Source organism: Terrabacter sp. GCM10028922 (genome assembly GCF_042666095.1).
GTDB lineage: Bacteria > Actinomycetota > Actinomycetes > Actinomycetales > Dermatophilaceae > Terrabacter.
In genome coordinates, this window is sequence record NZ_JBHTFG010000023.1 from 243,143 (window position 1) to 356,559 (window position 113,417).

At 72.5% G+C, this 113,417-nt stretch carries 105 protein-coding genes, 1 pseudogene and 1 riboswitch (2 of these 107 running past the window's edge); of the genes and pseudogenes, 62 read left to right on the forward strand and 44 right to left on the reverse strand.

The features are described from left to right. Positions 1-90, forward strand: partial view of a glycine C-acetyltransferase gene (locus tag ACFQU3_RS17950; protein ID WP_385912246.1) — the final stretch only. The gene continues 1,104 nt to the left of window position 1, outside the view; the window shows 90 of its 1,194 coding nt (coding positions 1,105-1,194); the start codon falls outside the window, past its left edge; the stop codon is at positions 88-90. 22 nt (positions 91-112) lie between these two features. Here the strand turns inward: ACFQU3_RS17950 and ACFQU3_RS17955 are convergent, their stop codons facing one another. The 3 genes from ACFQU3_RS17955 to ACFQU3_RS17965 form a co-directional block, all read right to left on the reverse strand. Continuing rightward, a complete protein-coding gene (locus tag ACFQU3_RS17955) occupies positions 113-1,549 on the reverse strand; it encodes a PepSY-associated TM helix domain-containing protein (RefSeq protein WP_385912248.1) in 1,437 nt (478 codons plus the stop codon). Positions 1,550-1,614: 65 nt separating this feature from the next. Continuing rightward, positions 1,615-2,334 carry a hypothetical protein gene (locus ACFQU3_RS17960; RefSeq protein WP_385912250.1) on the reverse strand — a complete coding sequence of 240 codons (720 nt, stop codon included), beginning with the start codon at positions 2,332-2,334 and terminating at the stop codon, positions 1,615-1,617. A gap of 21 nt (positions 2,335-2,355) precedes the next feature. Continuing rightward, positions 2,356-2,790, reverse strand: a complete 435-nt coding sequence (locus tag ACFQU3_RS17965; RefSeq protein WP_385912252.1) for a pyridoxamine 5'-phosphate oxidase family protein — start codon at positions 2,788-2,790, stop codon at positions 2,356-2,358. A 125-nt stretch (positions 2,791-2,915) separates the two neighbouring features. Between ACFQU3_RS17965 and ACFQU3_RS17970 the strand changes: the two genes are divergently transcribed. Both ACFQU3_RS17970 and ACFQU3_RS17975 read left to right on the forward strand, forming a co-directional pair. Then, positions 2,916-4,958 carry an NAD(+) synthase gene (locus ACFQU3_RS17970; protein ID WP_385912253.1) on the forward strand — a complete coding sequence of 681 codons (2,043 nt, stop codon included), beginning with the start codon at positions 2,916-2,918 and terminating at the stop codon, positions 4,956-4,958. A gap of 11 nt (positions 4,959-4,969) precedes the next feature. After that, positions 4,970-5,470 carry a GNAT family N-acetyltransferase gene (locus tag ACFQU3_RS17975; protein WP_385912255.1) on the forward strand — a complete coding sequence of 167 codons (501 nt, stop codon included), beginning with the start codon at positions 4,970-4,972 and terminating at the stop codon, positions 5,468-5,470. A gap of 12 nt (positions 5,471-5,482) precedes the next feature. Here the strand turns inward: ACFQU3_RS17975 and ACFQU3_RS17980 are convergent, their stop codons facing one another. Beyond that, positions 5,483-7,648 carry a DEAD/DEAH box helicase gene (locus ACFQU3_RS17980; RefSeq protein ID WP_385912257.1) on the reverse strand — a complete coding sequence of 722 codons (2,166 nt, stop codon included), beginning with the start codon at positions 7,646-7,648 and terminating at the stop codon, positions 5,483-5,485. Between the two features lie 270 nt (positions 7,649-7,918). Beyond that, positions 7,919-8,713, reverse strand: a complete 795-nt coding sequence (locus ACFQU3_RS17985; protein WP_385912259.1) for a VIT family protein — start codon at positions 8,711-8,713, stop codon at positions 7,919-7,921. 154 nt (positions 8,714-8,867) lie between these two features. Here ACFQU3_RS17985 and ACFQU3_RS17990 point away from each other — a divergent pair, with 154 nt between their 5' ends. After that, positions 8,868-12,101, forward strand: a complete 3,234-nt coding sequence (locus ACFQU3_RS17990) for a response regulator (RefSeq protein WP_385912261.1) — start codon at positions 8,868-8,870, stop codon at positions 12,099-12,101. 34 nt (positions 12,102-12,135) lie between these two features. Here the strand turns inward: ACFQU3_RS17990 and ACFQU3_RS17995 are convergent, their stop codons facing one another. Next, positions 12,136-12,759 carry a hypothetical protein gene (locus ACFQU3_RS17995; protein ID WP_385912263.1) on the reverse strand — a complete coding sequence of 208 codons (624 nt, stop codon included), beginning with the start codon at positions 12,757-12,759 and terminating at the stop codon, positions 12,136-12,138. A 139-nt stretch (positions 12,760-12,898) separates the two neighbouring features. Here ACFQU3_RS17995 and ACFQU3_RS18000 point away from each other — a divergent pair, with 139 nt between their 5' ends. The 5 genes from ACFQU3_RS18000 to ACFQU3_RS18020 all read left to right on the forward strand — a co-directional run bounded on the left by ACFQU3_RS18000 (position 12,899) and on the right by ACFQU3_RS18020 (position 19,470). Further along, on the forward strand, positions 12,899-13,636 hold the full coding sequence (locus ACFQU3_RS18000) for a response regulator transcription factor (protein WP_385912265.1): 738 nt from the start codon (positions 12,899-12,901) through the stop codon (positions 13,634-13,636). Beyond that, positions 13,614-15,287, forward strand: coding sequence for a sensor histidine kinase (locus ACFQU3_RS18005; RefSeq protein WP_385912267.1), 1,674 nt, complete (start codon positions 13,614-13,616; stop codon positions 15,285-15,287). Before ACFQU3_RS18000 ends, ACFQU3_RS18005 begins: the two co-directional genes overlap by 23 nt. A gap of 77 nt (positions 15,288-15,364) precedes the next feature. Further along, entirely contained in the window at positions 15,365-17,410 is a 2,046-nt protein-coding gene (locus ACFQU3_RS18010) for an ArnT family glycosyltransferase (RefSeq protein ID WP_385912269.1), read from the forward strand. 5 nt (positions 17,411-17,415) lie between these two features. Then, entirely contained in the window at positions 17,416-17,883 is a 468-nt protein-coding gene (locus tag ACFQU3_RS18015) for a GtrA family protein (RefSeq protein ID WP_385912271.1), read from the forward strand. Between the two features lie 45 nt (positions 17,884-17,928). Continuing rightward, on the forward strand, positions 17,929-19,470 hold the full coding sequence (locus ACFQU3_RS18020) for a M1 family metallopeptidase (RefSeq protein ID WP_385912273.1): 1,542 nt from the start codon (positions 17,929-17,931) through the stop codon (positions 19,468-19,470). Between the two features lie 85 nt (positions 19,471-19,555). Here the strand turns inward: ACFQU3_RS18020 and ACFQU3_RS18025 are convergent, their stop codons facing one another. Together ACFQU3_RS18025 and ACFQU3_RS18030 are read right to left on the reverse strand one after the other, a co-directional pair. Continuing rightward, positions 19,556-20,653 carry an MBL fold metallo-hydrolase gene (locus ACFQU3_RS18025; RefSeq protein ID WP_385912275.1) on the reverse strand — a complete coding sequence of 366 codons (1,098 nt, stop codon included), beginning with the start codon at positions 20,651-20,653 and terminating at the stop codon, positions 19,556-19,558. 122 nt (positions 20,654-20,775) lie between these two features. Next, positions 20,776-22,092: an MBL fold metallo-hydrolase gene (locus tag ACFQU3_RS18030; RefSeq protein WP_385912277.1), complete on the reverse strand. Its 1,317-nt coding sequence runs from the start codon at positions 22,090-22,092 to the stop codon at positions 20,776-20,778. A 106-nt stretch (positions 22,093-22,198) separates the two neighbouring features. Here ACFQU3_RS18030 and ACFQU3_RS18035 point away from each other — a divergent pair, with 106 nt between their 5' ends. The 5 genes from ACFQU3_RS18035 to ACFQU3_RS18055 all read left to right on the forward strand — a co-directional run bounded on the left by ACFQU3_RS18035 (position 22,199) and on the right by ACFQU3_RS18055 (position 25,060). Beyond that, positions 22,199-22,750: a toxin-antitoxin system HicB family antitoxin gene (locus ACFQU3_RS18035; RefSeq protein WP_385912279.1), complete on the forward strand. Its 552-nt coding sequence runs from the start codon at positions 22,199-22,201 to the stop codon at positions 22,748-22,750. Positions 22,751-22,803: 53 nt separating this feature from the next. Next, complete coding sequence (locus ACFQU3_RS18040) at positions 22,804-23,667, forward strand: DUF4097 domain-containing protein (protein ID WP_385912280.1); 864 nt, start codon at positions 22,804-22,806, stop codon at positions 23,665-23,667. Beyond that, complete coding sequence (locus ACFQU3_RS18045) at positions 23,664-23,936, forward strand: hypothetical protein (RefSeq protein WP_385912282.1); 273 nt, start codon at positions 23,664-23,666, stop codon at positions 23,934-23,936. The genes ACFQU3_RS18040 and ACFQU3_RS18045 overlap by 4 nt, the downstream gene beginning before the upstream one ends. A gap of 98 nt (positions 23,937-24,034) precedes the next feature. Further along, a complete protein-coding gene (locus tag ACFQU3_RS18050; RefSeq protein ID WP_385912284.1) occupies positions 24,035-24,658 on the forward strand; it encodes an FMN-binding negative transcriptional regulator in 624 nt (207 codons plus the stop codon). Positions 24,659-24,769: 111 nt separating this feature from the next. Further along, positions 24,770-25,060 (forward strand): hypothetical protein, encoded by a 291-nt coding sequence (locus ACFQU3_RS18055; protein ID WP_385912287.1) that lies wholly within the window; start codon positions 24,770-24,772, stop codon positions 25,058-25,060. Position 25,061: 1 nt separating this feature from the next. Here ACFQU3_RS18055 and ACFQU3_RS18060 read toward each other — a convergent pair whose 3' ends face one another. After that, complete coding sequence (locus ACFQU3_RS18060; RefSeq protein WP_385912733.1) at positions 25,062-26,744, reverse strand: FAD-dependent oxidoreductase; 1,683 nt, start codon at positions 26,742-26,744, stop codon at positions 25,062-25,064. A 179-nt stretch (positions 26,745-26,923) separates the two neighbouring features. On the opposite strand from ACFQU3_RS18060, the gene ACFQU3_RS18065 reads away from it, so the two are divergent. Further along, a complete protein-coding gene (locus tag ACFQU3_RS18065) occupies positions 26,924-28,480 on the forward strand; it encodes an HNH endonuclease (protein WP_385912289.1) in 1,557 nt (518 codons plus the stop codon). 46 nt (positions 28,481-28,526) lie between these two features. Here the strand turns inward: ACFQU3_RS18065 and ACFQU3_RS18070 are convergent, their stop codons facing one another. Further along, on the reverse strand, positions 28,527-29,021 hold the full coding sequence (locus tag ACFQU3_RS18070) for an iron chaperone (RefSeq protein WP_385912290.1): 495 nt from the start codon (positions 29,019-29,021) through the stop codon (positions 28,527-28,529). Positions 29,022-29,134: 113 nt separating this feature from the next. Beyond that, positions 29,135-29,629, reverse strand: coding sequence for a CAP domain-containing protein (locus tag ACFQU3_RS18075; protein ID WP_385912292.1), 495 nt, complete (start codon positions 29,627-29,629; stop codon positions 29,135-29,137). Between the two features lie 152 nt (positions 29,630-29,781). On the opposite strand from ACFQU3_RS18075, the gene ACFQU3_RS18080 reads away from it, so the two are divergent. Further along, positions 29,782-30,360 carry a GNAT family N-acetyltransferase gene (locus tag ACFQU3_RS18080; RefSeq protein ID WP_385912294.1) on the forward strand — a complete coding sequence of 193 codons (579 nt, stop codon included), beginning with the start codon at positions 29,782-29,784 and terminating at the stop codon, positions 30,358-30,360. A 9-nt stretch (positions 30,361-30,369) separates the two neighbouring features. Beyond that, positions 30,370-30,957: a DNA-3-methyladenine glycosylase I gene (locus tag ACFQU3_RS18085; protein ID WP_385912296.1), complete on the forward strand. Its 588-nt coding sequence runs from the start codon at positions 30,370-30,372 to the stop codon at positions 30,955-30,957. A 2-nt stretch (positions 30,958-30,959) separates the two neighbouring features. On the opposite strand, the gene ACFQU3_RS18090 is transcribed toward ACFQU3_RS18085, so the two are convergent. Next, positions 30,960-32,516: a phytoene desaturase family protein gene (locus ACFQU3_RS18090; protein WP_385912298.1), complete on the reverse strand. Its 1,557-nt coding sequence runs from the start codon at positions 32,514-32,516 to the stop codon at positions 30,960-30,962. Positions 32,517-32,552: 36 nt separating this feature from the next. After that, a complete protein-coding gene (locus ACFQU3_RS18095) occupies positions 32,553-33,626 on the reverse strand; it encodes an SGNH/GDSL hydrolase family protein (protein WP_385912300.1) in 1,074 nt (357 codons plus the stop codon). A gap of 246 nt (positions 33,627-33,872) precedes the next feature. Here ACFQU3_RS18095 and ACFQU3_RS18100 point away from each other — a divergent pair, with 246 nt between their 5' ends. Further along, positions 33,873-34,544: a PH domain-containing protein gene (locus ACFQU3_RS18100; protein ID WP_385912301.1), complete on the forward strand. Its 672-nt coding sequence runs from the start codon at positions 33,873-33,875 to the stop codon at positions 34,542-34,544. 25 nt (positions 34,545-34,569) lie between these two features. Next, positions 34,570-36,336, forward strand: a complete 1,767-nt coding sequence (locus tag ACFQU3_RS18105) for an AMP-binding protein (protein ID WP_385912303.1) — start codon at positions 34,570-34,572, stop codon at positions 36,334-36,336. On the opposite strand, the gene ACFQU3_RS18110 is transcribed toward ACFQU3_RS18105, so the two are convergent. Continuing rightward, the gene (locus ACFQU3_RS18110) at positions 36,326-37,984 is read right to left on the reverse strand and encodes a metallophosphoesterase (RefSeq protein WP_385912305.1); all 1,659 of its coding nucleotides are present in this window, start codon (positions 37,982-37,984) and stop codon (positions 36,326-36,328) included. The genes ACFQU3_RS18105 and ACFQU3_RS18110 overlap by 11 nt on opposite strands. A gap of 104 nt (positions 37,985-38,088) precedes the next feature. Between ACFQU3_RS18110 and ACFQU3_RS18115 the strand changes: the two genes are divergently transcribed. After that, positions 38,089-38,316 carry a hypothetical protein gene (locus ACFQU3_RS18115; protein WP_385912307.1) on the forward strand — a complete coding sequence of 76 codons (228 nt, stop codon included), beginning with the start codon at positions 38,089-38,091 and terminating at the stop codon, positions 38,314-38,316. Between the two features lie 12 nt (positions 38,317-38,328). Here ACFQU3_RS18115 and ACFQU3_RS18120 read toward each other — a convergent pair whose 3' ends face one another. From ACFQU3_RS18120 to ACFQU3_RS18145, 6 genes are all read right to left on the reverse strand, one after another. After that, positions 38,329-39,351: an alcohol dehydrogenase catalytic domain-containing protein gene (locus ACFQU3_RS18120; protein ID WP_385912309.1), complete on the reverse strand. Its 1,023-nt coding sequence runs from the start codon at positions 39,349-39,351 to the stop codon at positions 38,329-38,331. Positions 39,352-39,376: 25 nt separating this feature from the next. After that, positions 39,377-39,991, reverse strand: a complete 615-nt coding sequence (locus ACFQU3_RS18125; protein WP_385912311.1) for a bacterial proteasome activator family protein — start codon at positions 39,989-39,991, stop codon at positions 39,377-39,379. Between the two features lie 122 nt (positions 39,992-40,113). Next, positions 40,114-40,728: a hypothetical protein gene (locus tag ACFQU3_RS18130; RefSeq protein ID WP_385912313.1), complete on the reverse strand. Its 615-nt coding sequence runs from the start codon at positions 40,726-40,728 to the stop codon at positions 40,114-40,116. A gap of 135 nt (positions 40,729-40,863) precedes the next feature. Beyond that, the gene (locus ACFQU3_RS18135; protein ID WP_385912315.1) at positions 40,864-41,841 is read right to left on the reverse strand and encodes an NAD(P)H-quinone oxidoreductase; all 978 of its coding nucleotides are present in this window, start codon (positions 41,839-41,841) and stop codon (positions 40,864-40,866) included. Between the two features lie 9 nt (positions 41,842-41,850). Continuing rightward, on the reverse strand, positions 41,851-42,567 hold the full coding sequence (locus tag ACFQU3_RS18140) for a peptidase S51 (RefSeq protein WP_385912316.1): 717 nt from the start codon (positions 42,565-42,567) through the stop codon (positions 41,851-41,853). 26 nt (positions 42,568-42,593) lie between these two features. After that, complete coding sequence (locus ACFQU3_RS18145; protein ID WP_385912318.1) at positions 42,594-43,370, reverse strand: IclR family transcriptional regulator; 777 nt, start codon at positions 43,368-43,370, stop codon at positions 42,594-42,596. Positions 43,371-43,472: 102 nt separating this feature from the next. Here ACFQU3_RS18145 and hutH point away from each other — a divergent pair, with 102 nt between their 5' ends. Together hutH and hutU are read left to right on the forward strand one after the other, a co-directional pair. Beyond that, the gene (gene hutH / locus ACFQU3_RS18150; RefSeq protein ID WP_385912320.1) at positions 43,473-45,038 is read left to right on the forward strand and encodes a histidine ammonia-lyase; all 1,566 of its coding nucleotides are present in this window, start codon (positions 43,473-43,475) and stop codon (positions 45,036-45,038) included. Between the two features lie 29 nt (positions 45,039-45,067). Further along, a complete protein-coding gene (hutU, locus tag ACFQU3_RS18155) occupies positions 45,068-46,723 on the forward strand; it encodes a urocanate hydratase (RefSeq protein ID WP_385912322.1) in 1,656 nt (551 codons plus the stop codon). 78 nt (positions 46,724-46,801) lie between these two features. Here hutU and ACFQU3_RS18160 read toward each other — a convergent pair whose 3' ends face one another. Beyond that, positions 46,802-47,356 (reverse strand): aminoacyl-tRNA deacylase, encoded by a 555-nt coding sequence (locus tag ACFQU3_RS18160; RefSeq protein ID WP_385912323.1) that lies wholly within the window; start codon positions 47,354-47,356, stop codon positions 46,802-46,804. 65 nt (positions 47,357-47,421) lie between these two features. Between ACFQU3_RS18160 and ACFQU3_RS18165 the strand changes: the two genes are divergently transcribed. From ACFQU3_RS18165 to hutI, 3 genes are read left to right on the forward strand one after another with little or no spacing between them, the layout of a single operon-like run. After that, positions 47,422-48,669 (forward strand): allantoate amidohydrolase, encoded by a 1,248-nt coding sequence (locus tag ACFQU3_RS18165; RefSeq protein WP_385912325.1) that lies wholly within the window; start codon positions 47,422-47,424, stop codon positions 48,667-48,669. Positions 48,670-48,691: 22 nt separating this feature from the next. After that, a complete protein-coding gene (locus ACFQU3_RS18170; RefSeq protein WP_385912327.1) occupies positions 48,692-50,026 on the forward strand; it encodes a formimidoylglutamate deiminase in 1,335 nt (444 codons plus the stop codon). Beyond that, positions 50,023-51,219, forward strand: coding sequence for an imidazolonepropionase (gene hutI / locus ACFQU3_RS18175; RefSeq protein ID WP_385912329.1), 1,197 nt, complete (start codon positions 50,023-50,025; stop codon positions 51,217-51,219). The genes ACFQU3_RS18170 and hutI overlap by 4 nt, the downstream gene beginning before the upstream one ends. Here the strand turns inward: hutI and ACFQU3_RS18180 are convergent. Continuing rightward, positions 51,216-51,422 (reverse strand): DUF1918 domain-containing protein, encoded by a 207-nt coding sequence (locus ACFQU3_RS18180; protein ID WP_385912331.1) that lies wholly within the window; start codon positions 51,420-51,422, stop codon positions 51,216-51,218. The genes hutI and ACFQU3_RS18180 overlap by 4 nt on opposite strands. A gap of 133 nt (positions 51,423-51,555) precedes the next feature. Here ACFQU3_RS18180 and ACFQU3_RS18185 point away from each other — a divergent pair, with 133 nt between their 5' ends. Together ACFQU3_RS18185 and ACFQU3_RS18190 are read left to right on the forward strand one after the other, a co-directional pair. Then, on the forward strand, positions 51,556-52,740 hold the full coding sequence (locus tag ACFQU3_RS18185) for a sensor histidine kinase (RefSeq protein WP_385912333.1): 1,185 nt from the start codon (positions 51,556-51,558) through the stop codon (positions 52,738-52,740). Between the two features lie 32 nt (positions 52,741-52,772). Next, positions 52,773-53,426 (forward strand): response regulator, encoded by a 654-nt coding sequence (locus ACFQU3_RS18190; protein WP_385912735.1) that lies wholly within the window; start codon positions 52,773-52,775, stop codon positions 53,424-53,426. A 30-nt stretch (positions 53,427-53,456) separates the two neighbouring features. Here ACFQU3_RS18190 and ACFQU3_RS18195 read toward each other — a convergent pair whose 3' ends face one another. Beyond that, positions 53,457-53,975, reverse strand: a complete 519-nt coding sequence (locus tag ACFQU3_RS18195) for a DUF1918 domain-containing protein (protein WP_385912335.1) — start codon at positions 53,973-53,975, stop codon at positions 53,457-53,459. A 198-nt stretch (positions 53,976-54,173) separates the two neighbouring features. Between ACFQU3_RS18195 and ACFQU3_RS18200 the strand changes: the two genes are divergently transcribed. Beyond that, a complete protein-coding gene (locus tag ACFQU3_RS18200; protein WP_385912737.1) occupies positions 54,174-55,184 on the forward strand; it encodes a zinc-dependent alcohol dehydrogenase family protein in 1,011 nt (336 codons plus the stop codon). Between the two features lie 36 nt (positions 55,185-55,220). Here the strand turns inward: ACFQU3_RS18200 and ACFQU3_RS18205 are convergent, their stop codons facing one another. Then, positions 55,221-55,673, reverse strand: coding sequence for a DUF4235 domain-containing protein (locus ACFQU3_RS18205; RefSeq protein WP_385912337.1), 453 nt, complete (start codon positions 55,671-55,673; stop codon positions 55,221-55,223). Positions 55,674-55,736: 63 nt separating this feature from the next. Beyond that, positions 55,737-55,854: riboswitch (TPP riboswitch) on the forward strand. A gap of 88 nt (positions 55,855-55,942) precedes the next feature. On the opposite strand from ACFQU3_RS18205, the gene ACFQU3_RS18210 reads away from it, so the two are divergent. The 7 genes from ACFQU3_RS18210 to ACFQU3_RS18240 all read left to right on the forward strand — a co-directional run bounded on the left by ACFQU3_RS18210 (position 55,943) and on the right by ACFQU3_RS18240 (position 63,589). Then, a complete protein-coding gene (locus ACFQU3_RS18210; RefSeq protein ID WP_385912339.1) occupies positions 55,943-56,557 on the forward strand; it encodes an ECF transporter S component in 615 nt (204 codons plus the stop codon). 64 nt (positions 56,558-56,621) lie between these two features. Continuing rightward, positions 56,622-58,910: an ATP-binding cassette domain-containing protein gene (locus ACFQU3_RS18215; RefSeq protein ID WP_385912341.1), complete on the forward strand. Its 2,289-nt coding sequence runs from the start codon at positions 56,622-56,624 to the stop codon at positions 58,908-58,910. 57 nt (positions 58,911-58,967) lie between these two features. Next, the gene (locus ACFQU3_RS18220) at positions 58,968-59,501 is read left to right on the forward strand and encodes a hypothetical protein (RefSeq protein WP_385912343.1); all 534 of its coding nucleotides are present in this window, start codon (positions 58,968-58,970) and stop codon (positions 59,499-59,501) included. A 2-nt stretch (positions 59,502-59,503) separates the two neighbouring features. After that, on the forward strand, positions 59,504-60,100 hold the full coding sequence (locus ACFQU3_RS18225) for a histidine phosphatase family protein (RefSeq protein WP_385912345.1): 597 nt from the start codon (positions 59,504-59,506) through the stop codon (positions 60,098-60,100). Further along, positions 60,093-61,655: a polyprenol phosphomannose-dependent alpha 1,6 mannosyltransferase MptB gene (mptB, locus tag ACFQU3_RS18230; protein ID WP_385912347.1), complete on the forward strand. Its 1,563-nt coding sequence runs from the start codon at positions 60,093-60,095 to the stop codon at positions 61,653-61,655. Before ACFQU3_RS18225 ends, mptB begins: the two co-directional genes overlap by 8 nt. 65 nt (positions 61,656-61,720) lie before the next feature. After that, positions 61,721-62,269, forward strand: a complete 549-nt coding sequence (locus tag ACFQU3_RS18235) for a hypothetical protein (protein ID WP_385912348.1) — start codon at positions 61,721-61,723, stop codon at positions 62,267-62,269. Positions 62,270-62,374: 105 nt separating this feature from the next. After that, positions 62,375-63,589 carry a pyridoxal phosphate-dependent aminotransferase gene (locus tag ACFQU3_RS18240; protein ID WP_385912350.1) on the forward strand — a complete coding sequence of 405 codons (1,215 nt, stop codon included), beginning with the start codon at positions 62,375-62,377 and terminating at the stop codon, positions 63,587-63,589. A 97-nt stretch (positions 63,590-63,686) separates the two neighbouring features. Here the strand turns inward: ACFQU3_RS18240 and ACFQU3_RS18245 are convergent, their stop codons facing one another. Then, positions 63,687-63,968: a hypothetical protein gene (locus ACFQU3_RS18245; RefSeq protein ID WP_385912351.1), complete on the reverse strand. Its 282-nt coding sequence runs from the start codon at positions 63,966-63,968 to the stop codon at positions 63,687-63,689. A 24-nt stretch (positions 63,969-63,992) separates the two neighbouring features. Between ACFQU3_RS18245 and ACFQU3_RS18250 the strand changes: the two genes are divergently transcribed. The 3 genes from ACFQU3_RS18250 to ACFQU3_RS18260 all read left to right on the forward strand — a co-directional run bounded on the left by ACFQU3_RS18250 (position 63,993) and on the right by ACFQU3_RS18260 (position 66,025). Beyond that, positions 63,993-64,436, forward strand: a complete 444-nt coding sequence (locus tag ACFQU3_RS18250) for a hypothetical protein (RefSeq protein WP_385912353.1) — start codon at positions 63,993-63,995, stop codon at positions 64,434-64,436. A gap of 90 nt (positions 64,437-64,526) precedes the next feature. After that, the gene (locus ACFQU3_RS18255; protein WP_385912355.1) at positions 64,527-65,540 is read left to right on the forward strand and encodes an LLM class flavin-dependent oxidoreductase; all 1,014 of its coding nucleotides are present in this window, start codon (positions 64,527-64,529) and stop codon (positions 65,538-65,540) included. A gap of 50 nt (positions 65,541-65,590) precedes the next feature. Continuing rightward, complete coding sequence (locus tag ACFQU3_RS18260) at positions 65,591-66,025, forward strand: OsmC family protein (RefSeq protein WP_385912357.1); 435 nt, start codon at positions 65,591-65,593, stop codon at positions 66,023-66,025. 6 nt (positions 66,026-66,031) lie between these two features. Here ACFQU3_RS18260 and ACFQU3_RS18265 read toward each other — a convergent pair whose 3' ends face one another. The 3 genes from ACFQU3_RS18265 to ACFQU3_RS18275 form a co-directional block, all read right to left on the reverse strand. Continuing rightward, positions 66,032-67,582 carry a peptidoglycan-binding protein gene (locus tag ACFQU3_RS18265; RefSeq protein ID WP_385912359.1) on the reverse strand — a complete coding sequence of 517 codons (1,551 nt, stop codon included), beginning with the start codon at positions 67,580-67,582 and terminating at the stop codon, positions 66,032-66,034. Between the two features lie 127 nt (positions 67,583-67,709). Continuing rightward, on the reverse strand, positions 67,710-68,414 hold the full coding sequence (locus ACFQU3_RS18270) for a TetR/AcrR family transcriptional regulator (RefSeq protein WP_385912361.1): 705 nt from the start codon (positions 68,412-68,414) through the stop codon (positions 67,710-67,712). An 80-nt stretch (positions 68,415-68,494) separates the two neighbouring features. Then, positions 68,495-69,505, reverse strand: a complete 1,011-nt coding sequence (locus tag ACFQU3_RS18275) for an L-lactate dehydrogenase (RefSeq protein ID WP_385912363.1) — start codon at positions 69,503-69,505, stop codon at positions 68,495-68,497. 96 nt (positions 69,506-69,601) lie between these two features. Here ACFQU3_RS18275 and ACFQU3_RS18280 point away from each other — a divergent pair, with 96 nt between their 5' ends. After that, positions 69,602-70,375, forward strand: coding sequence for an NAD-dependent deacetylase (locus ACFQU3_RS18280; RefSeq protein ID WP_385912365.1), 774 nt, complete (start codon positions 69,602-69,604; stop codon positions 70,373-70,375). Here the strand turns inward: ACFQU3_RS18280 and ACFQU3_RS18285 are convergent. The 4 genes and pseudogenes from ACFQU3_RS18285 to ACFQU3_RS18300 form a co-directional block, all read right to left on the reverse strand. Next, a complete protein-coding gene (locus tag ACFQU3_RS18285) occupies positions 70,372-70,830 on the reverse strand; it encodes a MarR family winged helix-turn-helix transcriptional regulator (RefSeq protein WP_385912367.1) in 459 nt (152 codons plus the stop codon). The genes ACFQU3_RS18280 and ACFQU3_RS18285 overlap by 4 nt on opposite strands. Next, positions 70,827-71,252: an EVE domain-containing protein gene (locus ACFQU3_RS18290; protein WP_385912369.1), complete on the reverse strand. Its 426-nt coding sequence runs from the start codon at positions 71,250-71,252 to the stop codon at positions 70,827-70,829. The genes ACFQU3_RS18285 and ACFQU3_RS18290 overlap by 4 nt, the downstream gene beginning before the upstream one ends. Further along, positions 71,249-71,710 carry an SRPBCC family protein gene (locus tag ACFQU3_RS18295; RefSeq protein ID WP_385912371.1) on the reverse strand — a complete coding sequence of 154 codons (462 nt, stop codon included), beginning with the start codon at positions 71,708-71,710 and terminating at the stop codon, positions 71,249-71,251. Before ACFQU3_RS18295 ends, ACFQU3_RS18290 begins: the two co-directional genes overlap by 4 nt. Before the next feature lie 65 nt (positions 71,711-71,775). After that, a pseudogene (locus ACFQU3_RS18300) lies at positions 71,776-73,282 on the reverse strand (transaminase). Positions 73,283-73,291: 9 nt separating this feature from the next. Here ACFQU3_RS18300 and ACFQU3_RS18305 point away from each other — a divergent pair. After that, positions 73,292-74,674 (forward strand): NAD(P)/FAD-dependent oxidoreductase, encoded by a 1,383-nt coding sequence (locus tag ACFQU3_RS18305; RefSeq protein WP_385912373.1) that lies wholly within the window; start codon positions 73,292-73,294, stop codon positions 74,672-74,674. A gap of 17 nt (positions 74,675-74,691) precedes the next feature. Here the strand turns inward: ACFQU3_RS18305 and ACFQU3_RS18310 are convergent, their stop codons facing one another. From ACFQU3_RS18310 to ACFQU3_RS18330, 5 genes are all read right to left on the reverse strand, one after another. After that, complete coding sequence (locus ACFQU3_RS18310) at positions 74,692-75,504, reverse strand: 2-phosphosulfolactate phosphatase (RefSeq protein WP_385912375.1); 813 nt, start codon at positions 75,502-75,504, stop codon at positions 74,692-74,694. Positions 75,505-75,525: 21 nt separating this feature from the next. After that, a complete protein-coding gene (locus tag ACFQU3_RS18315) occupies positions 75,526-76,296 on the reverse strand; it encodes a CAP domain-containing protein (RefSeq protein WP_385912377.1) in 771 nt (256 codons plus the stop codon). A gap of 75 nt (positions 76,297-76,371) precedes the next feature. Next, positions 76,372-76,779 (reverse strand): MmcQ/YjbR family DNA-binding protein, encoded by a 408-nt coding sequence (locus tag ACFQU3_RS18320; RefSeq protein ID WP_385912379.1) that lies wholly within the window; start codon positions 76,777-76,779, stop codon positions 76,372-76,374. A 21-nt stretch (positions 76,780-76,800) separates the two neighbouring features. Further along, positions 76,801-77,520: a DsbA family oxidoreductase gene (locus tag ACFQU3_RS18325; RefSeq protein WP_385912381.1), complete on the reverse strand. Its 720-nt coding sequence runs from the start codon at positions 77,518-77,520 to the stop codon at positions 76,801-76,803. A gap of 85 nt (positions 77,521-77,605) precedes the next feature. Continuing rightward, positions 77,606-78,445: an alpha/beta hydrolase gene (locus ACFQU3_RS18330; protein WP_385912383.1), complete on the reverse strand. Its 840-nt coding sequence runs from the start codon at positions 78,443-78,445 to the stop codon at positions 77,606-77,608. Positions 78,446-78,572: 127 nt separating this feature from the next. On the opposite strand from ACFQU3_RS18330, the gene ACFQU3_RS18335 reads away from it, so the two are divergent. After that, positions 78,573-80,273, forward strand: coding sequence for an alpha/beta hydrolase (locus ACFQU3_RS18335; RefSeq protein ID WP_385912385.1), 1,701 nt, complete (start codon positions 78,573-78,575; stop codon positions 80,271-80,273). 45 nt (positions 80,274-80,318) lie between these two features. Here ACFQU3_RS18335 and ACFQU3_RS18340 read toward each other — a convergent pair whose 3' ends face one another. Further along, the gene (locus ACFQU3_RS18340; RefSeq protein WP_385912387.1) at positions 80,319-81,182 is read right to left on the reverse strand and encodes a DUF3626 domain-containing protein; all 864 of its coding nucleotides are present in this window, start codon (positions 81,180-81,182) and stop codon (positions 80,319-80,321) included. Between the two features lie 81 nt (positions 81,183-81,263). Here ACFQU3_RS18340 and ACFQU3_RS18345 point away from each other — a divergent pair, with 81 nt between their 5' ends. Together ACFQU3_RS18345 and ACFQU3_RS18350 are read left to right on the forward strand one after the other, a co-directional pair. Next, entirely contained in the window at positions 81,264-82,343 is a 1,080-nt protein-coding gene (locus tag ACFQU3_RS18345; RefSeq protein ID WP_385912389.1) for a tetratricopeptide repeat protein, read from the forward strand. 18 nt (positions 82,344-82,361) lie between these two features. Next, positions 82,362-83,633 carry an AAA family ATPase gene (locus ACFQU3_RS18350; protein ID WP_385912391.1) on the forward strand — a complete coding sequence of 424 codons (1,272 nt, stop codon included), beginning with the start codon at positions 82,362-82,364 and terminating at the stop codon, positions 83,631-83,633. A 60-nt stretch (positions 83,634-83,693) separates the two neighbouring features. Here the strand turns inward: ACFQU3_RS18350 and ACFQU3_RS18355 are convergent, their stop codons facing one another. Continuing rightward, complete coding sequence (locus ACFQU3_RS18355; protein ID WP_385912393.1) at positions 83,694-84,002, reverse strand: zf-TFIIB domain-containing protein; 309 nt, start codon at positions 84,000-84,002, stop codon at positions 83,694-83,696. 10 nt (positions 84,003-84,012) lie between these two features. Continuing rightward, positions 84,013-84,912, reverse strand: a complete 900-nt coding sequence (locus ACFQU3_RS18360) for a phosphotransferase family protein (protein WP_385912395.1) — start codon at positions 84,910-84,912, stop codon at positions 84,013-84,015. Between the two features lie 63 nt (positions 84,913-84,975). On the opposite strand from ACFQU3_RS18360, the gene ACFQU3_RS18365 reads away from it, so the two are divergent. The 15 genes from ACFQU3_RS18365 to clpB all read left to right on the forward strand — a co-directional run bounded on the left by ACFQU3_RS18365 (position 84,976) and on the right by clpB (position 106,839). Then, positions 84,976-85,716, forward strand: coding sequence for a dienelactone hydrolase family protein (locus ACFQU3_RS18365; protein ID WP_385912397.1), 741 nt, complete (start codon positions 84,976-84,978; stop codon positions 85,714-85,716). Positions 85,717-85,781: 65 nt separating this feature from the next. Then, positions 85,782-87,470, forward strand: coding sequence for an alkaline phosphatase D family protein (locus tag ACFQU3_RS18370; protein ID WP_385912399.1), 1,689 nt, complete (start codon positions 85,782-85,784; stop codon positions 87,468-87,470). Next, the gene (locus tag ACFQU3_RS18375; RefSeq protein ID WP_385912401.1) at positions 87,467-88,303 is read left to right on the forward strand and encodes a hypothetical protein; all 837 of its coding nucleotides are present in this window, start codon (positions 87,467-87,469) and stop codon (positions 88,301-88,303) included. The genes ACFQU3_RS18370 and ACFQU3_RS18375 overlap by 4 nt, the downstream gene beginning before the upstream one ends. A gap of 19 nt (positions 88,304-88,322) precedes the next feature. Beyond that, positions 88,323-88,736, forward strand: coding sequence for a PPOX class F420-dependent oxidoreductase (locus ACFQU3_RS18380; protein WP_385912403.1), 414 nt, complete (start codon positions 88,323-88,325; stop codon positions 88,734-88,736). A 236-nt stretch (positions 88,737-88,972) separates the two neighbouring features. Then, entirely contained in the window at positions 88,973-90,142 is a 1,170-nt protein-coding gene (locus ACFQU3_RS18385) for a trypsin-like serine peptidase (RefSeq protein ID WP_385912405.1), read from the forward strand. Between the two features lie 6 nt (positions 90,143-90,148). Continuing rightward, on the forward strand, positions 90,149-92,029 hold the full coding sequence (locus ACFQU3_RS18390) for a trypsin-like peptidase domain-containing protein (RefSeq protein WP_385912407.1): 1,881 nt from the start codon (positions 90,149-90,151) through the stop codon (positions 92,027-92,029). After that, the gene (locus tag ACFQU3_RS18395; RefSeq protein ID WP_385912409.1) at positions 92,022-95,303 is read left to right on the forward strand and encodes a hypothetical protein; all 3,282 of its coding nucleotides are present in this window, start codon (positions 92,022-92,024) and stop codon (positions 95,301-95,303) included. Before ACFQU3_RS18390 ends, ACFQU3_RS18395 begins: the two co-directional genes overlap by 8 nt. A gap of 183 nt (positions 95,304-95,486) precedes the next feature. Then, positions 95,487-97,415 (forward strand): molecular chaperone DnaK, encoded by a 1,929-nt coding sequence (gene dnaK / locus ACFQU3_RS18400; protein WP_385912411.1) that lies wholly within the window; start codon positions 95,487-95,489, stop codon positions 97,413-97,415. Beyond that, positions 97,412-98,104 (forward strand): nucleotide exchange factor GrpE, encoded by a 693-nt coding sequence (locus ACFQU3_RS18405; RefSeq protein ID WP_385912413.1) that lies wholly within the window; start codon positions 97,412-97,414, stop codon positions 98,102-98,104. Before dnaK ends, ACFQU3_RS18405 begins: the two co-directional genes overlap by 4 nt. A 77-nt stretch (positions 98,105-98,181) precedes the next feature. Beyond that, a complete protein-coding gene (locus ACFQU3_RS18410; RefSeq protein ID WP_385912415.1) occupies positions 98,182-99,204 on the forward strand; it encodes a DnaJ C-terminal domain-containing protein in 1,023 nt (340 codons plus the stop codon). Between the two features lie 19 nt (positions 99,205-99,223). Continuing rightward, positions 99,224-99,676: a heat shock protein transcriptional repressor HspR gene (locus ACFQU3_RS18415; protein WP_385912417.1), complete on the forward strand. Its 453-nt coding sequence runs from the start codon at positions 99,224-99,226 to the stop codon at positions 99,674-99,676. Positions 99,677-99,793: 117 nt separating this feature from the next. Then, complete coding sequence (locus tag ACFQU3_RS18420; protein ID WP_385912419.1) at positions 99,794-102,919, forward strand: ATP-binding protein; 3,126 nt, start codon at positions 99,794-99,796, stop codon at positions 102,917-102,919. Between the two features lie 177 nt (positions 102,920-103,096). Then, the gene (locus ACFQU3_RS18425) at positions 103,097-103,795 is read left to right on the forward strand and encodes an ANTAR domain-containing protein (RefSeq protein ID WP_385912421.1); all 699 of its coding nucleotides are present in this window, start codon (positions 103,097-103,099) and stop codon (positions 103,793-103,795) included. 69 nt (positions 103,796-103,864) lie between these two features. Then, a complete protein-coding gene (locus tag ACFQU3_RS18430) occupies positions 103,865-104,122 on the forward strand; it encodes a ribonuclease E inhibitor RraB (RefSeq protein WP_385912423.1) in 258 nt (85 codons plus the stop codon). 137 nt (positions 104,123-104,259) lie between these two features. Then, on the forward strand, positions 104,260-106,839 hold the full coding sequence (gene clpB, locus ACFQU3_RS18435) for an ATP-dependent chaperone ClpB (RefSeq protein WP_385912425.1): 2,580 nt from the start codon (positions 104,260-104,262) through the stop codon (positions 106,837-106,839). Here the strand turns inward: clpB and ACFQU3_RS18440 are convergent. Together ACFQU3_RS18440 and ACFQU3_RS18445 are read right to left on the reverse strand one after the other, a co-directional pair. Continuing rightward, a complete protein-coding gene (locus tag ACFQU3_RS18440) occupies positions 106,829-107,425 on the reverse strand; it encodes an HAD family hydrolase (protein ID WP_385912427.1) in 597 nt (198 codons plus the stop codon). The genes clpB and ACFQU3_RS18440 overlap by 11 nt on opposite strands. Continuing rightward, positions 107,422-108,027, reverse strand: a complete 606-nt coding sequence (locus ACFQU3_RS18445; RefSeq protein WP_385912429.1) for a hypothetical protein — start codon at positions 108,025-108,027, stop codon at positions 107,422-107,424. Before ACFQU3_RS18445 ends, ACFQU3_RS18440 begins: the two co-directional genes overlap by 4 nt. Positions 108,028-108,157: 130 nt before the next feature. Between ACFQU3_RS18445 and ACFQU3_RS18450 the strand changes: the two genes are divergently transcribed. Together ACFQU3_RS18450 and ACFQU3_RS18455 are read left to right on the forward strand one after the other, a co-directional pair. Next, entirely contained in the window at positions 108,158-108,868 is a 711-nt protein-coding gene (locus tag ACFQU3_RS18450; protein ID WP_385912431.1) for an LppX_LprAFG lipoprotein, read from the forward strand. Positions 108,869-108,875: 7 nt separating this feature from the next. Then, entirely contained in the window at positions 108,876-110,618 is a 1,743-nt protein-coding gene (locus tag ACFQU3_RS18455; protein ID WP_385912433.1) for an MFS transporter, read from the forward strand. Positions 110,619-110,642: 24 nt separating this feature from the next. On the opposite strand, the gene ACFQU3_RS18460 is transcribed toward ACFQU3_RS18455, so the two are convergent. After that, the gene (locus ACFQU3_RS18460) at positions 110,643-111,434 is read right to left on the reverse strand and encodes an exodeoxyribonuclease III (protein WP_385912435.1); all 792 of its coding nucleotides are present in this window, start codon (positions 111,432-111,434) and stop codon (positions 110,643-110,645) included. Positions 111,435-111,486: 52 nt separating this feature from the next. Here ACFQU3_RS18460 and ACFQU3_RS18465 point away from each other — a divergent pair, with 52 nt between their 5' ends. Further along, the gene (locus ACFQU3_RS18465; protein WP_385912437.1) at positions 111,487-112,263 is read left to right on the forward strand and encodes an SDR family NAD(P)-dependent oxidoreductase; all 777 of its coding nucleotides are present in this window, start codon (positions 111,487-111,489) and stop codon (positions 112,261-112,263) included. A 41-nt stretch (positions 112,264-112,304) separates the two neighbouring features. Beyond that, positions 112,305-112,865 carry an orotate phosphoribosyltransferase gene (locus ACFQU3_RS18470; RefSeq protein ID WP_385912439.1) on the forward strand — a complete coding sequence of 187 codons (561 nt, stop codon included), beginning with the start codon at positions 112,305-112,307 and terminating at the stop codon, positions 112,863-112,865. On the opposite strand, the gene ACFQU3_RS18475 is transcribed toward ACFQU3_RS18470, so the two are convergent. Then, positions 112,835-113,417, reverse strand: the 3' portion of a protein-coding gene (locus tag ACFQU3_RS18475; protein WP_385912441.1) for a hypothetical protein. Its footprint extends 83 nt past the window's final position; only the last 583 of its 666 coding nucleotides appear in the window; its start codon lies off the right edge, out of view; its stop codon occupies positions 112,835-112,837. The genes ACFQU3_RS18470 and ACFQU3_RS18475 overlap by 31 nt on opposite strands.

Sequence of the window (113,417 nt, forward strand, 5' to 3'; positions counted from 1 at the left end):
ATCCGCGTCCAGCTCTCGGCCGCGCACTCGGAGGCCGACGTGCGCGCGTGCGTCGACGCCTTCGTCGCCGCGAGGGACGCCGTCGGCTGAGCCCGGCGGGCGAGGCGAACGCCTAGAGGTCGACCGTGTTGCAGGCCTGCCGCAGTCGAGGCAGGCGTCGGATGACGAAGCGGTCGAGCAGCAGTACGACGACCAGCGATGCGCCGAACACCGGGAGGAAGACCGCCAGCCCGACGACGAGGGCGGCGAGCAGCGGTGAGGTGGCGAGCGGCACACGTCCTCGGGGAGCGCCGACGGCGCCCGCACCCCGCGGACGCCGACGCCACCACATCGTCGGCCCCGTCACGCACGACACGATGACCGCCAGGCAGAAGAACGTCGTCAGCCACAGGTTGAGCGCGCCGAAGCGGCGGCCCTCGTGGACGGCGATGCCCTGCGCGACGACCTTGGCGAGTGCGGGGTAGTCGTCGTAGCCGTACGCGCTCACGACGTGTCCGCTGAAGCGGTCGACGTGCACGGTGCGCTCGAGCGCGGGGTCTGTGAAGGCGTAGCCGATGACGGAGTAGACGCCGCGGTCGTCTGAGGGCAGTGCCACGGTCAGCGGGTGCGCCAGGCCTGCGCGGTCGCCGACCTCGACGGCGGTGTCGAGGTCGGCGACACTGACCTCGCCACCCTCTCGGCGCGGGCTCGACTGCGGCACAGGGCTCTTGCCCTGGGCCCACGGCACCTCGTGGTGGCTGTGCGGGAGCGACTCGTCGAGCGTCGAGGTCGGGTCCGAGAGCGCGCCCGGGTCCTTCGCCCACATCGACGAACCGCGGTCGGTGGCGAGGCGCTGCACCTGCTCGCCCCACACGCCGGTCCACGGCAGTCCCGAGACGACGAGGAGGAGCAGGCCGGCGCCCACGAACGCTCCGGTGCGCGCGTGCGCGCTCCGCAGCCGTGCCGCGGGCGCGCCGGCGTCGCGCTGTCGACGGCGAGCCCGCCGGCCGCGGACGAAGAGGTAGTAGCCGGTCACCGCCATGACGATGGCCCAGCAGGCACCGAGCTCGATGACGACGTCGCCGACACGGCCGGCCATGAGGTCGGCGTGCAGGCGCACGGCGGTGCCGCTGACTGTCGAGTCGGGGTCGAGCGAGCCGAGTACCCGCACCGTGTACGGGTCGACGAACACGTCGCGGGTCAGCCCCTCGGCGGTCTGGAGGGTGAACCGGGTGCTTTCGTCGGGGCCGTTCGGTTCGGTGAAGGAGACGACGGTGGCACCGGCGTGGGCACCCTGCACCGCATCGAGCTGGGTCTGCCAGGGCTGGGTCAGCTGGCCCTGCGCGTGGTCGACCCGCATGAGGTCGGCGTGGAGGAACGGCTCGATCTGGAAGCGGAACAGGTAGACGAGGCCGGTCACCGCGAGGACGAGCAGCACCGGCACGACGACGGCTGACGCGTAGAAGTGCCAGCGCCAGAAGGCGCGGAAGAGGCCGGACGGGGGACGGGCGCCCTTACGGGACAGGCCGATCGGGGATTTCTGGCGTGTGGGGTCGTCGATGACGGACATGGGGACTCCTCAGGCATGACGGCAGGGAGCAGCGCCCGGTCGGTCGCCGGCGCTGCGGGTGGTTGTCAGGCGAGGAGGGCGGGTGGGCCGCGGCGCACCGGTGTGCGCGCGTGCCAGACGTCGTCGGGCACGGGGCCGTCGGACGCGGTGGGGAGGGGGCCGACGAGGCCGGCAGCCGTGGTGCCGATCGCGGCCCAGAGGACCGCCGCATGACGCACCAGGGCCCGGACGAGCAGGGCCCGCAGCAGCAGGGCGGTGCCGGCTGCGAGCGGCACGAGCAGGGTGCAGGCGGCCACCCAGGACCGCTCGCCACGAGTCAGCAGCAGGCCGATGGCGACCGCGGCGACGACGTGGGCGAGCAGCATCGTGGGGCTCGGCAGCAGGTCGGCGAGGGCGCTCGTCGTGGCGGCGTCGTGGACCCCGGCCACCGTCTCGATGCGACCCAGCGGGCGTATGCCGTGTGCCTCGTGGGAGGGCAGGGCGGGGGTTGCGCCGGACCGTCCGCCGTGCGCCGGACCGGCGGCCATCGCGGAGACGCCGTGGACGACGTGCGCAGCCACCTGGAGGCTGGCGAGCAGCACAGCGCTGCGTACGGCTGACAGGTGCTGACGCACGAAGGGCAGGATGGCGCCGGTCAGCAGAGCGGTGGCGACGACGACGCCCGTGCCGGAGGCGAGGTGCCCTCCGCCGAGCGCGTGCGCGACGGTGGCGCCGCCCGAGGCCACGGTGGCGAGCACGACCGCACGCAGGGTCTGCGCGTGCGGGCTCGTGGTGGCGGTGGGCACCCGCCAAGGGTAGACGGTGGGTCAGCTGGGCAGGTCGCGTAGCCACGGGCGGGTGAGGTCGAACCGTCGCCCCGAGATCTCGTCGACGTCGATGGCGACGACGACCGAGCGGGGCGTGTCGACCCACGGACGCACAGGCAGGCGCTCGGCGACGTAGGCCGCCTGCCCCTCGAGGACGCGGGCGCGGCCGCGGCAGATGACGCTCGTGGCGCGGTCGCCGACGACCTCGTCCACCTCGAACGCGACGTCGGGGTTGGCGGTGACGCCGAAGAGCTTGCTGCCCTCCGCCGTGAGGAAGACGAGCCGCTCGCCGTCGAGGGCGTAGTTGATCGGCACGATGTGGACCTCGCCGAGGAGGTGGTAGGCCAGCCGGCCGAACTCGCGCTCGCGCAGGAAGCCCCATGACTGCTCCGGGTGGAGCACGTGGACCGGGTCGGTGGACGTCGTGTCGGACATGGTGACCTCCTCGGGTCTCATCGGACGCACTGCCCGACTACTACGAAGTGTAGTACTAGTGGGTGGTGACAGGCCAGGATCGCGGGGAGTCTCGCGTCACACACGTCGTGCGATTGACTGTGCCCATGGACTTCTACAGCTCCTACGCCCAGGGGTTTGCCCGCGTGGCCGCGTGCACGCTGCCGATCGTCGCGGCCGACCCCGAGCGGAACGCCGACGCCGTCGTCGCCCAGGCCCGCGAGCTCGACGCCGACGGAGTGGCGCTCGCGATCTTCCCCGAGCTGTGCCTCTCGGGGTACGCCATCGACGACCTCCTCCTGCAGGACCCCCTGCTCGACGCCGTCGACGACGCCCTCGCCCGCATCGCCGAGGCCACCGCCGAGCTGCGCATCGTGCTCGTCGTCGGGGCCCCGCTCGAGAAGGGCATGCGCGTCTTCAACTGTGGCGTCGTCATCCACGGCGGCCGCATCGTCGGCGTCTCCCCGAAGTCCTACCTGCCGACTTACCGCGAGTTCTACGAGCGTCGCCACTTCGCCCCGGGTGACGACCAGCGGCGCCAGACGGTCGAGGTGGCCGGTGACCGGGTGCCGTTCGGCCCGGACCTGCTGTTCCGGGCCACCGACGTCCCCGGCTTCGTGCTCCACGTCGAGGTCTGTGAGGACATGTGGGTGCCGGTCCCGCCGAGCCACGAGGCCGCGCTCGCCGGCGCGACGATCCTCACGAACCTCTCGGGCTCGCCGATCACCGTCGCGCGCGCCGAGGACCGCCACCTGCTGGCGCGCAGTGCCTCGCACCGCTGTCTCGCCGCCTACCTGTACGCCGCCGCGGGGGAGGGTGAGAGCTCGACCGACCTCTCGTGGGACGGCATGACGATGATCTACGAGAACGGGGCCCTGCTCGCGGAGAGCGAGCGCTTCCCCGAGGGGCCCCAGGCCTCGGTCGCCGACATCGACCTCGACCTGCTCCGTCAGGAGCGCCAGCGGCAGGGCACCTTCGACGACAACCGGCGTGCGCTCGCCGACCGCACGGGCAGCTTCCGCACCGTCGAGCTCGAGCTCGACCCGCCGACCGGCGACATCGGCCTGCTCCGCAAGGTCGACCGCTTCCCCTTCGTGCCCGACGACGAGGAGCGGCTCGCCCTCGACTGTTACGAGGCGTACAACATCCAGGTCTCCGGCCTCGAGCAGCGGCTGCGCGCCATCGGCCAGCCCAAGGTCGTCATCGGCGTCAGCGGCGGCCTCGACAGCACCCACGCGCTCATCGTCGCGGCCAAGGCGATGGACCGCCTCGACCGGCCGCGCAGCGACATCCTCGCGTTCACGATGCCCGGCTTCGCGACGAGCGAGCACACGAAGAGCAACGCCATCGCCCTCATGAAGTCGCTCGACGTCACGTGGGAGGAGCTCGACATCCGCCCGGCCGCCACGCAGATGCTCGAGGCGATGGGCCACCCGTTCGGCCGCGGCGAGGAGGTCTACGACGTCACGTTCGAGAACGTCCAGGCCGGACTGCGCACCGACTACCTCTTCCGCATCGCCAACCAGCGCGGCGGCATCGTGCTCGGCACGGGCGACCTGTCCGAGCTGGCCCTCGGCTGGTGCACCTACGGCGTCGGCGACCAGATGAGCCACTACGGCGTCAACACCGGTGTGCCCAAGACCCTGATGCAGCACCTCATCCGGTGGGTCGTATCGTCCGGGCAGTTCGAGGACCCCGTCGGCGAGACGCTGACCTCGATCCTCGACACCGAGATCTCACCCGAGCTCGTCCCCTCCCGGGAAGGGGAGAAGCCGCAGAGCACGCAGGCGATGATCGGGCCCTACTCGCTCCAGGACTTCACGCTCTTCCACGTGCTGCGTCGCGGCTACCGCCCCTCCAAGATCGCCTACCTGGCCTGGCACGCCTGGCACGACAGCGAGGCGGGGGAGTGGCCGGCCGGCTACCCCGAGGCGGAGCGCACGGCATACGACCTCGCGACGATCCGTCACTGGCTGGAGGTGTTCGTCAAGCGGTACTTCGCCAACCAGTTCAAGCGCTCTGCGCTGCCCAACGGCCCGAAGGTCGTCGCGGGTGGCTCCCTGTCGCCGCGCGGCGACTGGCGTATGCCGTCCGACGCGACGTCGGTGACGTGGCTCAGCGAGCTCGACGCGAACGTCCCCGAGAAGTGAGGCAACCTCTCGTGACGCGCACGATCACGGTCCGCGACTACGACGACACCGACTGGCCGCAGGTGTGGCCGATCATCGAGGAGGTCGTGCGCGCCGGCGACACGTTCCCGTTCGCGACCGACCTGACCGAGGCGGACGCGCGTGCGATCTGGCTCGACAACGGTCCCGGCGGCCGGGCCAGCGTCGCCGTCGACGGCGACCGCGTCCTCGGCACGGCCAAGATGGGCCGCAACCGTCCCGGGCCCGGCTCGCACGTCGCGACGGCGAGCTACATGGTCGCGGCGGACGCGCGAGGTCGCGGGGTCGGCAGGGCGCTCGTCGTCGACTCGCTCACTTGGGCGCGCGAAACCGGTTATGCCGCAATGCAGTACAACGCCGTCGTGGCGACGAACAAGAGTGCCGTGCGGCTCTACGAGAGCCTCGGCTTCACCGTCGTCGGCACGGTGCCACGCGCCCACGAGCTGCCCACGGGTGAGCGGGTCGGCCTCAGCATCATGCACATCGACCTGTAGCCGCGGTGCCCGTCAGACCTCCGCGAGAGCCTGGCGCAGCAGCTCGACCAAGGCGTCACGCTGGAGGGTGTCGCCCGAGGTGACCTCCTCGTCGCTGCCGTCGAGGGCGCGGGCGGCGAGCCCCTGCTTGGCGTCGATGAGCTCGGCGATCTTCGAGTCGATCGTGCCGGCGGCCAGGATGCGCCACGCGGTGACCGGCTCGTCCTGGCCGATGCGGTGCACGCGGTCGATGGCCTGCTGCTGCTCGGCAGCGGTCCAGGACAGCTCGGCCAGCACGACGTTCGAGGCGGCATGCAGGTTGAGGCCGACGCCTGCGGCGGTCAGTGAGCAGACCGCGACGGCGACGTCGGGGTCCTTCTGGAAGCCGTCGATGGCCTCCTGACGCTGCTTCGAGGTCTGCTCGCCACGCACCGACACGGTGCGCAGCCCGGCGCCCGCGAGGACTCGCTCGGCGGCGTCCATGACGTCGATGTGCTTGGCGAAGAAGACGACCTTGCCGACCGAGTGGGACAGCTGCGCGGCGTAGTCGGCCGCGAGCATCGACTTGGCCTGGCCGATGCGGCGCACGAGCGAGAAGACGTTGTCGGTGCCCTTCTCGGCCGACGCGGCCTTGAGCTCGGCTCCGGCGACCCGACGCATGAGCCCCTCGTCGGGCTCGTCGTCGTCCTCGCGGCCCTCGCCCTGGGCGAGCAGGGCACGGTAGCGCTGGGCGAGACGGCGGCCGAGGGCCCGCTCCGCCTCGCGGATCGAGCGGCCGAGGTCGTCGTCGAGCTCGACGGTGATGTCGGCGATCCGCTTGTCGGGAAGGTCCTTCGCGACATCGACCTTGCGACGCCGCACGATGCCCATGTCGATGACGGTCTGCCGCGCCTCGGGGTAGAAGCCGCGGTCGGCCGGCGTGTAGCCCGTCTCGTCGAGCCGGCGCACGATCTCCGGCGTGGGCCGGCCGTCCTTGATCCAGCCGAGGAAGCGCCAGATCGCGTCGAAGTCCTTGACGTCGTTGATGAGCGGCGTGCCGGTGAGGGCCATGAGCAGCGGGTTGCCGCCCGGTGTCGTGGACCGCAGCCGGTCCGCGATGGCGAGCACCTGCTGCGAGCGCTGCGAGCTGAGGTTCTTGATGAAGTGCGCCTCGTCGACGACCATCGAGCGGAAGCCGAAGGACGAGAGCCAGCCGAAGTGCCGGTCGAGGATCTCGTAGTTGACGACGAACACGTCGGCGAAGGCGTCGACGTCGTGGCCGTCGCCGTGGATCACGGTGACGCGACGCTGCGGGGTCCACCGCTCGACCTCCCGCGCCCAGTTGATCTTCACGACGTTCGGCACGACGGCGAGCATCGGGTAGGCGTTCGCGATCGAGGCGGCCATGACCGACTGCGCGGTCTTGCCGAGGCCCGGCTCGTCGGCGAGCAGGAAGGTGCGGTGGCCCTCCTGGACGCTCTGGAGGAAGCGCGACTGGTGGACCATGAGCTGCGACCCGGGCGGTGAGAACCGGTCGATCCCAGGCTTCGGCGGCAGGTCCATGGACGCCGCCTCGCCGCCGGCGCCCTGCTCGAAGGCGCGGTAGAGCGGGCTGAGCAGGTCCCACCCGGCGAGGCGCCCGGGGAGGTACTCCTGCTGCGGGCGGCCCACGTCGGGAGTGAGGAACGGGTTGGCCAGAGCGCGGGACGGCACCGACTGCGGCATGACCTGACGGGCGGCGATCTGGGGCGGCACGACCGGTCTCGGCGGCTCCGGCGCTTGGATGACGAGGTCCTCCTCGGCGAGCTCCGCGCCCGACTCGAGGAGCCAGTCACGGCGCATCTGCTGTGCGGCCGGTCCCGGCTTGGCGTTCGCGTCGAGCAGGGTCAGCAGGCTCGTGTCGCGCGCCGCGATCTGCGCGAGGATCGTCGCGATGCCGTCGAGTCGCTTGAGCAGGTCGGCACGGGTGCTGCCGGGGATCGACGCGTCGTCGCGCACGCGGGCCCGCTCGGAACGCATGAGCAGGGCCACGACGAGGAACTTCGTCCGGTTCGTCGGGCTGGCCTTGCCCTTGCTCGACACGCGGGCCTCGACCTCGCGGACCCTGCGCGCGAGCACGGGTATGAGCGGGGCCGGGTCGTCCCGGCGCGTGGCGGCCCTTCGCTGGCCCTGGGCCTGCCCCTGGCCGTCGGTCGGCTGGCGGCGAACGCGCGTTGCCATGTTCCTCCTGATGACGCGGCGGACACGGAACCGGTCTCCCGGCGGCACCGTGACCCGGTGTCGGCGGCGGACTCGGCCCGAGTCCCGGTGGACGCGCCCTCGCGCGCCCCACGTCCCTGGGCGGGTGGCGCGTCACGCAAGGCGTGGGGTGCCGGGCCCGTCGGTGCGCCGCGGACGGGCGCTGGGACAGCTCGACTCTACAGGCCGATCCACGTGCCCGGCACCGTATGCCGACCGTTGCCTGGCGCAGGCCGGTCCGGGCCCGCGCGCTCAGCCCAGGTTGACCCCGACGAGCGCGCCGATGGCGTACGTCACCCCCATGGCGACGAGGCCGCCGGCGACGTTGCGGGCGATGGCCCGCGGGAGGGGGCTGCGCCCCAGCCGTGCACTGGTCCAGCCCGTCAGGGCCAGGGCGGCGGCGACGCTGACAACGGTGACGTGGATGCGCGTTCCGGCCGGGCTGAAGGTGATCGTGAGCAGCGGCAGCAGGGCGCCGACGACGAACGCGACCATCGAGGCGGCGGCAGCCTGCCAGGGACTGGTGAGGTCGGTGGGGTTGATGCCGAGCTCAGCCTCCGCATGGGCCGCGAGGGCGTCGTGGGCCGTCAGCTCACGGGCCACGTCCTCGGCGAGGTCGCGGCTCATCCCCTTGCCCTCGTAGAGCTGGGTCAGCTCCTCGAGCTCGCCCACGGGGTCCTCGCGCAGCTCCTTCCTCTCGAGCTTGATGAGTGCCCGCTCGGAGTCGCGCTGCGTGCTCACCGAGACGTACTCGCCGGCGGCCATCGACATCGCGCCGGCGGCGAGCGCGGCGATGCCCGACAGGACGATCGAGCCCTTGTCGGTCGTCGCGCTCGCGAACCCGACGACGACGCCCGCCGTCGAGACGATGCCGTCGTTGGCGCCGAGGACGCCTGCGCGCAGCCAGTTGAGGCGGGCCCCCACGCTCTCGTCGTGCGGTTCGTCGTGTCCGTGCAGGTCACGGCTAATGCTGACCGGCGTCGGGTCCTCGACGAGGGCGTGGACGAGGTCGGCGGCCTCGTCGTCGGATGCGCGGATGTCGGACATGGGGTGCTCCGATCCAGCGGGGACGGTGGCTCGCTCCGATCGTGGCATCAGTCGTCACCCCTGTCATCGAAGGCAAGGCTCACCTGATGGGCACCGGGCCGAAAAGAGGGACGACATGCGAGCGCGATGCCGCTCGATGCGCGAGGATCGGAACATGCCGGACATTCGGGGCAACGGCGGGCGGGGCCAGAGCGACCTCTTCCGTTGGATGGTGGCTGCCTCGCCCGACGGTCTCTGGGTCCTCGATGAGCACGGGCGCACGATCTTCGCCAACGCCAGGATGGCCGAGATGCTGGGCCGCGACCCTGACGACATGGTGGGCTTCTCGGCGTTCGACGCCTTGGACCAGGTGGGCAAGGAGCAGCTCCGGGAGCACCTCCAGGAGCTTGAGACCAAGGGAGAGCCGGGCGACGACCTCGAGTGCAGCCTGCTGGACGCGGAGGGCCACCGCTTCTGGGCGCTCGTGTCGCACACCCCTCTCGTCGACGAGTCGGGCGTGCGCCGCGGCTGGATGCACCGGGTGACCGAGCCCAGCGCCGAGCGCCAGCTGCTCGACCAGCTGGCCGAGGCGCAGGCGATCGCCAAGATCGGCAGCTGGGAGTGGGACGTCGACCGGGACCGCGTGTCGTGGTCCGACGAGCTGTACCGCATCTACGGCATCGACCGCAGCGAGCTCGAACCGACCTTCGAGGGCTTCATCTCCGGCATCCACCCCGACGACCGGGCCCACGTCGCCGAGACGGTCGGGACGGCGCTCGCATCCGAGGACTCGTTCGAGTTCGACGCCCGCATCCGGCGCTCCAACGGCGAGATCGCCTGGATCCGCGGACGTGGGCTCGTCACGCGCGACCCCGAGGGCCGGGCGATCCGGATGGGCGGCACGGCCCACGACATCACGGAGAAGAAGGACGCGGAGCAGGCCCTCGGCCTCGTCACGGCCATGGCCACGGCGGCGAACGAGGCGGCGACCCTCAACGAGGCGCTGCCCACCGTCCTGGCCGAGGTCGCCCGCCACACCACGTGGCGGGCCGTCCTCGCGACCGTGGTCGATGCGGCGGGCGCACTCGGTGAGCCGATCGTGCCCCAGGTCGGCACCGAGGCAAGCGTCGTCCCGGTCGACGAGGCCCTGGCCTTCGCATCGCAGGCCGCCGAGTCGGGCGAGGTCGTGGCCGCACTCTCGGACGCCGGCTCGACCGTCGTCGCGGTCCCCGTCCTCAACGAGGGCCGTGTCGCCTGCGTCGTCGTCCTCGACATGCGCAGCAGCGCACCGCCCGTGGCCTCCGACGCCGTGACCATCAGGCAGGTCACCGCGCTCTTCGCGCGCGTCGCCGACCGTGAGTGGACGGCCGAGCGCCTCGCGCAGGCCCGTGACGCGGCGATGGAGGCGTCGCGCGCGAAGTCGGAGTTCCTCGCGACGATGAGCCACGAGATCCGCACCCCGCTCAACGGAGTCATCGGCCTCGCGGAGCTGCTCGGTCGCACCGAGCTGACGCCGCACCAGCGCCGACTCTCCGACGGCATCGACCAGGCCGGCCGGGTCCTGCTCGAGCTCGTGAACGACATCCTCGACCTGTCCAAGATCGAGGCCGGACGCCTCGACCTCGAGTCGGTCGACTTCGACCCCGCCGCGGTGCTCGAGCGCGGCGTCGCGCTGCTCGCCGAGCGGGCCAGGGCCAAGGCGCTCGACCTCACCGTCACCCACGGACCGGACGTGCCGTACATGCTGTCAGGCGACCCGGTGCGGTTCGGGCAGGTCGTCGCCAACCTGACGAGCAACGCCGTGAAGTTCACCGACTCGGGCAGCGTGGGCGTGCACCTGGCGCTCGACCACGTCACCGACGAGGGACCCGTGCTCCGGGTGGAGGTCACCGACACCGGCGCCGGCATCGCGCCCGAGATGCGCTCCCGGCTCTTCGAGTCGTTCTCGCAGGGCGACTCGTCGACCACCCGCGAGTACGGCGGCACCGGGCTCGGTCTCGCCATCAGCAGGCAGATCGTCGAGGCGCTCGGCGGCCGGATCGGCGTCGAGAGCGAGTCCGGGAAGGGCAGCACCTTCTGGTTCACGGCGGGCTTCGCGCCCGCGTCGGGGCGCAGCATCGGGCGATCGGCATCGCAGATCGCGGCGGTCTCGGGGCTGCGGGCCCTCGTCGTCGGCGCCAACGTCACGCACCGCGTCCGCGTGGAGGAGCAGCTCGCGGCGTGGGGCATGTCCGTCACGTCCGCGGCGTCAGGCCTCGAGGGCCTCGCCCAGCTCGACCGGGCCGACCGAGCGAAGGTGCCGCTCGACGTCGTCGTGCTCGACGACCCGGGCTCGGGCGGCGGCGGTCTCCAGCTGACCCGGATGATCCGCTCGGACGAGCGCTTCGCCGACGTAAGCGTCGTGCTGGTGTGCGCGCACGTGCCACCGCCCGATGCTGCGACGCTCGCGGAGGCCGGCGTCGACGCCAGTCTCAGTGCACCCGTCATGCCCTCCGCGCTGTTCGACGCGATGGCTGAGGTCGCCGGCGGCCACCTCCTCGACGGGGACCCATCAGTCGCGAGACCGGTCGCCGGGCTGACGGGCCCGGACGGCCATCTCGGCACGGTGCTCGTCGTCGAGGACAACGAAGTCAACCAGCTCGTGGCCCAGGGCATCCTCGAGGGCCTCGGCTACGGGGTCCTGGTCGCCGCCAACGGTGTCGAGGGGGTCGCCGCGCACCGCACCGGTGCCGACGACCTCGTCGCCGTGCTCATGGACTGCCAGATGCCGCAGATGGACGGCTACGAGGCGACCCGCGCGATCCGGGCACAGGAGGAGCCCGGGCGCCGGATCCCGGTCATCGCGATGACGGCCTCGGCGATCGCCGGCGAGCGCGAACGGTGCCTGCAGGCCGGTATGGACGACTTCCTGACCAAGCCGATCGACGTGGCGCTCCTGGCGTCGACGCTGCAGCGGTGGACGGGCTCCGGGGCGGTGCCGACGTCACGGGTTGCCCCGACGAGGCCTGTTGCGGTCGAGGTCAGGGACGATGATCTCCGGAGGGATGACGACGTGCTGGACGACCGGCGGCTCGAGGAGCTGCGTGACCTCGAACCAGGCAACCCGTCGATGCTGCTGCGCTTCATCGACCGGTTCGGCGAGGGCGCCCGCCAGCGCCTCGCCGACCTGCTCGAGGCCCACAGGAAGGGCGATGCCGAGTCCCAGGGACGCATCGCGCACGGGCTCAAGGGATCAGCGTCGAACCTCGGGGCGACGGTGCTCGCCGACGTGTGCAAGCAGGTCGAGGACCTCGGGTCGGACGGACAGCTCGCCGACGAGGGGCTCGTCGCCAGGGTCGCGGACGAGGTCGACCGGGCCGTCAAGGCCCTCGAGGAGTACGCCGCCCTGCTTCGCAGCACCTCTCGTTGACCTCGGCATCCCCAGGCGCGGCCCGTTCTGGCGCTCAGGTCGTCTTCGTGGTGCCGGTCGACGAGCCGGTGTCGCCCCGCCCGGAGCCGTCGTCACCGCCGGACCGCGGGGACGTGCCGCCACCCGAGAAGGGGTCGATGCCCTGGTTCAGCTGCTGGAGCAGGTCCTGCGGGTCCAGCTGGCTGAGCTGGTTCGGGTCGATGCCGTTCAGGCCGCCACCCGGCATGCCGTTCTGGAGGTTCGGCAGCTGTCCACCGTTCTGGCCCTGCTGGTTCTGCTGGCCGCCGGGGAACTGGAACGTGCGGCCGTTCCCGCGGATGCCCGTGTCGCCACCGGTCGAGCCGGCGGGCACCGCGGCGGCGGCACCGATCGCGCCGGCCGACGCGAGCACGATCGTCAGGCCCGCGGTCACGGCCGTCTTCTTTGCGCTCCAGCGGATGCCGTCGCCCGCCGCCTTCTGCTCGGGCGCGGGAGCCGGCGCGGCCGCATACGCGTAAGGCGTGGCCGGCGCTGTCACCGGCACCTCCGTCGTCGGCGCGGTCGGCAGCGTCTGCGTCTCGTCGGGGACGGTGGGCGTGCCCGTCGCGTCGGGGTCGAACTGCGGCAGGGTCGACCGCGGCTGCTCTGCCGGACCCGGGTGCGTGGACTCGTTGCTCATGACAACAACGCTCGGGTGGCTCCCTGTGCGAGCGCTGTGGCGGACCCGTCGGAGTGCTGGGACTTGCGGACAGGGCGTCCACAGGAATCGCACAGGGATGTGCTGGTCATCGCACAGGACCACAGGTTTCACTGATGACATGAGCGAGAAGACCACGTCCGCGGCGGCCCGGCTCCAGCGACTCGACGGCTCCCCCGTGCGGGTGCTGGTCGTCGACGACGAGGCCAACCTCACCGAGCTGCTCGGCATGGCCCTGCGCTACGAGGGCTGGGAGGTGCGGTCGGCAGGCACCGGCATGGAGGCCGTGCGCGCCGCCCGGGAGTTCGACCCCGACGCGGTCGTCCTCGACATGATGCTCCCCGACTTCGACGGCCTCGAGGTGCTGCGGCGGATGCGCGCCGACAACGCCAACGTGCCGGTCCTCTTCCTCACGGCCAAGGACGCCGTCGAGGACCGCGTCTCCGGCCTGACCGCCGGCGGCGACGACTACGTCACGAAGCCGTTCTCGCTCGAGGAGGTCGTCGCCCGCGTCCGCGCCCTCATGCGCCGGACGACGGTCGCCGTCTCCTCGTCCGACTCCGTGCTGGTCGTCGGCGACCTCACTCTCGACGAGGACAGCCATGAGGTGATGCGGGGTGGTGACGAGATCCACCTGACCGCAACGGAGTTCGAGCTCCTGCGCTACCTCATGCGCAACCCGAAGCGCGTGCTGTCGAAGGCCCAGATCCTCGACCGCGTCTGGAACTACGACTTCGGCGGCCAGGCCAATGTCGTCGAGCTCTACATCTCCTACCTGCGCAAGAAGATCGACGCGGGCCGCGAGCCGATGATCCACACCATGCGGGGTGCTGGTTATGTCCTCAAGCCGGCCGTCTGAGGCGACGGGCGTCGACCGGCCGGACCCCGCCGACCTGCCCGACGCCGAGGGGGCGCCCGCGCCCGACCTCGTGCCGGGGCCGGTGGGCCTCGTCGACGACAGCGGCTCGAGGGTCCCGGCTGCCGCGGGCGACCCGGACGCCGCGGGCGACCCGGACGCCCGGGACGCCCATGCGGCCGTGCCCACGGTGCGGCAGCGTCTGGCCGACGCGCAGGACCGCCTCCAGCCGTGGTCGGCCTGGACGCTGCGCGCCAAGCTCGTCGCGTCGATGCTCGCCCTCTTCACCGCCCTCAGCCTCTTCACGGCGGTCTTCACGATCACCGCTCTCAGCTCGCACCTGACCGACCAGCTCGACGGGCAGCTGTCGGCCTCGCTGCGTTCGCCCCGGCCCGGCACCGGTCCTGACCCCGGCGGACGGGGCGGCCCGGGCGCGGACCGCATCGTGGCCCAGCTGACGACGTCCGACCCGGTCGGGTTCATCGAGTCGGCCGACGAGCCCGAGTCGCTCACCGCTGCGCAGCTGCAGGCGATCAACAACGCCGGCGTGAGCCCCAACGGCAGCACCGTCGACCTCGCGTCGCTGGGTCGTTTCCGCATGATGTCGAAGCAGGTCACGTTCGTGGCCGACGACGGGTCGCGCAGTCCCGGAACCCTCGTCGTGGGCATCTCGACCGCGCCCACGGACTCGACGATCGGCCGTCTCATCATCGTGGCCGGTGCCGGACTCGGGGCGGGCGTCATCCTCGTGGCCGTCCTCGGGACCTGGCTCGTGCGCCGCAACCTCGAGCCGCTCCGCCGCGTCGCCGCGACGGCGACCAAGGTGTCGCAGATGCCCCTGCACTCGGGCAAGGTCGCGCTCGCCGAGCGGGTCGACCCGGCCGACACGGACACGCGCACCGAGGTGGGCCAGGTGGGTGCTGCGTTCAACGAGATGCTCGACCACGTCGACGAGGCCCTCAACGCCCGCCACCAGAGCGAGCAGCGGGTGCGCCAGTTCGTCGCCGACGCGTCCCACGAGCTGCGGACGCCGCTGGCCTCCATCAAGGGGTATGCCGAGCTGTCGCGTCGGGAGCCCAACGCCGTGCCCGCGACGGTGACCCACGCGATGGGCCGCATCGAGTCCGAGGCGAACCGCATGAGCTCGCTCGTCGAGGACCTCCTGCTCCTCGCGCGCCTCGACGCCGGCCGACCGCTCGACGCCGCACCGGTGGACATGTCGATGCTCGTCATCAACGCCGTGAGCGACGCACACGCGGCATCGCCCGGTCACCGATGGGACCTCGACCTGCCGCCCGAGCCGGTCGAGGTGACGGGCGATGCGGCGCGGCTGCACCAGGTCGTCGCCAACCTGCTCGCGAACGCCCGCACGCACACCCCGGACGGCACGCGCGTCACGACGTCCGTGCGACCCGAGGGGGAATGGGTTCGGGTGGCCGTGCACGACGACGGACCCGGGGTGCCGGACACCTTGCAGCCCAACGTGTTCGAGCGTTTCGCCCGGGGCGACGACGCCCGCAACCGCGCCGGCGGCAGCACCGGTCTCGGCCTGTCGATCGTCGCCGCCGTGAGCAAGGCCCACGGCGGGCGCGTCGAGCTCGACAGCAAGCCGGGCGACACGACGTTCTCGCTCCTGCTCCCGGCCGCCGTGTGACGCCACCGGGGCGCACTCATCACCGCGCCAAAGTCGTGTCATAGCAAGCGCACAGACCCTGGCCCGACCGTTGGGGCATGGACACGATGACCCTCACCACCACGGGCACGGCGGGCAGCACTGCACCGGCGCCCTCGGGGCCGGTTGACCCGAGCCCCCAGCCCCTCTCGACGCCCGCCACCCGCACGGGTCGTCCCGGTCGGCTCCAGCGCCTGTGGCGCGGCGCCGACGCCGACCCCTCCTGGGCGCGTCCGGCCATGTTCGGCCTTCTCCTCGCGACCCTCGTCCTCTACACGTGGAACCTCACGGCGAGCGGCTACGCGAACTCGTTCTACTCCGCGGCGGTCCAGGCCGGCAGCGACAGCTGGAAGGCGTTCTTCTTCGGCAGCTCCGACGCCGCGAGCTCGATCACGGTCGACAAGCCGCCGGCATCCCTCTGGGTCATGGCGCTGTCGGTGCGCCTCCTCGGGCTCAACTCGTTCGCGATCCTCCTGCCGCAGGCGCTCATGGGCGTCGCGACCGTCGGGGTCACCTACACGACCGTCAAGCGCCACTTCGGCGCGATCGCCGGCCTCATCGGCGGTGCGGTCGTCGCCCTGACCCCGGTCGCGGCGCTGATGTTCACCTTCAACAACCCCGATGCCCTGCTGACGCTCCTCATGGCACTCGGCGCCTGGGCCACGATGAAGGCCATCGAGCAGGCGTCGCCCAGGTGGATGATGATCGTCGGCGTCTTCATCGGGCTCGGCTTCCTCACCAAGACCCTCCAGGTCCTGCTCGTCGTGCCGTTCTTCGGCCTGGCCTACCTCGTGGCCGCCCCGACGACCCTGCGCAGGCGGATCGTCCACTCGGTCCTCGCCGTCGGTGCCATGGTGCTGTCGGCCGGTTGGTGGGTCGCGATCGTCGAGCTCATCCCGGCGTCCGCCCGCCCGTACATCGGCGGCAGCCAGACGAACTCGTTCCTCGAGCTCACGTTCGGCTACAACGGCCTCGGCCGGCTCAGCGGCGACGAGACCGGCTCGGTCGGTGGTGGCGGCGGTGGCGGCGGCAACTGGGGCGAGACCGGCCTCCTGCGGATGTTCTCCGCGAGCGTCGGTGACCAGGTCTCCTGGCTCATCCCGAGCGCCCTCATCCTCCTCGTCGCCGGCCTGTGGCTGCGGGGCCGGCGCCCGCGCACCGACCTGCGCCGTGCCGCCTACCTCGTCTGGGGCGGTTGGCTCGTCGTCACGATGCTCGTCTTCTCGTTCATGGCCGGCATCTTCCACGAGTACTACACGGTGGCCCTCGCGCCGGCGATCGGTGCGCTCGTCGGCATGGGGGCCGTCGAGGCCTGGGAGCGGCGCTCGGGCGCCGTCGGCACGGTCGTCCTCGCCGCTGCCACGGCCGCGGCGGCGACCTGGAGCTTCATCCTCCTCTCGCGCACGACGGCCTACGGCGACTGGCTGCGCGTCACGGTGCTCGCGGTGGGCATGGCCGCGGCACTGCTCATCCTCGCCACCCGCTGGATGCACGCCCGGGCCGTCCCGCTCGTCTTCGCCGGCGCGCTCGTCGCGGGCCTCGCCGGCCCAGGGGCGTATGCCGTGTCGACCACCGCGCAAGGCCACACCGGCTCGATCGTGACGGCCGGGCCTGCCGGCACGAGCCGCGGCCCCGGCGGGATGCGGGGCGGCATGCCGACCCGGCTGCAGGCGCCGAACGGCACGACCCAGCAGGGCGGACCGCAGGTCGGCGGCGGTGGCGGCGGCATGGGCGGTCTGCTCGACGCCTCGACGCCGAGCACCGCGGTCGTCGCAGCCCTGTCGGCGAACGCCGGCCAGTACACGTGGGTCGCCGCGGCCATCGGGTCGCAGACCGCGGCCGGTCTCCAGCTCGGCACGCAGCTGCCGGTCATGGCGATCGGCGGGTTCAACGGATCCGACCCGAGCCCGACGCTCGCGCAGTTCCAGGAGTACGTCGCCAACGGCCAGATCCACTACTTCGCCGGTGGCGGCAGGGGATTCGGCAACCAGAACGGCGGCAGCAGCGCATCGTCCGAGATCAGCTCGTGGGTGCAGCAGACCTTCACCCAGGTGTCGATCGACGGCTCGACGTTCTACGACCTGACCCAGCCGCTGCAGGGATGACGACCATGACCGCCCGGCGAGCTCGGTTGTCACAGCAGGTCATCCGCTTTGCGGGCGTCGGGGTCCTGTCGACCGCCCTGCACCTCGGCCTCTTCGCGGCCCTGGTGCGGGGCGGGATGGGCTCGCAGGTCGCCAACGGCGTCGCGCTCGTCATCGCCACGGTCTTCAACACCGGTCTCAACCGGGCCTGGACGTTCGGGGTGACGGGCCGCCGCGGGCTCGTCTCCCACCACGGCCAGGCCCTTGTCATCTTCGCCATCACGTATGCCGCCACGACCCTCGCACTCGGGCTGCTCGGTGTGCTGGCCCCGTCGGCAGGCACGCTCGCCCAGACCGTCGTCGTGGCCGTCGCGAACGTACTCTCGACCGCGGTTCGTTTCGTCGCCATGCAACGCTGGATCTTCCGACACCCTGCCGTGGTGCCGGTGGGTGATCGGGACGATTCACCACGCCTGTCGACCGCCCAGCAGTAGCGTGGGATGTTCGCGTCGACCGACGCGAGCAGTGTGGAGGCCACCATGAAAGGAAGCACCCGAGCGACCGTGGCCGCGGCAGCGGCTGCCGCTACGGCCCTCACCCTCTGCGCCCCACTCGCGAGCGCGGACGACTCCGGCCAGAAGGACGGTCGGTACACCGCAGGCGCCGCCGGCATCGGCGACGTCTACTACCCCCTCGCCGGCAACGGCGGCTACGACGTCGAGCACTACGACATCACCGGCCGCTACGACCCGGCGACCGACGTCTGGTCGGCCACGACCGTCATCACGGCGACGGCGACCGCCGACCTCTACCGCTTCGACCTCGACTTCGACGGCATGACCATCAGCCGCCTCTTGGTCGGCGGCAAGCCGGCGATGTGGACACGCGACGGCGCCGAGCTCGTCGTCGTGCCACAACACAAGATCAGGACGGGCGAGGCGATCACGATCAGTGCAACGTACTCCGGCGTGCCCAAGGAGTTCGTGATCCCGCTCGCGGGGTTCAACCTGCGCACCGGCTTCATGGCGACCGACGACGGGGCCACTGTGGCCGGTCAGCCGGACGTCGCGGCGGGCTGGTTCCCGGTCAACGACCACCCACGCGACAAGGCGGCGTACGACTTCCACGTCACCGTCCCGGCCGGTCTCGGTGTCGTCGCCAACGGTGTGCTGTCGGGCACGACGTCGAGCGGAGGCTCGACCCGGTTCGACTGGCACGCACCGGAACCCATGGCCAGCTACCTCGCCACGATCGACATCGGCGAGTGGGACGTGCGCCAGTGGGCGACGAAGAGCGGGGTGCCGGTCTACGACGCGGTCGATCCCGACCTGCTCGCCGATCCGGTGCTCGGTCCAGCCATCGACTCCTCCCTGGCTCGTCAGGGTGAGGTCCTCGACGTGCTCTCAGCCGCGTTCGGGCCCTACCCGTTCTCCACGGTCGGGGCCATCGTCGACGACCAGCCGGATCTCTTCTTCGCCCTGGAGACACAGACGAGACCCGTCTACTCGCAGTACTTCTGGCCCGATGGCGGAGACTTCGTCGTCGCGCACGAGCTCGCGCACCAGTGGTACGGCGACGAGGTGGCTCTCGAGCAGTGGCAGGACATCTGGCTCAACGAGGGCTGGGCGACCTACGCCGAGTGGGTGTGGGCCGAGCACGAGGGCTTCTTCACGCCACAGGACGCCTTCGACGCCATCTACGCCGACATCCCGGACGACGACCCGTTCTGGGCCTTCGTCATCGGGGAGCCGCCCCACGACGACCTCTTCGGCAACCCGGTCTACCTCCGAGGTGGCCTCACGCTGCAGGTCCTGCGCAACCGGGTCGGCGACGACGCGTTCTGGCAGATTGCGCAGCAGTGGGTGCGGGAGCGCGGTGGCGGCACGGGCACGACCGCCCAGTTCATCGAGCTCTCCGAGCGGGTGTCGGGCCAGCAGCTCGACGACCTCTTCCAGGCCTGGCTCTTCACCGGCTCCAAGCCGACCGTGACCTCGCTCGCGAGGGCCGCGTCGACCCGGGCGGATGCGGTGCAGACCTGGGACGCCCAGTTCACCGAGCGCCTCGCCAAGGGTCGCTTCTGAGGTGATGCTGTCGGTCCGGTCGGGAAACCCGACCGGACCGGCGGACGTCACCACCCGGCACACGTGGGTGGCGACCTCGGACTCGTCAGTCGTGGTCTGCCTCGGCCGTGCACGCCTCCCACCACGGCTCCTGGTGTGCGGCAACGACCTCGTCGACGTCGTTGCCGCTGAGCTCGATCCGCGTGCCGACCCTCGGCGCGACCAGGCGCGCGCCGCGCTCGGCGGCGGAGCGACGCGCCCACCGGATCGGCTCGCTCCACCAGTGCGTGGCGAGGTTGAAGGTCGCCCAGTGGATCGGGAGCAGGACCGAGTCGGTCTCTCCCTTGTTGACGTCGAGGTGGGCCTCGACGGCCTGCTCCGGGTTGAGGTGGATGTCGGGCCAGTGCACGCTGTACGCGCCGATCGGGATGATCGTCAGGTCGAACGGGCCGAGGTCCGCGCCGATGTCGGCGTAACGGTGCGTGGGTCCGGAGTCTCCGCCGAAGAAGACGGCGTGGCGCGGCCCGCGCAGCGCCCAGGCGGCCCAGAGCGTCTGGTTGCGCACGAAGCCACGACCCGAGAAGTGCCGGGCCTCGCAGCAGGTGATGCGAACACCGGCGACCTCGGTCTCCTCGCGCCAGTCGAGCGTCGTGATGCGAGCGGCCGGAACGCCCCACGCGCGCAGGTGCTCGTCGACGCCGAGCGGCACGACGTAGTGCGGACGGTGGCTGCGCTCGAGCTGCTTGATCGACGGCTCGTCGAGGTGGTCGTAGTGGTCGTGGCTGATGACGACGGCGTCGAGGCGCGGGATCTCGGCGATACGGCCCGGGACCGGGTGCATCCGCTTCGGCCCGACGAGCACCGACGGTGATACGCGCTCGCCGAACACCGGGTCGAGCAGGAACCGGCGGCCGTCGAGCTCGACGACGCTGGTCGCGTGGCCGTACCACGTGACGGCGAGGTCGGCCGGCTCCACCGGGTGCCGAGGCGTCACGAGCGGCACTGCGCCACGGGGTCTCCCGCGGCCGCGCTCGCGCACCATCGTGGCCAGCAGGCTGCCCGGCCCCTCGGCCTCGGCCGTGACGACGACGTGGGTCGGCTCGTGCGAGCGGAACTCGCCGTCGCGGTAGTTCGGCGACGCGACGACCCGACGGCGCACCGTCGAGGTCGTCGCACCCATCCGCCTGAGGATCGGTAGCTGCACGGCATTCTCCTGCTCTGCTCGTCGCGGGTCGGCCCGGGATCGCGGGCTCCCGTCATTCTCGTCCAGCGTCGCGGGGCCCGCGCGAGTTCCCGGGGTGGGTCGAGGTGACGGTCGTGTGAACGTCAGTCACGGTCCCCGGGGGCCGCGCACGCCTCCCACCACGGGTCGGCGTGCGCGGCCGCGACGGTGTGGGCGTCGCCGGCTGCCACGTCGATCCGCTCACCGACCCTGGGGAACGCGACGGGGACCTGCGCCTCGGCGGCGGCCCGGCGCAGGCGGCGTACGGGCTCGGCCCACCAGTGCATCGACAGGTTGAACGTGGCCCAGTGGACGGGCACGAGCAGAGACTTCCGGGCCGCGGTCTGCACGGTCCGCGTCGTCGACGTGGGCTCGCCCTCCTCGTACGTGCCGCCGGGCGTGTCGATGCGCTGGTCGCCGGCGATGAACCCGTCGGCGACGCCGGCGTCGTCGGCAGTCGCGCCCTCGGTGTCGGCGCCGATCCGGTTGACGTCGCGGTGCGCGGCGAGTGCCTGCTCGGGTTCCATGTGGATGTCCGGCCAGAAGGGGTCGTAGGCGCCGACCGGCATGAGCGTCAGGTCGAAGGGGCCGAGGTCGGCGCCGATGGCGGCGAAGCGCTTGGACGTGCCGGAGTCACCCGGGTAGTACGCCGTGTGCCGTGGACCGTGCAGGGCCCAGCCGGCCCAGAGCGTCTGGCTGTCGACGAGCCCGCGACCGGAGTTGTGCCGGGCCTCGGTGCAGGTCAGCCGGATGCCGGCGACCTCGGTCTCGCCGCGCCAGTCGAGGGCGGTGATGCGGCTCACGGGCACGCCCCAGGCGAGCAGGTGGGCGTTGACGCCGAGCGGCACGACGTAGTGCGGACGGTGCGTCTCCTCCAGCCGGACGACCGACGGCTGGTCGAGGTGGTCGTAGTGGTCGTGGCTGAGCAGGACGGCGTCGATGCCGGGCAGCTGCGCGATCGAGCCGGGGACCGGGTGCATCCGCCTCGGGCCGGCGTGGCGGATCGGTGAGACCCGCTCGCTGAACACGGGGTCGATGAGGAACCGCGCGCCGTCGATCTCGAGGACGACCGTCGCGTGCCCGTACCACGTGACGGCGAGGTCTCCGGGCTGCTGCGGCGGCTCGGCGGGCACGACCGGTACGGGGCCGACGGGCCGCCCGCGGCCGCTGACCCGGATCGCGGCGATGAGGGCGCTGGTCTGGGCGCGCACCCGCGGCCGCAGCGAGGGCTCCGCTCCCTCGAAGCGGCGGTGCGTGAAGTTCGGCGAGTCCTTGACGAGGGGCAGGATCGTGGCGGGCGAGGCGCCCATGCGGTTCATCACCCGCACGAACTGCCGGGCGCGGGTGCGCGAGGACACCCGTTCGATGACGCGCGACAGCGCGCGGACGGACGGGCGGTCGGAGGTTCCCAGGCTGCGCATCGGGGACCCTTTCGCGAGGTGAGGGGTTGTCGCAGAACGTACCCAGCCGCGGCGCGACGCCGTCATGGTGTTGACGTGACACCATGACGGTGTCATAGTGATGCGCATGGACATCACCGAGTACGTCGACGCACTGCGTCGGGATCTCGCCCAAGCGGCCAGGGCGATGGGTCCGGAGACCGAGCAGGCCGCCGAGAGGATCGGTTTCGCGCTCGACTCCTCCGCCCGACTCGCGCTCATGGACGCCCTGTCGCACGCTGCAGCAGAGATCACCAACGAGCTCGACGGCACGTCGGTCGAGGTTCGGCTCCAGGGCCGCGAGCCCGTCTTCGTCGTCGTGGGGGCCGGCCCGTCCGCCGTCGCCGACGACACGCAGGCCATCCGCGCCGATGACACCACTGCGATGTCACCCGACGACGAGGGCGCGGAGACGGCACGCATCACGCTGCGCCTGCCCGAGGCCCTCAAGGCCCGCGCGGAGGAGCTCGCGACCGGCCGCGGGCAGTCGCTCAACACGTGGATCGTCAACGCGGTCCGCGCCGCAACGGCGTCCGGCATCACCGTCAACATCGGCGCGCAGCTCGGGCCGCAGTTCGGCCCTGGCGCACCGGGCCGCAACCGCTCCTCCAACAAGCGCGTGCAGGGCTGGGTCCGCTGACGCGGTCACCCGGCGCCTGCTTCCAGACCAACCACGACAGCAAGGGGATCGACATGGACAAGCAGCACGAGCACACGTTCGAGACGACCGGCCCGATCAACCTCAAGGTCGAGCTGTTCGCGGGTGACGTCAAGCTCTCCGCCACCGACACGACCGCCACGAGTGTGCGGCTCGTCCCGCGCGGACGGGGCGGCGAGGAGCTCGCCGAGCGCTTCACCGTCGAGGCGCGAGGCAACGACGTCGTCGTCATCGCACCCAAGAAGGAGGGCCTCTTCGGCTTCAGCAAGGGCTCGGTCGACGTGGAGGTGGACCTGCCCCAAGGCAGCGCGGTCGACGTCAGGACGGGTTCCGGCGACGTCACGGCATCGGGGCTGCTCGGGGACGTCCGGGCGGCCACCGGTTCGGGAGACCTCACCTTCCACGAGGTCGGCGAGGCAGACCTCAAGTCGGGCTCGGGCGACATCACGCTCCAGTCGACGAGCGGCGACGCCGACATCAAGACCGGGTCGGGAGACGTCACCGTGGGCACGGCCGGGGGGCGGCTCGACCTCGTGTCGGGCAGCGGCGACATCAACCTGCGTCGGTCCGACGCGGCGGTCAAGGCCAAGACCGGGTCCGGCGACCTGCGCATCGGCGCCTCGACCGGTGACCTCGACCTCATGACGGGCACCGGCGACGTCACGCTCGCGGGCGTGCACGGCGGCGAGGTGCGGGCCAAGACCGGCACCGGAGACGTCAGCATCGGCGTCGCCAACGGCGTCGCGGCCTACCTCGACCTCAACACCGTCACGGGCGACGTCGGGATCGCCCTCGAGGAGGCCTCCGGCCCCGGCGACGCCGAATCACAGGCCAGGCTCGTGGTCCACTCGGGCAGCGGCGACATCCGGGTCAAGCGGGCGCAGGTGAGCCTCTCATGAGCACCGGGACCCTGAGCCTCACGCCGCAGGAGGCCCTGGCGCGCGAGCTGATCCTCGAGCGCTCGGCCGCCCGGCACCACGCGCCGAGGCAGGCGCTCCGGACCCGCCGGCACATCCGCGCCGCTCTCCTGCTGCGCAGCCTCGCCGAGCGCCTCGACCCCTCAGCTGGGACGACCGGTGGTCGCGTCCGACCGGTCGCGGTGCCCCACGCCGGAAGCCCGCGGCCGTGGTCGGCGGCGCCCCGTCGCACGCCGCACCGGCACACCTGAACCCGCTCCCGCACCGGAGCCCGCCGTCCTCCCCCGGCGGGCTCCCGTGCGTCCCGGGCGTATGCCGTCCGGCCGCGCCGGCGTGCGACGATCGGGGGATGTACGTCCCCCGACCGAACGCCATGGCCCAGCCCGAGGTCCGCGACTTCCTCGACGCGCATCCGGCTGCACACCTCGTCACCGTCGGTGCGGACGGTCGGCCGGACGCGACCCTGCTCCCGATCCTCGTCGACGGAGACCGGGTGATCGGCCACCTCGCCCGGTCGAACGAGCAGTGGACCCGCATCGCACCCGGGTCGCCTGGCCTCGTCGTCGTCAGCGCGGCCGACGCGTACGTCTCTCCCGGCTGGTACGCCGCGAAGGCCGAGCACGGCCGCGTCGTCCCCACGTGGAACTACTCCGAGGTGCACGTGCGGGGCGCCGTCACCGTGCACGACGACCCCGACTGGGTGCTCGACGTCGTCACGCGCCTCACCGAGCGGCACGAGTCCTGGCGCGAGCGGCCCTGGGCGGTCACCGACGCCCCCGCGAAGTTCGTCCGAGGCCAGCTGCGCGCGATCGTCGGCATCGAGGTCGTCGTCACCTCGTTCGAGGGCAAGGCCAAGCTGAGCCAGAACCGCTCGGACGCCGACCGCGAGGGCGCGATCGAGGGCCTGCGCGCCGAGGCGGAACCCACGGCGCATGCCGTCGCCGACGCCATGGAGCGCGCGCTCCACGGATGACGCCCGCCCGGGCGCGTCTGTGCCACAACGGCGCTCGACACCTGTTCGACGCATGCTCCACGCATGACGCGGTCACAGACCCTCCACAGCCCCGGCCTCGACGCTTGAGACATGGACACGACACCTCGCCCCCGCCTCTCCCCATCCACCGTCCGCTCCACTCTCCGGCGCGGGCTCGGCGCCGCCGGTGCGGCGGTCGCCGTCGCCTTCGTCGGCACGACGGCCCTCGGCGCAGGCCAGGCGCACGCGGCGGGTGTCGCGGGCGGCCTCACGCCTGCCCCCGCGACGGTGCCGGCGCAGCACCCGCACCGCCACCACGCCGCCCACCCAGCCAACCTGCCGCCGGCGACGACGCCGGCATACCGCTACTCGTTCCGCGACGGGCAGCTCGTCGAGCTCTGACTCAGCGGGTCGGGTCGAGCCAGGCGTGCACGAGGGACACGACCGACGCGCCCTCCCCGCTGGCGGCAGCCACCCGCTTCATCGACCCGGCCCGGATGTCGCCGGCGGCGAAGACGCCGGGGACGGTCGTCTCGAGGCTCTCGGGCGGCAGGTCTCCTCGCCACCTGTCCTGGGGCACGTCGCGGCCCGTCAGCACGAAGCCCCGCTCGTCGCGGGCCACGGCGTCGGGCAGCCAGTCGCAGTAGGGCGCGGCGCCGATGAGCAGGAACAGGCCGCGGCAGTCGCGCCGGGTCTCGGTGCCGTCGCGGGTGTCGCGCACCGTGACCCAGCCGAGCCGGCCGTCCTCGCCGGGCCCACCTTCGACGACCTCCGAGCAGCCCTGGACGGAGATCCTCGGGTTGTACTCGATCTCGCCGATCAGATAGCTCGACATGGTGTCGGCAAGCTTCTCCCGCCGGACGACGATCGTCACCGACCGGGCGAAGCGGGCGAGGTGGATCGCGGCCTGGCCGGCGGAGTTGCCGCCGCCGACGACGATGACGTCGTAGCCCTCCATCTCACGGGCGGCCGTCATGGCACTGCCGTAGTGCACGCCCAGCCCGACGAGCCGCTCGATGCCCGGTGCGTCGAGACGGCGGTACTTGACCCCGGCGGAGACGACGACCGATCGGGCGCGCACGTCGCCACCCTCGGTGCACAGCACGTGGGGCGTCGGCACACCGTCGTCGTCGACGGACCCGGGCTCGAACGACGTGACCGGCCAGCCGGTGAAGAAGCGGGTGCCGAACCGGATCGCCTGGTTGCGCGCCCGCTGGGCGAGGCGCATACCGGAGATGCCACGGGGGAAACCGAGGTAGTTGCGGATCATCGACGACGTGCCGGCTTGGCCCCCGATGGCCTCGGACTCGAGGACGACGGTGCTCAGCCCCTCCGACGACGCGTAGACCGCGGCCGCGAGCCCGGCGGGCCCCGCTCCGACGATCGCGACGTCGACGACCGTGTCGACGTCGATGTCGGCCGGCTGGCCGTAGATGCGCATGGCGACGTCGCGCACGCTGCGCGCGACGCCGACCCGTTTGCCGAGGTCCATGACCAGGGGGTAGTCGGGCTCCCCGCCCTCGGCTGCGTGCAGCTCGATGACGTAGCGACCCTTGTCGCTGTCGGGCGCGTAGACGCGGTTGGGCATGCCCATGCGGTCGAGGTAGTCGCGGATGCCGAGGGTCAGCGCGTCCTCGACAGGGGAGACGATGGCCACCGCGACGACCTCCGGCTCGGCCACGGTGGAGCCCCAGTCCGACAGCAGCTCGCAGATCGCGGTGTGGAACTCCTCGTCGCGGGCGCCGCGTGGCATCAGCAGGTATGCGTCGTACTTGCCCTTGGCCATGCCGCCGCGCAGCCGCTCGGCATCCTCGCGGAACATCGAGACGTGGGCCGCGATGACGCGGCGCGCGGTCGGCACGGTGCCGCGCCACCAGTGGAACGCCTCGAGCACCTCGGCGTCCGGCAGGCGTGACTCGGTGACGAACATGGCGACCTGGCCCCCGTCGGCGATGACGCGCTTCGCGACCGCCTTGGCCTCGTGGGCGGACGTGGCCGTCTGCACGTCGTAGTCGCGGGTGTAGCGGCCGAACTCGTCGGCCAGCTCGGGGCATCGGGTCTCGGACACGAGGATGATCGCCGGCATCACGGATCGATCCTAGGGCCAGCGCCCTCGCACGACGCTGAGCCGGACCGGCGGACAGCGTCGGGGCGCCGAATCGCGGTGCGCCACAAGACTTTTCACGCCGCACGTCTTGACTTCTTTGTCGAACATGTGTTCGAATGGAGTATGAGCGGGAGCTCGGCGAGAGGAGGGGTGCGAGGATGACAGGGGCAGTCACGTCGAACCTCGTGACGTGCGCGAAGCCGGACGCCGACGCCGTCGTCGACGTCTCAGACCTCGCCGACCTCTATCGGGTTCGGGCCGCGCAGCGAATGCCGCGGCGAGCCCACGACCTGTCCCTCGTCGAGCGGGCGGTGCGCCGTGAGGTCGCGCGAAGTGTGCTCGACCATCAGCTGCCTGCGCTCGTCGCCGAGCTCGTGGCTGCCGCGACCGATGACCTGTCGGCGGCACCTCCGACGGACGCCGAGGCCCGGGCGGACGCCGACCTGCGCGTGGTGGAGTCAGTGGAGCGGTGCAAGGCCGTCCTCGACGCCGTCGCCCTGGAGGCCCTCGCACGGCTGGAGGCGGACATCGAGGCGAGCGAGCGCGACCGGTTCGCCGGCCTGGGTCGGGAGAGACCACCCGGCTGGGTGTCCGCCGACACTCTGACGGTGCTCGAGGTGTCGACCGCGACGGGGCTCGGACAGCAGGAGATCCAGAGCCGGCTCCACCTGGCCACCGCCCGCACCGAGGGCGCGGCGGATCTGCGGGCTCGACTGCGAGGTGGCACCGTCACGCTCTGCCGGGCGTGCACGATCCAGTCGGAGATCTCAGCACTCCCACCGGAGCTCGGTCCCTCGATCGTCGAGTCCACGCTGCGGACCAAGGACGACGCGCCCCCATCACCTGCCCTCTTCCGGCAGAGGCTGACGAGGTCGTGCCTCGCGGCCGATCGCGAGGCAGCGCTACGCCGCCGCCGTGCTCGCCGGCAGCGGGGTGCGCACGCACGGATCGACGCCGACGGGCTTGGCGTGCTCACGGTCGTCACCGATGCCGACAAGGTCATCGCTGCCATGGAGCGCGCCGACTCGGTGGCCCGAGCGGCCCGTCAGGCCGGCGACCCCCGGACCCTGGACGCGTTGCGAGCCGACGTCATCACCGACGCGCTGGTGTTCGGCGGATCCGACCTGTCGCAGGTCGGACGTCGTCCCGCTGCGCACGTGACGATCGTCGTGCCGTTCACGACCGCGATCGGCATGGCCGACGCGCCGTGCGAGGTGCCCGGCTACGGCTGGGTCAGCGCCGAGCACGCGCGCCAGATCATGCTCAATGACGACTCGACGTGGCGGCGCCTGCTCGTCGACGCCGAGACCGGACGGGCGCTCCAGCTCGAGACCACCGCCTACCGCCCGACCGCCGCGATGCGGGCGCACGTCGAAGCGGTCGACGGCACATGCCGCGGTCCCGGCTGCACGGTCCCGGCAGCCCGATGCGACCTCGACCACGACGTCCCCCATCCACAGGGGCCGACCGAGGTCGGCAACCTGACGAGCAAGCACCGCCTCCACCACAGCCTGCACACGCACGGTCACTGGCAGGTCTCCCGTCGCGACGACGGCACGGTCCACTGGCGCACCAGGGCCGGACGGCGCTACCTCTCGAGGCCGAAGGACTGGCTCGAGGTCGTCCGCGAAACGCCGCCCGGGCCCGCGATCACCTCGAAGCCTCCACGCCCCGAGCCACTCCCGCACGACCAGGTCGACCCGCCGCCCTTCTGATAGGACGGTTCGTCCGGGTTCGGCCGGCCCCGTCCGGCTGGCCGGCTCAGCCGGCGGCCTGCTTCACGAGAGCAGCGATCCGCTTCTCGACGGCCGGCGTCACCGTTGTGAGGGCAAAGGCCGTCGGCCACATCTCACCGTCGTCCAGGTTCGCGGGGTCGTTGAAGCCGAGGGTCGCGTACCTCGCCTTGAACTTCGCCGCATTCTGGAAGAAGCAGACGACCTTGCCGTCCTTGGCGTACGCCGGCATCCCGTACCAGAGCCGCGGCTCGAGCTCGGGTGCGCTCGCGGTGATGACCGCGTGCACCTTCTGCGCCATGCTGCGGTCGGGCTCGTCCATCTCAGCGATCTTGTCGAGCACGGCCTGCGCGTCCTCAGCCGCCTTGTCGGCGCCGTTGCCGCCCTTCGCCGCCTTGACCTCCTGGGCACGCTCCTTGATGGCGGCGCGCTCCTCGGCGGTGAACGACTCCGACGGCGCCTTCTTGGCGGTCGCGCGCTTGCTCGTGCGTGCGGTCGTGGTCGTGGTCTTCGTCGCAGTCATCTCGACTCCCTGTGGATGTGGCTCCGGTGGACGAGTCCCATTCTCGAGACAGCAGTGATGGCGGCGCTTCTCGAAAACTGATCGATGTCGTCGACGGGTCCGCGAGCGGCCGGTCAGCCGCCGAAGTCCTGGGTCCAGTAGTAGCCGTACGGTCCACCGGTGGCCGAGCCGACCCCGATGTAGGTGTAGCGGCAGTTGAGGATGTTGGCGCGGTGACCGGGGCTCTTCATCCACGCGGTCATGACCGCCGAGGCGGTGGGGTAGCCCGCGGCGATGTTCTCGCCGAGAGGCGAGCCCGTGTACCCCTGGGCGCGGATCCGCTGCACGAACGTGCGGCCGTCGGGCGTCGTGTGCGAGAAGTACCGTCGCCTGGCCATGTCGATCGAGTGCGCCTGCGCGGCGCGCACCAGACGCAGGTCGACCCGGAGCGCGCGGCAGCCGGCCTTCACGCGCTGGGCGTTGACGAGCTGGATCACCTGCTGCTGTCCGGTCAGGGTCGCGGCGTCGGCCTGCGGGGCCGTCGTCATCGCCGGGGCGACGGCGAGCAGGGCTGCAGCGGCGGTGACGAGCGCCGTGCGTCGGCCGGCGGTCGTGAGGGTCGAGTCCATGGGTTCCTCCGAGTGGCTCCGCGTATGCGGTGCGGCCACGTTACGCACGCCTGTGGGCCCACTGGGGCAAATCGGACAAAACGTCAAGGCCTCGAGCGTCACCTCCCGCGGGCGCGGCTCCCGGTGTCGCCAGTCGTGGCTAGCGTGGACGCATGACCTTCGAGGTGCGCCCGGCGACGCTCGCCCGCTTCGACGACGTCGCGACCATGCTCGGTCCGAAGAACCCGACGTCGAGCGTCTGCTGGTGCCTCAGCCACCGCATCGACGCAAAGACCAACAAGGAGCTCGTCGGTCCGGAGCGCGGCGAGTACGTCCGCCGCCTCACCCGCCGGAAGGTGGCTCCCGGAGTGCTCGCCTACGACGGCGACGAGGTCGTCGGGTGGGCAGCCGTCGCGCCGAGGTCGCAGCTGCCGTTCGAGCGCTCGACGAAGATCCCCCACGTCGACGACCTGCCGGTGTGGTCGGTCTGGTGCATCCGCGTGCGACCGGGCCACCGGGGGCGGGGCATCGCGCGGCCGCTCCTCGAGGGTGCCGTCGAGTACGCCCGCGCGAAGGGCGCGCCGGCTGTCGAGGGCTACCCCGTCGACAACCGGGGCGCGAAGGTCGACCTCACCATGGCCTACGTCGGCACGCGGTCGCTCTTCGAGCGCGCGGGCTTCCGCAAGGTCTCCGACACCGACTCCGTGTCGGGCGGCTTCCCCCGCGTCATCATGCGTCGTGAGCTGTCCTAGGGTCGCGGCATGACGGTCGTTGGCGCTGACGGGCTGGCCCGCCCCACCTGGGCCTCGGTCGACCCGCTCCTCATGGAGTACTACGACACCGAGTGGGGCATGCCGATCCGCGACGAGCGCGGCCTCTACGAGCGCATCTGCCTCGAGGGCTTCCAGTCCGGCCTGTCCTGGGCGACGATCCTGCGCAAGCGGCCGAACTTCCGGGCAGCCTTCGCCGATTTCGACCCTGACGTCGTCGCGACGTACACCGACGCCGACGTCGAGCGGCTCCTCGGCGATGCCGGCATCATCCGGCACCGCGGCAAGATCACCGCGACGATCGCCAACGCGAGGGCGACGATCGCCCTGCGCGACGAGGGCGGGCTCGTCGACTTCGTGTGGGCCTTCCAGCCCGTCGACACGCCCCGGCCGCACGACCACTCCCAGGTGCCGACCGTGTCCGACGAGAGCAAGGCACTGTCGAAAGCCTTGCGCAAGAAGGGTTTTGCGTTCGTCGGCCCGACGACCATGTATGCGTTGATGGAGGCTGTCGGCATCGTCGACACGCACCTCATGGCCAGCCACCGCCGTGGCAGCTCCGGGGTGTGGGCCGGCTGAGCTCAGCCGAGGACCGCCCTGGCCGCGTTGTGGCCGGGGATGCCACTGACGCCGCCGCCGCGACGCGCACCGGCCCCGCCGAGCAGCACGTTGTCGTACGCCGTCTCGACGCCCCACGTGCCCACCTCCGAGTCACGCTCGGCCCACGGCCACTGCAGCGACCGGTGGAAGATGTTGCCGCCCGGCAGGCCGACGGACCGCTCGAGGTCGACGGGACTCTTGACCTCGATGCACGCGTTGCCCTCCGCATCGTGCGCGAGCACCGACTCGATCGGCTCGCCGAGCACGGAGTCGAGCGAGCGCAACGTCGCCTCGAGGGCCTCCTTCGTCGCCGCCTCGTTGTCGTCGCGGAAGAGCCGCGCCGGCAGGTGCAGCGCGAAGAGCGTCAGAGTGTGCGCGTCGCCGGCTGTCAGCTCCGACCCGAGGATCGAGCGGTCCGAGAGGGTGTGGCAGTAGATCTCGCACGGCGGCAGGTCAGGGATGCGCCCGGCCCTCGCGGCGGCATACGTCTGCTCTAGCTGCGCGTAGCCCTCGTTGACGTGGAAGGTGCCGGCGAACGCGGCGGCCGGGTCGACCGTCGTGTCGCGCAGGAGGGGCAGCCGGGTCAGGAGCATGTTGACCTTGAGCTGCGCACCCTCGACGTCCGACTCCGTCTCGACGGGGTCGGCACCGGCTGCCGCGAGCACGCGGTTGAGGACGGCCGGGGCGCACCCGGCGACGATCGACCCACCGACGGCGCTGCCGCTTCCGGCGCTGCCGCCGGCCCACGCGACCTCGCCGGTCGACGGGTCCACCGACGTCACCTCGGCCCCCGTGACGATCGTCGCGCCGGCCGAAACGGCTGCCGCTGCAAGGGAGTCCGTCAGCGCGCCCATGCCGCCGACCGGCACGTCCCAGTCGCCCGTGCCGCCGCCGACGAGGTGGTAGAGAAAGCAGATGTTCTGTCGGAGCTGCCGATCGCTGAGCGAGGCGAACGTGCCGATCAGGGCGTCGGTGGCGATGATGCCGCGCACCGTGTCGTCGTCGGTCACCGCCTCGATGAGCTCGCTCACCGGCCGGGTGGTGAGGGCGTCGAAGAGCGCGTCGTCGCCGGCGAGTCCGCGCACCTCGTCGCGGGACCGGAGCGGCTCGAGCACGGTGGGAAAGACCCGCTCGGCGACGCCTGCCATCCGCGTGTAGAGGTCGGTCCACCCGGCGTACGCGTCGTCGCCGCCGGTCAGCGCACGGAACGCGGCCCGCGTGGCCGTCTCGTCGCCGCGGTCGACGAGCAGCCCCCGGCCCGGGTCGGCCGGCACGGGCGTGTACGACGAGTAGCGCCGCCGGATGAGCCGGACGTCGAGGTCGAGGTCGGTGACGACCTGCCGCGGCAGCAGCGACACGAGGTACGAGTAGCGCGACAGTCGTGCGTCGACCCCGGCGAAGGCGCGTGCGGAGACGGCGGCGCCGCCCACCTCGTCCGAGCGCTCGAGGAGCAGGACGCTCCGTCCGGCGCGGGCCAGGTAGGCGGCGGCCGTGAGGCCGTTGTGACCGGCCCCGATGATGACGTCGTCGTAGCGCACCCGGTCAGACTAGGTGGCGTGCCCGGGTGACGCCCTTCAGCGGTAGGCGGCGTCCTGCTTCGCGGAGGCCGCGCGGTCGGCCGCGTCGATGCTGGCGCGGCTGCTGAGGTCGACCCCGGCACGCGCTGCGGCGGCGCGGGCCTCGGGCGTCGTCAGGTCGGGAGCGACGAAGCGCTCGGGCGTGATCGTGAGATCGGCGGCGGCATACCGCTGGGCGTCGTGGGCGAGCCGGTCGGCCGACGCGACGGCCCTCGCCTCGGCCTGCTTCGCCGACAGCGCCACGCCGAGCCCGAAGGCGGGCTTCGTCACGACGACGTAGCCGTCCCGGTGCCCCGCGACGTTGGGGTGGTAGCTCTCGCTGATCGGGCTCGACAGGCCGTTGATCCACTCGGAGCTGTCGCACACCGCGTGCCCGACGAACCTCGACGTCGGGTTGACGAACGTGAAGCCGGCGCCCGCAGCCGCGCTCGCGGTGCGCGAGTTGAGCAGGTCGGCCGTCGCGTTGAGCCGGGACTCCTCCGTGGGGGAGAACCAGGTGAACGTGTTGCAGTCCTCGCCGTTGAAGATGCGGGGGTAGCCGACGACGATGACCCGGGCGTTGGGCGCCTTGGACCGGATCGACGAGTAGAGCGTCGACAGCCGGCCCGGAAGCGTGTAGCTGATGATGCTCTGCGCCTCGTTGACGGCCCCGTTGCAGTTGCTCATCCAGCCGGGCTGCGCGCACTCCGTCAGCACGTCCGCGAAGCCGGCGTCGTTGCCGCCGACCGAGATGGTCACGTATGCCGTGGTGCTCGACAGCGCCGACAGCTGGGTGTTCGTGACGTCGGCGACCGTGGCTCCCGAGCATGCGCGGAACGTCAGCGCCAGGCCCAGGGCCGAGGCGTCGAGGGACGGGTAGGCGTACACCGAGCGCTGGCACGACGTGCCGTCGCTGATGTACGTCCGGGTGCCGGTGCCCGACGAGTACGAGTCGCCGAGCGCGACGTAGCTCGTGCCGGCCGCGACGGCGGGTGAGCCGAGCGCGAGGGCGGCGCCGAGGCCGACGAGGGTGGACATGCCGGCCCCGAGGGCTCGCCGACTGCTGAAGGACCTGACGGAACTGCTCTTCACGACACACTCCTTTGTGGGTGGAAGGCTGATGACGCCGAGCTCTGCAGCGCGCCGGGGCGAGCCGCAGGGGGCGAGCGGCCGGACCATGGTGTGTCGTGGGTCACACGTCCCTTACCGGACAGTAGGGCCACCCCCGGGCGCCCGCGAGCCGAACGGTCGCGCCGGGGCGCGGGTCCCGCGGGGGCGCGGAGGCCGCTACTAGGCTGGGAACGGCCGGCCGGAGGGCCGCAAGGAGAGGAGGACACGATGGGCTTTCCCGAGAACGTGCTCGCCCGCGGTGAGCGCGTCGAGCGCGGCCTGCACCCGCACTGGCTGACGGTCGTCGGACCGACCGTCTTCGGGCTGCTGCTCGCGGCCGCCTGCGTCGTCGCGGTCGTCGTCACACCTGACGACAGCACCGGCAACACGATCCAGTGGATCGCCGTCGCGGTCCTCGTCCTCGTGGCGATCCCCGCCGTCGTGGTGCCCTACCTGCGCTGGCGCACGACCCACTACGTCATCACGTCGCACCGAGTCATGGTCCGGCGCGGCATCCTGACGAAGAACGGCAAGGACATCACGCTCTCGAAGATCACCGACGTGAGCTTCGAGCAGACGCTCCTCGACCGCATCATCCGGTCGGGCTCGCTCCACATCGAGTCGGCCGGCGACAGCCCCGACGAGAACCTCGCGTACATCCCGCGCAGCAACGACGTCCAGCAGCTCATCAACCGCCTCATCGACGAGGACGACCTGCGCCGCCGACGCCACGGCAGCGGGGTCGACGACGCGTCCACGGACCAGGGCCACGCCCATGACGACGAGTCCGGCGACGAGTCCGGCGACGAGACGACGGCGATCCCGCGCGGTCGCCGCGACCCCCGTGATCGCCCCCCGCTCGCGGAGGAGCGACCCCGCCGGCCTGACGAGCGCGACTGACGCGGCGACGTCCTACAGTCGGAGCATGACCTCGACGACGAGCGCCTCGACGACGTCCACCGCCTCCTACCGCGCCGCGCGCGACCGGCTGCTGGAGCTGCGCACCGACCATGCTCGAGCCGTCGAGGAGTTCGCCTTCCCTGACGTCGGCGACCGCTGGAACTGGGGGATCGACTGGTTCGACGCCGTCGCACGGGGCAACGACCACCCCTGCCTCACGATCGTCGAGCAGGACGAGTCGTCCCGCTCCTGGTCGTTCGACGAGATGGCCCGCCGCTCCGACCAGGTCGCCGCGCGACTCGCGGCACTGGGCGTCGGCCGCGGAGACTCGGTCATCCTCATGCTCGGCAACCAGGTCGAGCTCTGGGAGTCGATGCTCGCCGTCATCAAGCTCGGCGCTGTCGTCATGCCGACGACGACCGCCGTCGGCCCCGGCGACCTCGTCGACCGCATGGAGCGCGGCGGGGCCCGGGCCGTCGTCACCAACACCTCTGAGGTGCACAAGTTCGACGACGTGCCCGGTGGCTACCTCCGGGTTGCCATAGGTGGAGATGACGGCGCCGGCACGTCCAGCGAGGGCTGGGAGGACTACGCGGCGGCATTCGACCTCGACGCGGGGCCGACCGAGCACCCGGGCACGGGGCCCGACGACCGGATGCTGCTCTACTTCACGTCCGGGACGACGAGCCGGCCAAAGCTCGTCGAGCACACGCAGCGGTCCTACCCCGTCGGGCACCTGACGACGATGTACTGGATCGGGCTGCAACCCGGCGACGTGCACCTCAACATCAGCAGCCCGGGCTGGGCCAAGCACGCGTGGTCCTCGTTCTTCGCGCCGTGGGCGGCGGAGGCGACCGCGTTCGTCTACAACTACAGCCGCTTCGACCCCGCGGCCCTTCTGCGGGTGCTGCGCGACCACAGCGTCACCTCGCTCTGCGCGCCGCCGACGGTGTGGCGGATGCTCATCAAGAGCGACCTCAGCGGCGGGCCGGGCACGCTGCGCGAGGTCATCGGCGCCGGTGAGCCGCTCAACCCAGAGGTGATCGCCCAGGTCGAGAAGGCCTGGGGCCTGACGATCCGCGACGGCTACGGACAGACCGAGATGACCGCCGCCGTCGGCAACACACCCGGCTCGCTCGTCAAGCCCGGCTCGATGGGCCGGCCGCTGCCCGGGTGCCCGGTGGTCGTCGTCGACCCGCTGACCGACACGCTCGTCACGGAGGCCGACGCGGAGGGCAACCGGGAGGGCGAGATCTGCCTCGACCTCTCGCAGCGGCCCGTGCCGCTCATGACCGGCTACCAGGGTGACGAGGAGCGCAACGCCGACGCGATGGCCGGCGGTTTCTACCACACGGGCGACGTCGCGTCGGTCGACTCCGAGGGCTACATCTCCTTCGTCGGCCGCACCGACGACGTCTTCAAGGCGAGCGACTACAAGATCAGCCCGTTCGAGGTCGAGTCGGTCCTCATCGAGCACCCCGCTGTCGCCGAGGCTGCCGTCGTGCCCTCGCCCGACCCGGTGCGGCTGGCCGTGCCCAAGGCGTACATCGCGCTCGCTCCAGGGCACGAGCCGGGTGCGGAGGTGGCCCGCTCGATCCTCGCCCACGCCCGCGAGAAGCTCGCCCCCTGGCAGCGCGTGCGGCGCATCGAGTTCTACGAGCTGCCGAAGACGATCTCGGGCAAGATCCGCCGCGTCGAGCTGCGCGGCCGCGAGAACGACCTCGACGCCTCGGGCGCCGCGCAGCCGGAGCTCGAGTGGCGCGACGAGCAGTTCCCCGACCTCAGGGGCTGACGGTCGACCCCGTCGGGTTCGTCGACCCGGGAGACGCCTCCGGCCTGAGCGGGAGGGGGCGCACGCTCGTCTCGTCGATGCGGCTGCAGATGCGCTTCTCCGGGTCGGGCTGGGTCTCCCCGGGCTGCTGCGCCGCCGGTTGTGCCGGCCGGTACGGGTCGATGCGAGCGCCGCTGACGACCTGCACGTTGTCGTACGCCGGCCGGCCCTCGAGCAGGTTGCGGAAGCTGTAGCGCGTCAGCGAGGTCAGCTCGCACGACGTGCCGAACTGCGCGATGTCGAACGAGTACGGCTGGCCGTTGAGCTCCTGCCCGGCCCCTTCGGAGTAGTGCGCGACGACGCCACCCCCGGTGAACGTGCCGACCTGGATCCGGTTGCCCTCGATGGCGGGGGTGTGGATGTGCCCGTTGACGAGGATGCGGCCGCGCTCGATGGCCTCGGCTGCATACGGCTCATGGGTCACGACGATGTCGGGCTCGGGTTCGTCGGCCGCGGCGGCGTTGTAGCGGTCGACCGCGGGCTTCTGCTTCGCCGTGGGTTCGGCGTTGTCGTCGCCGAAGTAGCGCGGGTCGTTGAAGCCGGTGATGCGCAGGCCGTGGAAGCTCAGCTCGCGCAGGGTCCCGGCGGCGTCCTCGAGGAGGACGACGTTGGGGATGCGTGCCATCCGCGCAAGCAGGGCGCGGTCGGTGGGCGACGACTGGTCGTGGTTGCCGCTCGTGAAGATGTAGGGCACCCCGAGCTGTTGGATCGAGCGGTAGATGCCCGCGGCGTCGCCCTCCTGCACGCGGCCGAAGTTGACGAGGTCGCCGCTGTCGATGACGGCGTCGATGTCCTCCTCCTCGATGATCGTGCGCATCAGGGCGTACTGGTTCGCGCCGTGGATGTCGGACACGAGCAGGAAGCGCGCCGACGCCGGCTCGTCGACCGTGCCCGCGACGTACTTCTGCTGGAGCGCCTGTGTCACGGCGAGCAGGTTGCGGAAGTACGGCGTCACCTGGGTGGCGCGTGCCTCGACGTCGGCGAGCAGGCCCGCGTTGCGCTGCACGACTCCGAGCACGCCGCTCGTGCGGTACTCCGCGAAGCGGCTCGGCTGGTACGTCGAGGCCATGCCGCCGAATGTCGCGACGGTGGCGACCACCATCGCCGACGCGACGAAGAGCACGTGGTGCCCGCGGGTGTTCCGCTGCCTGATGTAGTGCGACGCGAGCGAGAGCAGGACGGCGATGGCGGTCGCGCCGAGGGCGAACCGGATGCCGACACCGACCGCGGCCTGCTGGATGGCGGCCGAGATCTCGTCGTTCGAGGGCTGCAGGGCCCGGATGTCGACGTGGGGCCGGGTGAACAGGTTGGTGATCTCCTCGCGCACCGCGACCTGCACGTCGAGGCCGGGCGCCACGATGGGAGAGGCGAACTGGACGTCGACGTCGCCGACGATGGTCGGGGCGTGCAGCACCGGGGAGTGGCGCGGCACGGGGTCGAGGCGCAGCACCGCGCGGTACTGCGACGTCTCGGCGACGGTGGGAGCGAGGTTCGTCGCGGCGACCCCGCCGAGGTAGCAGGCTGCGAGGACGCCGATCCACGTGAGCACGTGGGACCCACGGCGCAGCCAGGGGCTGTCGCCGGTCAGCAGGTTCCCCACCTGTCGCATCACTTCACCCTAACCGGACGCGGACACGTCACCTCGGCAGCACCACGCGTTCACGTCGGGGTGCTCACATGGGGTCTCGGACCGCGAAGCAGCGAGGAGGAGTCGTGGGGTCCTTTCGCCGTAAGGCCGTCGTCGGCACGCTCTTCGTCACGTATGCCGTGCTGCTCGGCTTCGGGCCACGCCTCCTCGGCGGCGCGGCAGGAGCGGTCATCCTCGTGGCGAGCTTCGTCGTCGGGTTCGCGTGGCTGCTGCTCCTCGTCGCCCCGTGGGCGGCTCGGGGCCGGCCCGGTCGACCGGCGCCACGCACGCCGGCGCGGCACCCGCGACCGTAGGGCCGGCGGGTCTCAGTGCTGCGGCTCGACGACGACCTTGAGGCTCGTCGGGTCGTGGGCCAGGGCCTCGAGTGCCGCGCCGTAGTCGGCCAGCGCGAAGCGGTGAGTGATGAGCCCCTCGGTGATCACCCGGCCCGAGCGGAGCATGGCGAGCGAGCGGTCCATGCAGTTGACCTGGGCGAACGAGCCCTTGACCGTGAGCTGTCGTCGGAAGACGTCGTAGGGGCGCAGCGCGATCCGGTCGTCCTCGTCGCACATGCCGTAGACGAAGACAGTGCCGTTCGTCGACGTGAGTGACGGCAGCGTCTCGACCACCGACGCCGCGCCGGTCACGTCGATCGCGACGTCGAAGCCCTGCGGCTGGAGGGCGACAAGGGTGCTCGCTGTCTCTGCGGCGTCACGCGTGACGCGCACGACCCGGTCGGCGCCGTAGGCGCGCGCGAGCTCGAGCTTGAACTCGGTCGGCGCGGCCACGGTGACGCGCCCGGCGCCCCCGTGCACGAGCAGCTGGGTCAGGAGCAGTCCGGTCGTGCCGGACCCGACGACGAGCACGTCGGCGCCCGGCCGGAGCCCCAGGACGTCCATGCCGTGCACGGCGCACGCGAGCGGCTCGGCGACGACGGCCACGTCGAGCGGCAGGTCGTCGGCGGCATACACCTTGTGCGCGGGGGACACGAGGGCCTCGGCGAACCCGCCGGGAGCGTTGACGCCGAGCGAGTGGAAGTGCTCGCAGAAGAGCGCCTCACCGCGCGAGCACGGGGCGCACCGGCCGCACGCCGACGCGTTGTCGACGACGACGCGCTGCCCGACGCTGACGTGCCCGACGCCCTCACCAACCTCGCGGACCGTGCCGACCGACTCGTGCCCAGGCGTCAGCGGGAAGGAGGCGAAGAACCCACCCCCGTGCAGGTGCAGGTCGGTGCCGCAGACACCTGCGAGCTGGACGTCGACGACGACCTCACCCGCGCCGGCGCCCGGCGTGGGCACCTCTCGGACCTCGAAGCGGCGGGGCTCGTCGTAGACGACGGCGCGCATCGGTGCTGCCCGGCTGCGCTGTGGTTCAGAGGTACTGGCCGGTGGGACCGGCCTCGCCCGGGGCGTGCTGGCCCGGGTGGGTGCCCGGAGGTGTGCCGTAGGACGCGCCGGGACCGGGCGGCAGGGCCCGCATCTGCTGGAGCTGCTGCTGGGCGGCCATCTGCTGGGCGACGAGGGCCGTCTGGATGCCGTGGAACAGGCCTTCGAGCCAGCCGACGAGCTGGGCCTGCGCGATGCGCAGCTCTGCGTCGCTCGGCGACTCGTCGCGGAAGGGCAGCGCGATGCGGTCGAGCTCCTCGACGAGCTCAGGGGCGAGGCCGTCCTTGAGCTCCTCGAGGGACCGGTGGTGCACGTCGGCGAGGCGTCGGCGACCGGCCTCGTCGAGCGGCGCGTTGCGCACCTCCTCGAGCAGCTGCTTGATCATCGAGCCGATGCGCATGACCTTCGCGGGCTCCTCGACGAGGTCGGCCGGGTTGGTGCGCCCACGGGGCTCGTCGGCGTCGGGGTCCTCGGCGTCGCGGCCGTCGCTGTTCGGCGCCGTCGCCACCCCCATCCCGTCCGGCGTCACGACCACGATGCGGGGGTCGTCGCGCGTCCCGTCGTCAGTGCTCTGGCCCTGTCGGCTGGCGTCGTCACTCATGCGCCCCATCCTGCCTCACCCCGTCGTGTGCCGGTCAGTGCGGTCAGGGCCCGGCACCAGAACCGCGGGTCGTCCCACAGGGGGGGACGACCCGCGGCGGCATACGTGGGCCGGCGGACCGGTCAGCGCGACCCAGCCGTGGCGAACCACGGGTGGTGCAGGTCGTGGTAGCTGACGTCGGTCATCATCTTGGACATCTCGTCCATCTCGGCCTGGACCTCGGGCGGCGGGCTCTTCTTCTCACCCTCGCGGGCCTCCGCCTCGGTGCGGAACGCGACCGTCTGGGTGAAGAAGCCGTCGGCGTCGACGGCGATGGTGCCGCCGAGGATGTCGGGTCGAGCCTCGTGGAGGGTGTCCATCGGCCCCTCCATCATGTGGCGGAACTTCTCGGGGTCGCTGAGGCGCCCCTGGATGACCTGGACGAAGCCCGCGTCGTCGCTGCCGCCGTCGAGCATCATCGTCACGTCGTCGCAGTCGTGGAACGAGACCTCGCCGTCGAAGAGGCGCTGTGTCTCCGCCCACCAGGCGCCCTGCTCGGGCCGGTTGGAGTTGCGCTCGGCGGACTCGCGGGAGTCGAAGCGGACGATGCCCACGAACTCGTCGTCGTCGGTGATGCCGTACGTGCCGCCGAGCCAGCCCTTGGCGTCCGGCTCGAGCTCGTCACGCCACCGGTCCATCTGCCGGTGGATGGCGTCGGCGTCCTTGCACCGACCCTGGATGACCTGGATGAACACCATGAACCTCCCGTTTCAGATCGGGGGCCGCTTCAAGCGAAGTGGTCCATTGACCGACGGTACGCCCGTGGCCGGTCACGCGTAACCCCAACGAGTGGACACGGCCGAATCGTCCCGTCGGGCAAGGCCGCCCGGTGCTCAGGTCGTCAGGAGGATCTTCCCGATGTGCGCCGAGGCCTCCAGCTCGCGGTGGGCCTCGGCCGCATGCTCGAGCGGGTGTCGCGAGTGGATGACCGGCCGGACGTCGCGCGACTCGATGAGCGGCCAGACGTGCTCGCGCACGGCGGCGACGATGGCGGCCTTCTCCGTCGCCGGGCGAGCCCGCAGGGACGTCGCGATGACGGCCCCGCGCTTGGCGAGGAGCATGCCCATGTCGAGCTCGCCGCGCCGCCCGCCCATGAGGCCGATGGTCACGAGGCGGCCGTTCGTGGCGAGGACCTCGACGTTGCGGCCGAGGTACTTCGCGCCCATGTTGTCGAGGACGACGTCGGCACCGTGGCCCTTGGTCAGCTCGCGGACCCGCTCGACGAAGTCCTCCTCCTTGTAGTTGACGAGGTGCTCCGCACCGAGGTCACGACAGACGTCGAGCTTCGCCTGGCTGCCCGCCGTGACGGCGACGTGGGCGCCGACGGCCCTGGCCAGCTGGATCGCCATCGTGCCGATGCCGGACGAGCCGCCGTGGACGAGCAGCACCTGACCGGGCTGGATGTTGGCGACGAGGAAGACGTTGGACCAGACGGTGCAGGTCACCTCGGGCAGGCCCGCGGCGTCCTCGAGCGACACCCCGCGCGGCACCGGGAGCAGCTGCTCCGCGGGCGCGACGACGCGTTCGGCGTAGCCGCCGCCGTCGAGGAGCGCGCAGACCTCGTCACCGACGTGCCACCCCTCGACCCCCTCGCCGAGCGCCGCGACACGACCGCTGGCCTCGAGCCCGGGGTACTCCGACGCACCCGGCGGGGGCGGGTAGTGGCCGAGCCGCTGCATGACGTCGGCGCGGTTGACCCCGGCCGCCACGACGTCGAGCAGCACCTGCCCCGGACCCGGCTCCGGGTCCGGCACCTCGTCGAGGACGAGGCTGTCGGCGTCTCCGGGCTCGGGGATCGTGATCGCGCGCATGGGGCGACCCTATTGACCCGCGCCCCGGCGCCGCACGAGCGCCCCGCCGTCCGCGCCGCCCACCGAGGTGACGTGCCACACGTGACCCGCGCCCACGACCCGGCCACCCGGACCGAGCGTCGTGTCCTCGTCGATGGCGACGCCGTGCGGCACCAGGCCCGCCTCGACCGCGGCCACGAGCCGTGAGACGTTGCCCCACTGGGCGGCGTGCACGTCGACGGCCCCCTCGACGAGCCCGATGCCCTCGACGACGGTGACGTCGTCGAGCTCCTCGTTGCTGTCCTCGGGGCAGACCGGGTTGCCGTCGACGCGCCATCCGCCGATGACGGCGTGCGTGGCCGCGATGGCCGCGCCCGCGGAGAACCCGGCATACGGCATACCGCCGGTCACGAGGGAGCGGATGCGGTCGTACGCGGGGGAGAGCGACGCGTGGTACTCGGGCGTCGGCCCGCCACCGACGAAGAGGGCGTCGACGCCGTCGAGCGCCGTCGCGTCGAAGGGCGTGCCCTCGGCGACGCGTTCGACGACGAGCGCGTGGCCGCCGACGAGGCCGAGCGTGTGGAGGTAGCGGTCGTGGTACTCGAGCGACTCGGGGTCGGTGCCCATGACGACGAGCAGGATGCGCGGGACCCCGCCGGCGGCGCGCGCGGCCGCCTCGACGAAGCCGCCGTAGACCTGCGGCGCGAGCGCGTCGTCCCAGCCACCGCCGACGAGGAAGATGTCCATGCCCGCACCCTAGGAGAGCGGGCGCCTCAACGCCGGGAGGACGTCGAGCTCGGGCTGAGCCGTCGGGCGACGTCGACGGCCGCCACGCGGGCCCGGGCCACGAGGTCGCCCACGTGCTCGTCGGTGGCGTCACCGGTGCGCAGGGTCAGGGCGACGGCCGCGAGCGGGCGTCCGCCGCGGTCGAGGACCGGCACGGCGACCGACGAGAGGTCCGCCGTGACGGTCCCCTCCTCGCGGGCGTGCCCGTCGGTGCGGGTGCGCGCGAGAAGGCTGCGGAGCTCGGCCAGCGACCGGGGCCCACCACCGCCGCGCTGGACGAAGGAGTCGCGGTCGGGGTAGAGCGCCCTCACCTGCGTGGCGGGGAGCGCGGAGAGCATCGCGAGGCCGCTCGCGGTCAGGTGGGCGGGCAGCCGGACGCCGACGTCGGTCACGAGCATGGGCTGGCCCGGCGCACGCTCCTCGAGGAGGTAGATGACGTCGCGGCCGTCGAGGGTCGCGAAGTGGGCGTTGCGTCCGCACTGGTCGACGAGGCGCCGCATCGCCGCGCGCGCGACGCGGGCCAGCGGCGCCTGGCGCTGGTAGGCCGACCCCAGCTCGTATGCCGCCTGGCCGAGCCCGAAGCGCCGCTCCTCCACGTAGTGGGTGACGTAGCCGCGGCTGTGCAGCACCTTGAGCAGGTGGTAGACCGAGCTGCGGGGCAGTCCGAGGTCGCGCGCGATCGAGGCGGCCGGCACCGGCTCGGCGTGCCGCGACAGGTGCTCGAGGACGTCGAGCGCGTTGGCGGCGGCCGGCGCGTTGGACATGCGCGTCCACCTCCTGTCCGCGATCATCGACGTCTCGCATCCGAGACAATTGTGCTCCTCCATGGACCGTCGCGCCACCGTTACGGCGGTTCGATGGGTGTCATGGACGCAGCCCTTCCCACCGTCACCGGCACCGTCACCGTCCCAACCGGTCCGCTCACGCTCGACGAGGTCGTCGCCGTCGCCCGGCACGACGCCCGCGTCGAGCTGGCGCCAGAGGCCGAGGCGGAGATCGCCCGCAGCCGCGCCGTCGTCGAGGCGCTCGCCGACGACACGGTGGCGCACTACGGAGTCTCCACGGGCTTCGGGGCCCTCGCCACCCGCCACATCCCGACGCAGCTGCGCGCCCAGCTGCAGCGCTCGCTCGTGCGCTCGCACGCCGCCGGCGCCGGCCCCGAGGTCGAGCGCGAGGTCGTGCGGGCCCTCATGCTCCTCCGTCTGTCGACGCTCGCGACCGGCCGCACCGGCGTGCGCCTCGAGGTCGCCCGGGCGTATGCCGCCGTGCTGAGTGCCGGCATCACGCCCGTCGTGCACGAGTACGGGTCGCTCGGCTGCTCCGGCGACCTGGCCCCGCTGGCGCACTGCGCCCTGGCGGTCATGGGTGAGGGCCCGGTGCGTCTGGCGGACGGCACGCTCACCGATGCGGCAACGGCGTTGCGCGACAACGGGATCGAGCCGGTCGTCCTCGCGGAGAAGGAGGGCCTCGCCCTCATCAACGGCACCGACGGCATGCTCGGCATGCTCGTCCTGGCGATCCACGACCTGCGCCACCTGCTCACGGTCGCCGACGTCAGCGCCGCGATGAGCGTCGAGGGCCTGCTCGGCACGGACGACGTCTTCGCCGCGGACCTGCACGCGCTTCGGCCGCACCCCGGCCAGGCCGCGTCGGCCGCGAACATCCTTGCCGTCATGGCGAACTCACCGATCCGCGAGTCTCACCGCACCGAGGAGTGCACCCGCGTCCAGGACGCCTACTCGCTGCGGTGCGCGCCCCAGGTGCACGGTGGCGCCCGTGACACCGTCGACCACGCCGCCCGTGTCGCCGCGGCCGAGCTCGCCTCTGCCGTCGACAACCCCGTCGTCACGCCCGACGGCCGCGTCGAGTCCAACGGCAACTTCCACGGAGCTCCCGTCGCCTACGTCCTCGACTTCCTCGCGATCGTCGCGGCCGACGTCGCGTCGATGGCCGAGCGGCGCACCGACAGGTTCCTCGACCAGGCCCGCAACCACGGGCTGCCGCCCTTCCTCGCCGACGACCCCGGCGTCGACTCGGGCCTCATGATCGCCCAGTACACGCAGGCCGCGATGGTCTCGGAGATGAAGCGCCTGGCCGTGCCCGCATCCGTCGACTCGATCCCGAGCTCGGCGATGCAGGAGGACCACGTGTCGATGGGCTGGTCCGGTGCGCGCAAGCTGCGTCGATCCGTCGACGCCCTGGGCCGGGTGCTCGCCATCGAGCTGCTCACGGCGGCACGCGGCATCCGCCTGCGCGCCCCGCTCGAGCCCGGCGCCGCTGCGGCCGCGGTCATCGCGGCGCTCGACGCCCGAACCAACGCCCACCCGGGGCCGGACCGCTTCCTGGCCCCCGACATCGAGGGCGCGCACGCCGCGGTCCTCGACGGCGACGTCCGCGCCGCCGCCGAGTCGGCCACCGGCCCGCTCAACTGACCCACCCGGCATACGAGAAGGAGATCACCATGGAAGGTGCACGTCCCGTCCGCGCGGCACGCGGCACGCAGCTGACCGCGCAGTCGTGGGCCACCGAGGCCCCCCTCCGCATGCTCATGAACAACCTCGACCCCGAGGTCGCCGAGCGCCCGGACGACCTCGTCGTCTACGGCGGCACCGGACGCGCGGCGCGCGACTGGAAGTCCTTCGACGCGATGGTCCGCACCCTGACGACGCTCAAGCAGGACGAGACGATGCTCGTCCAGTCGGGCCGCCCGGTCGGCGTCATGCAGACCCACGAATGGGCTCCGCGCGTCCTCATCGCCAACTCCAACCTCGTCGGCGACTGGGCCACGTGGCCCGAGTTCCGCCGCCTCGAGCACCTCGGCCTGACGATGTACGGCCAGATGACGGCCGGTTCGTGGATCTACATCGGCACCCAGGGCATCGTCCAGGGCACCTACGAGACCTTCGCCGCCGTCGCCGAGAAGAAGTTCGGCGGCACGCTCGCTGGCACGCTGACCCTGACCGGTGGGTGCGGCGGCATGGGTGGCGCACAGCCGCTCGCCGTCACGCTCAACGACGGTGCGTGCCTCGTCGTCGACGTCGACCCGGCCCGCCTGCAGCGCCGCGTCGAGCACCGGTACCTCGACGAGGTCGCGAAGGACCTCGACGACGCGATCGAGAAGTCCCTCGCGGCCAAGCGGGAGCGCCGCGGCTGGTCGGTCGGGGTCGTCGGCAACGCGGCCGAGGTCTTCCCCGAGCTGCTGCGTCGCGGCGTAGAGATCGACATCGTCACCGACCAGACGTCGGCCCACGACCCGCTGTCCTACCTCCCCGAGGGCGTCGCGCTCGAGGACTGGGCCGAGTACGCGGAGAAGAAGCCCGAGGACTTCACCGACCGGGCGCGGGCCTCGATGGCCAAGCACGTCAAGGCGATGGTCGAGTTCCAGGACGCCGGCGCCGAGGTCTTCGACTACGGCAACTCGATCCGGGACGAGGCCCGCCAGGGCGGCTACGACCGCGCGTTCGAGTTCCCGGGGTTCGTGCCGGCCTACATCCGGCCGCTGTTCTGCGAGGGCAAGGGCCCGTTCCGCTGGGCCGCGCTCTCGGGTGACCCGAGGGACATCGCCGCCACCGACAAGGCCGTGCTCGACCTCTTCCCCGACAACGACCGCCTGCACAAGTGGATCCGCGGCGCGCAGGAGCGCATCGCCTTCCAGGGCCTGCCCGCCCGCATCTGCTGGCTCGGCTACGGCGAGCGCGACAAGGCCGGTCTGGCGTTCAACGAGCTCGTGCGCACCGGTGAGGTGAGTGCCCCGATCGTCATCGGCCGCGACCACCTCGACAGTGGTTCCGTCGCGAGCCCCTACCGCGAGACCGAGGCCATGGCCGACGGGTCCGACGCGATCGCCGACTGGCCGCTGCTCAACGCCCTCGTCAACACGAGCTCGGGCGCGAGCTGGGTCTCGATCCACCACGGCGGCGGCGTCGGCATCGGGCGGAGCCTGCACGCCGGCCAGGTGTCGCTCGCCGACGGCACGGACCTCGCGGCGCAGAAGCTGGCCCGCGTCCTGACGAACGACCCCGGCATGGGCGTCATCCGTCACGTCGACGCCGGCTACGACATCGCCGACCGCGTCGCGCACGAGCGCGGTGTCCGCATCCCGATGCAGGAGTCCTGAGACCGTATGCCGTCCGCCTCGTTCGATGTGTTCGGCGGTCACCGGCGACCGCGGGACACATCGAACCGGGGTCGCGGGTCAGCCCTTGCGGACCTCCTCGTCGGAGATGTCGGCCACGGTCGCGTCGAAGAGCCGGATGACGTCGTCGCCGTGCACGGTCAGGCCGACGCCGTGGGCGCCGCCGCCGACAGAGATGCGCCGGCCGACGAGGTGGGTGTCGGCGATGACGGGCAGGCGCGTGGACGAGCCGAACGGCGTGATGGTGCCGCGCTCGTAGCCCGTCACCGCCTTCGCGGCCTCGGCGTCGGGCATCGAGATGCGGTTCGTGCCGAGCAGGGCGCGCACCTTGGCCCACGAGAAGGTGCGGTCTCCGGGCACGAGGACGAAGACGTGGTCGTCCTCGGCCCGGCGTACGACGAGGGTCTTGATGAGGTCACGTGGCTCGATGCCCCGGGCGGCGGCCGCCTCCTCGAGGCTCCCGACGCGTCCGTGCTGGGTGACCGTGTGCTCGATGCCGGCCGCGAGAGCCGCGGCGACCGCCCGCGTGCGGACCGGCAGGCCCGAGCCCGAGTCACTACGCTCGGCTGTGTCATCGCGGTCAGGGTCAGCAGCAGCGGCATGGTCGGAGTCCATGTCAGGAAGCCTAGTGACGAGTCCGGACGTGAGGTCCGGGCTCGAGGTTCGGAACGCGAGGGGTGGTGATCGAGGTGACGACGAGCTTCGACCGGATGTGGGCTGATCTCGAGCCCGTCGGTCGCGACCGCGAGACGGGCGGCTACCGCCGCTACGCATGGACCAGGGCCGATTCCGAGCTGCGCGAGTGGTTCGCGGGGGAGTGCGCGGCCCGAGGCCTCGACGTCGTCGAGGACCGCGCCGGCAACCAGTGGGCCTGGTGGGGCGACCCCGACACGACCCCGGGAGTCGTCATCGGGTCCCACCTCGACTCGGTCCCCGACGGGGGCGCGTTCGACGGGCCGCTCGGCGTCGTCAGCGCCCTCGCCACCGTCGACGCGCTGCGCGATGCCGGGTTCGAGCCCGACGTGCCGCTCGGCGTCGTGAACTTCGTCGACGAGGAGGGCGCCCGCTTCGGCATCGCGTGTGCCGGCTCGCGCATCATCACCGGCGCCCTCGACGGCGACCGCGCCCGGTCCCTGTCCGACGGTGACGGCATCTCGATGGCCGAGGCCTGGCAGCGCGTCGGGCGCGACCCCGAGTCGCTCGGCCGCGACGACGAGGCCGTGCGTCGCATCGGGCAGTTCGTCGAGCTGCACGTCGAGCAGGGCAAGGCGCTGGCGATAGCCCCAGACGGTGGCGACGACCTCTCCGACCCGACGCGTGCCGTGGCCATCGGCACCGACATCTGGCCGCACGGCCGCTGGCGCATCGACCTGCCCGGCGAGGCCAACCACGCCGGCACGACCCGCATCGAGGACCGACACGACGCGATGATCGGCCTCGCCGGGGTCATCCAGACCGCGAGGTCGTATGCCGTCGCGCTGGGCTGCGTGGCCACCGTCGGCAAGGTGGACGTCGTCCCGGGCGGGGTCAACGCGATCGCGAGCCACGTGACGGCCTGGCTCGACGCGCGCGGACGCAGCGAGCACGTGGTGCACGCCGCGGTCGACGCCGTGGCTGCCGAGGCCCGCCGTCACGGCGCGACGACCACGCCCGAGTCGTGGACGCCGACGACGACGTTCGACCCGGCGCTCGTCAGCCGGCTGCACGGCATACTCCCGGACGCACCGCTCCTCGGGACGGGCGCCGGGCACGACGCCGGCATCCTCGCGACCCACGGCGTGCCCAGCGCGATGCTCTTCGTCCGCAACCCCACAGGTGTGTCGCACTCGCCCGCCGAGTCGGCGGGCATGGACGACTGCCACCATGGGGTCACGGCGCTCACCGCCGTCGTGACCGAACTGTGCACACGGAAGGACACCACTCGATGAGCGGCTGGATGGGCGAGGTCCGATGACTGCGTTCTGGTGCGAGAGTGCCTGGTTGACGGGTGGGTTTGCGCGACGCGTGCGTCTCGTGACCCAGGAGGGCCTGATCAAGGAGGTCCTCGTCGACGCCGACCCGCAACCGGGTGACGTCCACCTCGCAGGCGTGACGCTTCCCGGCATGGCCAACGCGCACAGCCACGCCTTCCACCGCGCGCTCCGCGGTCGCGTCAACGGCGGCGGCGGCAACTTCTGGAGCTGGCGCGAGCAGATGTATGCCGCCGCGGAGCAGCTCAACCCCGACACCTACTTCGCGCTCGCCCGGGCGGTGTTCGCGGAGATGGTGCAGGCCGGGATCACCGTCGTGGGCGAGTTCCACTACGTCCACCACCGCCCGGGCGGGCACCCCTACGGAGACCCGAACGCGATGGGCCTCGCCGTCCGCCAGGCCGCCGACGAGGCGGGCATCCGGATGACGCTGCTCGACACCTGCTACCTCGAGGGCGGCCTCAACGGCGGCGGCCACGTCGAGCTCCACCCGGGCCAGCGCCGCTTCAGCGACGGCACGGTCGACGCGTGGGCCGAGCGCATGTCGGCGCGGCGAGGGGCGACCGACCGGGTGCGCCTCGGCGCGGCGATCCACTCGGTGCGCGCCGTCCGCCGCGAGGACCTGCCTCGCGTCGTCGAGGCGGCGGGCGACCTGCCGCTGCACGTGCACCTGTCGGAGCAGCACGGCGAGAACCTCGCGTGCCAGATGTTCTACGGCCGCACGCCGACGCAGCTGCTCGACGAGGCGGGGGCCCTCGGCGCCCACTCGACGGCCGTCCACGCCACGCACATGGACGACGGCGACATCGACCTGCTCGGCGGCACCGGCACCGGAGCGTGCTTCTGCCCGACGACCGAGCGCGACCTCGCCGACGGCATCGGCCCCGCGCGCGCACTGCACGACGCAGGCAGTCCCATCTCGCTCGGATCCGACCAGCACGTCGTCATCGACCCCTTCGAGGAGCTGCGCGGCCTGGAGATGCACGAGCGGCTCGTCACCAACGAGCGCGACCGGTTCTCGGCCAACGACCTGCTCCTCGCCGCCTCGTTCAACGGCTACCGGTCACTCGGCTGGTCCGACGGCGGCCACCTGAGCAAGGGCGCGCTGGCCGACTTCGTCACCGTGCGCACCGACACGGTCAACACCGCGGGTGCGGCGCACGACCAGATCATCTACGCGTGCGTCGCCTCCGACGTGTCGACCGTCGTCGTCGGCGGTGACGTCGTCGTCAGCGACGGGCACCACCGGATGGGCGACGTCGGCCGTCTGCTCGCCGGCGCGATCGACCGGGTGGCTGGAGGGGTCCCGGCGTGAGCCTGCTGCTCACGGGCATCGCCGAGCTGACGACGAACGACCCGGACCGTGCCGACGGCCACCCCGATCCCGGCGACCGGCTGCTCGGCATCGTCCGTGACGCCGCGGTCGTCGTGTCGGCAGAGGGCGTCATCGAGTGGGTGGGGCCCGCCGCGGGGGCGCCCGACGCCGACGACCGGCGCGACCTCGGCGGGCGCGCCGTCATCCCCGGCTTCGTCGACTCGCACACGCACCTCGTCTTCGCCGGCGACCGCTCGGCCGAGTTCGCGGCCCGGATGACGGGAACTCCCTACGACGGCGGCGGCATCGCCGTCTCGGTCGCTGCCACGCGGGCAGCGAGCGACGACGAGCTCCGCGCGCTCGTGGCCGCCCGCGTCGCGGAGATGCGGGCCCAGGGCACGACGACCGTCGAGATCAAGAGCGGCTACGGCCTGACTCTCGACGACGAGCTACGCTCGCTCCGGGTGGCCCGCGAGCTGACGCCGCACACGACGTTCCTCGGAGCCCACGTCGTGCCGCGTGAGTACGCGTCGGACCGTGCGGCCTACGTCGACCTCGTCACCGGGCCCATGCTCGCCGCGGTCGTCGCCGACGGCCCGACGAGCCTCGCGGAGAGCATCGACGTCTTCTGCGAGCCACACTCGGCGCACGCCTTCGACGGCGACGAGGCGCGCGCCATCCTCGAGGCCGGGCGCGCTGCCGGCCTCGCGCTCAGGGTCCACGGCAACCAGCTCGGCCACGGCCCGGGCGTCCGGCTCGCGTGCGAGCTCGGCGCGCGCAGCGTCGACCACTGCACGTTCCTCGACGACGCCGACGTCGAGGCTCTCGCGGCCGCACGCGGCACGACCGTCGCGACGCTGCTGCCCGGCGTGGAGTTCTCGACGCGCTCGCCCTACCCCGACGCGCGGCGCCTCATCGACGCGGGCGTCGAGGTCGCGATCGCCTCGGACTGCAACCCGGGCACGTGCTACTCGTCGTCGATCCCCTTCGCCATCGCGCTCGCCGTGCGCGAGATGGGGATGACGCCGGCCGAGGCGCTGCACGCGGCCACCGCGGTCTCGGCGCGCTCGCTCGGCCTGGACCGGCGCGTCGCTCCCGGTCAGCCGGCGCAGCTCGCCGTGATCGACGCACCGAGCCACCTGCACCTCGCCTACCGGGCCGGGGTGCCGATCGTGCGCGCGCTGGACCTCTAGGAGGTGGCCTCGTCGGCCGGGTGCTCGCAGCGCAGCACCGAGCCGGGGCCGGGATGGATGATCCCGGTGTGGCCGTCGGACCACTCCACGACGTAGGGGGGCCCGCCATCGGCGCCCTTCACCTCGCGGATCGTGCCCTCACGTGTGCTCTGGCCGACGTGCTCCGCCGCCATCGTGATGCGGTCACCCACCTGTGCCTCCATGGCACACCTCCTCGCGCTCGCGGTCCCCCCAAGCACACCACCTCGGGCACCCTCGCGGGAAGGGCCGGGGCAGGAGTCCCTGTGCGACCTGGGTCTGACGACCCCCGATCCGCGGCCCTCGTAGGCTCGGGCCGTGACCGAGGGCAACGTCTACGACTGGCTGCAGCGCCGGCCGCTGCTGCTCGACGTCCCGCTCGCCGTCGCCCTGGCCCTGCTCGGCCTCGTCATCCTCGGCGAGGGTCACGGGAGCGGCTGGGCCGTCGTCGGGCTCGCCAACCTCGCCCTCGTCTGGCGTCGGTCGCGTCCGGCGACGGCCTTCGCCGTGGTCAGTCTCGCCCTGGCCGTGCGCGTCCTGCCGACGAGCAACCTGCTGCCCGGCGACATCGCCTTCCTGGTGGCGCTGTACTCGCTCGCCGCCTACGACCGCCGCCGCTCCGTCCGACTTGCCGGGCTCGGCGTCGCGGCCCTCGGCTCCGCCATCGCAGGGGTGCGGTTCGCGGCCGTCAGCGGCCAGGTGCCCGGTCCTGGTGAGTTCCTCTTCACCTTCGTGGCCTGCGCCGCGGCGTCGCTGTCGGCGTGGACCCTCGGCGACCTCAAGCGCGCCCGGCTCCAACGTCTCGCCGACCTCCAGGACCGGGCCGAGCGGATCGAGCGGGAGCGCGAGCAGGAGCTGCGCCTCGCGGCCCAGCAGGAGCGTGCGTCCATCGCCCGCGAGATGCACGACGTCGTCGCCCACGCGCTGTCGGTCATCGTCGTGCAGGCCGACGGCGCCGCGTATGCCGCCGAGCGCAGCCCCGAGGGCGCCCTCGCCCGGTCGGTCGGTGCGCTCGAGACCATCGGGTCGACCGCGCGCGACGCCCTCACGGAGACCCGCCGCCTCGTCGGCGTGCTGCGCGACCCCGAGTCGGGTGCCGAGCTCGCCCCGACCGGCGGGGTCGACCAGCTCGGCGACCTCGTCGCCGGGGTCCGGGCGGCCGGCGTGCCGGTCTCCCTCACGGTGCGGGGTACGGAGCGGCCCCGGGCCATGGGGCTCGACCTCGCGGCATACCGCGTCATCCAGGAGTCGCTGACCAACGTCATCAAGCACGCCGGTGCGGGGGCCATCGCCGTCGTCGACGTCGAGCAGGGTCCCGACCTGCTCCGCATCCGGGTCTCCGACGACGGCGTCGGCGCGCGCAGCCTCGACGACGGCCACGGCCACGGCCTGCACGGCATGCGCGAGCGCGTCGCCGTGCACGGTGGCACGCTGACAGCCGGACCCGGCGCCGGCGGCGGGTTCGAGGTGCTCGCCACGATGCCGACGGAGGAGCCGCGTTGACCGACCAGCCGAGCGACCGCCCGACCCGCGTGATGATCGTCGACGACCAGGCGCTCGTGCGTGCAGGCTTCCGCATGGTGCTCGACGCCGAGCCCGACATCGAGGTCGTCGCCGAGTGCGCCGACGGACAGGCCGCCCTCGACGCGCTCCCCGGGCGCGACGTCGATGTCGTTCTCATGGACATCCGGATGCCACGGCTCGACGGCATCGAGGCGACCCGACGGATCGTCGACCGCGGCGGGTACCCGAAGGTCCTCGTCCTGACGACCTTCGACCTCGACGAGTACGTCTTCGCGGCGCTGCGTGCGGGTGCGGCGGGGTTCCTGCTCAAGGACGCCGGCCCCTCCGAGCTGCTCTCGGCGATCCGCGCCGTGCACACCGGTGACGCGGTCGTCGCGCCCGGCCCGACGCGGCGGCTCCTCGACCGCTTTCTGCCGGTCCTGTCCGCCCCGGCCGCACCCCGCGGCCGGGAGCGGCTCGAGGTGCTGACCGAGCGCGAGCGTGAGGTGCTCGAGGCCGTCGGCAAGGGCCTGAACAACACCGAGATCGCCGCGGCGTTCTTCGTCGCCGAGGCCACGGTCAAGACCCACATCGGCCGCATCCTCGCCAAGCTGGGACTGCGCGACCGTGTGCAGATGGTCGTGCTCGCGTACGAGACGGGGCTGGTCCGCGTCGGCGACGCGTGACGTGGGACGTGGGACGCGCGGCGGCGTCGCTCAGGTCGTGCGGACGTGCGCCTGCTCGCCCGTGCGCTTACCGATGTCACGCTCGGCGTTGGCGATGAGCTGGTCGGCGAGGTGGCGCAGCGCGCGGGCGACGGCGACCTCGTCGCCGATCTCCCGCGAGGCCGTGTCGTGGGCCGACCGGTGGCTCGATCCGCGTGCACTCAGCCGCTCCGGGGAGTCGGCGACGAGCACCACGGTGGCGTTCGTGTCGTCACCGGCCTCGAGGAGCGAGACGCGGACCTGCCACTCGCGTGGGTGGGCCTGCTGCGGCTGGTCCGCCCCGCTCGTGGCGGGCGCCGGGGCGGCTGCCGCGGCCTCGTCGTCCGGTGCGGTGAGGCGCAGCACGGCTCCGGGGCCGGGGTAGATGAGGCCGGTGCGGCCGTCCGCCCATCTGACGACGTACGGCGGCCCGCCGTCGGGTCCACGGACCTCGAGCACCTCCCCGTCACGGGTGGGCTCATCGACGTGCTCGGCCGCGAGGATGATGCGGTCTCCGACATGCGCTCTCATGGTGGCCTCCTCGATGCGCTGTCAGATCAGGACAGCACGGTCGGGCCCGGATGCGAAGAGCTGATGGCCCCTGTGTTCCGGCGACGTCGGTGTCCGGGCAGGACCTCGGCCCTTGCCGGGACGCGACGGCAGGAGTGCAATCAGGAAAAGCCGTGCACCCCGACGCGCCCGACGACCGAGGGAGGCTCCGTGAGCACGATGCACGCGTGGGTCGTCGACGAGCCCGGACCGCTCCGGCGACGCCCCCTCGTCCGGGCAGAGCTGTCGATCCCCGAGCCCGGGGCCGGTGAGGTGCTCGTCCGCGTCCGGGCCTGCGGGGTGTGCCGCACCGACCTGCACGTCGCCACGGGCGACCTGCCCCGGCACCGGCACCGTGTCGTGCCCGGCCACGAGGTGGTGGGGGAGGTGGCGCTCCTCGGCGAGGGTGCGCACCGGTTCGTCCCCGGCGACCGGGTGGGCATCGCCTGGCTGCGGGCCACGTGCGGCTCCTGCCGATGGTGTCGCTCGGGGCGCGAGAACCTCTGCGCTGCCTCGCGCTACACGGGCTGGGACGCCGACGGCGGCTACGCCCCGTGGGCGGTCGTGCCGGAGGCGTTCGCCTACCGGTTGCCCGCCTCGTTCGACGACGTCGAGGTGGCGCCGCTGCTGTGCGCGGGGATCATCGGCTACCGGTCCCTGCGCCGGGCGGAGCTGCCGCCCGGAGGGAGGCTGGGCATCTACGGCTTCGGCGCGAGCGCCCACCTGACCGCGCAGGTCGCCGTCGCGCAGGGTGCCGAGGTGCACGTCCTGACGCGCGGCGCCGCCGCCCGCGCCCTGGCCGAGGAGCTGGGGGCGGCCTCCGTGGGCGGGCCGCACGACGCGCCCCCCGTCCCGCTCGACTCAGCCATCCTCTTCGCGCCCGCCGGTGAGCTGGTGCCGATCGCCCTCGAGGCGCTGGCTCCCGGCGGCACGCTGGCCCTCGCCGGCATCCACGTCAGCAACGTGCCGGTGCTCGACTACCAGCGTCACCTCTTCCGTGAGCGCAACCTGCGCAGCGTCACGAGCAACACGAGGCAGGACGGGGAGGAGTTCCTGCTCCTCGCCGAGCGGCTGGGGCTCCGGGTCGCCACGACGCCGGTACCGCTGGGCGAGGCGGACCGGGCACTCGAGGACCTCGAGGCAGGTCGGGTGCGTGGCGCCGCCGTGCTCGTACCGGAAGGAGCCGGCTGAGCCCCGGAGCAGCCGATGGGTGGCTTCGCCGACGCGCTACCGGGACCCGGTGGCCTTGTCGATGGCCTTCTGCATCGCCTTCTCCGCCTTGTGCCTGGCCTTGGTGAGCTTCTTCGCCGCCTTCTTGTCGGAGGGCTTGACCTGCTCGTCCTCGAGCGCCTTGGGCAGGTGCCCCGTCGAGCGCCGGTAGTACGTCGCGGCACCCCGCTCGGCGGCGACGCGCGCGGCGGCGACCGCCATCGACGACAGGGCCGTGAAGAGCACGACGTCGCGCGTGCGCTCGCGCTCGTAGTCACCCTTGACGGGCACGTTGCGGCCGGTCGCGAGCTTCCAGCCCTTCTGCGCCGCATCGGTCGCGACCTTCGTGGCGAGCAACGTCGTGCCGACACTGAGGACCTTCCAGACCGGCCCCCCGACAGGGGTGCGCGGCGTGCCGGTGGCCGCGGCCTTCGCCTTCGCGGCGGCCTTCTTCGAGTCCTTGGAGCCCATGCGGTGACTGTACCCATGCGGCGCGGAGTAGAGTCACCCCCGACAACTGAACAGCACCACCACCCATCACGACAGGGGAGCGCGAGACGCGCTGAGAGTGCGGCAGCCCGGACGGGCCGAGCCGCAGACCCTCGAACCTGCTCCGGTTAGCACCGGCGAAGGAAGTCGGTAGTTCTCAGGTCACCTGGCGGCACACGTCATCGACGTGTCCGTCCCGGTGCCCTCCCCCAGGTATCCATCTGCATCCACTGGAACCCGGGAGTCCCATCATGTCCAGCACCATCACCGCGAGCGGGCCGCTGACCCGCTGGCGCACCATCGACCTGCTCACCTGCGCCTTCCTCGGGGTCGCCTTCGGCGTCGCCTACTGGGCGTGGGGTCTCGTCTACGCCGCCCCGTCCGAGGCTGTGTCGGCAGGCTTCCCGCCCCTCGGCGCGCTCTTCAACTGGCCGTGGCTCGTCGCCGGCATCGTCGGCATCCTCATCATCCGCCGTCCTGGCGCCGCGGTCTTCACCGAGCTCCTCGCGGCGATCGTGTCGGCGCTCATCGGCACGCAGTGGGGCCTGACGACGCTCGTGTCCGGGCTCGTGCAGGGCCTCGGTGTCGAGCTCGGCTTCGCCGCCTTCGGGTATGCCGTGTACCACTGGGGCCCACTGCTGCTCGGCGGGTTCCTCGGCGGCGCGTTCGAGGCCGTCTACGAGTGGTACTCCTACTGGACCGACTGGGGCTGGAGCTACAAGATCGCCTACCTCTTCCTGCTCGGTGCGAGCGTCGCGGTGCTGGGCTCGGTCGTCGCCGTCGCGCTGACGAAGGCGCTGGCCCTCGTCGGTGCCCTCAACCCGTTCCCACCGGGCCAGGAGGTCCGGGAGCGGCGAGCCGTCTGACTGGTGTGAGGTAGACGCGCCGGTGCATCCATCAGCCGAACACCTCGACCCGGTGGCGCGACCGGTGACGTCCGGTGCCGGCGTGCGGGTCGAGGGCCTCACGTGGCGTCCGTTCGGGCGCTCGCGTCCGGTCCTCGACGGTCTCGACCTGACCATCGAGCCCGGCGAGCGCGTCCTGCTCGCCGGGCCGAGCGGGTCGGGCAAGTCGACCCTGCTCCGTGGCGTCGCCGGCTTGCTGCTGACGGCGGACTCGGGCGACCTGTCCGGCTCGGTCACCGTGGGCGGCCAGGCGCCGCAAGCGGTTCCGGGTTCGGTCGGGCTCGTGCTCCAGGACCCCGGCGCGGGCGTCGTCGCGTCGAGCATCGGGCGTGACGTGGCGTTCGGGCTCGAGAACGTCTCGGTCCCGGCGGCCGAGATGCCCGGACGCGTCGACGCGGCGCTGCGCGAGGTCGGCCTCACCATGCCTGCGGCCTCCTCGCCGTCGACGCTGAGCGGCGGTGAGTCGCAGCGCCTCGCCCTCGCCGGGGCCCTCGTCATGGAGCCGTCGGTCCTCCTCCTCGACGAGCCGACCGCGATGCTCGACGCCGTCACGGCGGCCGAGGTGCGATCAGTGGTCGGCGACGTCGTCGAGCGCCGCGGCCTGACCCTCGTCGTCGTCGAGCACCGCCTCGAGGGCTGGCTCGACCTCGTCGACCGCATCGTCGTGCTCGACGCCACCGGCACGGTCGTCGCCGACGGCGACCCCGCGCAGGTCCTGGCCGAGCGCGGGGAATCGCTTGCTGCACAAGGTATCTGGGTGCCTGGAGTGCCTGATCCCGAGCCGCTCGAGGTTGACCTCGAGCCGCTCGCGCAGGCGGTCGCCGGTCGGGTGCCCGACGGCCGGCTCGTCGTCGCAGCCTCCGGCATCCGGGTCGAGCACCGCAGCCGGCGGCTGGGGGAGCGGTCCCGCACCGCCCTCGCCGTCGACGGCGCCGACCTCGACGCGCGTGCCGGCCGGACCGTGGCCCTCATCGGGCCCAGCGGGGCCGGCAAGTCCTCACTCATGGCGGCGCTCGGCGGGCTCGTCGAGCCCGCGCGGGGAAGTGTCGCGGTGGCCCTGCCCCTGACACCTGCCGAAGCCGGCGACCACGCCGCGGCCCGCGACCGCCTCGCGCCGCCGCACGAGTGGTCATCGCCCGATCTCGCCCGCGTCGTCGCGTGGGTGCCGCAACGGGCAGCCACCGCGATCGTCGGCCGCACGGTCCGCGACGACGTCCTGACGACGCCCCGCGCACTCGGCCTCGACTCCCAGGCGGCGGCCCGTCGCGCCGACGCCCTGCTCGAGGCCCTCGGCCTCACGCACCTCGCCGGTGCCGACCCGCGTCAGCTGTCGGGCGGCGAGCAGCGCCGGCTCGCGATGGCCTCCGCCGTCGCCCACGGCCCCGCCCTCGTGCTCGCCGACGAGCCGACCGTCGGCCAGGACCGGCTCACCTGGGCCGCCGTGACGGGCGTCCTCGCGGCAGCCCGGCACGAGGGCGCAGCCGTCGTCGTGACCACGCACGACCCGGGCGTCGTCGCCGACGCCGACCGCGTCATGACGCTCCACCCCCCGGTCCAGCCCGCGCCTGACACCGAACCGGAGCGGCGGCCACTGGTCGCACGTGTCGGCCCGCTCGCCCTCCTCGCGGCCGCCCTCTGCGTCCTACCGCTGCCGGCGCTGCTCGACACGTGGCGTCAGGGGCTGACCGTCCTCGGCGTCGAGGTGCTGCTCGGTCTCGTCGGACTGCTCGCCCCCGGTCGCGGACGCGCGCCCGAGGGGAGGGTCCGGGGCGTGCTGGCACGGCTCGCGCCCGCCGCGCTCGCCCTCGTCGGGGTCGGATGGTCCGCCTGGCTGCTCGGGGGCCGCGACCTCGAGGTCGCCTCGGGGGCCGCCCTGCGCGTGCTCTGCCTCCTCGTCCCGTCGGCGTTCGTCGTGGGTTTCCTCGACCCCGAACGCCTCGGCGACCACCTCGCGCAGCGGCTTCGCCTGCCACCCAGGCCCGTCGTCGCGGCCACGGCGGCGCTCCAGCGCGTGCAGGCGTTCGACACGCTCTGGCGGGAGCTCATGACGACCCGGCGCGTGCGGGGCATCCGCGCCGACCGGGGGCCGGTCGAGCAGGGCCGTGAGGCCGTCGTCGTCACCGGTGGCCTGCTCATCGGGGCGCTCGGCCAGGCCGCGACGCTCGCGCTGGCCATGGACGCCCGTGGCTTCGCCGAGGCCCGGCGGCGCACGTGGGCGGGGCCCGCGCCGTGGCGGGGTGCCGACACGCTGGCTCTCGCGGCGGGGCTGCTCGTCATCGCGGCCGGAGTCGCGGCCCGGCTGCTACTGCCCTGAGGGCCTCGCGGGGGCACAATGGGCCCGCGCACACCTCGCGACAGGAAGGGGCCGCTCGTGCCCAACCCAGGCCGTCCCGGTCGAGCCCACCACGACTCGACTGCCCGTCCCGCACGACGGGCCCCGTGGTCACCTGCCGTCGCGCTCGGCCTCGCCGCGCTGCTCGGTGCCTGCGGCCAGCCCACGCCCTCGTCCCCCGACGACTCGATCGCACCCACCGTCAGCGTCCCGGTGCAGCCGACGATCACGGCCGAGACGCCGAGCGACGACGCCATCGACCCCTCCGAGACGACGGCCCCGAGCGACGGTGGCCTCTTCGACGCCGCCTCGAGCCTCACCGACGTCACGTGCGCGCCCACAGGTGGGTCGTGGAGCTTCAGCGGCACGCTCACCAACTCCGACTCGGACGAGCACACGTTCACCGTCGGAGTCTTCATCGTCAAGCTGTCCGACGGCTCCGACGTCGCCGGCAAGGAGATCGACGTCAAGCTCGCCGCAGGGGCGACCGCGCCCGTCTCGATCAAGAACTTCCACACCGGCCCCAAGGCCGGGGTCGAGTGCCTGAGTGGCGTCACGGTCAAGGGACGCTGAGCGTGCGGCTCTTCCTCGTGCGCCACGGGCAGACCCACGCCAACGTGGCGCGCCAGCTCGACACGGCGGTGCCCGGCCTCGATCTCACCGACGAGGGTCGCGCCCAGGCCCGAGCCCTCGCTGACCGGCTCGGCGGCGAGGACCTCGGCGCCATCTACACCTCCGACCTCGTGCGCACGCAGCAGACCGCGGCACCGCTCGCCGAGCTGCTCGGCCTCGAGCTCGTCGTCCTACCCGGCCTGCGCGAGATCCAGGCCGGCGACTACGAGATGTCCACCGAGTGGCAGCCGTACATCGACGCCGTCATCCGCTGGCGCGACGACCCGCACCACACGATCCCCGGCGGTGACAGCGGAGCGCGCTTCATGCGGCGCTACGACGACGCGATCGCCCGGATCGCCGCCGACGGCCACGAGTCGGCCGTCGCGGTGAGCCACGGTGCTGCCATGCGCGTCTGGTGCTCCACGTCGCTGGGCCTTCCCGCCGACTTCTTCGACGAGCGGCGCCTCGACAACACGCACGTCGTGACGATGGAGGGCGACCCCGACACCGGCTGGCGCCTGCTCGCCTGGGGAGACGAGCCGGTCACGCATGGCTGAGGCGGGCGACCACGCCGCCACCTGGCGCTGGGCCGGCTGCGCCGCCGGCGTCGTGCTCGCGGCCGCCTCGTGGGGCGCCGGCGCCCTCCCGCGCCCGAACACCGGAGTGCTGTGGCCTGGGGTAGCGCTGTGGACACCGAAGGGCGGATCGCCCCTGCTGGCGACGCTGTCCCTGCTCGGCATGACCCTCCTCGTCGTCGCCTGGTGGAGGCTGCGCCGGGCGCCGGTGTCGGTGCGCTGGTGGTGGGCGACGGTCGCACTGTGGTTCGCGCCGCTCGTCGCCGCGATGCCCCTCTACAGCCGAGACCTGTACTCGTATGCCGCGCAGGGCCTGCTCTGGGACCACGGGCTCAGCCCCTACGACCACGTCGTGCGCGAGCTCGACTCGCCGTGGCGCACCTCGACCGCACCGACGTGGCTCGACAGCCCGACGCCGTACGGCCCGCTGTGGCTGCTGCTCGCCCGGGCGGTGGCGTCGGTGTCGGGCGAGCTGTGGGTGGCGCTCCTGCTCCTGCGCCTGCTCGCCGTCGTCGGGGTCGTCGTCGTCGCCTGGGCCGTGCCCGACGTCGCACGCCGCCTCGGCCGGGACCCCGTCCGCGCCACCTGGCTCGGCGTCGCCACGCCGCTCGTCGGTGCCCACTTCGTCGGCGGTGCCCACAACGACGCGCTCATGGTCGCCGCCGTCCTCGGTGGTCTCGCGCTCGCGTTGCGGGGCCGGTTCACCGCCGCGTGCGTCGTCGTCGCACTCGGGGCGATGGTCAAGGTGACCGCTGTCGTCGCCCTGCCGTTCGTCGCGGTCCTCTGGGCCCGCCACGTCGCGTCCGAGCGGGCGTCGGCGACGGGCCGGACGGCATACGCCGGCGGTTCCGGCGACGTGGGCGGCTGGCCGGGCGTCATCCGGGCCGGCGTGCTCACCCTCGCGAGCGCGGGCGTACCCATGGCGCTCGGCGGGGTCCTGACCGGTCTCGGGTTCTCCTGGCTCAACCCCAGCGGGACGCCCGGCAGGAACGAGCAGTGGACGTCGCTGCCCACCGCGATCGGGATCGCGGTCGGCGCCGTGGGGCACCTGCTCGGCCACGACGACTGGCGCGAGACAGGCATCGACGTGTCGCGGGCGGTCGCCCTCGTCGTGATGGCGCTGCTCCTCGTGCTCGTCTGGCTGGCCGGCGTCAAGCATGGTGCCGATGACGATCGGCGGCGTGCCGTGGGTGGGCTCGCGTGGGCGATGCTCGCCGTCGTCGCGCTCGCCCCGGTCTTCCTGCCGTGGTACTTCCTCTGGATGCTGCCCGTCTTCGCCGTCTCCCTCGGCGACGAGTGGGCGCCTCGGCTGGAGCGGCCGCTCGCGGTCGCGGCGACCGTCGTGTGCTTCGCGACCCTGCCCGAGGGTTACAGCCTGGGCCTCACGACGACAGTCGTCGGTGTGCCCTTCGCGCTCGTCGTCGCCGTCCTGCTCGTGCGACGTGGTCTGCGCACTGCGCGGCTGCTGGACGGTCGTCACCTGCTCGACCTGGAGCGGCCGCTCTTCCCCCGTCCGCGGTCCGCGGTGCGTGAGTAGTCACGGATCGGAGACAGTTGCGGCGGGCGCTTCCGGCGCGCCGCCCGGTGTCTCACACTGTCCCGGTGACAGACTCCGGCTTCACCGACGAGGCCCCCGGGCGACCAGCCCGCGGCCGCTCTCGTGTGGCCGGCCGGTCCGGCGACACCCCCGCCCGTCCGCGCCGGTCGCGTCGCCCGTCCGCTGCCCTGCTCGGCTTCCTCGTGCTCGTCCTGGGGCTCGTCGGCTTCGCAGGTTGGGCATGGTCGTCGCGCGTGCATGCCGACGATGGCGCGGCCTTCACGGCGCTCGCCGGTGAGATCGAGGTGCTCGACCGCAGCCTGACCCCCCTCGGTCACAGCGCGATCCCGCCGTGCCGCGACTCCGCCGACGGGCGCGTCACCCGCACCTACCCACCGTCGACCGGGCCGCAGGCCGCTGAGCTCGTGGGCTACCTGACGCAGAAGGGGTGGACGCAGGACCCGGCCACCGCACCGCCCACCGTGGCCCACCTGACGAGGATCGAGTCCGGGCGCCTCCTGACGATCGACGTCGTGGCACGGAGCGAGAGCTCACTCGTCGAGTCGCTCGTCGCGCACAGCCCCGCCAGCGCCTTCGGCTGCCTCGGCCGCTGACGCCGCCACCCGGCATACGGCTCGCTCGCGAACGTGACCGACGCGACGGGCCACATGCTGGGAATGTCGCGGTCTCCGGCTCACGCCGGTGGGACGCTGGACCACATGCGCCGGGTGACCCAGAGCAAGAAGCTGCAGAACGTCTGTTACGAGATCCGTGGCCCGGTGCTGGCCGAGGCCAAGCGGCTCGAGGAGGAGGGTCACCGGATCCTCAAGCTCAACATCGGCAACCCGGCGCCGTTCGGCTTCGAGGCGCCCGAGGACATCCTCGTCGACGTCATCCAGGAGCTGCCGACCGCCCAGGGCTACAGCGACAGCAAGGGCATCCTCCCGGCCCGTCGCGCCATCGCCCAGCACTACGAGGTGCGCGAGTTCCCGAAGGTCGACATCGAGGACATCTACCTCGGCAACGGCGTCAGCGAGCTCATCGTCATGGCGATGCAGGGGCTGCTCGACAACGGCGACGAGGTACTCATCCCGGCGCCCGACTACCCGCTGTGGACGGCCGCGGCGAGCCTCGCCGGCGGCAACCCCGTCCACTACGTCTGCGACGAGCAGGCCGGCTGGGCGCCCGACATCGACGACATCCGCAGCAAGGTCACCGACCGCACCCGCGCCATCGTCGTGATCAACCCCAACAACCCGACGGGCGCCGTCTACCCGCGCGAGGTGCTCGAGGCGATCGCACAGGTGGCGCGCGAGCACGAGCTGATCATCATGGCCGACGAGATCTACGACAAGATCCTCTACGACGGCGCCACGCACACGTCCGTCGCGGCCCTTGCGCCCGACCTGCTGTGCCTCACCTTCAACGGCCTCTCCAAGGCCTACCGCGTGGCCGGCTTCCGCTCCGGCTGGCTCGCCATCACCGGCCCGAAGGAGCACGCGCGCAACTACCTCGAGGGCCTCGACATCCTCGCCAACATGCGCCTTTGTGCGAACGTGCCCGCGCAGCACGCGATCCAGGTGGCGCTCGGCGGCTACCAGTCGATCAACGAGCTGATCCTGCCCGGCGGCCGGCTGCTCGAGCAGCGCAACGTCGCGTGGGAGCTGCTCAACGCGATCCCCGGCGTCTCGGTGACCAAGCCTCAGGGCGCGCTCTACCTCTTCCCGCGCCTGGACCCGAAGGTCCACGACATCCGCGACGACGAGCGGTTCGCCCTCGACCTGCTGCGCGAGCAGAAGATGCTCATCGTGCACGGCACCGGCTTCAACTGGTCGACGCCCGACCACTTCCGGCTCGTCTTCCTGCCGCGCGTCGAGGACCTCGAGGACGCCGTGGGCCGACTCGAGAAGTTCCTCTCGACGTACTCGCAGTAGGCGCGCACCGCCGCCGCGACCATCCACCCGTGGCGGGATGGTTGCGGCGGTCAGGCGTGATCCACCGCAACCATCCAGCCGTGGGTGGATGGCTGCGTCAACGGGTCGTGGCCCACCACTTGAGGAGCAGACCGAGCACGACCGCCCATCCGGCGGTCAGCACGAGGCTGAGGGTCGCGGCGAGCAGGGCCGGTCGACGACCTCCCGGCTCGCGCCGGGCGAGACTGAGCCCGGCGAGCGCCAGCCCGAGCAGCTGTGGAAGGAAGGCGAAGCCGAACACGACCCCGGCCAGCGACGCCACGAGCGCCCCGCGGGCGAGCGGCGCCTCGGTCGCCAGCCTCGCCGACGTGGCATCGCGGGGACGATCGGTCTCGCTCACGCGTTCAGGGTAACGATGCACCCCATGACCGGAACCGACGCTCAACGCCCGTATGCCGTCCGCCGGGCCCTGCCACGCCCGCTCGCCTTCGCGGCGGCCGCCGTCCTCGTCGCCGTGTCGCTGGCCGCGTGCGGTGGGTCCGACCCGACGCTCGCCGACCTCCCGTCGGACGTCGCGAGCGCGCGGCCGACGATCTCGGCGGAGGAGGCACAGTTCGTCCTCGCCGCACAGAAGCTCGGCGCGAAGGTCACCGGTGCGACGGTCGCCGACGACATCGAGACCGGGACCACGACGTGCTGGGCCCTTACGAACGGCGGCGTTGAGCTACGCCAGATCGCGGTCGACGACGCCGACAAGCCCCTCGGCAACACCGGCGAGGCTCTCCGCACGAAGCAGCTCATGGCGGCGGGCGTCCAAGCCTTCTGTCCCGACCGCGACGACCAGGTCGCCCAGCTCGACCTCCCCTGACGGCACACGGCATCGCGGTCGAGGCTGAGGCGATGAGTCGCGGCGGGGCTCGGCGGAATACCTCGACCCATGGGGTCGGTTGGCACCCACGTGAACGTCGCCCCCAGAGCCCAGCTGAACATCCTCGATCTCGTGCCCGTCGTCGACGGCGGCAGCGCGACCGACGCGATCTCCTCGACCGTCGACATCGCGAAGCACGCGGAGAAGTGGGGCTACGGCCGCTACTGGATGGCCGAGCACCACAACATGCGCGGCGTGGCGTCGAGCTCGACGGCGGTGCTCATCGGCCACGTCGCGGACCACACCGAGACCATCCGCGTCGGGGCGGGCGGCATCATGCTGCCGAACCACGCGCCCTACGTCGTCGCGGAGCAGTTCGGCACCCTGGCGACGATCCACCCCGGCCGCATCGACCTCGGTCTCGGGCGCGCCCCCGGCACCGATCCGTTCACGACTCGTGCGCTGCGCCGCAACGAGGCGGCCGCGGCGAACTTCGCCGGCGAGGTCGAGGAGCTCATCGGCTACCTCGGCGACCCCCACCCCGACGCGAAGGTGCGCGCCATCCCGGGCGAGGGCACGCACGTGCCGATCTGGATCCTCGGCTCGAGCCACGGCGGCGCCCAGGTTGCGGCCGCGCTCGGGCTGCCGTACTCCTTCGCGTCACACTTCGCGCCCGCCGCGCTGATGAGCGCCCTCGAGGTCTACCGGAGCCGCTTCACGCCGTCGACAGAACCGGGCGGCCTCGACGCCCCGCGCACCATGGCCGGCGTCAACGTCATGGTCGCCGACACGACGGGCGAGGCCGAGCGCCTCTTCACGAGCGTTCTCCAGCGCTTCCACGGCATCGTCACCGGGCGGCGTACGGCGCTGCCGCGACCCGAGGGCGACATCGCGGACCTCATGGCGCAGTGGTCGCCGGCCGAACGCCAGGCGGTCTCCGACATGACCCGCGTCTCGCTCGTCGGCACGCCCGACGAGGTGGGCCAGGGCCTCACCGGGTTCGTCGAGGCGACGGGCGTCGACGAGGTCATCGTCACCTGCGGCGCCCACGACCACGAGGCGAGGCTGCGCTCCTACGAGCTGCTCGCCGACGCCTGGTCCTGACTCCCGACCTGACCCGACCCGCCACCACCGACTCTGGAAGGCTGCACCCCATGAGCACCGACGCGTCCGACCTGCGCCAGATCACCCTGACCCGTGACAGCCAGGGCCGCTACACGGCCCGCAACCGCCGCGGCGGCTCCATCTCGGTCAGCTCCGGCACCGACGAGCTGTCGCCCGTCGAGCTGCTCCTCGCCGGCATCGCGGCGTGCACGGCTGTCGACGTCGACACCGTGACGACGCGTCGCGCAGAGCCCGACAGCTTCGAGGTGGTCGTGACCGCCGACAAGGTCAAGGACGAGCACGGCAACCACCTCCAGGACATCAACGTCAGCTTCCGGGTGCGCTTCCCGGACGGCGAGGGCGGCGACGCCGCACGCGAGATGCTGCCCAAGCTCGTCAAGCGCTCGCACGACGAGTGGTGCACCGTCAGCCGCACCGTCGAGCTCGGCACGAAGGTCACCGCGACGGTCGAGCAGGACGTCTAGCCACGCTCAGTGGTAGACGACGACCTTGTCGCCGAGGCGGACCTTGAAGTACAGGGACTTCACCTGCTCGTAGTCGGCGATGTTGACGCACCCGTGGCTCGCGGTCGTGTAGCCGAGCCGCGCGAAGTTCGACGAGTAGTGCACGGCCTGTCCGCCGGAGAAGAACATCGAGTAGGGCATCGGCGTGAAGTAGAGGTTCGAGACGACGTACTCGTACTTCTTGAACACCGAGAAGGTGCCTTCACGCGTCTCGAGCCCCGGCATGCCGAAGCGGGCCCACATGACCATGAGCGGCGTGCCGTCGACGACCCAGGTCAAGGTGCGGGTGGCCTTGTCGACGCACATGACTCGGCCCGTGCGGCAGCGTGAGTCGAGCGAGCCGATGGTCGGCATGTACGGTCGGAGCCCGGCGTAGTACCGGTGCTTGTCGAACGTGCCGGGCGTGTAGGTGAGGGCGCGCAGACGCGTCCACGTGCGCTGGTCCACGGTGCCGGACTGCGGAAGGTTGTACGTGCGCTGGAAGGCGAGCACCTTCTGGCCGAGCGTCCAGCCGTAGACGCCGGAGTAGGCGTACGGCCAGAGCCCCTTGGCCCCGAGGCGGCGCTGGAGCTCGCGCACGTTGGCGACCGGTGCCGTCTTGGCGAGGACGACCGGCGTCGCTGTCAGGGCGACGAGACGGTTCCAGGTGCGCTGGTCGAGCACGGCGGACTGTGGGAGGTTCTGGTCGCGCTGGAAGGCGAGCACCTTCTGGCCGAGCGTCCACCCGTAGACGCCGGAGATGGCGTACGTCCAGTACGTGGCCTTGACGAGGCGCAGCCGCACCTGGAGGTCCTTGACGGCCCAGCCGGACGCGCCCTCCCTGAGCCGGGTCGTCGTCGCGGTGAGCGCGACGAGCCGGTTCCAGGTGCGCTGGTCGACGATGCCGGACTGGGGCAGGTTCTGGTCGCGCTGGAAGGTCAGCACGCGCTGGCCGAGCGTCCACCCGTAGACGCCGGAGATGGCGTACGTCCAGTACGTGGCCTTGACGAGGCGCAGCCGCACCTGGAGGTCCTTGACGGCCCAGCCCGACGTGCCGGCGGCGATGACGAGGGCGGAGGCCGTCTGCTTCGTCAGGAGCGAACGCGCGGTGTCCGTCAGCTGGCTGCCATCGCCGGGCAGGCCGTTGGCGGAGAGGAACCCGGCGAGGGCCGAGGCGACGCCTGAGTCGTAGACGCCGTCGATCGTGCCCGACGGGCGACCGAGCACGGCGAGGCGCGCCTGGAGGTCCTTGACCGCCCAGCCCGTGTCACCGGCGCGCAGGACGACGGGGCTGCTCGGCGGAGTCGTCGTGATGGGCGTCGACGTGGTCGGGGAGGTCGTCGTGGTCGGAGAGGACGTGTCGGACGCGGCGGCCGTGGACGTGTCGGCGCCGTAGGAGCTGGTGGTGGTCGTGGGGGTCGGTGTGCCCGTTGCGTCGTCGGCTCGCGCGGCCGGTGCCGTCGCGACGAGTGCGGCGACCGTCAACACCGTGGCGACCGCCTTGACGGTGCGCTTCGTGTCCCTGCCGATGGTGCTCATCGTGTCCCCTGCTGTCCTGACCGCATGGCGCGGCTTCGAGTCGGCGCGGTCGCGCGCTTCATTGTGGCAGGCGCCGGCCCATCGGGCATGCGTCACCTCCAAGACGCGCTCCCGCCCGAAAAGGTTGTCAGCCCGTGACAGATCCGTCGGAGAGCCCGAGCCCGAGGTCGACCATCGTCACGAGCCGCGGGGCGAGCTCGTCCACGGCGCCGGGCGGCAGGTCGCGCAGGGGTCCGTCGAGGGCCAGCATGGCCATGCCGTGGACGGCGGACCACGCGAGCAGCTCGGCGCCGGGTCGCTGCTCCGCCGCCATGACGCCGGCGTCGACCATCGCGTCGAGCGCGTCGGAGAGCAGCTGGAACGGCGTGCGGCCGCTCGACCCGGCCGCGTCGGGGGACGCAGCCCGGCTGAGGTCGACCGGCACCGCGAACGCTGCCCGGAAGAGCCCAGGCTCGTCCATCGCGAAACGCAGGTAGCCGACGCCGACTGCGCGGAACCGGGCCCGCGCCAGAGGTCCGGGGTCGAGGTCGTCGGGGACGGCATCCATCGTGGCGCTGATGACGTCGGCTGCTCGCGCCTGCGCCCGTGAGACGACCTCGCCGAGCAGGGCGTCGCGGTCGGCGAAGTGGCGGTACGCCGCGTTTGCGGAGACGCCGACGCGACGGGTGGCCTCGCGCAGCACGACCTTGTCGGGGCCGCCCTCACGCGCGAGGTCGGTGCCGGCGTCGAGCAGGGCGCGCCTCAGGTCACCGTGGTGGTAGGTGGTCCGCGGGGGTGGCGGGGCGTCGCGGTCTGGCGCCGGGGCGGCGTCAGAGGCGGCGGACGAGCTCACAGGCCCATCATGCTCCGGTCCGCGCCGCCCGGGCTCGCTCGGCTGCCGCGTGGGACGGCCGCGCCACGCCGGCCGCGACCTCAGAAACCGAACCGTCTCGCCGTCGAGCGCACCGCCTCGGCGGACGCCCGCAGGCCCGCCAGCTCGTCGTCGGTCATCGGCACCTCGACCCGGTCGCCCACCCCGCCGGCATGGACGATCGCCGGCACGGACAGGCAGACGTCGCTGATGCCGAGGTAGTCCTCGAGGAGCGAGGAGACCGGCAGGATGCGGCGCTCGTCGTTGAGCACTGCCTCGATGATGCGGGTCGCCGCGAGCCCGATCGCGTAGTTCGTCGCACCCTTGCCCTCGATGACGCGGTAGGCCGACTGCACGACGTCGGTGGCGATGCGCGCACGCGTCTGCGCGTCGAGCGCGGTGGCACCGCCCGGCGAGCGCCACTCGAGCACCGGCACCGAACCGATGGTCGCGGACGACCACAGCGGCAGCTCCGAGTCGCCGTGCTCACCGACGACGTACGCGTGCACGCTCTGGGCCGCGACGCCGGTGTGCTCGGCGAGCAGGAAGCGCAGCCGCGACGAGTCGAGGACGGTGCCCGAGCCGAAGAGCCGCTCGGGCGGCAGCCCGGAGACCTGGAGCGCGGCATACGTCACGACGTCGACCGGGTTGGTCACCATGACGTGGACGGCGTCCGGCGCGACCTCGACGAGGCGCGGCAGGATCGAGCGGACGATGCCGATCGTCGTCTCGGCCAGGTCGAGCCGCGACTGGCCGGGCTTCTGCTTCGCACCGGCCGTGAAGACGACGACGTCGGAGTCGGCGAGCACCGCGATGTCGTCGGAGCCGTCGACGCGGGCCATCGGCACGAACTGGATGCCGTGGCTGAGGTCGAGCGCCTCGGCGCGCACCTTGGCGGCGTTGACGTCGAAGAGGGCGACGGTCTGGGCGACGCCACGCATGAGCGCGGCAAACGCGAGGGTGGCCCCCACGGCGCCAGCCCCGACGATCCCGACCTTCGTCCGCCGCCGTGGACCGGCCTGGCCTGTGGCGGCCGGTCGCGGTGTGTCCCCTGTGTCGTCGCTCTCGCTCACCGAGTCCTCCTGGCGTCCGATGGCTGTCGCGGCAAGGCTAGCCGCGCAGGTCCGGCGGGACCGGTCGGCTCGGCCCGCGTGTGCGAACCTGTCCGCATGGAGGTGCCCGGTCCCGTCCTCGACGCCGCGCGTTCCGCCCGCCGGGTCGTCGTCGTCACCGGCGCGGGCATGTCCGCGGAAAGTGGCGTGCCGACGTTCCGCGACGCGCAGACCGGGCTGTGGGCGCGGTATGCCGCGGAGGATCTCGCGACACCGGAGGCCTGGGAGCGCGACCCCGCTTTCGTGTGGGCGTGGTACCTCTCGCGCTTCGGGTCGCTTGCGGCGGTGGAGCCGAACGCCGGTCACCGGGCCGTCGCCACGTGGGCCGAAGTCGCCGGCGCCGAGTCGGTCGCCGTGGTGACCCAGAACGTCGACGACCTGCACGAGCGCGCCGGCAGCCCCGACGTCGTGCACCTGCACGGGTCGCTCGCCAGCTTCCGCTGCTCGCGGTGCGACACGGCATACGAGGGCCGCGTGGACGTGCCGGACGCAGGCGACGCGCAGCCTGAGCGCCTCGACCCACCGGTATGCGTGGAGTGCGGTGGGCTGGTGCGCCCCGGGGTCGTGTGGTTCGGTGAGCTGCTTCCGCTGGACGCGTGGGAACGGGCCGTCGCGGTGGTCGAGTCGGCCGACCTGGTCCTCGTCGTCGGCACGTCAGGCCTCGTCCACCCGGCCGCCGGCCTGCCCGTCATCGGACGGGGCGCCGGCGCGACGGTCGTCGAGGTCAACCCGCACGAGACCGACACCTCGGACGTCGCGCACCACCTGTGGCGTGCGACGGCGGCCGTCGCCCTCCCGGCCCTCGTGCAGGCGCTGGCCCCGACCGGCTAGGAGCCCTGGCCGGCCGAGAGCCGACGCAGGCCGGCCACGACGTGCGGCAGGTCGTCGCCGGCAGCGCGGAAGAAGGCGGCGTCGCAGGCCTCGACGGCGACCACGGCACGGTTCGCGGCGTCGACTCCGGAAGGCGTGACCACGAGGTCGCGGGCCCGTGCATCGGCGGGGTGCGGGCGTCGCTCGACCAGGCCCTTGGCCTCGAGTGCCCTCAGCACCTGCGAGGTCATCATGACGTCGGTCTGGGCATGAGCCGCGAGCTCGCGCTGGGTCACCGGCTCGTCGCGGCCGTGTCGCAGCCACGTCAGCGAGGCGAGCAGGACGAACTGCGTGTGCGTCAGGTCGTGGGGTGCCAGCGCCTCGCGCACAGCGGCCTGCCACCGGTTGCCGACGCGCCAGAGCAGCAGGCCGGGGCTGTCGTCGGCGTCGGCGAAGCGCGTCTCCAGGCGGGTCATGCAGACCGCGCGGCAGAGCCGGTCATGGCCTGAGCGATGAGGTGGAAGTCCGCCTCGTCGAGGGGCAGGAGCCCGCGGCGGAGCGCGTGTCCCCAGTTCGGAGCCCGGGTCAGGACGAGACGCTCCTGGAGGGTGGCGATCGGCACCGGGTGCCCCGGCGCCCATTCGGCGCGGCGCCGGTACGGCCGGAAGTCGCCCTCGTCGGCCTGCCAGATCTCGTCGTCGGACACTCGGCCGATCGCCGTGAACCTCCTCGACGGCACCGACCCGCCGAGCTGCTCCTTGGGTGAGTAGTAGACGAGACCGTCGCCGGCGGCCATCCGGGCGAGGCCGGGACGGCGGCCGTGGTGCACCTGCGCGATCCCGAGCTCGACCCCGAGCCGCACGTGCTCGGCCGAGACCACGCCGAGCCAGTACCTCACCGGTCCGCCGTCCGGGTCGCGCCGGTCGGAGCCGTCGGAGCCGCGGTGAGGAGCCTGACGAGCTCCTCAAGGTCCTTCTCGATGCCCTCGCGGGTCGCGGCCGGGCCGAGGATGCGTGTCCACGCCGCGGCGAGCGGGCCCTCGATCGTCACCGTCACGGTGACCCGGGACCCGGCAGCGGCGGGCTCGGCGGCGTGCCTGAACGTGAGACGGGCGCCGATGAGGTGCGTCGTGTCGGCGAAGGTGCGCCCCTCCTCGAGCTCGGTCACGGTGAAGCGGGAGCGCGGCCCGCCCTTCGGCTTGAGGTGTCCCCGGGCGCCCACCTCGAGCGGCTGCTCGAGCCGCACCCAGGCGAGGTCATGGCTCCACTCGGGGTGCGTGTCCGGGTCGGCCCACCGGGCCCACAGCCGCGAGGGCTCGACGGGGACGTCCGTGGTCAGGTGCGCGAGAGTGCTCATGACCCAAAGATAAGCGCGCTTACTAGTCTGTCAAGCGCGACGCCGCGGCGGCAACTCCCCAGCGGTTACGCCGGCCGGTCGAAGAGCTCCCGGAGGCAGGCCCCGAACATCGCCGTGTGGGCGTCCACGTCGGCAGCGGTCGTGGCCGGGCTCATGAGCGCCATGTTGTGGAACGGCGTGAGCAGGATGCCGCGGTTGAGGGCGTAGAGGTGGAGGTACTGCTGCAGCTCGAAGTCGTCGGCGTCGTGCGCCTGCCGGCCGTCGTGCGACGGCGTGGGCGAGAAGGTGTACTCCGCCCGGGCGCCGAGCCGCGTCACGTGCCAGTCGGCCCCGACCGCCTCGATGCCGGCCTGCACGCCGTCGGCCCAGGCGTCGGCGAGCGGCACCATGTGCGCGAACGCCTCGTCGGTCATCACCTGCTCTAGCGTCGCCTTCATCGCCGCCGTCGACAGGCCGTTGCCGGCGAGCGTGCCGCCGATGCCACCGACGTCGACGTCCTCCAGCTCGACGGTGCGGGCGATGCGGTCGGCGATGTCCTGGCTGAAGCCGAAGGTCCCGCAGGGGATGCCGCCACCGATGGACTTGCCGATGACGAGCAGGTCGGGCGAGAGGCCGTGGGCGCCGGTGTAGCCGCCCGGCCCGGCGCAGATGGTGTGCGTCTCGTCGTTGACGAGCAGCGCGCCGTAGCGGGTGGCGAGCTCGCGGACGCCCTCGTTGTATCCCGGGTCTGGCAGGACGATGCCGATGTTCGTCAGGGCGGGCTCGACGAGGACCGCCGCGACGTCGCCGTGGGCGAGCGCCCGTTCGAGGGCCTCGAGGTCGTTGAACTCGACGACGCGGGGTCGTCTCCGACGGGTCGACCGGGCCGCCGATGGTGCTCGGGCGGTCGACGGTCGTGCCATCGGGGCCGAGCGTCGCGAACGCCTCGTCGACGGACCCGTGGTAGCACCAGTTGTGCACCACGACCTTGCGCCGGCCGGTGAGGTGGCGGGCGTAGCGGATCGCGTGGCGGTTCGCGTCGGTGGCCGTCAGGGTGAACTGCCAGAAGGGCAGCCCGAACCGCTCGGCCAGCCCGGTCGAGACGGCGATCGCGTCCTCGGTGGGCAGCATCGTCGTGATGCCTCGGGAGAGCTGGCGGATGACGGCCTCGACGGTCGGGGCCGGCGAGTGCCCCATCATCGCGCCCGTGTCGCCGAGACACAGGTCGACGTGGTCGATGCCGTCGACGCACGTGAAGTGCGCGCCCTCGGCGCGCTCGACGAAGACCGGGAAGTCGCCGGGCCACTTGACCATCCAGCTCATCGGCACGCCGCCCGGCATGTGCGCGGCGGCCCGTTCGGCCAAGGCGCGCGACCGTGGCCTCGCCTGCGTGAAGGCGGCGCGCTCGCGCTCGTGCAGCTCGGCGAGACGGGCGCGGTCGAGGTGGCTCATGGCCGCATCATGCCGTGCGCGACGCACTGGCGGAAGAGGCCGCGCACACGTCCAGAGGCTACGGAATCCGAAGCGTTGGAAGGCGATTCCAGCGAAAGAGGCGACCTCCCGGGACCTTGCGCATAGCGCCGGAGGTGGCATGATCCCGCCATGCCCATGAGCGGTTACCGCGGCCTCAGCCTCTGGCACGACACGATCGACGACATCACCCCGCGGCCGTCGCTCGACACCGACCTCGACGTCGACGTCGCGGTGGTCGGTGCCGGCTACACAGGGCTCTGGACGGCGTACCACCTCATCGCGGCCGATCCGACGATCCGGGTGGCCGTCATCGAGAAGGAGGTCGCGGGGTTCGGCGCGTCGGGCCGCAACGGCGGCTGGTGCTCGGCCCTCTTCCCCACCTCGCTGACGCGGATGGCCGCCGAGCGGGGCCGAGACGCCGCGGTGCGGATGCAGCACCGGCTCCACGACACGGTGGCCGAGATCGGCCGGATCACCGCCGCGGAGGGCATCGACTGCCACTTCGACCAGGGCGGCTACCTCTCGGTCGCCCGGAACCCGGCCCAGCTCGAGCGGCTTCGCGAGGAGGTCGCCGACTACCACGCGTGGGGGTTCGGCGAGGACGACCACCGGCTGCTCGACGCGGCCGAGGTGACCGAGATGGCGGCGGTGAGCCAGGCTCTCGGGGGCTCGTGGACGCCGCACTGCGCGGCGATCCACCCTGCCCGGCTCGTCCGCGGACTCGCCGACGCCGTCGAGCGCCGCGGTGTCGTCATCCACGAGCGGACGCAGGCCGTCGACGTGCGCAGCCGCCGCGTCGTGACCCCGCACGGGACGGTCCGCGCCGAGCACGTCGTCCTCGCGACCGAGGGGTACACGCCGACCGTCAGGGGCCGCCGCCGAGCCATCGCGCCGGTCTACTCGCTCATGACCGCCACGGAGCCGCTGCCCGACGACGTGTGGGCGAGGATCGGGCTCGAGAAGCGCACCACCTTCGCCGACAACCGGCACCTGACGATCTACGGGCAGCGCACACGTGACGGCCGGATCGCCTTCGGCGGCAGAGGGGCTCCCTACCACTACGCCTCCAAGGTGTCGCCGCTCTACGACCGCGACGAGCGCGTGCACGCCAGCCTGCGCCGCATCCTCGTCGAGATGTTCCCGGTCCTGGCCGACGTCACGTTCACGCACGCGTGGGGCGGCAACCTCGGCGTCCCGCGCGACTGGTTCCCGTCGGTGCGCCACGACCGCCACACGGGACTGGCGTTCGCGGGCGGCTACGTCGGTGACGGGGTGGCGACGTCGGCGCTCGCCGGTCGCACGCTCGCCGCGATGATCAGCGGCGACGACCCCGACGCCCTCGCGTCGCTGCCCTGGGCGGGGCGCACCTCGCGCGACTGGGAGCCCGAGCCGCTGCGCTGGATCGGCGTCAACGCGGTCACGGCGCTCATGACGTCGGCCGACTGGTCCGAGCGGCGCACCGGACGCCCCTCGCGTGCGGCCTCCGTCTTCTGGACTGCCTTGGGGCAGTAGGCGGCTCAGCCGGGGGCTCAGCGGCGGGACGCCGCGTACGCACCGTCGCGGAGCACGGGCACGACCTCCGACGTGTCGAGCTCCGCGGCGACCGCGACGTCGTCGGGCCAGCCCTGCTCGACCAGCTCCCGGCCGCTGGAGCAGTCGTCCAGGGCCTCCGCCACGCGGTCCTCCACGGCGAGCCAGGCCGTGCCGGCGGCCTCGGCCTCGGGACTGAGCAGGAGGGGTCCGGCCCGGTGCTCGAGCCGCGACGCGAGGGCGGCGACGACCGCGCCGGCTCCCCAGAGGTCCTCGACGGCGGGACGAAGTGACCCGTCGGGCCAGCGCTCCCCGGCGGGCACGACGACGACGGCCGGCTGTCCCGTCGTGCCGCGCGTGGACTGGAGCCAGTCGACGACCCACGCGGCCACGGCGGAGCGGTTGCGCAGCGAGGCGGCCACGACCTGCGCGCCCGTCCCTGCGAGGAGCGCGCTGATGGTCGACCCGTTGGGCGAGGGCAGCACGAGGTCGGTGAGCCCCGGCGTCGCCCGGATGGAGGCCGGTGACAGGCTCACCCCGCCGTCGGCGCGCGACGCCGACCTCGGCAGCGCAAGGGTGGCGCCGCGCTCGTGCGCGAAGGCTCGCGCCGAGTCGTCGCGCCACCGGTACGGGTGGACCGTCACGCCGGCATCCACGGCGACGGAGACGCACGTCGTGAAGCTGAGGACGTCGACGACGACTGCACACACCGGCGAGCCCGCGCCGACGGCATACGTCGTCAGGGCCTCGGCCGCGACAGGCCCCCAGTCCAGGCGGACGACGTGCCGGTCCTGCGAGTGCCACGGCTGCATGACGCGCACCCTACGCGCCGCTCAGCCGCCCAACGTCAGGGTCCAGTACGTGCCGTAGGTGCCGCCCGTCGCGTAGCCGACGCCGACGTCACGGTAGGTGCAGCCGAGGAGGTTCGCGCGGTGGCTCGCGCTGCCCATCCAGCTCGCGATGACGGCCTTCGCCGTCGTCTGCCCGGCGGCGATGTTCTCCGCGATGGCGTCGCCCGCATAGCCGGCGGCGCGGATGCGGTCGGCGAACGTCGTGCCGTCGGGGCTCGTGTGCGAGAAGTAGTCCCGCGCGGCCATGTCGGAGCTGTGCCGCTGGGCCGCTCGCGCGAGTGCCGGGACGGCCGACACGGGCCCGCACCCGGCGCGGGCCCGTTCGACGTTGACGAGGGCGACGACCTGCTGGCTGACGCCGCCGCGGGGTGGGGCGGCCGGCTTGGCGGGCGTCGGGGTCGGCGAGGCCGACGGCGTACGCGTGGGGTCCGACGGCGCGGTGACCGTGGCCCGGGGCGAACGGCTCGTCGGGGCCGGTGGTGTCGTGATCGCGGCAGACATCGTCGTCGTGGGAAATGTCGTCGGTGGTGTCGTGGCAGACGTCGTGGGGGTGCGGCCCGGCTCGGTGACGTCGCCGCCGTGGGTCGTCGTTGGAGTCACCGACGGGGTCGGCGGCCGGGTCGGGCCGATACGGAGGTCACCGGCGGACCGCAGGATCGCGATGCCGCCCGCGAGGAGGAGGACCGACACGATCAGCGTCACGACCGTGGCGCGCCGCGACCCGATGACCGCGGGGTCGGTGTGCCGTCCCATGTGCGCCTTTCGTCGACTCGGCGAGCGGTACCTTACGCGTCCGCCGCGCCCGGGTGGACGACGGGCGGCTGTGCGCTAGCGCGCGTCGAGCTCACGGACGAGCCGCACGGGAGCCGTGCGGCGGTACGACGCGTCGACGAGCTCGGTGACCTCGGCCCAGTCCACCGCGTCGGGCGGGCCGCAGGCCCGCAGGTCGAGCCCGACCCAGCCCGAGGGGCCCAGGTACGCGGGCTCGAAGAACCGGTCGTCGCCGAGCAGCGCCGGGCGGTCGTCGGCGTCCGGCAGGACGAGCACCGACTGGCCGTGGGGCTCGGGGTCGTGGTCACCCTTGACGGTGCCGCCGTACGTCACGAAGACCTTCGTCGTGAAGAACGTCGGACGACCGTGCGACACCTTCTCGTCGGCACCGGGCATGCGGAGACAGATCTCGCGCACCCGCGTGAGGTAGGGGTCGGAGGCGTCGAACATCATCGGGTGGGCCATGTCCACCACGGTAGGCGCGGCTCAGGCGCTGCAGACGCCTCCGCAGCCGCCGGCCCCGCACCCACCGCCGCAGCCGCCCCCGACGGTGACCGGCTCTGGCACGTCGTGCCGGGTCGACCACGCGGTCTCGAGGGCCTGGGCGAAGACCTCGACGGGCTGGGCCCCGGAGACACCGTACTTGCGGTCGAAGACGAAGAAGGGCACCGACTCGATGCGGAGCATCCTGGCCGTCGCCTCGTCGCTGCGCACGTGGTTGCCGTAGTCGTCGGAGTCGAGCATCTCGCGCACGGCGCCCGCGTCGAGCCCGATCTCGGTGGCGAGCCGCACGAGGACCTCACGGTCGCCGACCGCCAGGCCCTCGGTGAAGTAGGCACGCATGAGGCGCTCGTGGGCCGCGTCGGCGAGGCCGTGCTCGGCCGCGAGGTGCACGACCCGGTGGGCGTCGAAGGTGTTGCCGTACCGGGCCTGCTCCCAGTTGAACTCCAGCCCCAGCTCGGCGGCGGACTGCGACATCGAGCGGTGCTGGGTGACCGCCTGCTCCGTGGTCGTGCCGTACCTGCGCGCGACGAGGTCCACGAGCGGGAGGTCCGAGACGGCCTCGGCGCCGCGGTCCAGCTCGAAGCTGTGCCACGTCACCTCGACCTCGTCGGCGTACTCGAACTGCGCGACCGCGGCCTCGAGGCGGCGCTTGCCGATGTAGCAGAACGGGCACACGATATCGGACCAGATGTCGATCTTCACGGTCGTGCAACCTACCCCGGCCGACCCCTCTTCCCCGCATCGAGCGAGGCGTCCGTCACGTCGCCGACAAGCGGGCGTATGCCGCTCAGCCGGCGCGGGCGACCCGGCGCAGGATCGCTGCGGCCGACTCGGCATCGCGGGTCTCGGGCAGCCAGTGGCCCGCGTCGAGCTCGACGAACTCGTAGTCGCCCCTCACGTGCTCACGAGTCAGCTCGGCTGCCGTGCGGCCGAGGAAGGGGTCGCGCGAGCCCCAGACGTACGTCGTCGGCACCTGCACGCGGTGGGCCCCGACGTCGGAGTGCCGGGCGGCGCGGTACCAGTTGATCGGCCCGGCGAGCGCGTCCGCGTGGGCCAGCTTGGCGGCATACCTGCTGCGGTCGTCCGGCGGCAGGCCGCAGCGAGCCATGAGCCGGTCGTAGCCGGCGGCCATGGCCCGCTCGGGGAGGCGGGGCACCTGCAGGGCTGCCATGTACCAGGACTTCAGCCGCTGCTCGTTGCCTCGGCGCCAGGCCCGCGACATCGCGGCCGGGTGGGGCGTCGAGAGCACGGTGAGCGAGGCGATGCGCGTGGGGTGGTTGCCGGCGACGAGCCAGGCGAGAGCACCGCCCCAGTCGTGGCCGACGAGGTGGACCTGCTCACGTCCTGACGCGTCCACGAGGGCCAGGACGTCGGCGACGAGCTCGTCGAGGCGGTACGCGTCGCGGTCCTCGGGGCGGGCCGCGGGGGAGTAGCCACGCTGGTCGGGGGCGAGGGTGCGAAGGCCCACCGCGTGGAGGCGGGAGGCGACGCGGTCCCAGCTCGTGCGGTCGGTCGGGAAGCCGTGCAGCAGGACGACGACGTCGCCGCCGATCGGGCCGGCGTCGGTCACGTCGAACCGGAGCCCGTCGCGGCTGAAGGTCGTGATCCGTTCGTCGAGGTTGCGCACCTACCCATCCTGCCCTGCCCATCCTGTCCTGCTCATCCTGCCCGGCCCGGCCGGCGCCGCACTCAGGGCCATCCCGTAGGGGCAAAACCCGAGGCGGCCGGTCACCGCCGCGACCTACTGTTGCGGCATGCCCGATGTGTCAGCCCCGCGCGCGCGGCGCGACGCCGACCGGCGGTGGTGGCACCTCTCGCGCACGGGACTGTTCTTCGGCGCGGCGTACTTCCTCACGTCGATCGCGCCGAGCCTGCTGCCGCGCACCTGGTACTACCAGGGCATGATCAGCGGCCTCTGCGCCGTGGGCGGCTACGGGCTCGGGGTGCTCATCGCCTGGGTCGTGCGCACCATCGCCCGGCTCATCGACCTGCGTGTCACCGTCAGCGGCGAGGCCCGGCACTGGCTGCTCGTCGCCGCGCCGGTCTTCGGCGCCGTCGCGGTCCTCGGCCTCACCGTCGCCAACGTCCGGGCCCAGGCCCGCACGGCGGCCTTCGTCCGGCTCACCCCGCTCGACCCGGTCGACTGGGCGATGGCGCTCGCAGTCGCCACCCTCATCGCCGTCCTCTTCCTCGCCGTCGCCCGGGGCCTGCGCAGCGCCACGCACCAGCTCGCCGAGGCCGCCGGACACGTGCTGCCCAAGACCATCGCATCCCTCATCGCCGTCGTCGTCGTGGCGCTCGCCACCGCGTGGATCACCGACAGCGTCCTCTTCCACCGGGGCATGCAGGCGTTCGCAGGCGTCGCGGCACAGGTGAACACGACCCCGTCCGGTCGCGCCGCGCCCACGTCGCCGCTGCGCTCGGGAGGGCCCGGGTCGCTCGAGTCCTACGGCAGCCTCGGGTTCCAGGGCCAGATGTTCGTCACGAGCGCCCCGACCCCGGACGAGATCATGGCGGCGACGGGCCGTGGCGCGATCGAGCCGATCCGGGTCTACGCGGGACGCACGTCCGACCGCACCGTCGCCGACGTGGCCGACGCCGTCATCGCCGAGCTCCAGCGCACCAGGGCGTTCGACCGCCGCGTCCTCGCGGTCTTCACGACGACCGGCACCGGCTGGGTCGACGACTGGTCCGCCCAGTCCATCGAGTACCTCGCCAACGGCGACACCGCCATCGCCGCGATGCAGTACTCCTACCTGCCCAGTGCCATGTCGATGATGACCGACCGCGAGACCCCTCGCGAGGCCGGCAAGGCGCTCTTCGACAAGGTGTATGCCGTGTGGCGCGCGATGCCGGAGGACGACCGCCCGCAGCTCGTCGTCGGCGGAGAGTCGCTCGGTTCGTACGGCGGCCACGCGGCCTTCACCGACGCCGCCGACATGATCGCGAAGGCGGGCGGTGGCGTCTGGGTCGGCACCCCGAGCTTCACCGACATCGCGGCCACGCTGACGGCGCAGCGCAACGAGGGCTCTCCGGAGATCGTCCCGGTGGTCGACGACGGCATCCACGTCCGGTTCGCCGCGAGCGGTGACCAGCTGGCCCACGACTACTACGGGCGCGACTACGGCGCCTGGGCGTTCCCACGCTTCGTCTACGCCCAGCACCCGTCCGACCCCGTGGTCTGGTGGAACCCTGCGCTGCTCGGCGCCGAGCCTGACTGGCTGCGCGAGCCGAGGGGCCGTGACGTCAACCCCGACGTCACGTGGATCCCGTTCGTCACCTTCTGGCAGCTGACCACCGACATGGCCGTGGGCCACGACCCGCCCGACGGCTACGGCCACCGCTACGGGCCCGAGCTGGTGCCGGCCTGGGGCTCGGTCCTGGGCGGCTCGCCGACCGACGACTACTCGAGGATCGTGGCGGGCATCGAGGGGACCGTCAGCCGCGTCGAGTGAGGGTCAGCCCTCCGCGGTCGTCCCTCCGCGGTCGTCCCTCAGCGGTCATCCCTCCTCGGCCCGACCGAACCTCGCGACGTAGTGCCACACCCTCTTGAGCGCCTGCCCGTCGTACCGTCCCGCGCGTGACGCGGCGCCGAGAAGCTGTGGGGTGACGACGCCGTCGACGGCCAGGGACTCGCCGAGCGCGACGAACTGCGGCCCGCGGTAGTCCGCGTGGGCGCGGAGCACGTCGACGTCGAGCCGGTAGCCGGGGTGCCACTCGACCGGCACACCGAGACGGACGGCGTCGGCCTCGACGTCGGTGCCGCGGTAACCCGGGTCGAGAACCACCGCCTCGACGTCTCGGGCCAGCCTGACGATGCCGTGCACGTGGGCCTCGACGTAGTCGTCGAGCAGGTCGTGACCTGCAGCGTCGGCGATCTCGGCGAGGGCGAACGCCGTGCTCACGCCGAAGTGCTCGGGCTCGAGCACGCTGTCCGGGAAGCAGAAGGTCGTCCGGTCGAGGACGTGCGGCGCGAGCCGGAGGTGGGCCGAGCCGAAGCGCGGCGCACCTCCGTACGGCCGGGCGTGCCGGTCGAGGGCGCCGTACTTCGGCCGCAGCGCCGGTTCGGCGTCGTCGTAGGCGCCGCCGAAGATCCGGCTCTCCCACCGCCACCGGTCACCGCCCGCATGCGCCGTCAGTCCGCCGTTGCTCGTGCCGGTCTCGAACTGGGACCGGTAGACGCCGTCGCGTGCCATGGCGGCGAGGATCGGCTCGTCGCGCACGAGCCGGTCGGGGTGGAAGTTCAGGGTGACCCGCAGCGAGGGGTCGAGCGGCGGGCCCGCCGAGAGGCCGCGGACGTGCTCGAGCGCCCGCCGGACGGCATACGGCTGCGCTTCGTCCTGCCTCTCGGCCCAGGGACCCACGGCGTCAGGGTGGCACACCGGTGCGCCGGGATCGCGAGGTTCGCACCCGCCGCGGTCGTCCGGCGCCTAGCATCAGCCAGCATGCTGGACGACAGCCTCCACGCCACGCTCGCGCGCGCCGACCTGCTCACCGACACCGCGCGCCACGCCGAGGCGCTCGAGGTCGTGCGCCCTGTCCTCGGCAGCCATCCGGACGACCCGCGGGTTCACCTCATGGCAGCTGTGTGCCACCTCGGTCTCGACGGCGGCGGACGGGCCGCCCTGGCACATGCGCAGCACGCGGCCCGGCTCGAACCGGCGTCGGAGCACGCCTACCGGATCCAGGCGCTCGCGTACCTCAAGCTCGAGCAACCCCGTGAGGCCGCCATGGTCGCCGAGCGAGCCGTCGAGCTCGAGCCCGGGCTGTGGCTCGCACACTACGTGCTGGGACATGCGGCCCTCGGTGACCGCTACTCGACACACGTCGCCGAGCGAGCCGCCGCGGAGGCCCTGCGCCTGGCGCCGCACGAGCCCTCCGCGCACCTGCTGGTGGCGCGCACCCGGCTCGACCACGGGGCGCGCCCCACCAAGGAGGACCGCGCAGTCGCCGAACGCCATGTGCGCGAGGCGCTGCGCCTCGACCCGCAGAGCGCGGAGGCGGTGCACGAGCTGGCACGCATCCAGCTCAAGGGGAGCAACCCGACCAAAGCCCTGAGCGGCTTCCTCGGGGCGCTCCGCCTCGACCCCCAGAGCCGCGAGTCGACGTACGGCCTCTCCCAGGCCGTCATCGCGTGGGTCTGGCGCGCCCACCTCGTGCTGTGGGCGGTGTGCGTCTTCGTTGTCCGGCCCAGCGCCAAGAACGCCCTGACGAGCGGTGCGGACGGGTCGCGCACGTTCTCCCTGAGCGTGTCGCTGCTCGCCCTGGGCCTGTGCATCTGGGTGCTGGTCCGTCTGGTCCGGGCCTCGGGCGGCCGCTTCCGCGCGGTGGTCCGGGCGACGTGGCGCGGCGACCCGCTCGGCGCCGTGTGGGCTGCGCTCCTCGCGCCGGTGGCGGTGGCCTGCGTCGTGGCGTCGGTCCTCCCGCCGGCACCGGCGCAAGCGATCATGGCCGGTGCCATGATCGCTCTCATCGTCGGCGTGCTGCTCTCGTGGCTGCGCTTCTGGCCCGGTCGTCGATCCTGAACCCCGAGGAGTCCTTCAGTGTCCGAAGACCCGCTGATCGCCAGCCTGAGCGCCGCCGTCGAAGCTGCGCCGGGCGACGTCACGCTCCGGCTCCACCTCGCCGAGCTGCTCGTCGACCGCGGCCACGGTGGTGAGGCGGTGCAGCACTGCGCCGTCGCGCTGTCGCACGACCCGGGCAGCTCGGTCGCTCGGGGGCTCATGCAACGCGCCCTCTCAGGAACCTCAGAGCCTGGGTCGACGCCTCCCGCGCCCGCCGAGGAGCGAGCACCCGCGGCGCCATCGCCACCCACCCCTTCGAAGGGCGGATACGACTGGGGTCAGGCCGAGGCGGAGCTCGGCGACGCCGTTCCACCGATGTTCGTGGGCGCCGGCCAGGAGGGCGGCGAGGGGACCGCGCAGCCCGACGCGTCGGCGTGGGACGCCGAGTCCACGACGGTCACGCTTGCCGACGTCGGGGGCATGACCCACGTCAAGGAGCGCCTCGAGGCCGCCTTCCTCGCCCCGATGCGCAATCCCGAGCTGCGCCGGCTCTACGGCAAGAGCCTGCGCGGCGGCCTGCTGCTCTACGGCCCACCCGGCTGCGGCAAGACGTTCCTCGCGCGAGCGGTCGCCGGCGAGCTCGGCGCCAAGTTCATCTCCGTGGGCCTCGCGGACGTCCTCGACATGTGGATCGGCCAGAGCGAGCGCAACATCAAGGAGCTGTTCGACTTCGCCCGGCGCGAGGCGCCGGTCGTGCTCTTCCTCGACGAGATCGACGCCCTCGGGCAGAAGCGCAGCAGCACCCGCAACACCGCGATGCGCACGGCCGTCAACCAGCTGCTCACCGAGCTCGACGGCGTCGACGGCGGCAACGAGGGGGTGTTCGTCCTCGCGGCGACGAACCAGCCGTGGGACGTCGACCCCGCGCTGCGCCGCCCCGGGCGCCTCGACCGGACGTTGCTCGTGCTGCCCCCAGACCAGGCGGCCCGTGAGTCGATCCTGCGCTACCACCTGCGCCAGCGTCCGATCGAGGCGATCGACGTCGCCTCCATCGCGCGCCGGACGGAGGGCTGGTCCGGCGCCGACCTCGCCCACGCGTGCGAGACCGCGGCTGAGCGGGCCCTGCTGGACGGGGTCCGGAGCGGCACCGTCCGGCTCATCGGCATGGCAGACCTCGAGGCCGCGGTCACTGAGATCCGGCCCTCGACGGGGCCGTGGCTGCAGAGCGCGCGCAACGTCGTCGAGTACGGCGCCGAGGACGACCTCTACTCCGAGCTGCGCGACTACCTCAAGAAGCGGCGGATCCGCTGACGCGCACCCGCCGACGGACCTCGTCGGCGGGCGTGCGTCGGCTGGCAGCTCGTCCGGCGGTCAGCTGGAGAAGAACAGGCCCGCCATCCCCTTCTTGCGGTAGTGCTTGCCGCCACGGTTGCCCCAGGCCGGGCCGCCGTACTGCTGGGGCGGCGGCTGCGCGGCGAAGCGGCTCTCGAGCTGGCTCAGGTGCTCGAACTCGCCGAAGTCGAGGAAGATGCCGCGGCACTGGTCGCACTGCTCGATGTGGACACCGTTGCGGTCGTAGGTGCGCATCGTGCCCCGGCACTTCGGGCAGACGAAGCCCTGGGGCTGGTAGGCGGCACCGGTCGAGTCCTGCTGCGGGAAGGGAGGCGGTTGCTGGCTCATGACCCCATCCTCACATCCGGGAGCAGGCCTCCAACAGGGCGTCGGCTGGGTCCCCGCTGTGAGCCGGCTGGACCCTGAGGGCCCGAACGGTCGCGACGAAGACCGCACAGCGGGCCGGCAGGTCGAGGTGTGCCCACGGGTCGCCCTGTGCCGGGACGGCCGGACCGCCCGCCTCGCGGTACGCCTCCAGAAACGTCTCCCATGCCGCGTCGTCGAGCACTCCCGCGGCCCAGAACCCCGCCGGCCGGGACAGGTCCCAGGCCGGGCCCCCGACGCCGAGGTCGTCGACGTCGAGCAGCCGCAGGCCCTCCGGCGTGTGGGCCAGCTGCCCGAGGTGCCAGTCGCCGTGGACGACGGTGGGACGCGGACGTTCGGTCGTCACATCCGCCAGCAGTCGACCTCCGAGGTCGACCAGGTCCGGGCGGGCAGGGTGGTCGAGCGCGCGCACCCGACGCAGGGCGCGCTCGACGCGTGCTGGACCGCCTTGGGCAGGAAGAGCTTTCGTCAGCGTGCCGTCGGGCTCGGCGCCGTGCAGAGCGGCGAGCAGATGGCCGGCCTCCGCCCACGGGTGGTTGTCGGCGCCCTCGACGAGCACCTCGACCCGGGGCCAGACCGAGGCGAGCCGGCCATCCGGCGCGAGGAGCGGCTCGCGCTGCATCGGTTGAACCCACAGCGGCGCGAGACCGGGCACGGTCACGGCGCGGAGGCGCGCGGCCAGCGCAGCGGCATCCGTCCTCGGGTGGTGCAGCTTGACGACGACGTCGCCGGCGAGCGCGAGCTCGGCCCCGGACGGCATCGAGCGGCGGACGAGCGCCATCTCGGGCGAGAGACCGGCCCGAGCAGGCGCACCGCCGGGCGCCGCGGCGTCGACGAGCGCGGTCAGCCACGCGGCGAGGCGGTCGTCGGTCACGGCCAGATTGTCCCCCGGACCCCTGTGAGCACGCTGCCAGCCGAAAGGGGGTAGGACTGGGGGATGGGCACGATGATCGACCTCCCCGACCACGACCTCACCGCCTACCGGGCCGAGCCGAGCGGGCCGCCGCGCGGGGCGGTCGTCGTCATCCAGGAGATCTGGGGCCTGGCCGACCACATCAAGGACGTCGCCGACCGTGTGGCTGCGCATGGCTACCTCGCCGTCGCGCCTGACCTGCTCGGCCACGTCGGGCTCACGCCCGAGGTGGGCGCCGAGATCTTCGCGCTCATGCACAGCGCCGACGAGGGGGAACGCCTCGCCGCCCAGCCGCGCATGCGTGCGGCGACGACACCCGCACGGCAGCCGGGGTTCGCGGCCTGGGCGGTGCCAGCCCTGTCCGGCGTCGTCGACGCCGTCGTCGACGAGCCCGGCATCGACGGGCGCGTCGCCGTCATGGGCTTCTGCTTCGGCGGAACGTACGCGTTCGCCCTCGCGGCGGGCGACCCTCGCGTGGGCGGGGCCGTCCCCTTCTACGGACACTTCCCGGAGCACGCAGACCCGGCGACCATCACCTGCCCGGTCCTCGCCTTCTACGGCGAGGACGACCGCGGCATCACCGACGGAGTGCCCGACCTCGAGGCGCGGATGGCATCCGCCGGCGTGGACTTCACCGCGAGGGTCTACCACGGCGTCGGCCACGCCTTCTTCAACGACACCGCGCCCTCGAGGTACAACGCCGACGTGGCCGCGGACGCGTGGGAGCGGACCCTCGCCTTCCTCGACGCGCACCTGGGCCGGTGACGGTGCACAGGCGTTCCACGGCGCTTTCGTCCCCCACACGTGCCCGCGTGCAGTAATCCTGAGCCATGACTCGAACCGCATCACCGAGCCCACTCGTCCTCGGCCCGATGCTGCGCTACGTCGGCGAGACGGAGGCGACGGTGTGGGTCGAGACGTCCGGCCCGGCGGCCGTCACCGTCGAGGCCGACGGGCGCGACTGGCGCGCCCCGACGTTCTCGGTCAAGGACCACCACTACGCCCTCGTCGTCGTCGACGGGCTCGAGCCCGGCGGCGAGTGGGAGTATGCCGTCCGGGTCGGGGACGAGCGCGTGTGGCCGGAGCCCGAGAGCACGTTCCCGCCGCCGCGAATTCGCACCATCGACCGCACGCAGCCGACCCGGTTGCTCTTCGGTTCCTGCCGCACGACCGTCCCGCACGACCGCGAGGGCAACCGCACCCACGGGGTCGACGCCCTGCGCACCCTGGCGCTGGCGCTGGGCCGGGGCGAGGAGGCGTGGCCCGACCTGATCGCCTTCCTCGGCGACCAGGTCTACGCCGACGAGACCTCCGAGGCGATGCGGGAGTTCATCGCGTCGCGCCGATCCCTCGACGAGGCCCCGGGGGAGGAGATCAAGGACTACGAGGAGTACGCGCACCTGTACTGGCTCGCCTGGCACGACGAGGCGAACCGCTGGCTGCTCTCGACCGTGCCGAGCTGCATGATCTTCGACGACCACGACATCCGTGACGACTGGAACACCTCGTGGGGATGGCACCAGGAGATCAACCGCACGCCCTGGTGGCACGAGCGGCTCATGGGCGGACTCGCGAGCTACTGGGTGTACCAGCACATCGGCAACCTCTCCCCGGGTCTGCTCGCCGAGGACGAGATCTTCGCGAAGGTCCTTGCAGCCACTGGCGACGAGCTCGACCTGACCCAGGCCGTCCTCGACCTGGCACGGCGTGTCGACCGGCACCCGGAGGTCTACCGGTGGAGCTTCCGACGCGACCTCGGCGACAGCCGCCTCGTCGTCGTCGACTCTCGTGCTGCCCGCGTCCTCGAGCCGGAGCGCCGCTCGATGCTCGACCCCGACGAGATGAGCTGGCTCGACGAGCAGCTGGCCGGTGACGTCGAGCACCTGCTCATCGGCACGTCCCTGCCGTTCCTGCTCCCGCCGGGTCTGCACGACCTCGAGGCGATCGACGAGGTGCTGGCGACGGGCGTCCACGGCCGACTCGTCGCGCACGGTGCCGAGAAGGTGCGCCGGACCGTCGACCTCGAGCACTGGGCCGCGTTCAACGGCGGGTTCGCCGAGGTCTTCGAGATGGTCATGGAGGTGGCCCGCGGAGAGCGCGGTGGGGCGCCGGCGAACGTCGTCTTCCTCTCCGGTGACGTGCACAACTCCTACGTCGCCGAGGTCGTCGAGGTCGTCGACGCCCGCCCGCACGTCGGCGCGAGGTCGCGTGTCCTGCAGGCCGTGTGCTCACCCATCCGCAACCCGATGCCGCGCGGGCTCCGCGTCATGATGTCGCTCTTCGCGAGAGGTCTCGTCCGGCCGATGTGTGCCATCGCCGGCCGATCGAAGCGCGTGCCCGACCCCGCCTACCCGTGGCGGGTCACCGACGGGCCGTGGTTCGACAACTGCCTCGCGGAGCTGACCGTCCAGGGACGCGACCTGGCGATCGTCTGGCGGGGCGGCGAGGTCCGCGACGGTGACGACGCCCACCCGGTGCTGACGACCGTCGCCAGCGTGCGCCTCCCCGCGGGCGCGTGAGCGTGCACGAGGTCGAGCGCCGGATCGCCATCGCGCGCAAGGCGGTCCGGGCGTACGCCGCCAACGACCGGGTCGTCGCCGCTCTCGTCGGCGGGTCGGTGGGCCGGGGCTGGGCCGACGCCCACTCCGACATCGAGCTCGACGTGTACTGGGCCGGTGCGCCCACGGTCGCCGAGCGGGAGGCGGCCGTCGAGGGCGCCGGGTTCAGCCGCGTCTACGCCGAGGAGGACGACAACGAGTGGGCCGACGGGCTGCTCGTCGATGGGGTCAAGATCGACGTCAGCGGCTTCGTCGCGGCCACGATCGACGGGTACCTCGACCGCGTGCTCGAGGGCGACACGGAGGCGGAGCTGCAGGTGCGCGTCACGGCCCTGCGCGACGGCATACCGCTGCACGGCCACGACGTCATCGGCGACTGGCGGTCCCGGTGCGACGACTACCCCGAGTCGCTCGCGGTCGCGATGGTGCTCTCGGGCCTCGACCTGCGCTCGCGGGAGCGGCTCGAGATGCTCGCGGCGCGCGACGACGTGCTCCTGCTCCACCGTGACCTCGTCGACGACGTCCAGGGCGTGCTCGACGCGCTCTTCGGCATCAACCGCGTGTGGATGCCGCACCCGTTCCACAAGTGGCTCGACCGCGAGGAGAGGCTGCTGCCCCGTCGACCCGACCGGCTCGCCGAACGCATCCGGTCGCTGCTCGTCGCGCCACCGCACGAGGCGGTGGCGACACTCGTCGGCCTCGTCGAGGAGACGTACGAGCTCGCCCGGACGTACGTGCCCGAAGCCGACGTGGCGCCCCTGCGTGCGGCCTTCGAGCTGCGCCGCGTCGTCTGACCGGGCCTACGCTCGGCGGGTGACCACGATTCCGGAGGCGCTGCGCGCTCTCGTCGACAGCGGGCCGCTCGCCCACGTCTCCACCGTCAACGCCGACGGGAGCCCGCAGGTGACCGTCGTCTGGGTCGGTCGCGAGGGTGACCGGCTCTACACCGGCCACCTCCACGAGACGGTCAAGGTGCGCAACATGCGCCGCGACCCGCGTGCCGTCATCTCGGTCGAGGCGCCGCGCGTGCCGGGGCGCTTCCTCGACGAGTACGCCGTCCTGCGCGTCCGCGCCACGGTGACCGAGGGAGGTGCCTGGGAGGCGCTCGACGGGCTCGCCAAGACGTATGTCGGGAGCGATGTCACCTTCCCGGCCCCGCGCACCGACGGCGGATTCGTCGTCTGGTACGACATCGAGCGCATCGGCGGCACCGGCCCCTGGGCCTGACCGGCCGCCATCGAGCCCGGTCAGGCGCGACGCAGCCGGCTGGCGAGTCCCGACGGGACGTCGGGCCGCCCGCGAGGCCAAATCGTCAGCTCCCGCGCAGCAGCACCCTCCGGCCGTATGCCGTGTCGACGAGACGCGTGGTGACGTATTTCCCCGACGCCGAAGGCCTCTGGAGAACATACTGATGGTCAGGCCGTGTCCAGCGCGGCCGCGCGGTCACGCATCGGAGGTGCGTCATGTCCGCTGGGTCGGTCGGGTCGATGTACGAGCGCTTGCTGAAGGGGTCGGGGGGCGGTGTCGCTCTCGAGTCCACGGGCAGCCTGTCGGCGCCGGTCGTGGACCCCGACCTGCAGGTGGGGCGGCTCATGGACGACGTCGGCTACCTCGAGGACCGGCTCGGCGAGCACGCCGACCCGGAGGCCCTGCGACGGCTGACCGAGGGTGCACGACACGGCCTGCGCGAGGTCGTCGACCGCGGGGACGGGGCGCAGCTGGGCCGGGACGAGCTGGCCGGGCTCGAGGCGGTCGTCCACAGCGACGGGTCCCGTCCGGTCCTCTTCGTCGAGGACGACTTCGTCGACCTGCTGGCACCGGCGGCCCGGGACTACGCGGCGACGCTCGCACGCGTGGAGTCCGAGGTCCGCACCGCGTGCCAGGCGGCCGGTCGCGTGGACGACCCTGGCGCCACCCTGGGCTACCAAGGAACCGCCTGGGCCGTCGGTGATGGTCTGGTTGTCACGAACTACCATGTGCTGCAAGCGATCTCGCTGCACCCCGCTCGATCCGGCGGCACCTTCACGGGCGACCTGAAGCCCGGCGTGACGGTCGACTTCGGCGCCGAGATCGGTGACGAGCCGGGCGGCCGGCGGTTCCCGGTTCGTCGGGTCGTGGCGGTCGGCCCAGCAGGGGACCCCGGCCTTGCGCATCCCTCGCTGCGTGGCGTCAACTTCGACGGCCTGGACCTCGCGGTCCTCGAGCTCGAGGAGGTTGCGGGCCAGTCGTTCCCCACTCCCGTCGAGGTGGCCCGGGGAGACGACCCCCACACCCGGGGAGCGCTCGCCTCGCGCGGCCGGCTGGTCTACGTCGTCGGGTTCCCGGGCGGCTCCCGCTCGACCACCCCCGACATCTTCGCCGCCCTCTTCGCGGGGGTCAAAGGCGTCAAGCGGCTGACGCCCGGCCTGCTGACGTACGGACGGGGCGACGTGGCCGACGACGGGCGGCGGTGGGTCATCGGCCACGACGCGAGCACCCTCGGGGGCAGCTCCGGCTCGATGGTGGTCGACCTCGAGGCCGGGGGACGGCTCGTCCTCGGGATCCACTTCGCCGGCGACCCGGGCCGGGTCAACTGGGCACACTCCCTCGAGGGTGCGACCCAGCAGCTGGCCGACGCCGTGCCCGGCTGGTGACGCGCCATGACCGACTGGGACGCCCGAGTGCTCGCCCTCGCCGCCTCCGTGGTGCCCGACATCCCCCGGATCCGGGTCGTCCTCGACCAGCTCGGCATCCGCAACGCCGACTACGAGGATCCCGGGGACTACGTGGCGAGCGCCTTCGTCAACGCGGCCGGGCGGAGGAAGGTGCTGGCCTTCCAGGCGGCCCTCGTCAAGGAAGGTCTCGTCGTGGCCGGCCCCGCCGGAGCGGCCGCCGCGATCGAGCAGGGCGTCTTCGACCGGCTCGCCAGCCTGCAGACGTTCTCGTCGGCGGTCTACGCCCCGACGGACGCCCGGGTGGCGGCGCGCCGCATGCTCCTGGCCTGCGACCTCGTCTGCCGCATCGACGTCGACGAGAAGCAGGCCGGCACCGGCGTCCTCGTCGCGCCGACCCTGGTGGCCACGGCCGCCCACGTGGTCCAGGACCTTGTCGACCTGAGTGACCCGACCGCTCCCGTCGCGCGGCCCGACTCCACGAGGCTGCTGACCGTCACGTTCGGCGACGTGGCCGACCTGCTCGACGACGACGAGAAGCCGACCCGCCTTCCCGGCAGACAGGTCTCGCTCAGCACGCGATGGCTCGCCTACTTCAGCCCGCCCGCACCGAACGAGCTCACGGCCGGGACCTTCGTGCTCGACAGCGTCGAGGGCATCGGGGCCGAGGGCCCGTGGGACGTCGCCATCCTGCGACTGGCCGAACGCCAGCCCTTCCACTCGACCGCGCCGCGGAAGCGCCTGCCCCGCAAGCCCTTCCAGGTGCACGTGCTCCACCACCCGAGCGACGGACGAGGTCAGGGGCTGCCGATGCTGTGGTCGATCGGGCGGGTCGACCGCAGGCTCGGCGACCCGCCGCTGCGGCTGCTCCACTCCGCCAACACCAGCGGCGGCTCGTCGGGAGCGCCGGTGTTCGACGCCGAGTTCAGGGTCGTGGGCCTCCACCAGGCGGGTCGTCTGTCGGCGCCGGTGCACGAGGACGAGGCCAACAACAGGGCCGTCCCGGTGGTGCCGTGGGCGCCGAGGCTCGCCGCGCTCGAGCTGCCCGAGGCTGCACCGCCCGTGCCGAGCGTCGAGCTCGTGGACGAGGCCGGTGCAACCGTGACGCGAGTCGTCATCGGGCGCGCCGAGACCCGTGACCGCATCTGGCGCGGAATGGGCCCCGGCACGGCGGCGCAGGACCGGCTGCTGGCCGTTCTCGCGCCGACCCCCGGTCTGGGGCTGCGGTTCACCAAGCACCTCGTGCACGCCCTCGTCACCCCCTTCGGAGGCGCGTACGCGGCCCTCGACGTGGCCAACGCGCAGGGCGACGACGCCGAGACCTTCGCGGCCAAGGTGGCCGGCGCCTTCGCCGCAGACGTGCGCGCGCCCGGCTCCATGGGCCTGACGACCCGCCAGCGCGACACGCGCAACAGGACCGCGCCTGCCCTGGCCGAGACGCTGAACAGGATCGCCGGCCGGTCCGGTGCGTGGCTCGTGCTGGAGGGTTTCGAGAGCAGCGCCTCGCGCCCGTCGGCGGCCGTCGTCGACCTGGTGCGCCAGCTCGTGCTCGAGCTGCCGCACGCCGCCGGCATCCGGCTGGTCCTCGCCGGCTGGCAGGAGTCGCTGCCGTCGGGGTTCGAGGCCTGTGTGGAGTACCTCGTACCTCCGACGGTCGACGACATCGCCCGCACCCTGCTGCCGTGGGGGACCGCCGAGGAGGTCGTCGCGACGCTGCGCCCCCTCGTCGGAGCCGCTCTCGCGGCGTCGCAGGCCGCCAAGCCCGGTGCAGGCCCGTACGAGGTGGCCGAGGACGCGCGTCGGGAACTGGCGCTGACGCTGGGTCCGTTCATCAGCGCCCTGGCTGCTCCGGGGGTGCGGGATGAGTAGCCCGGGCGGCGCCGTGCCGCGGCCGGACGACCCGGCGATCCTCGCGCTCGTCAAGGAGTGGTCGGCTCGCCCACCGACCGAGGTGGCGGCGTTCGCGCACAGCCTGGAACGCGATCCGGCTCGTCCGGAGCCGGGGCCGGACGCGCCCGGCCCCGACCCCCGCTCGCTCGCGCTCGACGAGGTCAGGGCGTTGGCAGCGGTGAGCGGAGCCGTGCGTCCGGGGGACCTCGTCCGAGGCGAACCGGACCCCGCGCGTCGTAGCCAGCTGCTCGGGGCGCTCGCCGCGGAGTTCGACCGCGCCGTCGTCGACGGGCGGATGACATGGACGATGCGCAGCATGCCACGCAGCCAGGTTCTGGGGCGGCTGCGCGCCGGCCCGTCCGGGTTGACAGCGGCCGTCTCCCGAGCGGCCGGCGTCGCGACGGACGCCGCCGGAGAAGTGCTCCGACGCCTGATCCCCGGTGTCGTCGGCGGCCTCGCCGGGGGGCTGGCCGGCCCGCTCCCGCCGGGTGTCGGCCGGGTCCCGGCCGACGTCGTGGCGGGCGCGTCCAGCGCCGAGGTGGCGCAGGCCCTGCTCTGGGTCTCGGACCTCGCCGACGTGCGGGCGGGCATCGCGTGGGCGACGTGCCGAGCGCACGTCGAGTCGATCCGTGACAGCTACGTCGGCCTCCTCGCCCACGGCCTGGTCGGGCGCGAGGAGCAGCGACGCGAGGTGGAGGACTTCCTCATGGCGCCACCCGTCGCGGGCTGGCCGCCAGTCCCCGTGCTGACGTTGAGCGGCATCGGCGGTGCCGGCAAGTCGACGCTGCTCGCCGGCGTGTGCGCGCCGCGGCTCGATGCGCTGCTCTCCGGCCTGCCGGCGCCCGCCCTGGTCGTCATCGACCTCGACCGCGTCGCGTTCCGGCCCCATGCGGAGGTCGAGCTCGGCTACGAGGTGACCCGGCAGCTGGAGCTCGCCTGGCCCGAGCTCGCCCAGGGGCTGGCAGAGGCCCGAGCCGCCGAGACGCAGGCACGGATCGAGCGCCGGGAGCTGGCCTCAGGCGCGAGTCCCGACCCGGAGACGTCCCAGCGCAGCTACTCCGCCTTCGAAGGTCGGGTCCATCCCCTCGTCTCGGCCTCGGTCCATGCCTTCGAGCCGGTGACCCTCGTGCTCGACACCTTCGAGGAGTGGCAGCGAGCCCGCCCGTTCAGCGGTCCGCGCACGAGCTGGAACGACCCGGAACCCGTCATGGCGGACTGGCTGTTCCGGCTGCGCGACGGCATGGGCCTGTCCGGGCTCCGCGTCATCGTCTCGGGCCGGGCCCGGTTCGCCGCCCTGCCGGGCCACGAGGTGGAGCTGGGCGAGCTCGGCCAGGATGCGGCCACCGAGCTGCTCCGGCGCCTCGGTGTGGCGGATGACGACGCGCCCCGCCTCGCGGGGCTCGTCGGCGGCAACCCACTGAGCCTGCACGTTGCGGCGCGGTTCGTCGGGCGGCTGGCCGCACCGGACCGCGATGCGTTCCTCAGCAGCGACGGCATCGACCCCGCCCTCGACGAGGAGCTGCGCCGGGCCGTGCTCTACGACCGCTTCCTCGAGCACATCGGCGACGACCGGGTGCAGCAGCTCGCGCACCCAGGTCTGGCGCTGCGCCGGGTCACCCCCCAGCTCGTACGCGACGTGCTGGCCGTACCGTGCGGCTTCACCGACCTCGACGAGGAGGAGGCAGAGCGGCTCGTCGACCGCCTCGCCGACGAGGTGTGGCTGGTGAGGCGGGCCGAGGACGGCAGCCTGCACCACCAGCCCGAGGTCCGCCGGGCGATGCTGTCCCTGATGTCGGGTGACCCCGTCCTGCGGGAGCGGGTGCGCGAGATCCACGAGCGTGCGGCTCGGTGGTACAACCCGGTGCCGGACCTCATGGAGGACGCGACGCCCGAGGTGATCGAGGCGTTCTACCACCGGATGATGCTCGCCACGGGAGAGCCGCCGGTGTTCGAGGGCGAATGGGAGAGTGCACACGGCCGCGTGCTCGCCGAGCGCAACCACCACGCACGACTGGCTCGTGAGCTGGGTGAGAGCGTGTCCGAGATGGCGCCGCAGGTCGAGGCCCAGCTGCGTCTGCTCCGTGGCGACCGGCTCACCCCTGAGCACGCGCGGCTGCTTCCCGCGCACCTGTGGTCGGGCTACGTCGCGACACAGGGGGCTGCGCTGCTCGAGGTGGGGGAGGCCGACGACGCCGTCGACCTCTTCCGGACGCGCGAGTGGGGCCGCTCCTCGTCAGTGCCGCAGTGGCTGCCCCAGGCGTACTCCGACTCCGCGCAGTGGGCGGCGTACGTCGCGGAGGTGAGTGCCCAACCGACCACGAGCGAGGACCCGTCAGACCGTTACGACGTGCTGTGCCGCTTCCTCTCGGGCGACGTCGACGCCCGCGCGGGTCTTCTCGCGATTCGGTCGGCGGATGGCTCGGACCGCGAGCAGACCTTCGTCGGCACCTTCGTGGCGGCCCTGGCTCGCGCTGCCGAGGGCATCGCCCTCGACGGGCTCGAGCAGCCGCTCTACGACGCCAAGTCGCTCACCACCCGCGCGCTCTACCCGGTCGACCAGCTCCGCCAGTACGTCCTCCACCGCCTGACGGGGGTGCCACTGGGGAGGCGGGAGGGCGACGCAGTGGTCGTCGGCGACGTGGCCGGGCTGTTCGTGCCGGACCCTGACGTCATGCTCGCGTTCGGCGCGGTGCTCGGCGACGCCGAGCGCGACCTGCTCGAGATCTCCGCCGACCTGCGCTCCCTCGCTGACCGAGCGCGCCTGGCTCGAGGCGGCAGCACGCGCGGCCCCCGAACGCACGACGTGCTCGGTGAACGGGCCACCGAGGTCAGCAAGCGGCTGCGGGGCAAGCTGCGCCTCACGGGCGGTCCGCTGGGCCCGGCGGCCCGGCTGGCCCTGCGCGGGGACAACCCGGAGCTGCGGCCCGCCGTGCGCCACGAGCTCGTGGCCGCAGCCCCGGACGACACGTGGCTCAAGCACCTGGGCGAGCTGGCGACGAGCCTGCTCCCCGTCCCCGCGCTCGACCTGCGCCCGGACGCGATGCCACTGCTCTCCGAGCCGACCGCCCGGACGGCCGTCGTCACCCTGGTGGAGTACGTCGACAGGTCACGGGTCACCCGCGCGTTCCTGCACGCCGCGCAGCAGGCGCACCCCCGACCGACCGAGCTCGACCGGATCGTGCGCGCCTTCGACAGGTGGGACGACACGCACGCCCTGCTCCTCGAGGAGCTCGGCCGGTTCACCAGCCGCTGATCTCCATCTCCCCGGGTGATCTGGGAACAATCCTCGCGCCCACGAAGTTGAGTGTGGTGAACGCAAGATTTGCGAGTCCGGTTTTGACAATCACGGCCGATCCGGAGCAGATTGAGCGAGGACCTGTTCACCAGACCACCAAGCAAGACCACGATCTTCACCCAGATCTTCAAGGAGTCACCCATGGCACGTGCGGTCGGAATTGACCTCGGTACCACCAACTCGGCCGTCTCCGTCCTCGAGGGCGGCGAGCCGAGCATCATCGCGAACGCTGAGGGCGGGCGGACGACGCCGTCCGTCGTCGCGTTCTCCAAGAACGGCGAGGTGCTCGTCGGCGAGGTCGCCAAGCGCCAGGCCGTCACCAACGTCGATCGGACGATCCGCTCGGTCAAGCGCCACATGGGCACCGACTGGAAGACGCCCGAGATCGACGGCAAGACCTACACGGCGCAGGAGATCAGCGCCCGCATCCTGCAGAAGCTGAAGCGCGACGCCGAGGCCTACCTCGGTGAGACCGTCACCGACGCCGTCATCACCGTCCCCGCCTACTTCGAGGACCACCAGCGCCAGGCCACGAAGGAGGCCGGTGAGATCGCGGGCCTCAACGTCCTGCGCATCGTCAACGAGCCCACCGCGGCCGCCCTCGCCTACGGCCTCGACAAGGGCAAGGAGGACGAGCTCATCCTCGTCTTCGACCTCGGTGGCGGCACCTTCGACGTGTCCCTCCTCGAGGTCGGCAAGGACGCCGAGGACGGCTTCGCCACGATCCAGGTCCGGGCGACCAACGGTGACAACCACCTCGGTGGTGACGACTGGGACGAGGTCATCGTCCAGCACCTCATCACGCAGGTGAAGAACAAGACGGGCCAGGACCTGTCCAAGGACAAGATCGCGATGCAGCGCCTCCGTGACGAGGCCGAGCGCGCCAAGAAGGAGCTGTCCACCGCGACGAGCACCAACATCTCGGCGCAGTACATCTCGATGACCCCCGACGGCCCGATCCACCTCGACGAGACGCTGTCGCGCGCCCAGTTCGAGCAGATGACGAAGTCGCTGCTGGACCGGACGAAGGCGCCGTTCCACAAGGTCATCGAGGACGCCGGCATCAAGGTGAGCGAGATCGACCACGTCGTGCTCGTGGGCGGCTCGACGCGTATGCCCGCCGTGGCCAACCTCGTCAAGGAGCTGGCCGGCAAGGAGCCCAACAAGGGCGTCAACCCGGACGAGGTCGTCGCCGTCGGCGCGTCCCTCCAGGCCGGTGTCCTCAAGGGCGAGCGCAAGGACGTCCTGCTCATCGACGTCACGCCCCTCTCGCTCGGCATCGAGACCAAGGGTGGCCTGTTCACCAAGCTCATCGACCGCAACACCGCGATCCCGACGAAGCGCTCGGAGATCTTCAGCACCGCCGACGACAACCAGCCGTCGGTCCTCATCCAGGTATTCCAGGGTGAGCGCGACATCGCCCAGCACAACAAGTCGCTCGGCACCTTCGAGCTGACCGGCATCGCGCCGGCCCCGCGCGGCGTGCCGAAGATCGAGGTCACCTTCGACATCGACGCCAACGGCATCGTCAACGTCTCCGCCAAGGACCAGGGCACCGGCAAGGAGCAGAAGATGACGATCACCGGCGGCTCGGCCCTCTCCAAGGAGGAGATCGACCGCATGGTCAAGGACGCCGAGGCGCACGCCGACGAGGACCGCAAGCGTCGCGAGGAGGCCGAGGTCAAGAACCAGGCCGAGCAGCTCGTCTTCTCCACCGAGACGTTCCTCAAGGAGTCGGGCGACAAGGTCCCCGCCGACGTGAAGACGCCGGTCGAGGAGTCGCTCGCCGACCTCAAGGCCGCGATCGCCGAGGGCTCCGAGGCCGGCGCCGACGACATCAAGGCCAAGGTGGAGGACCTCAACACGAAGTCCCAGGCCATGGGCCAGGCCGTCTACGCGTCCGAGCAGGCCAACGCCAACGCGGCGGGTTCCGCTGGAGCGCAGGACGGTTCGCCCCACGCCGGTGAGTCGGCCGGCACGTCGGGCACGTCCAGCGCGTCCGGTGCGGCCGACGACGACGTCGTCGACGCCGAGGTCGTCGACGACGACGAGGTCAAGGACGCCAAGTGACCGACTCCCCGAACAACGTCGCGTCCGGCGAGCAGCCCGACGTGACCGCCACGGGTGCGCCGGGGGCCGGCAGCGGCGACGCCGCCGGCGCCCCGCCGCGGGGCGACGAGCCCCGCGGCGCGCAGCACCACTCGTTCTACGAGGGCGGTCCGGGCGCGTCGTCGGAGCCGGGTGGCGAGGACGAGTTCGACCACCCGTCCAAGGGCTCAGAGGGCGACCAGCCCAAGGGCGACGAGTCCGAGGGTGCCGCCCTCGCGGAGGAGGACACCATGGCCGCGTCGTTGCTCGCCGACCTCCAGCGCCTGCAGGCGGAGTACGTCAACTACAAGAAGCGCGTCGACCGCGACCGCGACGTCATCCGCACGACGGCCGTCGGCAGCGTCGTCGAGTCGCTGCTGCCGGTCCTCGACGACATCCACATGGCGCGCCAGGCGGGAGACCTCTCCGAGGGCCCGTTCGCCGCGATCGCCGACAAGATCGAGTCGATCCTCGGCAGGTACGGCGTCGAGCGGCTCGGGGAGGCCGGCCAGGAGTTCGACCCCAATGTGCACGAGGCTCTCATGCACATCGAGGCCGACCTGCCCGAGGGCGCGTCTGCCACGACCGTCGTCCAGGTGCTCCAGCCGGGCTACCGCATCGGTGACCGACTGGTCCGCGCCGCACGGGTCTCGGTTGCCGACCCCGCCTGACACGTCCGTCGCCGGGCTGCACCCGCAGCCCGGCGGCATACCCGATGATGGGACCACAGTGACGAAGGAGGTGCGCCATGGCTAGTCAGGACTGGTTCGAGAAGGACTTCTACGCGATCCTCGGCGTGCCCCAGGACGCCGACGCCGCGACGATCAAGAAGACGTACCGCAGGCTCGCCCGCACGATGCACCCCGACCACAACGTCGGCGACACCGCAGCGGAGGACCGCTTCAAGGAGATCGGCGAGGCGTATGCCGTCCTGTCCGACCCCGAGCAGCGCCGCGAGTACGACGCGATCCGCGCGATGTCCCACGGTGGTGCCCGCTTCACGGCGGGTGGCCCCGGGGGCGCCGGCGCGGGGTTCGAGGACATCTTCTCCGCCTTCGGCGGTGCGGGCGGTCCGGGCGGGCAGCGCGTCCGCTTCGGCACCGGTGGCGCCCCGCCGAACCTCGACGACATCCTCGGGCAGATGTTCGGCGGTGCCGGCCCCGGTGCCGGCCCGGGTGCGGCCGGCGGCTTCGGCGGCTATGGCGCCCCGGCGGGCCCGCGACCCGGCGCCGACGTCCAGGCGAGCACGAGCATCGGTTTCCGCGACGCCGTCGAGGGGTCGACCGTCACGCTGAGCTCGCCCGACCTGGGGCGCATCAACGTCCGCATCCCCGCCGGTGTCAAGGACGGCCAGCGCATCCGCCTGCGCGGCAAGGGCCGCCGAGGCGACCCGGGCGCGCCGGCCGGTGACCTCATCCTCACCGTCTCGGTCGACAAGCACCCGGTCTTCGGGCGCGAGGGCGACAACCTGACGCTCGACCTGCCGGTCACGTTCGCGGAGGCCGCGCTCGGTGCGACCGTCGCGGTGCCCACTCTCGACGGCGGTTCGGTCAAGGTGAAGGTCGCCCCCGGGACGCCGAGCGGGCGAGTCCTGCGGCTCAAGGGCAGGGGCGTGAAGCGCGGTGACCACACGGGCGACCTACTCGCCAAGGTGCAGGTCGTCGTACCGCAGCGCCTGACCGACGAGGCCCGCGAGGCCGTCGAGCGCATGGCCGCCGCCGAGGACGGCCACGACCCGCGTGCCGAGCTCTTCGAGCGCGCTCGCTCCTGACGAGAGGACGGTGACGACGATGGCACGCAGGAGCCCCCGCCCAGGAGGTCACGACGACGACGCCCCGGTCTTCGTCATCTCCGTCGCTGCCGAGCTGGCCGGCATGCACGCGCAGACGCTGCGTCAGTACGACCGGCTCGGCCTCGTGTCGCCGTCACGCACACGCGGAGGGGGCCGGCGCTACAGCACCCGCGACGTCGCGCTGCTCCGCGAGGTGCAGCGACTCTCCCAGGAGGGGGTCTCGCTCGTCGGCATCCAGCGCATCCTCGACCTCGAGAACCACGTGACGGCGCTCCAGGCCCGGGTCGAGGAGCTGTCCGCCGAGCTCTCCGCGGCGCAGGCGGCGCTGTCGGCAGGAGCGCGGGTCTTCGCGGTCGGTCCGCGGGGCGAGGTCGTCGCCGTGCGACCCGGGCAGCGACCGCCACGGTCACCCTCCTCGCAGGCGCTCGTGGTCTGGCGCCCGGAGCGCTAGCGTGCTCGCCCCGACAGCGCTGGGTCCTGTGCAAGACTGTGCCAGCCTCGAGCCAATGGGGCTTGTCGCAGTACGTCGCAGCGGAGGTCCACCGTTGTCCCCAGTCCGAGCGGTCGTGTGACTCCGCACCACCCCGAGAGTGACCTCTCGCGCGCCATCCCGACGGACTCGGCTCTCGCCGGCACGTCGCCCAGGAGCGAGATGCAGGAGCTCTTCGGCAGCACCGACTGGTCCGCGACGTCGCTCGGGCCGGTCGACACGTGGCCTGCCACGTTGAGCACAGTCGTCGACGTGTGCCTCGCCTCGCGTTTCCCCATGCTCGTGTGCTGGGGGAGCGAGCTGGCCATGATCTACAACGACGGCTACCGCGCGATGCTCGGCGCCAACAAGCACCCGGGCGCCTGGGGCAAGCCGGTGCAGGAGGTCTGGCCCGAGGTCTGGGACGTCATCGGACCGATGTTCGACTGCGTGCTGGCCGGCGGTCCCGCGACGTGGGTCGAGGACGAGCTGCTCGTCGTCGACCGGAACGGCTTCCTCGAGGAGGCCTACTTCACGTGGACCTACGGCGCGATCCGCGACGCGGACGGCGTCGTGCGCGGCGTGCTCAACGTGGCGACCGAGACGACGGCCAAGGTGCTCGCCGACCGGCGTGCCAGGGCCTCGGCAGAGCTCGTCGACACCCTCGCCGACGCCGACAGCCCCGCAGACGTGCGACGCCGCACCCTCGACGTGCTCCGCGCCCACACCGAGGACCACCTGGACGCCGACCTCGTGTGGGCGGGCCCGGGCAGTGCGCCCGTCGAGGGAGACGGCGTCCACGTGGTGCCGGTCCGCGGGCCGAGACGCGGCGAGCCGAGCGCCCACCTCGTGCTGACCGAGAACCCGCGCCGCCCGTGGGACACCGCGCTCCAGGTGTATGCCGAGCTGTGCGCCTCGCACGTCGCCTCGGTCCTCAGCGGGCTGCGCCACCTGCGCAACGAACGGCACCGGGTGAGGTCGCTCGCCGAGCTCGACGTCGCGAAGGCCGACTTCTTCGCCAACGTCAGCCATGAGCTGCGCACGCCGCTGACGCTCATCGCCGGTCCGGTGCACGACGCCCTGCTCGACCCGGCCCTCGACGCCGAGCAGCGTCAGCGTTTCGAGCTCATCGGCCGCAACACCGAGCGGCTCTCCAGCCTCGTCGACCGCATCCTCGACCTCACCCGCGCCGAGGCCGGCGCGATCGAGGCGCACCGCGTGCGGGCCGACGTCGAAGAGCTGACGAGCGGGGTCGCCGCGAACTTCCGTCCGGCCATCGAGCGGATGGGCCTCGTCTTCGAGGTCGAGTGCGACGAGATCGACCGCGAGGCCTACGTCGACGTGGACATGTTCGAGCGGATCGTGCTCAACCTCCTGTCGAACGCGCTCAAGTTCACGCCGCGCGGCCGCATCACGCTGCGACTCGCGACAGACGCGGAGGGCTATGCGGTGTCGGTCACCGACACCGGCATCGGCATCGCCGAACCTGACCTCGACCGCGTCTTCGACCGCTTCCGCCAGCTCGACCGCCGTGACGAGCGACGGTCGCGTGAGGGCGCCGGCATCGGGCTCGCGCTCGTCAAGCAGCTCGTCGACCTGCTCGACGGCACCATCACGGTGACCTCGAAGGAGGGAAGCGGCAGCACGTTCACGGTCCGACTGCCGTGGGGGTCGCCCAGCGACGTCACGACGCAGCGCCCGTCGATCACGCCGCGGCCCGTCGAGTCGTTCCTCAGCGAGGCGCGCACGTGGGTCGTGCCCGACGAGTCGGAGGCCGGCGCCGACGAGCCGGCTCCCACCTCGACGCCGGCAGCCGATGCGGGGGTCGACACGACGGGCTCCGTGCGCCCCACACTGCTCGTCGTCGAGGACAACCACGACATGCGCGACTACGTCGCGAGGCACCTCGTCGTCGACTACGACGTCGCTTCCGTCCGGGACGGCGTCGAGGCGCTCGAGTGGATGCGCTCGCACCGCCCGTCGATCGTGCTGGCCGACGTCATGATGCCGCGCATGGACGGCCTCACCCTCGTCCGCGAGATTCGCAGCGACCCCGACCTGCGCGACCTGCCCGTCGTGCTGCTGTCGGCTCGGGCCGGGGTCGAGGCGAGCACGACGGGCCTCGTCGAGGGGGCCGACGACTATGTCGTCAAGCCGTTCGAGCCCGACGAGCTGCGGGCTCGCCTCGCCGCCAACCTGGTCCGGGCGCAGGCCCGCTCGCGCGACGCGTCGTGGCTGCGGGCGATCGTCGGCGCGATCCAGGAGCCGTTCGTCATCAGCGACGCGGAGGGGCGCGTCGTCGAGATGAACGCCGCCTTCACGAGGACGTTCGGCTGGTCCCTCGACAGCGGGCCGTACGTGCCGCCGTACCCGTGGTGGGTCCCGGCCGAGCAGTACCCCGAGGAGCATCGGGCCCACGAGGAGCGCCTCGAGCTGCAGCGTGCCGGCCAACCGGTCGTCGAGGGTCGCTACCGCATCCTGCGCCGGGGCGGTGGCGAGGCATGGGTGCACGCCCGGGCCGCCAGCGTCCGCGGCACGCCCGAGCACCCGGGTTTCGTCATCGTCGTCTTCACGGACGAGACGCGAGAGCGCGAGTCGCGGATGCGCCGCGAGCTCGCTGCCCGGTTGGCGGTCGACCTCGCGGCCGCCGACGAGCTCGACCAGGCCCTCGCGACGGCCGTCACGGGCTTCACGGTGCTCTTCGACGGTGAGGTCACGCTGCGCGTGACGCCGGAGAAGGGTGACGCCGTGCTCCTCTCACCCCGTGGTCACGTGGCGCTGTCGGATCTCGACGTCTCGGTCCGCCGTGGCCTCGAGTCGACTCCGTACACCCACGACGCGCTCGTGGGGCAGAAGCGTGAGGGCCTGCTGCTCCTGCCCAGCGCCCAGCAGTCGGACTGCCGCGCGTGGGTCCAGTTCGACGAACCGCGCCTCGTCTCGAGCGACGAGCTCGTCGTCGGTGACCTGCTCGCCCAGACGCTGGGCCAGGCCGTCGACCGCGTCGTCGCCCAACGCGCCCACTCCGAGAAGGAGCAGCAGCTCGAGCAGGCCATCGAGAGCCACCGCCTGATCGGCCACGCCGTCGGAGTCCTCATCGAGCGGCACCGGGTCACGGCGAAGCAGGGCTTCGAGATGCTGCGGCAGGCCTCGCTCAACCGCAACATCAAGCTTCGCGAGATCGCTGCCAGGGTCGTCGAGACCGGCCAGGACCCCGACGACGCCTGAGCCGCAGGCGTGACGACCGACCGCCGGGCGAGCAGTCTCCCGGCGGTCGTCGCGTCCCGGTCCGCGAGATGCGGTCCAGCTCGCTCGTGTCGCGTTTTGTCCGAGCCCGCGAGGTGATGCAAGACTGTGCTGCCTCCAAGTTCGCGGGCCTTCCAACGCATACCCCTGGAGGCCCACGTGAGCGTCCCGCCCCCGTCGCGCCCTGCGACCGACGCCGCCGAGCGGATCGTCGCCGCGGCTCGGCAGATGGTGCGGTCGGAGGACCTCGAGGAGGTGCTCTCGGTTGCCGCCGCGGCCCTCGGGGACGCGCTCGGCGGTGAGGCCGTGCTTCGCGTGACGACGATCCAGCACGACCTCCATGCGAACGCGTCCGGCATCGTCCCGCCGTCCGCGCTGGCGCCGGCGGCCCGCGCAGCCCTGGCGCTCGAGGAGCTGGACGGCAGTCACGGCGCTGACGGCGCTGATGGGGCTGGCGCGGCCGGTGACGGCCGTGGCCACGGTAGCGGCGACGGTCTGCTCATCGGCTCGCGCGGAGAGCACGCGCACTGCCAGGTCTGGATCGAGGGCCGCCACCTCTCGGGGGACGGCGCCGTGGAGCGCACGCTCGGCGAGCTGCTGCTCCATTCGCTGGCCCAGTCGGTCGACCGCATCGTCATGGTCGACCGGTTCCGCCAGAACGAGGCCAACCTCGAGCGTGCGGTCGAGAGCCATCGCCTCGTCGGGCAGGCCATGGGGATCCTCATCGAGCGCCACCGGATGACCTCCGAGGAGGCGTTCGGGGCGCTCCGGCGGGCGTCGCAGGACCACAACGTGAAGCTGCGCGAGATCGCCCGGCGCGTCGTCGAGACCGGTTCCGAGCCGGACGATGCCGTCTGACGTGCAGGTCGGCGGCCTGACTGGCGCCGCGAGGCGCCAGGGCGTCGTCGGCCCACCTACGCTGGGATCGTGAGCCCCGGGCCTGTCGTCGAGCACCTGATCGTCCTGCCGGACCGCGACGACGCCGAGCAGCTCGCCGACGCGCTCGAGGCCGAAGGGCTGACGGAGGTGCGGGTCGTGCGCGAGGCGCTGGCCGGTGAGGACGACTCGGACGACCACGAGTGGGCCGTCTACGTGCGCACCCCCGACGACCCGGCCTACGCCGCTCGGTTCATGCAGCTCGCGGCGGCGCACGACGGCTGGTACGACCCCGACCCGCACGACTGAGGACGCCCGGGAGAGCGCAGGCAGCTCTGTCCGGCCTGACCGTCGGGCACGCCTGCTCGGTACGTGAAGTTGAGTGGAATACACTCAACTTCACGAGGGTTGTCACCACTGACCGAGTCCCCGCACCAGGAGAACGCATGGACCTACAGCTGACCAACAAGGCTCAGGAGGCCTTCGCCCAGGCCGCGACGACGGCCACGGGCAAGCACCACCCGAACATCGAGCCGGCTCACCTGCTGCTGGCGTTGGCAGCCCAGAGCGGCACCACGACCCCGGCGCTGCTCACGGCCGGCGGGTCGAGCGTCGAGGCCGCGACGACCGCGGCAGAGCGAGCCATGGCCGCCATGCCGCAGGTGACCGGAGGCGCGCAGCAGCCGCAGCTCTCGCCCCAGGGCCTGCGCGTCGTCCAGCAGGCCCAGCAGTACATGACGGCCATGGGCGACTCCTTCGTCTCCACCGACCACCTGCTGCTCGCACTGGCCCGCACCGGGCAGTTCGGCCTGGACGCCGACGCCGTCGAGAAGGCCATCCCCGAGCTGCGCGGCGGGCGCGCCGTCACGTCCGACAACCCCGAGGGCACGTTCGAGGCGCTCGCGAAGTACGGCACCGACCTCACGGCCCGCGCCCGCGATGGCAAGCTCGACCCCGTCATCGGCCGCGACGCCGAGATCCGCCGCGTCGTGCAGGTGCTGAGCCGCCGCACGAAGAACAACCCCGTCCTCATCGGTGAGCCCGGTGTCGGCAAGACCGCCGTCGTCGAGGGCCTCGCCCAGCGCATCGTCGAGGGAGACGTGCCCGAGAGCCTGCGCGACAAGACCCTCTACAACCTCGACCTCTCGGCCATGGTCGCCGGCGCCAAGTACCGCGGCGAGTTCGAGGAGCGCCTCAAGGCCGTGCTCGAGGAGATCAGGCAGAGCGACGGGCACATCGTCACCTTCATCGACGAGATCCACACCGTCGTCGGTGCGGGCGCGGGCGGCGAGAGCGCGATGGACGCGGGCAACATGCTCAAGCCCATGCTCGCCCGCGGCGAGCTTCGCCTCGTCGGGGCGACGACGCTCGACGAGTACCGCCAGCACATCGAGAAGGACGCCGCACTGGAGCGGCGCTTCCAGCAGGTCTTCGTCGGGGAGCCGTCGGTCGAGGACACCATCGCGATCCTCCGCGGGCTCAAGGAGCGCTACGAGGGCCACCACAAGGTGACGATCGCCGACTCGGCCCTCGTCGCCGCCGCCTCGCTGTCCGACCGCTACATCAGCGGCCGCCAGCTGCCCGACAAGGCCATCGACCTCATCGACGAGGCGGCCTCGCGCCTGCGCATGGAGATCGACTCGAGCCCCGTCGAGATCGACGAGCTCCGTCGTGCCGTCGACCGTCTCAAGATGGAGGAGTTCGCGCTCGAGCAGGAGACCGACGACGCGTCGCGCGAGCGGCTCGAGCGACTGCGCAAGGACCTTGCCGACCGCACCGAGGAGCTCGCCGCGCTCAACGCCCGGTGGGAGGCCGAGAAGTCCGGCCTGAACGCCGTCGGTGACCTCAAGGCCCGCATCGACGACCTGCGCACGCAGGCCGACCGGCTCCAGCGCGAGGGTGACCTCGGCGCCGCCTCGAAGATCCTCTACGGCGACCTCCCGACGCTGGAGAAGGAGCTCGCGTCGGCACAGGAGCGCGAGGCCGCGGCCACGGCCAGCGACGAGCCACCGATGGTCAAGGAGGAGGTCGGTGCCGACGACATCGCCGACGTCATCTCCGCCTGGACCGGCATCCCGGCGGGCCGCCTCCTCGAGGGCGAGTCCGAGAAGCTGCTCCACATGGAGCAGCACATCGGCGCGCGCCTCATCGGCCAGACGGACGCCGTCCGGGCCGTGTCGGATGCCGTCCGGCGCACGCGCGCAGGCGTCTCCGACCCCGACCGCCCGACCGGCTCGTTCCTCTTCCTCGGCCCGACAGGCGTCGGGAAGACCGAGCTCGCCAAGAGCCTGGCCGACTTCCTCTTCGACGACGAGCGCGCCATGGTGCGCATCGACATGTCGGAGTACTCCGAACGCCACTCGGTGGCCCGCCTCATCGGTGCCCCGCCGGGCTACGTCGGCTACGAGGAGGGCGGGCAGCTGACCGAGGCGGTCCGACGCCGGCCGTACTCCGTGATCCTGCTCGACGAGGTCGAGAAGGCGCACCCCGAGACGTTCGACATCCTGCTCCAGGTGCTCGACGACGGCCGGCTCACCGACGGTCAGGGCCGCACGGTCGACTTCCGCAACGTCATCCTCGTGCTCACGTCCAACCTCGGGTCGCAGTTCCTGACCGACCCGACGCTGAGCCCCGAGGCGCGGCGCGAGTCGGTCATGGGCGTCGTGCGCTCGACCTTCAAGCCCGAGTTCCTCAACCGGCTCGACGAGGTCGTCGTCTTCGACGGCCTGAGCCGCGACGACCTCGCGCACATCGTCGACCTGCAGGTGCGGGCGTTCGCCACCCGGCTGTCCGACCGGCGGGTCACGCTCGAGGTCACCGACGCGGCGCGGCGGTGGCTCGCCGAGCGCGGGTACGACCCGGCGTACGGCGCCCGTCCGCTGCGGCGCCTCGTCCAGCGGGAGATCGGCGACCGGCTGGCGCGAGGCCTCCTGTCCGGAGAGGTGCGCGACGGCTCCACGGTGACTGTCGGCGTCGGCGACACGGGCGAGGAGCTCACCCTGAGCTCACCTCGGCTCAGCGCCTGAAAACTTCTGCCTCCCAGCCGAACTCACGGGCGGCCGCGACGTTATCGTCGCGGTCGTCCGTGAACCACACGTCCGGTCGCGGAACGGGACGCCCGAGGTCGGCCTCGATCGCCGCGTGGGCGGCGGCATACGCGTCGGGGTCGGGTTTGGCCACCCCGAAGTCGGCGCTGTTGAGCAGCCCGTCGAAGAGACGGGTGATGCCCAGGAGCTCCAGCTCGTGCGGCACCTGGTCGGTGCCGTTGGTGAAGACGTACGTCCGGTGGCCGTCGGAGCGCAGCGTCTCGAGCCGCTCGACGGTCTCGTCGATGACGGAGCCGCGGTGCGCCCGCCACTGCTCCATGTGTTCGCGCACGCGGTCGGGCTCGGGCACGACCTCCTCCAGCGCCGCACAGATCGCGGAGTACCACTCGGCGAAGGACTGCCGACCCGTGATCGTCGGGAGCAGCAGCTCGCTGCGGAACGCCGTGGCCGACACGTGTCCCGCGGGCAGCCCGAGGGCGGCCTCGATGGCCGGGCCGGCGTCGCCCGTGGCGAAGTCGCGGACGACGCCGTCGAGGTCGAAGACGTAGGCGGTGTGGTCCCTCACGCCGTCGAGTCGCGGCCGCGCTCGTCGGCGGGCGGCAGGTGCTCGGCCCGGTCGTCACGGCCGTCGCGGTCGCGGTCAGTTCGATCGTCGAGGTCGGTCCGGTCATCGAGGCCGTCCCGGCGGGACGTGTGCGCCTCGACGGGTCGCTCGACGTCGGCCACCGACCGGCCCTCGCGCTCGCGCCACTCCGCCTCGCGGCGGTCGAGCTCGGCCTCACGGGTGTTGAGCCCCTCGTGGCGAGCGGCGAGCTCGTCCTCGCGACGGCGCAGGTCCTCGTCGCGCAGCCCGGCCTCGTCGAGCCGACGCTCGTGATGGCGGCGGACGTCCTCGGTCTTCTCCTCGAGCTCTGTGACGCGAGCCTCGCTCTTCTCCTCGCGGCGCTGACGCACCCGACGGCGGGCCGCGGCCGAGAGCAGGGCCCAGCCCAGCGCGAACAGGAGCACGGTGATGGCGCCGTAGAGCATCAGCTCCACCGGGGTCGCGTTGCGGGTGAAGCCGAACGCGGTCACAGCGACCGTCCCGGCCTGGCCGCGGGTCGCGAGGTAGGCGACGACGCCGGCACCGGCGCCGAGCAGCAGCAGGATGACTCCGAGCAGGGCCATGGGTTGGTGCTCCTTCGTCAGGTGGCAGGGGTGTCCCGCCAACGTCCCTGACCCTAGCCATACCCACAATCGCCCGGCGCCCCGAAGCGGCGCCCGGAAGCGGCACGACCGCTCGGTTAGCCTGACCCCCATGCGCATCTCGGGAAAGCTCGCCGCGGCCGCCCTCTCGGCGCTGTGCGTCGTCACGGTGGCGTCCTGCTCCGGCGACCCGGAGGGGTCCACTCCGAGCCAGACGCAGCTGTCTCCCGCGCAACGCCTCGCGACCGCCAGGGCCGCGGTCGACGCCGCGCCGTCGGTCCATCTGGGGCTCGTGAGCGCCAACGTGCCCCAGGGCGCGAGCGGCGTCGTGTCGGCCGACGGCTGGGGAAAGCACCCGCCGGCGTTCAAGGGCACCTTCAAGGTCACGCTCAAGGGCGTGCAGGCCGACGCCGAGATCACCTCCGTCGACGGCGTCGTCTACGCGAAGCTCCCGCTCATCCCGGGCACCAACGAGATCGACCCCAAGGCCTTCGGGCTGCCTGACCCCGCCGTCCTCTTCTCGACCGACAAGGGGCTGACCTCGCTCCTCACCGCCACCGCCTCGCCCACGGCGGGCGACCAGGTGCGGCAGGGGTCCGAGGTGCTCTCGACCATCAAGGGCAGCCTCCCGGGCAAGGCCGTCACCGACCTGTTCCTCATCGGCGACAGCAGCGGCACCTTCACCGTCACGTACGGCCTCACCGACGCCCAGCAGCTGCGCCAGGTCGTCATCACGGGCCCCTTCTTCGGCGCGGGCACGACGTCGACGTACACCCTGACGCTCGACCAGTACGGCAAGCCCGTCACGATCACCAAGCCCTGAGGACACGGTGACCGAGACCGCGGCTCCACCAGCACCCCACCGCCTCGCCCTGCTGACGGCCGCCTCGGCCGCGGTGGCCCTCGCGGCCGCCGACACCTACGTCGTCGTGCTCGCCCTGACCGACATGATGGCGGGCGTCGGCATCGGCATCGACGCGCTGCAGCGGGCGACACCGATCATCTCCGGCTTCCTCCTCGGCTACATCGCCGTCCTGCCGCTCATCGGTCGCCTCTCCGACCTGCTCGACCGCCGCCGCATCCTGCTCGGCTGCCTCGTCGTGTTCGTCGTCGGCTCGGCCGTCACGGCGCTCGCCGTCGAGATGTCCGTCCTCGTCACGGGCCGCGTGCTCCAGGGCATCGGCGGCGGCGGCCTCGTGCCGGCGACGCTGGCGCTCGTCGCCGACCTGTGGCCGGTCGACCGTCGCGGCACGCCGCTCGGAGTGGTGGGTGCCGTGCAGGAGCTCGGCTCGGTGCTCGGTCCGGTGCTCGGCGCGATCGTGCTGGCCTGGTCGGGGTGGCGGGCGATCTTCTGGCTCAACGCCGTTGCCGCCCTCATCCTGTATGCCGTCATCCACCTCCTCGGGACACGCCGGAGCGGACCTGCGGCGGTGGACGAGACGCACCCGGCCCGGAGGGCGCGTCGACGGTCCGTCACGGTTGCGGCCGCGATCCTGGCGGTGCTCGGCGCCGGCGTCACCGGGCTCGCACTCGCAGCCCCACAGTCACTCGTCACCGACGTCACCCTGGGGGCGCCCTTCGTCCCCCTTGCCGGGGAGTCCCGGGTGCTCACGCCGATCGGGGTCGTGGGCCTGGGCCTGCTCACCGTCCTGGCCGTCGTCACGGCGCCGCGCTGGTGGACCGTGCTGCGCCGTGCCGACCTCTTCGGAGCCCTGCTCGTCGCCGTCGCGCTCGGCAGCCTCGTCCTGACGTTCGCGTCGTCGGACCCCGAGAAGGAGGTCGTCGGGACGCTCGGCTACAGCCTGCTGCCCCTCGGCGCGGTCGCCCTCGTCGTGCTCGCTTGGTGGCACCGGCGCGCTGCCGACCCGCTCATCCCGCGCGGCGTCGTCGGGGCCCGCGGCCTGCGGTCGCTCGTGGTCAGCCTCCTCGTCGGCACCGCACTGGTCGCCGTCGTCGTCGACGTGCCGCTCCTCGCGCGGCTCACCGACACCTACGACGAGACCGGGGCGGCGCTCGTCCTCGTCCGCTTCCTGCTCGCCGTCCCGGTCGGTGCGCTCGTCGGCGGATGGTCGCTGCGGGCGCTGGGCGACGGGCTCGTCGCCGGCGTAGGCCTGCTCGTCGCCGGCGGTGGCCTCCTCGTCATGTCGCGATGGACGCTGGAGTCCGTCGGCGACACGGTGCCCGCGACGGTGGTCCTCGTCGTCGTCGGGTTCGGCATGGGCCTGGCCCTCGCTCCGGTCAACAACGCCGCCCTCGCCGGCTCTCCGGCAGACGCGCACGGCGTCGCGAGCGCCCTCGTCGTCGTTGCCCGCATGGTCGGCATGGTGGTCGGGCTGGCGCTGCTCACCTCGATCGGCCTCAGCCGCTACTTCGAGGCCGTGCGCCGCCTGCCGGACCCGTTCGACACCGACGCGCTCGTCGGCGCGGGCGTCGTCCAGGTGCAGACGGTGTTCCTCGGCGGCGCGGCCGCGGCCCTCGTCGGTGCCGCCGTCGCCTTCACGCTCGGGACGCGTCGACGGGCAGCCTCGCGCACCCCGGCCGACGCCGAGGTGCCGCGCTTCGTCGGCCTCTGACCGACGCGCGCCCCTGCTGCCCCGTCACGGCTCGACCTGGAAGACGACCGGCGCGTGGTCCGAGGCCCCCTTGCCCTTGCGCTCCTCGCGGTCGATGGCCGCGCCGACGACGCGCGACGCGAGGGCGGGTGAACACAGCGCGAAGTCGATGCGCATGCCCTGACGCTTCTGGAAGCGCAGCTGCGTGTAGTCCCAGTACGTGAAGGTGCCCGGCTCGCTCGTGTGCGGCCGCACGACGTCGCTGAAACCCGCGTCGACGACCGCCTGGAACGCCGCGCGCTCCCCGGGCGAGGTGTGCGTCCTGCCCTCGTAGTACGCGACGCTCCACACGTCGGCGTCGGTCGGGGCGATGTTCCAGTCCCCGAGGAGGGCGATCTGCGCGTCGGGGTCGGCTGCGAGCCAGCCGCGACCGGCGACGGAGAGCGCCTCGAGCCAGCTCAGCTTGTAGCCGAGGTGCGGATCGCCGAGCGCGCGGCCGTTGGGGATGTACAGCGACCAGATGCGCACGCCGTTGCAGACCGCCCCGAGGGCGCGAGCCTCGGGCGCCAGCGGCTCGCCCCAGCCGGGCATGCCGTCGAAGCCGACGCGGACGTCGTCGAGGCCGACCCGCGACACGATGGCGACGCCGTTCCACTGGTTCAGGCCGTGGTGGGCCACCTCGTAGCCGAGCGCCGCGAAGCGCTCGAAGGGGAACTGGTCCTCACGCGCCTTCGTCTCCTGGATCGCGAGCACGTCGACGTCGCTGCGGCCGAGCCAGGCCTCGACGCGGTCGATGCGGGAGCGGATGGAGTTCACGTTCCAGGTGGCGATGCGCACAGTCGGTCACCCTAGACGGCGGCGCCGACTCCGGGTGCCTAGGGTGAGGCGCATGACTGCAGACCGGACGACGCGACCCACGGCCCTCGTCACCGGTGCGAGCGCCGGCATCGGCCACGAGTTCTCCCGGCAGCTCGCTGCCCGCGGCCACGACGTCGTGCTCGTCGCCCGTGACCGCGCGCGGCTCGAGGCGGTCGCGGCGGAGCTGATGAGCAGGTATGCCGTCTCCGCCGAGGTGCTCACCGCGGACCTGTCGGACCGGTCGGCCCTGCAGCTCGTGGCCGACCGTGTCGGTGACCCGGACCGCCCCGTCGACGTCCTCGTCAACAACGCCGGCTACGGCCAGCGGCGCAGCTTCCTGCGCAACGACCTCGCCGACGAGGAGGCTGCGTTCGACGTGCTGACCCGCGCCGTGCTCGTCCTGTCGCACGCGGCCGGGGTGTCGATGCGCGGGCGCGGGAGAGGCGCGATCATCAACGTCTCGTCGGTCGCGGGTTTCATCGCCTCCGGCTCGTACTCCGCCGCCAAGGCCTGGGTGACGACGTTCACCGAGGGCCTCGCGGGCGAGCTCGCCGGGTCGGGTGTCACCGTCACGGCGCTCTGCCCGGGCTTCACGAACACCGAGTTCCAGGAGCGAGCGGGCATCAGCAAGCCGGGCCCGGGCTTCATGTGGCTCGACCCCGTAAAGCTCGTCTCCGACTGCCTGGACGACGTCAGCAAGGGCCGGGTCGTGTCGGTGCCGGGCGTGCAGTACAAGGCGATCGTCGGGCTGCTCCGGGTCGTGCCGCGCTCGGTCATCCGGCGCCGCGCCCGTCTCGTCCGCCGCTGACCGCGCCGGCCGGTGCCCGAGGCGCTCTACGATGGAGCCTCGTGACCGCCACTGACATCGCCGCCGCCCGTGCCCGCCTGCTCGAGATCATCAAGGAGAGGGCGATCGTCCACGGTCGCGTGACCCTGAGCTCGGGCAAGGAGGCCGACTACTACGTCGACCTGCGCCGCATCTCCCTCGACGGTGAGGCCGCGCCCCTCGTCGGGATCGTCATGCGTGACCTGACGAAGGACCTGACGTATGCGGCCGTCGGTGGCCTGACGCTCGGCGCCGACCCGGTCGCGACGTCGATGCTTCACGCGGCCGCGGCCGCGGGCGAGCGTCTCGACGCCTTCGTCGTGCGCAAGGCCGGCAAGGCCCACGGGCTCCAGCAGCGCATCGAGGGCCCGTCGATCGCCGGCCGCCAGGTCCTCGTCGTCGAGGACACGACGACCACCGGCGCGTCCCCGCTCGAGGCCGTCCACGCCGTGCGCGAGGACGGCGCCACGCCGGTCGCCGTCGCGACGATCGCCGACCGCGCCACCGGGGCCGGCGAGAAGATCGCCGCCGAGGGCGTGGAGTACCGCTACGTCTACTCGCTCGAGGAGCTCGGGCTCGCCTGAGCACCCTGCGGGCGTCCACTGACGTGCGCGTCGAAGCCGCTGCGCAGGGCCTCGACCGACGACGGTGGCGTGATCACGGCCGCCGTGCCGCGCGTCGGCCTCGGGAGGGGCGACACGGCGTACGTGTTGTCGGGACGCCACGACACCAGGCCGTCGGGGCTCACGAGAGCAGGACCGGAGTCGAGCAGCACGTACGCGCCGTCGGGGAGGTCGCCCCACGCGTACGCGTGCAGCCGGCGGGTGCGTCGGCCGGCGTCCCAGCGCTCCTCGTGCAGGACCCGGTCGAGCCCTGGCGCCGACAGGTGGTCGAGTCCACGGGCCGCCGCGACGAGGTCACGGAAGCGGGTGAAGTCGGCCCGCCGGCACTCGGCGCAGGGCCGGTGGCCGGCCGCGAGAGCAACCGGCTCGTCGAGGAAGAAGAGCGGTGTGTAGTGGCCGGCGTCCCACTGGGCGGCGCGTCGGCCACGGAACTCGAGCACGCACGTGATCCACGCGCGCCCGACGTGGTGCCGGCGCACGTCGCGCGCGCCGTCGCCGTCGTGCAGGCGGCCG

Coding starts and splice junctions, on each gene's coding strand:
- ACFQU3_RS18075 (WP_385912292.1), bottom strand. CDS start 29,629: ATGGACTCGACCCTCACGACCGCCGGCCGACGCACGGCGCTCGTCACC.
- ACFQU3_RS18015 (WP_385912271.1), top strand. CDS start 17,416: ATGACCGCCCGGCGAGCTCGGTTGTCACAGCAGGTCATCCGCTTTGCG.
- ACFQU3_RS18395 (WP_385912409.1), top strand. CDS start 92,022: ATGAGTAGCCCGGGCGGCGCCGTGCCGCGGCCGGACGACCCGGCGATC.
- ACFQU3_RS18415 (WP_385912417.1), top strand. CDS start 99,224: ATGGCACGCAGGAGCCCCCGCCCAGGAGGTCACGACGACGACGCCCCG.
- ACFQU3_RS18105 (WP_385912303.1), top strand. CDS start 34,570: ATGACCTCGACGACGAGCGCCTCGACGACGTCCACCGCCTCCTACCGC.
- ACFQU3_RS18190 (WP_385912735.1), top strand. CDS start 52,773: ATGATCGTCGACGACCAGGCGCTCGTGCGTGCAGGCTTCCGCATGGTG.
- ACFQU3_RS18110 (WP_385912305.1), bottom strand. CDS start 37,984: ATGCGACAGGTGGGGAACCTGCTGACCGGCGACAGCCCCTGGCTGCGC.
- ACFQU3_RS18030 (WP_385912277.1), bottom strand. CDS start 22,092: ATGCGCAGCCTGGGAACCTCCGACCGCCCGTCCGTCCGCGCGCTGTCG.
- ACFQU3_RS18205 (WP_385912337.1), bottom strand. CDS start 55,673: ATGGGCTCCAAGGACTCGAAGAAGGCCGCCGCGAAGGCGAAGGCCGCG.
- ACFQU3_RS18210 (WP_385912339.1), top strand. CDS start 55,943: ATGTCCAGCACCATCACCGCGAGCGGGCCGCTGACCCGCTGGCGCACC.
- ACFQU3_RS18200 (WP_385912737.1), top strand. CDS start 54,174: ATGCACGCGTGGGTCGTCGACGAGCCCGGACCGCTCCGGCGACGCCCC.
- clpB (WP_385912425.1), top strand. CDS start 104,260: ATGGACCTACAGCTGACCAACAAGGCTCAGGAGGCCTTCGCCCAGGCC.
- dnaK (WP_385912411.1), top strand. CDS start 95,487: ATGGCACGTGCGGTCGGAATTGACCTCGGTACCACCAACTCGGCCGTC.
- ACFQU3_RS18265 (WP_385912359.1), bottom strand. CDS start 67,582: ATGAGCACCATCGGCAGGGACACGAAGCGCACCGTCAAGGCGGTCGCC.
- ACFQU3_RS18070 (WP_385912290.1), bottom strand. CDS start 29,021: ATGACTGCGACGAAGACCACGACCACGACCGCACGCACGAGCAAGCGC.
- ACFQU3_RS17990 (WP_385912261.1), top strand. CDS start 8,868: ATGCCGGACATTCGGGGCAACGGCGGGCGGGGCCAGAGCGACCTCTTC.
- ACFQU3_RS18385 (WP_385912405.1), top strand. CDS start 88,973: ATGTCCGCTGGGTCGGTCGGGTCGATGTACGAGCGCTTGCTGAAGGGG.
- ACFQU3_RS18010 (WP_385912269.1), top strand. CDS start 15,365: ATGGACACGATGACCCTCACCACCACGGGCACGGCGGGCAGCACTGCA.
- ACFQU3_RS18410 (WP_385912415.1), top strand. CDS start 98,182: ATGGCTAGTCAGGACTGGTTCGAGAAGGACTTCTACGCGATCCTCGGC.
- ACFQU3_RS18260 (WP_385912357.1), top strand. CDS start 65,591: ATGAGCACCGACGCGTCCGACCTGCGCCAGATCACCCTGACCCGTGAC.
- ACFQU3_RS18180 (WP_385912331.1), bottom strand. CDS start 51,422: ATGGAGGCACAGGTGGGTGACCGCATCACGATGGCGGCGGAGCACGTC.
- ACFQU3_RS18315 (WP_385912377.1), bottom strand. CDS start 76,296: ATGGGACGGCACACCGACCCCGCGGTCATCGGGTCGCGGCGCGCCACG.
- ACFQU3_RS18050 (WP_385912284.1), top strand. CDS start 24,035: ATGTACGTCCCCCGACCGAACGCCATGGCCCAGCCCGAGGTCCGCGAC.
- ACFQU3_RS18045 (WP_385912282.1), top strand. CDS start 23,664: ATGAGCACCGGGACCCTGAGCCTCACGCCGCAGGAGGCCCTGGCGCGC.
- ACFQU3_RS18320 (WP_385912379.1), bottom strand. CDS start 76,779: ATGGCCCACCCGATGATGTTCGACGCCTCCGACCCCTACCTCACGCGG.
- ACFQU3_RS17970 (WP_385912253.1), top strand. CDS start 2,916: ATGGACTTCTACAGCTCCTACGCCCAGGGGTTTGCCCGCGTGGCCGCG.
- ACFQU3_RS18020 (WP_385912273.1), top strand. CDS start 17,929: ATGAAAGGAAGCACCCGAGCGACCGTGGCCGCGGCAGCGGCTGCCGCT.
- ACFQU3_RS18390 (WP_385912407.1), top strand. CDS start 90,149: ATGACCGACTGGGACGCCCGAGTGCTCGCCCTCGCCGCCTCCGTGGTG.
- ACFQU3_RS18250 (WP_385912353.1), top strand. CDS start 63,993: ATGACCGGAACCGACGCTCAACGCCCGTATGCCGTCCGCCGGGCCCTG.
- ACFQU3_RS18135 (WP_385912315.1), bottom strand. CDS start 41,841: ATGCGCGCGATCACGATCCCCGAGCCCGGAGACGCCGACAGCCTCGTC.
- ACFQU3_RS17980 (WP_385912257.1), bottom strand. CDS start 7,648: ATGGCAACGCGCGTTCGCCGCCAGCCGACCGACGGCCAGGGGCAGGCC.
- ACFQU3_RS18295 (WP_385912371.1), bottom strand. CDS start 71,710: ATGAGCACTCTCGCGCACCTGACCACGGACGTCCCCGTCGAGCCCTCG.
- ACFQU3_RS18240 (WP_385912350.1), top strand. CDS start 62,375: ATGCGCCGGGTGACCCAGAGCAAGAAGCTGCAGAACGTCTGTTACGAG.
- ACFQU3_RS18120 (WP_385912309.1), bottom strand. CDS start 39,351: ATGCGCGCCGTCGTCTACGACGAGCCCCGCCGCTTCGAGGTCCGAGAG.
- mptB (WP_385912347.1), top strand. CDS start 60,093: ATGGCTGAGGCGGGCGACCACGCCGCCACCTGGCGCTGGGCCGGCTGC.
- ACFQU3_RS18445 (WP_385912429.1), bottom strand. CDS start 108,027: ATGGCCCTGCTCGGAGTCATCCTGCTGCTGCTCGGCGCCGGTGCCGGC.
- ACFQU3_RS18170 (WP_385912327.1), top strand. CDS start 48,692: ATGACTGCGTTCTGGTGCGAGAGTGCCTGGTTGACGGGTGGGTTTGCG.
- ACFQU3_RS17965 (WP_385912252.1), bottom strand. CDS start 2,790: ATGTCCGACACGACGTCCACCGACCCGGTCCACGTGCTCCACCCGGAG.
- hutH (WP_385912320.1), top strand. CDS start 43,473: ATGGACGCAGCCCTTCCCACCGTCACCGGCACCGTCACCGTCCCAACC.
- ACFQU3_RS18080 (WP_385912294.1), top strand. CDS start 29,782: ATGACCTTCGAGGTGCGCCCGGCGACGCTCGCCCGCTTCGACGACGTC.
- ACFQU3_RS18140 (WP_385912316.1), bottom strand. CDS start 42,567: ATGGACATCTTCCTCGTCGGCGGTGGCTGGGACGACGCGCTCGCGCCG.
- ACFQU3_RS18450 (WP_385912431.1), top strand. CDS start 108,158: ATGCGCATCTCGGGAAAGCTCGCCGCGGCCGCCCTCTCGGCGCTGTGC.
- ACFQU3_RS18060 (WP_385912733.1), bottom strand. CDS start 26,744: ATGCCGGCGATCATCCTCGTGTCCGAGACCCGATGCCCCGAGCTGGCC.
- ACFQU3_RS18355 (WP_385912393.1), bottom strand. CDS start 84,002: ATGAGCCAGCAACCGCCTCCCTTCCCGCAGCAGGACTCGACCGGTGCC.
- ACFQU3_RS18160 (WP_385912323.1), bottom strand. CDS start 47,356: ATGGACTCCGACCATGCCGCTGCTGCTGACCCTGACCGCGATGACACA.
- ACFQU3_RS18285 (WP_385912367.1), bottom strand. CDS start 70,830: ATGACCCGCCTGGAGACGCGCTTCGCCGACGCCGACGACAGCCCCGGC.
- ACFQU3_RS18055 (WP_385912287.1), top strand. CDS start 24,770: ATGGACACGACACCTCGCCCCCGCCTCTCCCCATCCACCGTCCGCTCC.
- ACFQU3_RS18280 (WP_385912365.1), top strand. CDS start 69,602: ATGGAGGTGCCCGGTCCCGTCCTCGACGCCGCGCGTTCCGCCCGCCGG.
- ACFQU3_RS17955 (WP_385912248.1), bottom strand. CDS start 1,549: ATGTCCGTCATCGACGACCCCACACGCCAGAAATCCCCGATCGGCCTG.
- ACFQU3_RS18145 (WP_385912318.1), bottom strand. CDS start 43,370: ATGTCCAACGCGCCGGCCGCCGCCAACGCGCTCGACGTCCTCGAGCAC.
- ACFQU3_RS17985 (WP_385912259.1), bottom strand. CDS start 8,713: ATGTCCGACATCCGCGCATCCGACGACGAGGCCGCCGACCTCGTCCAC.
- ACFQU3_RS18065 (WP_385912289.1), top strand. CDS start 26,924: ATGACAGGGGCAGTCACGTCGAACCTCGTGACGTGCGCGAAGCCGGAC.
- ACFQU3_RS18195 (WP_385912335.1), bottom strand. CDS start 53,975: ATGAGAGCGCATGTCGGAGACCGCATCATCCTCGCGGCCGAGCACGTC.
- ACFQU3_RS18310 (WP_385912375.1), bottom strand. CDS start 75,504: ATGCAGCCGTGGCACTCGCAGGACCGGCACGTCGTCCGCCTGGACTGG.
- ACFQU3_RS18100 (WP_385912301.1), top strand. CDS start 33,873: ATGGGCTTTCCCGAGAACGTGCTCGCCCGCGGTGAGCGCGTCGAGCGC.
- ACFQU3_RS18000 (WP_385912265.1), top strand. CDS start 12,899: ATGAGCGAGAAGACCACGTCCGCGGCGGCCCGGCTCCAGCGACTCGAC.
- ACFQU3_RS18125 (WP_385912311.1), bottom strand. CDS start 39,991: ATGAGTGACGACGCCAGCCGACAGGGCCAGAGCACTGACGACGGGACG.
- ACFQU3_RS18005 (WP_385912267.1), top strand. CDS start 13,614: ATGTCCTCAAGCCGGCCGTCTGAGGCGACGGGCGTCGACCGGCCGGAC.
- ACFQU3_RS18465 (WP_385912437.1), top strand. CDS start 111,487: ATGACTGCAGACCGGACGACGCGACCCACGGCCCTCGTCACCGGTGCG.
- ACFQU3_RS18085 (WP_385912296.1), top strand. CDS start 30,370: ATGACGGTCGTTGGCGCTGACGGGCTGGCCCGCCCCACCTGGGCCTCG.
- ACFQU3_RS18040 (WP_385912280.1), top strand. CDS start 22,804: ATGGACAAGCAGCACGAGCACACGTTCGAGACGACCGGCCCGATCAAC.
- ACFQU3_RS18365 (WP_385912397.1), top strand. CDS start 84,976: ATGGGCACGATGATCGACCTCCCCGACCACGACCTCACCGCCTACCGG.
- ACFQU3_RS18305 (WP_385912373.1), top strand. CDS start 73,292: ATGCCCATGAGCGGTTACCGCGGCCTCAGCCTCTGGCACGACACGATC.
- ACFQU3_RS18370 (WP_385912399.1), top strand. CDS start 85,782: ATGACTCGAACCGCATCACCGAGCCCACTCGTCCTCGGCCCGATGCTG.
- hutU (WP_385912322.1), top strand. CDS start 45,068: ATGGAAGGTGCACGTCCCGTCCGCGCGGCACGCGGCACGCAGCTGACC.
- ACFQU3_RS18130 (WP_385912313.1), bottom strand. CDS start 40,728: ATGGTGTTCATCCAGGTCATCCAGGGTCGGTGCAAGGACGCCGACGCC.
- ACFQU3_RS18345 (WP_385912389.1), top strand. CDS start 81,264: ATGCTGGACGACAGCCTCCACGCCACGCTCGCGCGCGCCGACCTGCTC.
- ACFQU3_RS18335 (WP_385912385.1), top strand. CDS start 78,573: ATGCCCGATGTGTCAGCCCCGCGCGCGCGGCGCGACGCCGACCGGCGG.
- ACFQU3_RS18035 (WP_385912279.1), top strand. CDS start 22,199: ATGGACATCACCGAGTACGTCGACGCACTGCGTCGGGATCTCGCCCAA.
- ACFQU3_RS17995 (WP_385912263.1), bottom strand. CDS start 12,759: ATGAGCAACGAGTCCACGCACCCGGGTCCGGCAGAGCAGCCGCGGTCG.